At 70.7% G+C, this 110,188-nt stretch carries 111 protein-coding genes, 2 tRNA genes and 2 riboswitches (1 of these 115 cut by a window edge); of the genes, 73 read left to right on the forward strand and 40 right to left on the reverse strand.

Features of this window, described 5'->3' with window-relative positions:
* Window positions 1-593 precede the first annotated feature (593 nt).
* Complete coding sequence (locus ACZ69I_RS00005) at window positions 594-1,043, reverse strand: ATP-binding protein (protein WP_470829737.1); 450 nt, start codon at window positions 1,041-1,043, stop codon at window positions 594-596.
* 157 nt (window positions 1,044-1,200) lie between these two features.
* On the opposite strand from ACZ69I_RS00005, the gene ACZ69I_RS00010 reads away from it, so the two are divergent.
* The 7 genes from ACZ69I_RS00010 to ACZ69I_RS00040 all read left to right on the forward strand — a co-directional run bounded on the left by ACZ69I_RS00010 (window position 1,201) and on the right by ACZ69I_RS00040 (window position 8,237).
* Window positions 1,201-2,052, forward strand: a complete 852-nt coding sequence (locus tag ACZ69I_RS00010; RefSeq protein ID WP_467669973.1) for a helix-turn-helix domain-containing protein — start codon at window positions 1,201-1,203, stop codon at window positions 2,050-2,052.
* Window positions 2,049-2,297, forward strand: a complete 249-nt coding sequence (locus ACZ69I_RS00015; protein WP_470829739.1) for a DUF397 domain-containing protein — start codon at window positions 2,049-2,051, stop codon at window positions 2,295-2,297. The genes ACZ69I_RS00010 and ACZ69I_RS00015 overlap by 4 nt, the downstream gene beginning before the upstream one ends.
* Before the next feature lie 27 nt (window positions 2,298-2,324).
* Window positions 2,325-2,783: a nitroreductase family deazaflavin-dependent oxidoreductase gene (locus tag ACZ69I_RS00020; RefSeq protein WP_470829740.1), complete on the forward strand. Its 459-nt coding sequence runs from the start codon at window positions 2,325-2,327 to the stop codon at window positions 2,781-2,783.
* Between the two features lie 71 nt (window positions 2,784-2,854).
* Window positions 2,855-4,348: an MFS transporter gene (locus ACZ69I_RS00025; protein WP_467669967.1), complete on the forward strand. Its 1,494-nt coding sequence runs from the start codon at window positions 2,855-2,857 to the stop codon at window positions 4,346-4,348.
* A 191-nt stretch (window positions 4,349-4,539) separates the two neighbouring features.
* Window positions 4,540-6,339, forward strand: coding sequence for a DEAD/DEAH box helicase (locus ACZ69I_RS00030; RefSeq protein ID WP_467669965.1), 1,800 nt, complete (start codon window positions 4,540-4,542; stop codon window positions 6,337-6,339).
* Window positions 6,340-6,677: 338 nt separating this feature from the next.
* Complete coding sequence (locus tag ACZ69I_RS00035) at window positions 6,678-7,319, forward strand: IclR family transcriptional regulator (protein WP_467669963.1); 642 nt, start codon at window positions 6,678-6,680, stop codon at window positions 7,317-7,319.
* Between the two features lie 111 nt (window positions 7,320-7,430).
* Window positions 7,431-8,237 (forward strand): S16 family serine protease, encoded by an 807-nt coding sequence (locus tag ACZ69I_RS00040; RefSeq protein WP_470829742.1) that lies wholly within the window; start codon window positions 7,431-7,433, stop codon window positions 8,235-8,237.
* A gap of 148 nt (window positions 8,238-8,385) precedes the next feature.
* On the opposite strand, the gene ACZ69I_RS00045 is transcribed toward ACZ69I_RS00040, so the two are convergent.
* The 6 genes from ACZ69I_RS00045 to ACZ69I_RS00070 all read right to left on the reverse strand — a co-directional run bounded on the left by ACZ69I_RS00045 (window position 8,386) and on the right by ACZ69I_RS00070 (window position 13,371).
* A complete protein-coding gene (locus tag ACZ69I_RS00045) occupies window positions 8,386-8,976 on the reverse strand; it encodes an ArsR/SmtB family transcription factor (protein WP_470829744.1) in 591 nt (196 codons plus the stop codon).
* 86 nt (window positions 8,977-9,062) lie between these two features.
* Window positions 9,063-10,028, reverse strand: coding sequence for a glycine betaine ABC transporter substrate-binding protein (locus tag ACZ69I_RS00050; RefSeq protein WP_470829746.1), 966 nt, complete (start codon window positions 10,026-10,028; stop codon window positions 9,063-9,065).
* A complete protein-coding gene (locus ACZ69I_RS00055; protein WP_470830621.1) occupies window positions 10,025-10,897 on the reverse strand; it encodes an ABC transporter permease in 873 nt (290 codons plus the stop codon). The genes ACZ69I_RS00050 and ACZ69I_RS00055 overlap by 4 nt, the downstream gene beginning before the upstream one ends.
* Before the next feature lie 26 nt (window positions 10,898-10,923).
* Entirely contained in the window at window positions 10,924-12,180 is a 1,257-nt protein-coding gene (locus ACZ69I_RS00060) for a betaine/proline/choline family ABC transporter ATP-binding protein (RefSeq protein ID WP_470829747.1), read from the reverse strand.
* Complete coding sequence (locus tag ACZ69I_RS00065; protein ID WP_467670830.1) at window positions 12,173-12,820, reverse strand: ABC transporter permease; 648 nt, start codon at window positions 12,818-12,820, stop codon at window positions 12,173-12,175. Before ACZ69I_RS00065 ends, ACZ69I_RS00060 begins: the two co-directional genes overlap by 8 nt.
* Before the next feature lie 80 nt (window positions 12,821-12,900).
* Window positions 12,901-13,371 carry an Lrp/AsnC family transcriptional regulator gene (locus tag ACZ69I_RS00070; protein WP_361723912.1) on the reverse strand — a complete coding sequence of 157 codons (471 nt, stop codon included), beginning with the start codon at window positions 13,369-13,371 and terminating at the stop codon, window positions 12,901-12,903.
* 121 nt (window positions 13,372-13,492) lie between these two features.
* On the opposite strand from ACZ69I_RS00070, the gene hppD reads away from it, so the two are divergent.
* The 4 genes from hppD (at window position 13,493) to nthA (ending at window position 15,945) form a co-directional block, all read left to right on the forward strand.
* Window positions 13,493-14,641, forward strand: a complete 1,149-nt coding sequence (gene hppD / locus ACZ69I_RS00075; protein WP_467669952.1) for a 4-hydroxyphenylpyruvate dioxygenase — start codon at window positions 13,493-13,495, stop codon at window positions 14,639-14,641.
* Window positions 14,642-14,787: 146 nt separating this feature from the next.
* Complete coding sequence (locus tag ACZ69I_RS00080) at window positions 14,788-15,084, forward strand: hypothetical protein (RefSeq protein ID WP_470829749.1); 297 nt, start codon at window positions 14,788-14,790, stop codon at window positions 15,082-15,084.
* Window positions 15,077-15,361, forward strand: coding sequence for an SH3-like domain-containing protein (locus ACZ69I_RS00085; RefSeq protein ID WP_467669948.1), 285 nt, complete (start codon window positions 15,077-15,079; stop codon window positions 15,359-15,361). The genes ACZ69I_RS00080 and ACZ69I_RS00085 overlap by 8 nt, the downstream gene beginning before the upstream one ends.
* Complete coding sequence (nthA, locus tag ACZ69I_RS00090; protein WP_470829750.1) at window positions 15,358-15,945, forward strand: nitrile hydratase subunit alpha; 588 nt, start codon at window positions 15,358-15,360, stop codon at window positions 15,943-15,945. Before ACZ69I_RS00085 ends, nthA begins: the two co-directional genes overlap by 4 nt.
* Here nthA and ACZ69I_RS00095 read toward each other — a convergent pair.
* Window positions 15,942-16,505: a quercetin 2,3-dioxygenase gene (locus tag ACZ69I_RS00095; protein WP_470829752.1), complete on the reverse strand. Its 564-nt coding sequence runs from the start codon at window positions 16,503-16,505 to the stop codon at window positions 15,942-15,944. The genes nthA and ACZ69I_RS00095 overlap by 4 nt on opposite strands.
* Before the next feature lie 36 nt (window positions 16,506-16,541).
* Here ACZ69I_RS00095 and ACZ69I_RS00100 point away from each other — a divergent pair, with 36 nt between their 5' ends.
* On the forward strand, window positions 16,542-16,994 hold the full coding sequence (locus ACZ69I_RS00100; RefSeq protein ID WP_470829754.1) for a MarR family winged helix-turn-helix transcriptional regulator: 453 nt from the start codon (window positions 16,542-16,544) through the stop codon (window positions 16,992-16,994).
* A gap of 109 nt (window positions 16,995-17,103) precedes the next feature.
* On the opposite strand, the gene ACZ69I_RS00105 is transcribed toward ACZ69I_RS00100, so the two are convergent.
* On the reverse strand, window positions 17,104-18,594 hold the full coding sequence (locus ACZ69I_RS00105) for a tetratricopeptide repeat protein (RefSeq protein WP_470829755.1): 1,491 nt from the start codon (window positions 18,592-18,594) through the stop codon (window positions 17,104-17,106).
* A gap of 98 nt (window positions 18,595-18,692) precedes the next feature.
* Between ACZ69I_RS00105 and ACZ69I_RS00110 the strand changes: the two genes are divergently transcribed.
* Window positions 18,693-20,063 (forward strand): FAD-binding oxidoreductase, encoded by a 1,371-nt coding sequence (locus ACZ69I_RS00110; RefSeq protein ID WP_470829756.1) that lies wholly within the window; start codon window positions 18,693-18,695, stop codon window positions 20,061-20,063.
* Between the two features lie 80 nt (window positions 20,064-20,143).
* Here the strand turns inward: ACZ69I_RS00110 and ACZ69I_RS00115 are convergent, their stop codons facing one another.
* Window positions 20,144-20,623, reverse strand: coding sequence for an SsgA family sporulation/cell division regulator (locus ACZ69I_RS00115; protein ID WP_467669936.1), 480 nt, complete (start codon window positions 20,621-20,623; stop codon window positions 20,144-20,146).
* 269 nt (window positions 20,624-20,892) lie between these two features.
* Between ACZ69I_RS00115 and ACZ69I_RS00120 the strand changes: the two genes are divergently transcribed.
* Together ACZ69I_RS00120 and ACZ69I_RS00125 are read left to right on the forward strand one after the other, a co-directional pair.
* Window positions 20,893-22,383, forward strand: coding sequence for an RDD family protein (locus ACZ69I_RS00120; protein ID WP_470829757.1), 1,491 nt, complete (start codon window positions 20,893-20,895; stop codon window positions 22,381-22,383).
* An 87-nt stretch (window positions 22,384-22,470) separates the two neighbouring features.
* Complete coding sequence (locus ACZ69I_RS00125) at window positions 22,471-23,157, forward strand: RDD family protein (RefSeq protein WP_467669932.1); 687 nt, start codon at window positions 22,471-22,473, stop codon at window positions 23,155-23,157.
* A gap of 80 nt (window positions 23,158-23,237) precedes the next feature.
* On the opposite strand, the gene ACZ69I_RS00130 is transcribed toward ACZ69I_RS00125, so the two are convergent.
* Entirely contained in the window at window positions 23,238-23,534 is a 297-nt protein-coding gene (locus ACZ69I_RS00130) for a hypothetical protein (RefSeq protein WP_467669930.1), read from the reverse strand.
* A gap of 490 nt (window positions 23,535-24,024) precedes the next feature.
* On the opposite strand from ACZ69I_RS00130, the gene ACZ69I_RS00135 reads away from it, so the two are divergent.
* Both ACZ69I_RS00135 and ACZ69I_RS00140 read left to right on the forward strand, forming a co-directional pair.
* A complete protein-coding gene (locus ACZ69I_RS00135; protein ID WP_470829758.1) occupies window positions 24,025-26,436 on the forward strand; it encodes an immune inhibitor A domain-containing protein in 2,412 nt (803 codons plus the stop codon).
* A gap of 147 nt (window positions 26,437-26,583) precedes the next feature.
* Complete coding sequence (locus ACZ69I_RS00140) at window positions 26,584-26,907, forward strand: hypothetical protein (RefSeq protein WP_470829759.1); 324 nt, start codon at window positions 26,584-26,586, stop codon at window positions 26,905-26,907.
* Window positions 26,908-27,084: 177 nt separating this feature from the next.
* On the opposite strand, the gene ACZ69I_RS00145 is transcribed toward ACZ69I_RS00140, so the two are convergent.
* Window positions 27,085-27,669, reverse strand: a complete 585-nt coding sequence (locus ACZ69I_RS00145; protein WP_467669924.1) for an isochorismatase family protein — start codon at window positions 27,667-27,669, stop codon at window positions 27,085-27,087.
* A gap of 136 nt (window positions 27,670-27,805) precedes the next feature.
* A complete protein-coding gene (locus ACZ69I_RS00150) occupies window positions 27,806-29,134 on the reverse strand; it encodes a nicotinate phosphoribosyltransferase (RefSeq protein ID WP_467669922.1) in 1,329 nt (442 codons plus the stop codon).
* A gap of 91 nt (window positions 29,135-29,225) precedes the next feature.
* Here ACZ69I_RS00150 and clpS point away from each other — a divergent pair, with 91 nt between their 5' ends.
* The 10 genes from clpS (at window position 29,226) to ACZ69I_RS00200 (ending at window position 37,137) form a co-directional block, all read left to right on the forward strand.
* Complete coding sequence (clpS, locus tag ACZ69I_RS00155) at window positions 29,226-29,540, forward strand: ATP-dependent Clp protease adapter ClpS (RefSeq protein ID WP_467669920.1); 315 nt, start codon at window positions 29,226-29,228, stop codon at window positions 29,538-29,540.
* A gap of 40 nt (window positions 29,541-29,580) precedes the next feature.
* Window positions 29,581-30,183 (forward strand): DUF2017 domain-containing protein, encoded by a 603-nt coding sequence (locus tag ACZ69I_RS00160; RefSeq protein ID WP_467669918.1) that lies wholly within the window; start codon window positions 29,581-29,583, stop codon window positions 30,181-30,183.
* Between the two features lie 372 nt (window positions 30,184-30,555).
* A complete protein-coding gene (locus ACZ69I_RS00165; RefSeq protein ID WP_467669916.1) occupies window positions 30,556-32,037 on the forward strand; it encodes an amino acid permease in 1,482 nt (493 codons plus the stop codon).
* A gap of 104 nt (window positions 32,038-32,141) precedes the next feature.
* Window positions 32,142-32,564, forward strand: coding sequence for a M67 family metallopeptidase (locus tag ACZ69I_RS00170; protein WP_467669914.1), 423 nt, complete (start codon window positions 32,142-32,144; stop codon window positions 32,562-32,564).
* Between the two features lie 5 nt (window positions 32,565-32,569).
* Window positions 32,570-32,701, forward strand: a riboswitch (cobalamin riboswitch).
* A 44-nt stretch (window positions 32,702-32,745) separates the two neighbouring features.
* Window positions 32,746-33,723: an ABC transporter substrate-binding protein gene (locus tag ACZ69I_RS00175; protein ID WP_470829762.1), complete on the forward strand. Its 978-nt coding sequence runs from the start codon at window positions 32,746-32,748 to the stop codon at window positions 33,721-33,723.
* A gap of 68 nt (window positions 33,724-33,791) precedes the next feature.
* Window positions 33,792-34,799: a FecCD family ABC transporter permease gene (locus ACZ69I_RS00180; RefSeq protein WP_470830622.1), complete on the forward strand. Its 1,008-nt coding sequence runs from the start codon at window positions 33,792-33,794 to the stop codon at window positions 34,797-34,799.
* Window positions 34,796-35,593: an ABC transporter ATP-binding protein gene (locus tag ACZ69I_RS00185; RefSeq protein ID WP_470829763.1), complete on the forward strand. Its 798-nt coding sequence runs from the start codon at window positions 34,796-34,798 to the stop codon at window positions 35,591-35,593. The genes ACZ69I_RS00180 and ACZ69I_RS00185 overlap by 4 nt, the downstream gene beginning before the upstream one ends.
* A 66-nt stretch (window positions 35,594-35,659) precedes the next feature.
* Window positions 35,660-35,761, forward strand: coding sequence for a putative leader peptide (locus ACZ69I_RS00190; protein WP_361723968.1), 102 nt, complete (start codon window positions 35,660-35,662; stop codon window positions 35,759-35,761).
* 131 nt (window positions 35,762-35,892) lie between these two features.
* Window positions 35,893-36,171 carry a MoaD/ThiS family protein gene (locus ACZ69I_RS00195; protein ID WP_467669908.1) on the forward strand — a complete coding sequence of 93 codons (279 nt, stop codon included), beginning with the start codon at window positions 35,893-35,895 and terminating at the stop codon, window positions 36,169-36,171.
* 12 nt (window positions 36,172-36,183) lie between these two features.
* Window positions 36,184-37,137 carry a PLP-dependent cysteine synthase family protein gene (locus ACZ69I_RS00200; protein WP_470829766.1) on the forward strand — a complete coding sequence of 318 codons (954 nt, stop codon included), beginning with the start codon at window positions 36,184-36,186 and terminating at the stop codon, window positions 37,135-37,137.
* A 117-nt stretch (window positions 37,138-37,254) separates the two neighbouring features.
* On the opposite strand, the gene ACZ69I_RS00205 is transcribed toward ACZ69I_RS00200, so the two are convergent.
* Complete coding sequence (locus tag ACZ69I_RS00205; protein ID WP_467669904.1) at window positions 37,255-37,716, reverse strand: type II toxin-antitoxin system PemK/MazF family toxin; 462 nt, start codon at window positions 37,714-37,716, stop codon at window positions 37,255-37,257.
* A gap of 199 nt (window positions 37,717-37,915) precedes the next feature.
* On the opposite strand from ACZ69I_RS00205, the gene ACZ69I_RS00210 reads away from it, so the two are divergent.
* Window positions 37,916-38,668 (forward strand): MBL fold metallo-hydrolase, encoded by a 753-nt coding sequence (locus ACZ69I_RS00210; RefSeq protein WP_467669902.1) that lies wholly within the window; start codon window positions 37,916-37,918, stop codon window positions 38,666-38,668.
* Here ACZ69I_RS00210 and ACZ69I_RS00215 read toward each other — a convergent pair.
* The 3 genes from ACZ69I_RS00215 to ACZ69I_RS00225 all read right to left on the reverse strand — a co-directional run bounded on the left by ACZ69I_RS00215 (window position 38,665) and on the right by ACZ69I_RS00225 (window position 42,551).
* Entirely contained in the window at window positions 38,665-39,615 is a 951-nt protein-coding gene (locus ACZ69I_RS00215; RefSeq protein ID WP_470829767.1) for a DUF7916 family protein, read from the reverse strand. The genes ACZ69I_RS00210 and ACZ69I_RS00215 overlap by 4 nt on opposite strands.
* An 88-nt stretch (window positions 39,616-39,703) precedes the next feature.
* On the reverse strand, window positions 39,704-40,981 hold the full coding sequence (locus ACZ69I_RS00220; RefSeq protein WP_467669898.1) for a PTS transporter subunit EIIC: 1,278 nt from the start codon (window positions 40,979-40,981) through the stop codon (window positions 39,704-39,706).
* 256 nt (window positions 40,982-41,237) lie between these two features.
* Window positions 41,238-42,551, reverse strand: a complete 1,314-nt coding sequence (locus ACZ69I_RS00225) for a PTS transporter subunit EIIC (RefSeq protein ID WP_467669896.1) — start codon at window positions 42,549-42,551, stop codon at window positions 41,238-41,240.
* A 154-nt stretch (window positions 42,552-42,705) separates the two neighbouring features.
* Between ACZ69I_RS00225 and ACZ69I_RS00230 the strand changes: the two genes are divergently transcribed.
* The 4 genes from ACZ69I_RS00230 (at window position 42,706) to rdgB (ending at window position 45,104) form a co-directional block, all read left to right on the forward strand.
* Window positions 42,706-43,050, forward strand: coding sequence for a PTS sugar transporter subunit IIB (locus ACZ69I_RS00230; protein WP_470829768.1), 345 nt, complete (start codon window positions 42,706-42,708; stop codon window positions 43,048-43,050).
* A 172-nt stretch (window positions 43,051-43,222) separates the two neighbouring features.
* Window positions 43,223-43,963 carry a ribonuclease PH gene (gene rph, locus ACZ69I_RS00235; RefSeq protein ID WP_467669892.1) on the forward strand — a complete coding sequence of 247 codons (741 nt, stop codon included), beginning with the start codon at window positions 43,223-43,225 and terminating at the stop codon, window positions 43,961-43,963.
* Window positions 43,964-44,071: 108 nt separating this feature from the next.
* Entirely contained in the window at window positions 44,072-44,467 is a 396-nt protein-coding gene (locus tag ACZ69I_RS00240; RefSeq protein ID WP_467669890.1) for a hypothetical protein, read from the forward strand.
* A 34-nt stretch (window positions 44,468-44,501) separates the two neighbouring features.
* The gene (gene rdgB, locus ACZ69I_RS00245) at window positions 44,502-45,104 is read left to right on the forward strand and encodes an RdgB/HAM1 family non-canonical purine NTP pyrophosphatase (RefSeq protein WP_467669888.1); all 603 of its coding nucleotides are present in this window, start codon (window positions 44,502-44,504) and stop codon (window positions 45,102-45,104) included.
* Window positions 45,105-45,160: 56 nt separating this feature from the next.
* Here the strand turns inward: rdgB and ACZ69I_RS00250 are convergent.
* The 4 genes from ACZ69I_RS00250 to bcp form a co-directional block, all read right to left on the reverse strand.
* Window positions 45,161-45,245, reverse strand: a tRNA-Leu gene (locus tag ACZ69I_RS00250).
* A gap of 54 nt (window positions 45,246-45,299) precedes the next feature.
* Complete coding sequence (locus ACZ69I_RS00255) at window positions 45,300-46,343, reverse strand: HNH endonuclease (protein WP_470829770.1); 1,044 nt, start codon at window positions 46,341-46,343, stop codon at window positions 45,300-45,302.
* Between the two features lie 145 nt (window positions 46,344-46,488).
* Window positions 46,489-47,985, reverse strand: a complete 1,497-nt coding sequence (gene proP / locus ACZ69I_RS00260) for a glycine betaine/L-proline transporter ProP (RefSeq protein WP_470829772.1) — start codon at window positions 47,983-47,985, stop codon at window positions 46,489-46,491.
* A gap of 127 nt (window positions 47,986-48,112) precedes the next feature.
* Entirely contained in the window at window positions 48,113-48,580 is a 468-nt protein-coding gene (gene bcp / locus ACZ69I_RS00265) for a thioredoxin-dependent thiol peroxidase (protein WP_467669882.1), read from the reverse strand.
* A gap of 205 nt (window positions 48,581-48,785) precedes the next feature.
* Here bcp and ACZ69I_RS00270 point away from each other — a divergent pair, with 205 nt between their 5' ends.
* The 3 genes from ACZ69I_RS00270 to ACZ69I_RS00280 all read left to right on the forward strand — a co-directional run bounded on the left by ACZ69I_RS00270 (window position 48,786) and on the right by ACZ69I_RS00280 (window position 50,059).
* Window positions 48,786-49,106, forward strand: coding sequence for a DUF3618 domain-containing protein (locus ACZ69I_RS00270; protein WP_384253753.1), 321 nt, complete (start codon window positions 48,786-48,788; stop codon window positions 49,104-49,106).
* A 66-nt stretch (window positions 49,107-49,172) separates the two neighbouring features.
* Complete coding sequence (locus ACZ69I_RS00275; protein WP_389713242.1) at window positions 49,173-49,517, forward strand: GroES family chaperonin; 345 nt, start codon at window positions 49,173-49,175, stop codon at window positions 49,515-49,517.
* 109 nt (window positions 49,518-49,626) lie between these two features.
* Window positions 49,627-49,692, forward strand: a riboswitch (guanidine-III (ykkC-III) riboswitch).
* A gap of 46 nt (window positions 49,693-49,738) precedes the next feature.
* Window positions 49,739-50,059: a DMT family transporter gene (locus tag ACZ69I_RS00280; RefSeq protein WP_389713243.1), complete on the forward strand. Its 321-nt coding sequence runs from the start codon at window positions 49,739-49,741 to the stop codon at window positions 50,057-50,059.
* 43 nt (window positions 50,060-50,102) lie between these two features.
* On the opposite strand, the gene ACZ69I_RS00285 is transcribed toward ACZ69I_RS00280, so the two are convergent.
* A complete protein-coding gene (locus ACZ69I_RS00285; RefSeq protein WP_470829774.1) occupies window positions 50,103-52,586 on the reverse strand; it encodes a transglycosylase domain-containing protein in 2,484 nt (827 codons plus the stop codon).
* Between the two features lie 199 nt (window positions 52,587-52,785).
* Between ACZ69I_RS00285 and ACZ69I_RS00290 the strand changes: the two genes are divergently transcribed.
* Genes ACZ69I_RS00290 through ACZ69I_RS00305 form a run of 4 tightly spaced genes read left to right on the forward strand, consistent with a single transcriptional unit; the run spans window position 52,786 to window position 56,116 of the window.
* On the forward strand, window positions 52,786-53,607 hold the full coding sequence (locus tag ACZ69I_RS00290; protein WP_467669877.1) for an ABC transporter permease: 822 nt from the start codon (window positions 52,786-52,788) through the stop codon (window positions 53,605-53,607).
* Complete coding sequence (locus ACZ69I_RS00295) at window positions 53,600-54,439, forward strand: ABC transporter permease (RefSeq protein ID WP_467669875.1); 840 nt, start codon at window positions 53,600-53,602, stop codon at window positions 54,437-54,439. The genes ACZ69I_RS00290 and ACZ69I_RS00295 overlap by 8 nt, the downstream gene beginning before the upstream one ends.
* Window positions 54,440-54,460: 21 nt before the next feature.
* Window positions 54,461-55,426: an ABC transporter ATP-binding protein gene (locus tag ACZ69I_RS00300; protein WP_470830623.1), complete on the forward strand. Its 966-nt coding sequence runs from the start codon at window positions 54,461-54,463 to the stop codon at window positions 55,424-55,426.
* Between the two features lie 9 nt (window positions 55,427-55,435).
* A complete protein-coding gene (locus ACZ69I_RS00305; protein ID WP_467669873.1) occupies window positions 55,436-56,116 on the forward strand; it encodes a DUF1707 SHOCT-like domain-containing protein in 681 nt (226 codons plus the stop codon).
* Between the two features lie 64 nt (window positions 56,117-56,180).
* Here the strand turns inward: ACZ69I_RS00305 and ACZ69I_RS00310 are convergent, their stop codons facing one another.
* Window positions 56,181-57,500, reverse strand: coding sequence for an SGNH/GDSL hydrolase family protein (locus ACZ69I_RS00310; protein ID WP_470829775.1), 1,320 nt, complete (start codon window positions 57,498-57,500; stop codon window positions 56,181-56,183).
* A gap of 251 nt (window positions 57,501-57,751) precedes the next feature.
* Here ACZ69I_RS00310 and ACZ69I_RS00315 point away from each other — a divergent pair, with 251 nt between their 5' ends.
* The 4 genes from ACZ69I_RS00315 (at window position 57,752) to ACZ69I_RS00330 (ending at window position 62,385) form a co-directional block, all read left to right on the forward strand.
* Window positions 57,752-59,122, forward strand: coding sequence for a DUF445 domain-containing protein (locus tag ACZ69I_RS00315; RefSeq protein ID WP_470829776.1), 1,371 nt, complete (start codon window positions 57,752-57,754; stop codon window positions 59,120-59,122).
* A gap of 197 nt (window positions 59,123-59,319) precedes the next feature.
* Window positions 59,320-60,801: an MFS transporter gene (locus ACZ69I_RS00320; protein ID WP_470829778.1), complete on the forward strand. Its 1,482-nt coding sequence runs from the start codon at window positions 59,320-59,322 to the stop codon at window positions 60,799-60,801.
* An 83-nt stretch (window positions 60,802-60,884) separates the two neighbouring features.
* A complete protein-coding gene (locus ACZ69I_RS00325; protein ID WP_470830624.1) occupies window positions 60,885-61,913 on the forward strand; it encodes a GlxA family transcriptional regulator in 1,029 nt (342 codons plus the stop codon).
* 58 nt (window positions 61,914-61,971) lie between these two features.
* Complete coding sequence (locus tag ACZ69I_RS00330; protein ID WP_470829779.1) at window positions 61,972-62,385, forward strand: hypothetical protein; 414 nt, start codon at window positions 61,972-61,974, stop codon at window positions 62,383-62,385.
* Window positions 62,386-62,409: 24 nt separating this feature from the next.
* Here ACZ69I_RS00330 and ACZ69I_RS00335 read toward each other — a convergent pair whose 3' ends face one another.
* From ACZ69I_RS00335 to ACZ69I_RS00355, 5 genes are all read right to left on the reverse strand, one after another.
* A complete protein-coding gene (locus tag ACZ69I_RS00335) occupies window positions 62,410-62,712 on the reverse strand; it encodes a hypothetical protein (RefSeq protein ID WP_467669863.1) in 303 nt (100 codons plus the stop codon).
* 139 nt (window positions 62,713-62,851) lie between these two features.
* Window positions 62,852-63,364 (reverse strand): nucleoside deaminase, encoded by a 513-nt coding sequence (locus tag ACZ69I_RS00340; RefSeq protein ID WP_470829781.1) that lies wholly within the window; start codon window positions 63,362-63,364, stop codon window positions 62,852-62,854.
* Window positions 63,365-63,523: 159 nt separating this feature from the next.
* Window positions 63,524-64,579: an SRA domain-containing endonuclease gene (locus ACZ69I_RS00345; protein ID WP_470829783.1), complete on the reverse strand. Its 1,056-nt coding sequence runs from the start codon at window positions 64,577-64,579 to the stop codon at window positions 63,524-63,526.
* Between the two features lie 684 nt (window positions 64,580-65,263).
* Window positions 65,264-65,461 carry a DUF397 domain-containing protein gene (locus ACZ69I_RS00350; RefSeq protein WP_470829785.1) on the reverse strand — a complete coding sequence of 66 codons (198 nt, stop codon included), beginning with the start codon at window positions 65,459-65,461 and terminating at the stop codon, window positions 65,264-65,266.
* Window positions 65,458-66,306, reverse strand: coding sequence for a helix-turn-helix domain-containing protein (locus ACZ69I_RS00355; protein WP_470829786.1), 849 nt, complete (start codon window positions 66,304-66,306; stop codon window positions 65,458-65,460). The genes ACZ69I_RS00350 and ACZ69I_RS00355 overlap by 4 nt, the downstream gene beginning before the upstream one ends.
* A 129-nt stretch (window positions 66,307-66,435) precedes the next feature.
* On the opposite strand from ACZ69I_RS00355, the gene ACZ69I_RS00360 reads away from it, so the two are divergent.
* Window positions 66,436-67,158 carry an ATP-binding protein gene (locus ACZ69I_RS00360; protein ID WP_470829787.1) on the forward strand — a complete coding sequence of 241 codons (723 nt, stop codon included), beginning with the start codon at window positions 66,436-66,438 and terminating at the stop codon, window positions 67,156-67,158.
* A gap of 4 nt (window positions 67,159-67,162) precedes the next feature.
* Here ACZ69I_RS00360 and ACZ69I_RS00365 read toward each other — a convergent pair whose 3' ends face one another.
* Both ACZ69I_RS00365 and ACZ69I_RS00370 read right to left on the reverse strand, forming a co-directional pair.
* A complete protein-coding gene (locus ACZ69I_RS00365; protein WP_470829788.1) occupies window positions 67,163-70,306 on the reverse strand; it encodes a DEAD/DEAH box helicase in 3,144 nt (1,047 codons plus the stop codon).
* A 202-nt stretch (window positions 70,307-70,508) separates the two neighbouring features.
* Window positions 70,509-71,534: an SEC-C domain-containing protein gene (locus tag ACZ69I_RS00370; protein WP_470829789.1), complete on the reverse strand. Its 1,026-nt coding sequence runs from the start codon at window positions 71,532-71,534 to the stop codon at window positions 70,509-70,511.
* Between the two features lie 235 nt (window positions 71,535-71,769).
* Between ACZ69I_RS00370 and ACZ69I_RS00375 the strand changes: the two genes are divergently transcribed.
* The 3 genes from ACZ69I_RS00375 to ACZ69I_RS00385 are packed head-to-tail and all read left to right on the forward strand — an operon-like array spanning window position 71,770 to window position 74,434.
* Window positions 71,770-72,633: a class E sortase gene (locus ACZ69I_RS00375; protein WP_470829790.1), complete on the forward strand. Its 864-nt coding sequence runs from the start codon at window positions 71,770-71,772 to the stop codon at window positions 72,631-72,633.
* A 41-nt stretch (window positions 72,634-72,674) separates the two neighbouring features.
* Window positions 72,675-72,884, forward strand: coding sequence for a DUF3311 domain-containing protein (locus ACZ69I_RS00380; protein ID WP_470829792.1), 210 nt, complete (start codon window positions 72,675-72,677; stop codon window positions 72,882-72,884).
* Window positions 72,881-74,434, forward strand: coding sequence for a sodium:solute symporter family protein (locus tag ACZ69I_RS00385; protein ID WP_470829794.1), 1,554 nt, complete (start codon window positions 72,881-72,883; stop codon window positions 74,432-74,434). The genes ACZ69I_RS00380 and ACZ69I_RS00385 overlap by 4 nt, the downstream gene beginning before the upstream one ends.
* On the opposite strand, the gene ACZ69I_RS00390 is transcribed toward ACZ69I_RS00385, so the two are convergent.
* Window positions 74,400-75,821: an MFS transporter gene (locus ACZ69I_RS00390; protein ID WP_470829795.1), complete on the reverse strand. Its 1,422-nt coding sequence runs from the start codon at window positions 75,819-75,821 to the stop codon at window positions 74,400-74,402. The genes ACZ69I_RS00385 and ACZ69I_RS00390 overlap by 35 nt on opposite strands.
* A gap of 117 nt (window positions 75,822-75,938) precedes the next feature.
* Here ACZ69I_RS00390 and ACZ69I_RS00395 point away from each other — a divergent pair, with 117 nt between their 5' ends.
* The 4 genes from ACZ69I_RS00395 to ACZ69I_RS00410 all read left to right on the forward strand — a co-directional run bounded on the left by ACZ69I_RS00395 (window position 75,939) and on the right by ACZ69I_RS00410 (window position 78,932).
* Window positions 75,939-76,469 carry a winged helix-turn-helix transcriptional regulator gene (locus ACZ69I_RS00395; RefSeq protein WP_467669831.1) on the forward strand — a complete coding sequence of 177 codons (531 nt, stop codon included), beginning with the start codon at window positions 75,939-75,941 and terminating at the stop codon, window positions 76,467-76,469.
* A gap of 71 nt (window positions 76,470-76,540) precedes the next feature.
* Window positions 76,541-76,900 carry a DUF6412 domain-containing protein gene (locus ACZ69I_RS00400; RefSeq protein ID WP_470829798.1) on the forward strand — a complete coding sequence of 120 codons (360 nt, stop codon included), beginning with the start codon at window positions 76,541-76,543 and terminating at the stop codon, window positions 76,898-76,900.
* Window positions 76,901-77,118: 218 nt separating this feature from the next.
* Window positions 77,119-77,892 (forward strand): YidC/Oxa1 family membrane protein insertase, encoded by a 774-nt coding sequence (locus tag ACZ69I_RS00405; protein ID WP_470830625.1) that lies wholly within the window; start codon window positions 77,119-77,121, stop codon window positions 77,890-77,892.
* Between the two features lie 182 nt (window positions 77,893-78,074).
* Window positions 78,075-78,932: a fumarylacetoacetate hydrolase family protein gene (locus tag ACZ69I_RS00410; protein ID WP_470829800.1), complete on the forward strand. Its 858-nt coding sequence runs from the start codon at window positions 78,075-78,077 to the stop codon at window positions 78,930-78,932.
* Window positions 78,933-79,249: 317 nt separating this feature from the next.
* Here ACZ69I_RS00410 and ACZ69I_RS00415 read toward each other — a convergent pair whose 3' ends face one another.
* The gene (locus ACZ69I_RS00415; protein ID WP_467669823.1) at window positions 79,250-79,717 is read right to left on the reverse strand and encodes a heme-degrading domain-containing protein; all 468 of its coding nucleotides are present in this window, start codon (window positions 79,715-79,717) and stop codon (window positions 79,250-79,252) included.
* Between the two features lie 20 nt (window positions 79,718-79,737).
* The gene (locus ACZ69I_RS00420) at window positions 79,738-80,829 is read right to left on the reverse strand and encodes a Gfo/Idh/MocA family oxidoreductase (RefSeq protein ID WP_470829801.1); all 1,092 of its coding nucleotides are present in this window, start codon (window positions 80,827-80,829) and stop codon (window positions 79,738-79,740) included.
* 56 nt (window positions 80,830-80,885) lie between these two features.
* On the opposite strand from ACZ69I_RS00420, the gene ACZ69I_RS00425 reads away from it, so the two are divergent.
* Window positions 80,886-82,031, forward strand: a complete 1,146-nt coding sequence (locus ACZ69I_RS00425) for an ROK family transcriptional regulator (RefSeq protein ID WP_470829802.1) — start codon at window positions 80,886-80,888, stop codon at window positions 82,029-82,031.
* Here the strand turns inward: ACZ69I_RS00425 and ACZ69I_RS00430 are convergent.
* A complete protein-coding gene (locus ACZ69I_RS00430) occupies window positions 81,991-82,443 on the reverse strand; it encodes an Lrp/AsnC family transcriptional regulator (protein WP_389713285.1) in 453 nt (150 codons plus the stop codon). The two genes, ACZ69I_RS00425 and ACZ69I_RS00430, sit on opposite strands and share 41 nt — an antisense overlap.
* A gap of 153 nt (window positions 82,444-82,596) precedes the next feature.
* On the opposite strand from ACZ69I_RS00430, the gene ACZ69I_RS00435 reads away from it, so the two are divergent.
* A complete protein-coding gene (locus ACZ69I_RS00435) occupies window positions 82,597-83,241 on the forward strand; it encodes a LysE family translocator (RefSeq protein ID WP_470829804.1) in 645 nt (214 codons plus the stop codon).
* A gap of 172 nt (window positions 83,242-83,413) precedes the next feature.
* Here ACZ69I_RS00435 and ACZ69I_RS00440 read toward each other — a convergent pair whose 3' ends face one another.
* Window positions 83,414-84,019: a TetR/AcrR family transcriptional regulator gene (locus ACZ69I_RS00440; protein WP_470829805.1), complete on the reverse strand. Its 606-nt coding sequence runs from the start codon at window positions 84,017-84,019 to the stop codon at window positions 83,414-83,416.
* Window positions 84,020-84,209: 190 nt separating this feature from the next.
* Here ACZ69I_RS00440 and ACZ69I_RS00445 point away from each other — a divergent pair, with 190 nt between their 5' ends.
* From ACZ69I_RS00445 to ACZ69I_RS00505, 13 genes are all read left to right on the forward strand, one after another.
* Window positions 84,210-84,917: an SDR family NAD(P)-dependent oxidoreductase gene (locus ACZ69I_RS00445; protein ID WP_470829806.1), complete on the forward strand. Its 708-nt coding sequence runs from the start codon at window positions 84,210-84,212 to the stop codon at window positions 84,915-84,917.
* A 189-nt stretch (window positions 84,918-85,106) separates the two neighbouring features.
* Window positions 85,107-85,901, forward strand: a complete 795-nt coding sequence (locus tag ACZ69I_RS00450) for a hypothetical protein (RefSeq protein ID WP_470829808.1) — start codon at window positions 85,107-85,109, stop codon at window positions 85,899-85,901.
* 61 nt (window positions 85,902-85,962) lie between these two features.
* On the forward strand, window positions 85,963-86,757 hold the full coding sequence (locus ACZ69I_RS00455) for a GntR family transcriptional regulator (RefSeq protein WP_467669808.1): 795 nt from the start codon (window positions 85,963-85,965) through the stop codon (window positions 86,755-86,757).
* A gap of 137 nt (window positions 86,758-86,894) precedes the next feature.
* Window positions 86,895-88,019 (forward strand): TIGR03364 family FAD-dependent oxidoreductase, encoded by a 1,125-nt coding sequence (locus ACZ69I_RS00460; protein ID WP_470829810.1) that lies wholly within the window; start codon window positions 86,895-86,897, stop codon window positions 88,017-88,019.
* A 5-nt stretch (window positions 88,020-88,024) separates the two neighbouring features.
* On the forward strand, window positions 88,025-88,717 hold the full coding sequence (locus tag ACZ69I_RS00465) for an HAD family hydrolase (RefSeq protein ID WP_470829811.1): 693 nt from the start codon (window positions 88,025-88,027) through the stop codon (window positions 88,715-88,717).
* A complete protein-coding gene (locus tag ACZ69I_RS00470) occupies window positions 88,717-89,769 on the forward strand; it encodes an ABC transporter ATP-binding protein (RefSeq protein WP_467669802.1) in 1,053 nt (350 codons plus the stop codon). The genes ACZ69I_RS00465 and ACZ69I_RS00470 overlap by 1 nt, the downstream gene beginning before the upstream one ends.
* Window positions 89,770-89,863: 94 nt before the next feature.
* Window positions 89,864-90,748, forward strand: coding sequence for a 2-aminoethylphosphonate ABC transporter permease subunit (locus ACZ69I_RS00475; protein WP_470829813.1), 885 nt, complete (start codon window positions 89,864-89,866; stop codon window positions 90,746-90,748).
* Window positions 90,735-91,532, forward strand: a complete 798-nt coding sequence (locus ACZ69I_RS00480; protein ID WP_467669798.1) for an ABC transporter permease — start codon at window positions 90,735-90,737, stop codon at window positions 91,530-91,532. Before ACZ69I_RS00475 ends, ACZ69I_RS00480 begins: the two co-directional genes overlap by 14 nt.
* Before the next feature lie 42 nt (window positions 91,533-91,574).
* Window positions 91,575-92,663 carry a 2-aminoethylphosphonate ABC transporter substrate-binding protein gene (locus tag ACZ69I_RS00485; protein ID WP_470829814.1) on the forward strand — a complete coding sequence of 363 codons (1,089 nt, stop codon included), beginning with the start codon at window positions 91,575-91,577 and terminating at the stop codon, window positions 92,661-92,663.
* A gap of 147 nt (window positions 92,664-92,810) precedes the next feature.
* Window positions 92,811-94,304 carry an alkaline phosphatase family protein gene (locus tag ACZ69I_RS00490; RefSeq protein WP_470829815.1) on the forward strand — a complete coding sequence of 498 codons (1,494 nt, stop codon included), beginning with the start codon at window positions 92,811-92,813 and terminating at the stop codon, window positions 94,302-94,304.
* Between the two features lie 71 nt (window positions 94,305-94,375).
* On the forward strand, window positions 94,376-95,155 hold the full coding sequence (locus tag ACZ69I_RS00495; protein ID WP_389713303.1) for an HAD-IIA family hydrolase: 780 nt from the start codon (window positions 94,376-94,378) through the stop codon (window positions 95,153-95,155).
* Window positions 95,156-95,248: 93 nt separating this feature from the next.
* Entirely contained in the window at window positions 95,249-95,794 is a 546-nt protein-coding gene (locus tag ACZ69I_RS00500; RefSeq protein ID WP_470829816.1) for a hypothetical protein, read from the forward strand.
* 16 nt (window positions 95,795-95,810) lie between these two features.
* The gene (locus ACZ69I_RS00505; protein ID WP_470829818.1) at window positions 95,811-96,473 is read left to right on the forward strand and encodes a class F sortase; all 663 of its coding nucleotides are present in this window, start codon (window positions 95,811-95,813) and stop codon (window positions 96,471-96,473) included.
* Window positions 96,474-96,771: 298 nt separating this feature from the next.
* Here the strand turns inward: ACZ69I_RS00505 and ACZ69I_RS00510 are convergent, their stop codons facing one another.
* The gene (locus tag ACZ69I_RS00510) at window positions 96,772-97,524 is read right to left on the reverse strand and encodes a GAF and ANTAR domain-containing protein (protein WP_470829819.1); all 753 of its coding nucleotides are present in this window, start codon (window positions 97,522-97,524) and stop codon (window positions 96,772-96,774) included.
* A 157-nt stretch (window positions 97,525-97,681) separates the two neighbouring features.
* On the opposite strand from ACZ69I_RS00510, the gene ACZ69I_RS00515 reads away from it, so the two are divergent.
* Window positions 97,682-98,713: a glycoside hydrolase family 6 protein gene (locus ACZ69I_RS00515; protein WP_470830626.1), complete on the forward strand. Its 1,032-nt coding sequence runs from the start codon at window positions 97,682-97,684 to the stop codon at window positions 98,711-98,713.
* A gap of 127 nt (window positions 98,714-98,840) precedes the next feature.
* Here the strand turns inward: ACZ69I_RS00515 and glxA are convergent, their stop codons facing one another.
* The 4 genes from glxA to ACZ69I_RS00535 all read right to left on the reverse strand — a co-directional run bounded on the left by glxA (window position 98,841) and on the right by ACZ69I_RS00535 (window position 103,913).
* Window positions 98,841-100,778, reverse strand: a complete 1,938-nt coding sequence (gene glxA / locus ACZ69I_RS00520; RefSeq protein WP_470829820.1) for a radical copper oxidase GlxA — start codon at window positions 100,776-100,778, stop codon at window positions 98,841-98,843.
* Window positions 100,775-102,736: a glycosyltransferase family 2 protein gene (locus ACZ69I_RS00525; protein ID WP_470829821.1), complete on the reverse strand. Its 1,962-nt coding sequence runs from the start codon at window positions 102,734-102,736 to the stop codon at window positions 100,775-100,777. The genes glxA and ACZ69I_RS00525 overlap by 4 nt, the downstream gene beginning before the upstream one ends.
* A gap of 300 nt (window positions 102,737-103,036) precedes the next feature.
* Window positions 103,037-103,750: a FadR/GntR family transcriptional regulator gene (locus tag ACZ69I_RS00530; protein ID WP_467669779.1), complete on the reverse strand. Its 714-nt coding sequence runs from the start codon at window positions 103,748-103,750 to the stop codon at window positions 103,037-103,039.
* An 89-nt stretch (window positions 103,751-103,839) separates the two neighbouring features.
* A tRNA-Lys gene (locus ACZ69I_RS00535) sits at window positions 103,840-103,913 on the reverse strand.
* A gap of 207 nt (window positions 103,914-104,120) precedes the next feature.
* On the opposite strand from ACZ69I_RS00535, the gene ACZ69I_RS00540 reads away from it, so the two are divergent.
* From ACZ69I_RS00540 to ACZ69I_RS00565, 6 genes are all read left to right on the forward strand, one after another.
* Complete coding sequence (locus ACZ69I_RS00540; protein WP_470829822.1) at window positions 104,121-105,452, forward strand: peptidoglycan-binding protein; 1,332 nt, start codon at window positions 104,121-104,123, stop codon at window positions 105,450-105,452.
* A gap of 94 nt (window positions 105,453-105,546) precedes the next feature.
* The gene (locus ACZ69I_RS00545) at window positions 105,547-106,731 is read left to right on the forward strand and encodes an SPFH domain-containing protein (protein ID WP_470829823.1); all 1,185 of its coding nucleotides are present in this window, start codon (window positions 105,547-105,549) and stop codon (window positions 106,729-106,731) included.
* Window positions 106,715-107,383: a nucleoside/nucleotide kinase family protein gene (locus ACZ69I_RS00550; protein ID WP_470829825.1), complete on the forward strand. Its 669-nt coding sequence runs from the start codon at window positions 106,715-106,717 to the stop codon at window positions 107,381-107,383. The genes ACZ69I_RS00545 and ACZ69I_RS00550 overlap by 17 nt, the downstream gene beginning before the upstream one ends.
* A 79-nt stretch (window positions 107,384-107,462) precedes the next feature.
* Window positions 107,463-108,065 carry a lytic polysaccharide monooxygenase auxiliary activity family 9 protein gene (locus ACZ69I_RS00555; protein ID WP_470829826.1) on the forward strand — a complete coding sequence of 201 codons (603 nt, stop codon included), beginning with the start codon at window positions 107,463-107,465 and terminating at the stop codon, window positions 108,063-108,065.
* Between the two features lie 181 nt (window positions 108,066-108,246).
* The gene (locus ACZ69I_RS00560; protein WP_470829827.1) at window positions 108,247-109,908 is read left to right on the forward strand and encodes an AMP-binding protein; all 1,662 of its coding nucleotides are present in this window, start codon (window positions 108,247-108,249) and stop codon (window positions 109,906-109,908) included.
* Window positions 109,909-110,002: 94 nt separating this feature from the next.
* On the forward strand, window positions 110,003-110,188 hold the 5' portion of the coding sequence (locus tag ACZ69I_RS00565) for a hypothetical protein (protein ID WP_467669767.1). Its footprint extends 135 nt past the window's final position; 186 of the gene's 321 nt are visible here — the first part of the coding sequence; its start codon is at window positions 110,003-110,005; the stop codon falls past the right edge of the window.

Consider the following 110,188-nt stretch of genomic DNA (forward strand, 5'->3'; position numbering starts at 1 on the left):
GCCGGGCCGGAGCCAATTCTTTCCGGCGGTGCACGGCGCATTCGCGATCGAGGGGGGCGCGCGGCGTCTCGATTCGCAACTTTCCCAAAGTAGGTTCCCCGGAGAGGTGAATCGCGTGTCGGGCGGCGCCCCTGCGTGTGGCGTCCGGGCACGATGGGCCGGTCCGCAGCCGGCAACGCGAGGGGATGGCCCGAGCGGCGAAGCCGGGGAAGTGGGCCGAGCGCCTTCCGTAGCCCGCGCTCACGATGGGCCGGACCGCACCCGGCGGCGAGAGCCGATGACCCGAGCGGCGAAGCCGGACGGCTGGCCGAGCGCGCACCGAGGCGCTCGCTCACGATGGGCCGGTCCGCACCCGGCGATGAATGGTGATGACCCCGTAGGCAATCCCGTGGGTCCCACCCCTGGCCGTCCGGGTCATAGTCAACGTGCGGTGGAGGGGCGGGAGTCAAGGGTGGAGCGGAGCGGAATCGGCGGAGCCGACGCGACGTAGGAGCGCCCTTTACTGCCGGCCCGGAGCCGCCACACTCCGCAAAAAACCGGGCGGCCCCGGCAACCATCAAAGACACCGCCCCACCAAAGGTCACCCCCACCGCTCAGCACACCAGCCTCGGCACATCGACCTCCGCCCAGATCGTCTTGCAGGGGCTGAGCGGCAACGCCCCCAAGTCCGTCCCCCACCGCGCCGCCAACGCCTCGACAAGGAGCAGCCCTCTGCCCGACTCCGCCTCGGGCCCCGGGCACCGGGGGTGCAGCGGCGGGCTCCGGTCGGCCCGCGCGTCCGTTACCTCGATACGGAGCGTGTTCGCTGCACTGAGCGTCAGGGCCAGACGGAAGCTCCTGCCGGGCACACGGCCGTGCAGCACCGCGTTGTTCGCCAGCTCCGCGACGATCTGCTCCGCCGTCTCGAACGCGTGCTCCCAGCTGCGCAGTTGCTCCCTCGTCAGGAGCCGGGCCAGTCGCGCGCCTCTCCGCGTCGCCGAGAGCAGGATCGTGAACTGGCGTGTGGGGGTGAGGGCTTGGGCCCGGGTGGTTTCTTGGTTCACGTCACTCAGCGTCGCGGTGCGTGCCCAACTTGGACAGCGGTGTGCGCGGTGCGTACCGGATCTGTCCCGTGCTTGTCCCGGCCTGTCCCGGCTGTCTCGGGTGCCGTTCGGGTACGTGTGCGCGTTGGGCTTGGACGGGACGGCGGAGGTGGGCGCGGTGGAGCGTAGTGACGGTGTGGACGAGCCCGGTTGGGACGTCGATCCCGAGGACGAGATCAGTGCCGTCGTGGAGATGGTCGGCCAGCACTTGAAGCTGCGACGGGAGACGGCGGGCCTGCGGGTCGCCGAGTTCGCGGAGGCCATCGGGTACGGGGAGGACCTGATCCGCAAGATCGAGCGCGGGGCGCGGATCCCTCGCCCCGAATACCTGGACAGGGTCGACGAGGCGCTGGGCGCGGGTGGGCTGGTCTCGGCGCTGAAGAAGGAGATGCGGGAGGCTCGGTACCCGAAGAAGGTGCGAGAGCTGGCGAAGTTGGAGGAGAGGGCCGTTGAGGTCTCCCTGTACAGCAACCACAACATCCATGGGTTGTTGCAGACGGAGGAGCACATGCGGGCCCTGTTCACCGGGTGGTTGCCCGCCTATTCCGTCGACGAGATGGACGGCATGGTGGCTGCTCGGATGGGGAGGCGGGCGATCTTCCAGCGGGACCCCGTTCCGGCGCTGAGCTTCGTGCAGGAGGAGGTGACGCTGCGGCGCCCCGTCGGGGGCACAATGGTTTGGCGACGACAACTCGAACGCCTCCTCGAAGTGGGGCAGTTGCGGAACGTGTCGATTCAAGTGATGCCGACCAACTGCGAGGAACACCCCGGCACTGGTGGGCTGATCGAGGTGTTGAAGTTCCCCGACGGCACAGCGGTGGGGCGTTCCGAAGGGGCGTACAGCGGGCGCCCGGTCTCCGAGCCGAAGCAGCTCAGGATCCTTGAGTTGCGCTATGGGATGATCCGGGCCCAGGCTCTCACGCCACGGGCGTCGCTGGCCTTCATCGAGCAAGTGCTGGGAGAGACATGATCCGCAAGGCCTCAGCTGATGACAGCGTCGAGCTGGAGTGGTTCAAGAGCAGTTACAGCAGCAGCGGCGACGGCAACGACTGCGTCGAGATAGCCACCACCCCCCGCACCGTCCACATCCGCGACTCCAAAACCCCCCGAGCCCCCCACCTCACCCTCACCCCCTCCACCTGGTCCGCCTTCCTCACGCACGCCTCCACGAGCCTCCCCTCCGCGCGCGGCTTGTGCTGCACTGGCCCCACGTAATCCCTACACGGCATGGGGGTGGGCGCGATGCCTCTCGAGGGCGAGTACGAGCCGAGTCCGGCGCAGTGGGTGCGCGAACAGGTCGAGCAGTACGAGAGTTCGGGCGGCACCCGGGGCGCCACGCTCTGGGACACGGGACTGCCGGTCGTCATCGTCACGATGCGCGGCGCGAAGAGCGGCAGGATCCGCAAGATTCCGCTGATGCGCGTGGAGCACGAGGGGCGGTACGCGGCGGTGGCCTCGAAGGGCGGCTTCCCGCACCACCCGCTCTGGTACTTCAACCTGAAGGCCGACCCGAAGGTGGATCTCCAGGACGGCCCCGAACGCCGGGGCATGGTGGCCCGTGAGATCACCGGGGACGAGAAGGCCCAGTGGTGGCGGCGCGCGGTCGCCGCGTATCCGCCGTACGCCGAGTACCAGGAGAAGACGGACCGCGTGATCCCGGTCTTCGTACTCGAACCCGAGCGCCTGGCCGGCCCGTCGTAGGACCAAGGAACGAGCACGTCCCCGCCCTTGGACAGGGGTGAAGCAGGGCGACGGCTCTTACGCTGGCGGGCATGACTGACACCGACGGCGTCCTGCGGAAGCCTTACCGCGCCCTGAGCATCGGCATCGTCTCCGTCGTGCTCCTGATCGCGTTCGAGGCGACCGCCGTGGGGACGGCGATGCCCGTGGCCGCACGGGAGCTGGACGGCGTCTCGCTGTACGCCTTCGCGTTCTCGGGGTACTTCACGACCAGCCTCTTCGGCATGGTGCTCAGCGGGCAGTGGGCCGACCGGCGGGGGCCGTTGGGGCCGGTCGCCACCGGGATCTCGCTGTTCGCGGCGGGGCTGCTGCTCAGCGGGACCGCCGGGTCGATGTGGCTGTTCATCGCGGGGCGGGCCGTGCAGGGGCTCGGCGGCGGCCTGGTCATCGTCGGCCTGTACGTGATCGTCAGCCGGGCCTACCCGGAGCACCTGCGGCCGTCGATCATGGCGGCGTTCGCGGCGGGCTGGGTCGTGCCGTCCGTGGTGGGGCCGCTGATCGCGGGGACGGTCACCGAGCACATCGGCTGGCGCTGGGTGTTCGTCGGCATCCCGGCCCTCGTGGCCGTGCCGCTCGCCCTCGCGCTGCCCGCGATACGGCGGACGGCGTCCGGGCCCGTCGACCCGGACGCGCCGGTCGCCGCGTTCGACCGGCGGCGCATCCGGCTCGCGCTGGGGATCTCGCTGGGGGCGGGCCTCCTCCAGTACGCGGGCCAGGACCTGCGCTGGCTCTCGCTGCTGCCCGCTGCCGTGGGCGGAGCCGTCCTCGTGCCCGCCGTACGGGGGCTGCTGCCCAAGGGGACGTACCGGGCGGCGCGCGGGCTGCCGTCCGTGGTGCTGCTGCGCGGCGTCGCGGCGGGCTCGTTCGTCGCGGCCGAGTCCTTCGTGCCGCTGATGCTCGTCACGCAGCGCGGGCTGAGCCCCACGATGGCCGGTCTTTCGCTGGCGGTGGGCGGGGCGACCTGGGCGCTCGGGTCGTACGTCCAGTCGCGGCCCCGCATGGAGCCCTACCGGTCGCGGCTCGTGGCCCTCGGGATGGTGCTGGTCGCGGCCTCGATCCTCGCCGTGCCGAGCGTCCTGATCGAGGCCGTGCCCGTCTGGGTGGTGGGTGTCGCGTGGGGCTTCGGGTGCTTCGGGATGGGCATGGTGATCGCCTCGACCAGCGTGCTGCTGCTGCGGCTCTCGCCGCCCGCCGACGCGGGGTCGAACTCGGCCGCGCTGCAGATCTCCGACGGGCTCTCGAACGTCGTCCTGCTCGCCGCGGGCGGCGCCGCGTTCGCCGCGCTCGGCGGGGGGTCGGTGGGCGCCGGTCACGGGGCGGGGGAGACCGCGGGCGCGCATCCGGCGGCGTTCGTCGCGGTGTTCCTGCCGATGGCCGCGGTCGCCCTCGCCGGGGCGTGGGTGGGGACGCGGCTCCAGGGCGGAACGGTTCCGGAGGTGTCCGTGATGGACGAGCCGGGGGTGCCGGAGGCGGCGGAGGTGACGGCGGTCGTGCTGACGGACGTACGCCCCGACCCTTCGGGCTGAGCGGAGACGCAGGCGCGTGGCCCCGCCTCCGGGCGGGAGCCCGGCACCTCGGCCACGAGGGATCCGCGCACCCCGTGTGAGACCCGTCGCACCCACCCCGGCCGCCGCCTCGCCCTCAGTGGAACGTCACCGCATCACCGGTAAGGTGGCCCGGTTGTCATACGTGCCGCCGACCTGCGAACCCGGAGACCGTGACTACTACCAGCGCCGCCGCCAACTCCTCCCACCACCTCTCGCCCGCCTTCCCCGGGCGTGCGCCATGGGGCACCGCCAACAAGCTGCGTGCCTGGCAGCAGGGTGCGATGGACCGGTACATCCAGGAGCAGCCGCGAGACTTCCTCGCCGTCGCCACCCCCGGCGCCGGCAAGACGACGTTCGCGCTCACGCTCGCGTCCTGGCTGCTGCACCACCACGTCGTCCAGCAGGTCACCGTGGTCGCGCCCACCGAGCACCTGAAGAAGCAGTGGGCCGAGGCCGCCGCCCGTATAGGCATCAAGCTGGACCCCGAGTACAGCGCGGGACCGCTCAGCAAGGAGTACCACGGCGTCGCCGTGACGTACGCGGGCGTCGGCGTACGCCCGATGCTGCACCGCAACCGCTCCGAGCAGCGCAAGACCCTCGTCATCCTCGACGAGATCCACCACGCGGGGGACAGCAAGTCCTGGGGCGAGGCGTGCCTGGAGGCCTTCGAGCCCGCCACGCGGCGGCTCGCGCTCACCGGTACGCCGTTCCGGTCCGACACGAACCCCATCCCCTTCGTGCAGTACGAGGAGGGCAACGACGGCATCCGGCGCTCCTCCGCCGACTACACCTACGGCTACGGCAGCGCGCTCGGCGACGGCGTCGTGCGGCCCGTCATCTTCCTCTCCTACTCCGGCAACATGCGCTGGCGCACGAAGGCGGGCGACGAGATCGCCGCGCGGCTCGGCGAGCCCATGACCAAGGACGCCGTCTCGCAGGCCTGGCGCACCGCGCTCGACCCCCGCGGCGAGTGGATGCCGAACGTGCTCAAGGCTGCCGACAAGCGGCTCAGCGAGGTCAGGAAGGCCATTCCCGACGCGGGCGGCCTCGTCATCGCCTCCGACCAGGACTCCGCGCGCGCCTACGCCAAGCTGATCCGCGAGATCACCGGGAGCAAGGCCACCGTCGTCCTCTCCGACGACACCGGTGCCTCCCAGCGCATCGACGACTTCGCCGCGAGCACCGACCGGTGGATGGTCGCCGTCCGCATGGTGTCCGAAGGCGTCGACGTGCCGCGCCTCGCGGTGGGCGTGTACGCGACCACGATCTCCACGCCGCTCTTCTTCGCGCAGGCCGTCGGCCGCTTCGTACGCTCCAGGCGGCGCGGCGAGACCGCGTCCGTCTTCCTGCCGACCGTCCCCGACCTCCTCACCTTCGCCAACGAGATGGAGGTCGAGCGCGACCACGTCCTCGACAAGCCGAAGAAGGAGGGCGAGGAGGACCCCTACGCCGAGTCCGAGGCGGAGATGGACGAGGCGAACAAGGAGCAGGACGAGGACACCGGCGAGCAGGAGCAGTTCTCCTTCGAGGCCCTGGAGTCCGAGGCCGTCTTCGACCGGGTGCTGTTCGACGGCGCCGAGTTCGGCATGCAGGCGCACCCCGGGAGCGAGGAGGAGCAGGACTACCTCGGCATCCCCGGGCTCCTCGAACCCGACCAGGTGCAGATGCTGCTCCAGAAGCGCCAGGCCCGGCAGATCGCCCACAGCAAGAAGAAGCCGGACGACGAGGCGGACCTCCTCGAGCTGCCCGCCGAGCGACGGCCCGTCGTGTCCCACAAGGAGCTCCTCGGGCTGCGGAAACAGCTCAACACGATGGTCGGCGCGTACGTCCACCAGAGCGGGAAGCCGCACGGCGTGATCCACACCGAGCTGCGGCGCACGTGCGGCGGGCCGCCGAGCGCGGAGGCCACCGCCGGACAGCTGCGCCAGCGCATCGAGAAGGTCCAGGAGTGGGCCACCCGCATGAAGTGACGCCCGGCCGTTCATGAAGTGACGTTCGAGTAAGGAGCCGGAGGTTCCGAGTGGGGAGGTCGTGTGCGGAGGTGGTGCGCACGCCCCGCCGGACCGCCGCCGCGTAACGGGGCAATGGGGGGCGCTAGGGGCGCCTCGGTGCCCGGATTCTGGACGAAGTCTTCCGCTGAGCGGGACGGCCTCGCTAATGTCCCCGCAAAGCACACGCCCCGTGGCAGCGCCGCCGCGGAGCGCAGCCGGTGTTCCGACCGGCGGCCTCTGACGCGCGTCGCCCACGGGACCGGCGACGCAACCGCCGCGTAGGGGGGCCGCCGACCCTCACCTAAGGAGTGGGCGTCGTGACCGCGGAGACTTCCCAGACGCTCGACCGAGGACTGCGCGTCCTCAAGCTGCTGGCCGACACCGACCACGGACTCACCGTCACCGAGCTGTCCACCAAGCTCGGCGTGAACCGCACCGTGGTCTACCGCCTGCTCGCCACGCTCGAACAGCACGCCCTCGTACGACGGGACCTGGGCGGCCGTGCCCGCGTCGGCCTCGGCGTGCTCAGGCTCGGCCGCCAGGTGCATCCGCTGGTGCGCGAGGCCGCGCTGCCCGCGCTGCGCTCACTCGCCGAGGACATCGGGGCGACGGCCCACCTCACGCTCGTCGACGGCACGGAGGCCCTCGCGGTCGCGGTCGTCGAGCCGACGTGGACGGACTACCACGTCGCCTACCGCACCGGCTTCCGCCACCCGCTGGACCGCGGGGCCGCGGGGCGCGCGATACTCGCCGCCCGCCAGACCCTGATCACCGACCCCGGCTACGCGCTCACCCACGGCGAGCTGGAGGCCGGCGCGAGCGGCGCGGCGGCCCCGCTGGTCGGGGTGACCGGCCTGGAGGGCAGCGTGGGCGTGGTGATGCTGGCGGACTCGGTACCGGAGAGGGTGGGGCCGAGGGTGGTTGATGCGGCACGGGAAGTCGCGGACGCGTTGCGCTGAGGCCGGGAAATCGAGCGAAATCGAGCCCGTCCGGCGATTGGGGACGAGCCCGGCGCAGCCGGCGACGGGCGCGGGCCGAGGCGCCGGGCACCGTCACGTTAGATTGATCCCGTGTTCTCGTTCTCTCGGTTTACGCGCCCCCAGGCCCTCGCCTTCTGCGCCCTCCCGGTCGCGGCCCTGCTCGCCGTCACCGCGTTCGCGCCGCTGCCGTTCGCCGTGGCCCAGCCCGGCGGTACGGCGAACGTGCTCGGGGAGCACGAGGGGAAGCCGGTCCTCACGGTCTCCGGCGTTCCCACGCGCAGGACGAGCGGCGAACTGCGCATGACGACGATCGTGGCGACGGGGCCCCAGATGGACAACTACCTGGGCGACGTCATCGACGGGTGGTTCCGTACGGACCGTGCGGTGATGCCCAAGGACTCCGTGTACCCCGTCGGCGACGACGTGAAGGAAGTCGAGAAGCACAACCTCGGCGACATGAAGAAGTCGCAGGACGCGGCCACGGAGGCGGCGCTGCGGTACCTGAAGGCGAACGGCGTCGACGACACCGACAAGGTGAAGGTCAAGGCCGACCTCGGCAAGATCGGCGGGCCCAGCGCGGGGCTGTTCCTCTCGCTGGGCATCATCGACAAGCTGGACGGCGACGGCAGCGGCGGCGACCTCACGGGCGGCCGCAAGATCGCGGGCACCGGCACGATCGAGGCCGACGGGACGGTCGGCCCGGTCGGCGGCGTGGCCCTGAAGACGCAGGCCGCGCGGCGCGACGGCGCGACCGTCTTCCTGGTTCCCGAGGACGAGTGCTCGGACGCTCGGGCGGAGCTGCCGAAGGGCCTGCGCCTGGTGCCGATCACGACACTGAAGGGCACGGTCGACTCGCTGCGGGCCCTGGAGAAGGGCGGGAAGGTCCCGAGCTGCTGACGAGCCGGAGGCCCAACTCGACGAGGACCCAGCCCAGTTGCGTACGGAGTCGTGGCCGGGGGCCTCGGGCGGGGGCGGCTCGGCGTAACTCCGCCGCGCGGGCGTTGTGCAGGATCAGGTGGATGTCGGGGTGCATGGCCGGGCTCTCCTAATCGGTCGGACGGGTCGGGAAGAGGGCGGCGTGGACGCGGACCTTCATCGCGTCCGGGGTTCCTTCCCGTGGTGCCGACAGGCGGTAGGACTCCACGAGTTCGTGTACCTTGCCGCGCAGCTCCAAGGCCTGGTCGGGGGTCAGGTCCAGGCTGAAGTCGCTCAGGTCCGAGGCCTCCACCCACCCTTGTGACCACTCGTGCCGCGTGGCGATCCAGGTGGACACCTCCTGCGCGCGCAGCGTCGCGTACTCGTGCAGGAGGATGCTCAGCGCCCCGCGCACCTCCGGAGTCCGGTCGTTCATGAGGTCCGCGTCGGTGTGGATGCCCTGCTGGGCGGGGCGCCACCAGCGCTCCCGCCCCTTGCCGCGCCCGGGGTCGTCCTCCACGAACCCGTACTCCGCGAGCTGGCGCAGGTGGTAGCTGGTCGCTCCGCTCGACTCGCCCAGGCGGGCGGCGAGTTGGGAGGCGGTCGCCGGTCCCTCGCGGCTCAGTGAGGTGAGCAACCGCATCCGCAACGGGTGCGCGAGCCCGCGCAGGGTGCGTGGGTCGAGCTCGCGGACTTTGTGGGGCTTCGGCTGTTCCGTCATGCCCCCTACCGTAGAGACGCAAAGACTCCGTTGCAACGGTTTCTTTGCAACGAAGTCTTTGGATCTCGCCGAAAAGGCGCTCGCGTCTACTCCTTGACGAAGCCCTCCTCGATCAGCCAGTCCTTCGCGACCTCGTGCGGGTCCTGGCCCTCCACGTCCACCTTGGAGTTGAGGTCCCGCGCCACCTTGTTGTTCAGCTTCTTCGTGATGGGGTCCAGGATCTCCGCCATCTCCGGGTGCTTCTCCAGGGACTTGCTGTTGATCTCCGGCGCCGCGTTGTAGTTGGGGAAGAAGTGCCGGTCGTCGTCCATCGTCGTCAGGTTCATCGCCTTGATGCGGCCGTCGGTCGTGAAGACCTCGCCGTACGTGCACGAGCCCTTGGACGCCTGCGTGTAGATGATCCCGGTGTCCATCTTGGTGATGCTGGACGAGGGCACCTTCATGCCGTACGCCTTCTGCATGCCCGGCAGGCCGTCCTCCCGGGAGGCGAACTCGCTCTCCACGCACAGTGAGACGGCCTTCGGGTCGGACTTGGAGAGGGCGGCCACCTCGGAGAGCGTCCTGGTCCGGTACTTCGCCGCGTTCTTCTCGTTCATGGCCAGCGCGTACGTGTTGTTGAGCGCGGCCGGCGTCAGCCAGGTGACACCGTTCTCGCGGTCCGCGTCCCGCACCGCCTGCCACTGCTTCTGCGGGTCGGTGATCGGCTTGGTGTTGCCCTGGTACGTGATCCAGGCGGTGCCCGTGTACTCGTACATGGCGTCCGCGTCACCGCCCTTGATGGCCTCGCGGGCGCCGATCGACCCCTGGATGCCGGTGCGGTCGAGCACGTCCGCGCCGGCCGCCTCGAACGCGATGCCCATGATCGCGCCGAGGATCAGCTGCTCGGTGAACTCCTTGGAGGTGACGGTGAGATCGGCGCCCTTCAGGGGCAGGCCCTGACCGATGGAACCGGGCTTGACGTCGTCGACCATCGGGCTGCCGCTGGTGAGCCCGCACGACGCGAGCAGCGCGCCGCCCAGGGCGAGGGCGAGGGCCTTCCGTGCCGTCCTCATGAGCCCACCTCCAACCCGCGCGGACGCAGGAGCAGTTCGGCCAGCGAGGCCAGCCAGTCGACGAGCAGGGCGAGCGCGATCGTCAGGATCGAGCCGAGCATGAGGACCGGCATGCGCTGGTTGGTCATGCCCGTGGTGATCAGGTCGCCGAGACCGCCGCCCCCGCCGAACGTGGCGAGGGTCGCCGTGCCGACGTTGAGGACGAGCGCCGTGCGCACGCCCGCGAGGATCAGCGGTACGGCGAGGGGGAGTTCGACCGTGCCGAGGACGCCGAGCGACGACATGCCGATGCCGCGGGCCGCTTCGAGGAGGGTCGGGTCGTTCGCCTTCAGGCCCGCGATGGTGTTGGAGAGGACGGGCAGGACGGCGTAGATGATGATGCCGATCAGGGCGGCCTTCTCGCCGATGCCGAGCCAGATCACCAGGAGCGCGAGGAGGCCGATGGCGGGGGTCGCCTGGCCGATGTTGGCCAGGGCCATCGCGACCGGGGCGCCTTTGCGCAGCTTCTTGCGGGTCAGCAGGATGCCGAGCGGGATGGCGATGATGAGGACGAAGAAGGTCGAGATCGCCGTGAGCTCGATGTGCTGGCGCAGCCTGAGCCAGACGTTCCCGTTCGCCAGCGCGTTCTCGGAGATCGAGTCGAGGTCGGCCTGCTCGAACCACCACCAGGTGGCGAGCAGCACCACCGCGAGGACGGCGGGCAGGAAGGTCAGCTTCTGCCAGGTGACCTTGCGCGGCTGCCTGGGGGCGAGCGCCGTGGGCGGCGCTTCGAGCTCTGCCTCTCCCTCGTCGCGGAAGGCGAGGCCCTTGACCTCGTGCTCGCCCTCGGGGCGCCGCTCCTCCTCGGGGGACGGCTTGCGGTCCGGGATCCGGGGCGTGCCCCCGGCGGTGCCGCTCACGCCTGCGCCTCCCCGCCGTGGCCCTCCTGCTCGAAGTGGGTCAGCCGGGACCGCTGCTCCTCCAGTTCGTGCTGGTGCTCCACGGCTTCCAGGCGGTCGGCCTCCAGCATCTCGTGGACGGAGTTCATCAGCGTCTCCATGTCGACGACGCCCGTGTACTCGCCGCGCCGCCCGGTGACCGCGACCCGGCCCGCGTTGTCGGTGAGGACGGCTTCGAGCGCGTCGCGCAGGGTGGCGTCGCGGGTCACGGTGTCGTGGACGAGGGTGCCCGCGCGGGCCAGCGAGCCCTTGGCGCGCATCAGGTCGCCGCGCCGCAGCCACTTGTAGGGGCGGCGGCGCTTGTCGAGCAGGAGCAGTTCGTTGGTGCCGCTGCCGCGGAGCTTGTCGAAGATGTCCTGCAGCGGGTCGTCGACGGTCACCGTCGGGATGTCGGCGATCTCCACGTCCCGTACCCGGGTGAGGTTGAGGCGCTTGAGGGCCGCGCCCGCGCCGACGAAGCCGGAGACGAAGTCGTCGGCGGGGTTGGTGAGGATGGCCTCGGGGGTGTCGAACTGCGCGATGTGCGAGCGCTCCCGCAGGACGGCGATGCGGTCGCCGAGCTTGATGGCCTCGTCGAAGTCGTGCGTGACGAAGACGATGGTCTTGTGCAGCTCGTGCTGGAGCCGGATCAGCTCGTCCTGGAGGTGGTCGCGGGTGATCGGGTCGACCGCGCCGAACGGCTCGTCCATGAGCAGTACGGGCGGGTCGGCCGCCAACGCCCTTGCCACGCCCACGCGTTGCTGCTGGCCGCCGGAGAGCTGGCGCGGGTAGCGGTGGTGGAACTCGGCCGGGTCGAGCCCGACGAGGTCGAGCATCTCCTCGACCCGCGACTTGATCCTCGACTTCCCCCAGCCGACCATCTTCGGCACCAGGGCGATGTTCTGGGCGACGGTCATGTGCGGGAAGAGCCCGGAGGACTGGATCGCGTAGCCGACCTTGCGGCGCAGCTTCACCGGGTCGATGTCGGTGACGTCCTCGCCGTCGATGCGGATGCGGCCGCTGGTCGGCTCGATGAGCCGGTTGATCATCTTCAGGGTGGTCGACTTGCCGCAGCCGGAGGGCCCCACGAAGATGACGATCTCGCCCGCCTTGATCTCCATGGTGACGCTGTCCACGGCGGGGTCGCTGCTGCCCGCGTAGCGCTTGGTGAGGTTCTCCAGCTCGATGGTGGCCCCGGAGGTGGCACCCCCGCCGGTCCCGGACGCGTCAGACACGGATCCCCCTCGAAATGGTCAGTCGGCCGATCAGGACGTACGCGGCGTCGAAGAGCAGTGCCAGGACGATGATCCCGAGCGTGCCCGCGAGCACCTGGTTGAGCGCGTTCTTGGAGCCGAGCGAGCCGATCCCGCGGAAGATCTCGTTGCCGAGCCCTGGACCGGACGCGTACGCGGCGATGGCGGCGATGCCCATCAGCATCTGTGTGGAGACGCGGATGCCGGTCAGGATCGGCGGCCAGGCGATGGGCAGCTCCACCCGGAAGAGCCGGGCGAGCCGGGACATCCCGATGCCCTTCGCCGCGTCGACGAGGGAGGGGTCGACGCCGCGCAGGCCGACGATGGCGTTGCGCACGATGGGGAGCAGCCCGTAGAGGGTCAGCGCGACGACGGTCGGGGCGACGCCGAGGCCGACGACCGGGATCAGCAGACCGATCATGGCCAGGGACGGCACGGTGAGGATGGTGGAGGTGACGGTCGTGGCGAGATTGCCCGCCCATTCGCTGCGATACGTGAGGACGCCGATCAGTACGCCGATGAGGGTGGCGACGACCATGCACTGGAAGACGGCGCTCGCGTGCTGGAACGCGTCCGTCAGCAGTTGCTGGTGGCGGTTGCCGAGGTAGTCCCAGAAATTCACTGAAGTGCTCACCTCGCCTTTCCGAAGGTACTCACAAGTTTCCGAAGGTACTCACAAGGTCGGTGACTCGGGTCGGTGACTCAGGGGTCTTCGGACGCCTGCTCCACCAGCGGGATGATCCGCAGCGGAACGGGGTTTTCCATGACGATCGCCGTGGAAGCCCGGACGATGCCATCAAAGCCGACGACCCGGTCGATCACACGTTGGAGATCCGCGTTGGACCGGGCCACGAGGCGGCAGAGCATATCGCCGTGGCCGGTAATCGTATGTAGTTCGAGCACCTCGGCGACGGTCGCCAAGTGCGCCCGTACGTCGGCCCCCTGGCCCTGTTTGATCTCCAGGGTCGCGAAGGCCGTGACGGGGTAGCCGAGGGCCGCGGGATCGACCTCGGGGCCGAATCCGCGGATGACTCCATTGGACTGAAGCCGGTCCATCCGCGCCTGCACCGTGCCGCGCGCCACGCCGAGCCTGCGCGAGGCCTCCAGGACCCCGATACGGGGCTCGCGCGCCAGGAGCACGATGAGGCGGCCGTCCAGATGATCGATCGACATGACGCCTCCATGATGGTCATGATGTACAGATAGCCCGTTCATACTGGCCAGTGACTGTGCAGATTGACCACTGAAAACGCGAACTATTGCGCATCTTGTGGTTCGGCGGGAGCCTCGGGTCATGACTGAGACCACCACCCACACCACCCCCGACACCGCGCGCGAGGCCGACCCCTTCCCGGTCAAGGGAATGGACGCGGTCGTCTTCGCCGTGGGCAACGCCAAGCAGGCAGCGCACTACTACTCCACCGCCTTCGGCATGAAGCTGGTCGCCTACTCCGGACCGGAGAACGGCAGCCGCGAGACCGCGAGTTACGTGCTCACGAACGGCGGTGCGCGCTTCGTCTTCACCTCCGTCATCAAGCCCTCCACGGACTGGGGACACTTCCTCACCTCCCATGTGGCCGAGCACGGCGACGGCGTCGTCGACCTCGCCATCGAGGTTCCGGACGCGCGGGCCGCGTACGCCTACGCCGTCGAGCACGGGGCCCGTGGGATCACGGAGCCGTACGAGGTCAAGGACGAGAACGGCACGGTGGTGCTCGCCGCCATCGCCACGTACGGCAAGACCCGCCACACGCTGGTGCAGCGCACCGACTACGACGGGCCGTACCTGCCCGGTTTCGTGGCCGCGAACCCGATCGTCGAGCCGCCGGCCAAGCGCACCTTCCAGGCCATCGACCACTGCGTGGGCAACGTCGAGCTCGGCAAGATGAACGAGTGGGTCGGCTTCTACAACAAGGTCATGGGCTTCACGAACATGAAGGAGTTCGTGGGCGACGACATCGCGACCGAGTACAGCGCGCTGATGTCGAAGGTGGTCGCGGACGGCACCCTCAAGGTGAAGTTCCCCATCAACGAGCCGGCGATCGCCAAGAAGAAGTCGCAGATCGACGAGTACCTGGAGTTCTACGGCGGCGCGGGCGTCCAGCACATCGCGCTCGCCACGAACGACATCGTCGCGACCGTGCGCACGATGCGCGCGGCGGGCGTCCAGTTCCTGGACACCCCCGACTCGTACTACGACACGCTCGGCGAGTGGGCCGGTGAGACCCGCGTCCCCGTCGACACCCTGCGCGAGCTGAAGATCCTCGTCGACCGCGACGAGGACGGCTACCTGCTGCAGATCTTCACCAAGCCGGTGCAGGACCGGCCGACCGTGTTCTTCGAGATGATCGAGCGGCACGGGTCGATGGGCTTCGGCAAGGGCAACTTCAAGGCGCTGTTCGAGGCGATCGAGCGGGAGCAGGAGAAGCGGGGCAATCTGTAAGCGGGGCAATCCGTAAGGGGGGCAATCCGTAAGGGGGGCGATCTTGAGGCGGGGTTGATCGCGGGCCGCGCCCAGCTCGTCCTCAATCGCCGGACAGGCTCTGTCTGTCCGGCGATTTCGCGTTCCGCGCGGGCTAGTGTGCGGGCATGGCCAGGATCAATGACGTCGGTGGGATGCAGGGGTTCGGGGCGCTCGACACCCGGGACGACACCGAGCCCTTCCACGCCGACTGGGAAGCGCGCGTCTTCGCGCTCAACAGCGCGCTGGTGCGCGCGGGCGTCTACAACCTGGACGAGTTCCGGGACGCGATCGAGACGATGCCGCCCGCCGAGTACCTCGCCGCCTCGTACTACGAGCGCTGGTTCCACGCCATCCGTACGCTGTTGGAACGCAAGGGCGTGCTCGAACCCGGCGCCCTCGACTCCGGTGAGCCCGATGAGTGACCGGTTCGGGCCCGGCGCCCGCGTCCGCACCGTGGCCCACGACCCGCCCCACCACACCCGTCTGCCGCGCTATGCCCGCGGTAAACACGGCGTGGTCGTCGAGCCCGAGGGCGCCCACCCGCTGGCCGACGTGCGCGCGCAGGGGCGGGCCGACGCACCCGTCGAGCAGGTCTACGCCGTGCGCTTCGCCGCCCGGGACCTGTGGGGCGAGGGCGACCACGACGTCGTGCTCGACCTGTGGGAAAGCTATCTGGAGCCGGAGGACGACACCCCATGAGCGGTACGCATACGGACGCGCGGATCTCCCGCCAAGTGCGGCGCCTGGAAACCCTGTTGGAGGAGCGCGGCATCGTCGTCGGCGCCGCGCTCGACGAGACGCTGGACGCGTTCCTCAGCGGCGCGACCCCGCTGAACGGGGCCCGGGTCGTCGCGCGGGCCTGGGCCGACCCGGCGTACAAGGAGCGGCTGCTCGCCGACGGCACCGCCGCCGTCGCCGAACTCGGCTACTCCGCCGGGGGAGTTCAGCCTCAGCGGCTGCGCGTCGTCGAGAACACGGGGGACACGCACAACGTCGTCGTGTGCACCCTCTGCTCCTGCTACCCGGTCCGGCTGCTCGGCCCCTCGCCCAGCTGGTACAAGAGCGAGGCCTACCGCTCGCGCGTGGTGCGCGAACCCCGCGCCGTACTCGCCGAGTTCGGCCTGCGCGTACCGGACGGCACGGCCATCACCGTCTGGGACTCCAGCGCGGAGACCCGCTATCTGGTCCTGCCGCGCCGCCCCGCGGGCAGCGCGGCGCTGACCGAGGAGCAGCTGGCGGCCCGGGTCACACGGAACGGTCTGATCGGGACGGCCGCCGTCTAGGGCGCCTGCGTGCGCCACTCGTGGTCGGGCAGGAAGGTCACGTCGTACTGTTCGGGGACGCTCGCGAACTTCCGGGGTTCGGGGATCAGCGGCCGGTGCGGCAGGCCGTGCTGCTCGGTGGGCGCGCCGAGCGTCTCGAAGAACCGCTCGAAGGTGGCGCCGGGCCCCGCGGCGACGCCGACGACCTGGCTGTGGTGGCGCTCCATGCGGTAGGCGTGCCGGCAGTTCCTGGGCACGAAGCCGAAGTCGCCGGGGGTGAGCAGCTTCTCCTGCTGTACGCCTTCGGTGTCCTCGACGAAGAGCCGGACCGCGCCCTGGGTGACGTAGAAGACCTCGTGGGTGTCGGCGTGCACGTGGGCCGGTATGAGGTCGCCCTTGGGGCCCTCGACGGTGAAGAAGTTGAAGGTGTTCTCGGTCTGCTCGCCGCCCGCGTAGACGGTGATGAGGTCGCCGAAGAGGTGGGCGCGGTCGCCCTCGCCCTTCTCGATGAAGTAGGGCTTGCCCGGCTCCGGGGGGATGCGGGAGGCGCGGCGGTAGCGGGTGGCGTACTCGATGGTCATGGGGCTCCTCCATTAATGTCAGGTACCCTGACATTAATGACCGACAAGCCCGCCCGCCGCAACCTCCCGCAACTCCTCGGCGAAGCCCGCCGCTGGTTCGAGGAGGGGCTCCTCGCCGCCATGGAGGCCGCGGGCGCCACCCCCGTCTCCCCGACGCAGGTCCAGCTCTTCGCCGTCCTCGACGACGAGGGCACCACCGTCTCCGAACTGGCCCGCCGCATGGGCGTCACCCGCCAGACCGCCCACCAGGCCGTGCACGGCCTCGTCGGCGCCGGGCTCCTGGAGCAGGTCCCCGACCCCGCCTCCGCCCGACAGCGCCTGATCCGCCGCACGGCGGACGGCGAACGAGCCCATCGCGAGGCCACGGCAGTCCTGACCCGAATGGAAGAAACCCTGGCCGACCGCATCGGCACGCCCCTCCTCCACGCCCTGCGCACAGCCCTGGAAGCCCCATGGGGCCCACCCCCCGAGCCGAAGCGCCCTCATTGAGACGCACAGAAAACAACGCACGGCACCCCCAAGGGGCGCGGGGAACTGCGCGACAAGCCACAACGAACCCGCACCCGCATCACCCCCGCACCCCCCACCCCACCCCACCTCACTCGCCCCCTGACACCGCCCGCCGCTGCGCCTGCGGAGGCGCGGCCACCCCGGCCCCCCGCCCCACCGCGCCCCGCCCCACCGCGCCCCGCCCCACCGCGCCCCGCGCGCCCCGTTCAGGCGCATACACCTCCTCCGGCCCACCCTCCTCCGGCTCACCCAGCTCCTCCAGCGCCGCCTTCGCCACAGGCACACCCAGCGGCGAGAAGAACGGATTGATCCGCAGCGCCTCGCCCAGGTGGCGCCGAGCCGCGCCCTCCCAGCCCAACTCCCGCTCGATCCGCCCCCGGTGGAACGCGAACAGCGCGCTGCGCGGCCCCTTGGCCATCGCCTTGGTGACGAGCTTCAGGCCTTTCTCGCTCGCCCCGGACCGGTGCAGCGCCCAGCCCAGCGCGTCCGCCGCCTCCGGGCTGCCATGCCGCTCGTACTCGGCGGTGAGCCGCTTCACCGCCGCGTCCGCGTCGCCGTGGTCCGCCTCGAACAGGCCGAGGAGCCGCTCGTTGTTGACGCCGCCCGCCTCCTCCTGCTTCACGTGCACCCGCAGCGCCTCGTACTGCGCCCGCGCCGCCGGCTTCAGCTTCAACGCCGCGTACAGCTCGCCCAGTTGGAGGTCGTACTCGGGCAGCGGCTGCCTGGCGATCGCCGAACGGTAGGCCTGCAGCGCCTCCGCGTAGCGGCCAAGGGCGGCCAGCGCGCGGCCCCGGCCCGCCATCGCGGGGTGGTGGTCGGCGTCGGCGGCGAGCGCCGCGTCGTCGTAGCGCAGCGCCTCCGCCGGTTCGCCCCGCTCCCACGCGAGCTCCGCGAGCCGGTGCAGGCAGGCCGCCTTCTCCGCCGGGGCCTCGGCGAGCGCCGCCGCGTCGGCCAGCGCGACGTTCGCGTTCTCGCGCCAGCCGCGGTCGCGGTAGACCTGCCCGATCCGGGCCCGCGCGGCGGGGCCCGACCCCAGCTCCTCCAGCGATTCCAGGGCCCTGTCGACGCCCTTCGCGTCACCGAGCCCGGTGTACGCGTCGAGCAGCGGAGGGTACGACGTCCACCGCTTCGGCGCCTGCCGCGCCGCGAGCTCGCCCCACTTCCTGGCGGCGCGGAAGTCGTGCCGCGCGTTGGCGAGCACGGCGAGCCCCGTCAGGGCCTCCGGGTTCCGCTCGGGCTTCGTCCGCAGCGACCTGTTCAGCGCCGTCTCGGCCTTGGGGAAGTTCGCCACGTCGGACGTGCGCACGCCCCGCGCCACGTACGCCGAGCCGAGCACCGCCCAGGACTGGTCGTCGCCGGGGTGCGCCCGCAGATGCGCCTCGCGCTCGCCGATGAGCGCCGCCAGGTCCGGCAGCGCGGCGGGCGCCCCGGCCCCGACGGCCGCCATCGCCCGCCCGGCGGGCCCAAGGACGGGCGGCGCCGCCTCCTTCCTGTCCGGGGGCAGCAGCGCGAACGCGCCGCCGAGCACCACGCTCCCCGCGACGGAGGCGATGAGCACACGCTTCACCGAAGGCTTCATGACGTTCACTGTGCGTCAATACGAAGAGCACATCCCGGCATGCGGAACGGCGTCGCACACGGGTTCACACCGATGGCCCCGGGTGCAAGGCTGTGATCATGAGCCGCACCCTGATCGAACTCCTCCGGGAGGGCCTGCCGGCCGAGGCGGTCCTCACCGACCCGGACGTCACCTCCGCGTACGCGCACGACATGGCGAGCTTCTGCGACGCGGGCGCACCGGCCGTGGTGGTCCTGCCGCGCACCGTCGAGCAGGTCCAGCACGTCATGCGCACCGCCACCGAACTGCGCGTCCCGGTGGTCCCGCAGGGCGCCCGCACCGGCCTGTCCGGGGCCGCGAACGCGAGCGAGGGCTGCGTCGTCCTGTCCCTCGTCAAGATGGACCGCATCCTGGAGATCAGCCCCGTCGACCGCATCGCCGTCGTCGAACCGGGCGTCGTCAACGCCGCGCTCTCCCGCGCCGTCGGTGAACACGGCCTGTACTACCCGCCGGATCCCTCCAGTTGGGAGATGTGCACCATCGGCGGGAACATCGGCACCGCCGCCGGGGGCCTGTGCTGCGTGAAGTACGGGGTGACCGCCGAGTACGTCCTCGGCCTCGACGTCGTCCTCGCCGACGGGCGCCTCATGAGCACCGGGCGGCGCACCGCCAAGGGTGTCGCGGGGTACGACCTCACCCGGCTCTTCGTCGGCTCGGAGGGCAGCCTCGGCATCGTCGTCCGCGCCGTCCTCGCGCTCAAGCCCGAGCCGCCCCGACAGCTGGTCCTCGCCGCCGAGTTCCCCTCGACGCAGGCCGCGTGCGACGCCGTCTGCGCGATCATGGAGGGCGGCCACGTCCCGTCGCTCCTCGAACTGATGGACCGTACGACCGTGAAGGCGGTCAACGACCTGGCCCACATGGGCCTGCCCGAGACCACCGAGGCGCTGCTGCTCGCCGCCTTCGACACCGCCGACCCCGTCTCCGACCTGGCCGCCGTCGGCGCGCTCTGCGAGGCCGCCGGGGCCACCCAGGTCGTCCCGGCCGAGGACGCGGCGGAGTCCGAACTGCTGCTCCAGGCGCGGCGGTTGTCCCTCAGCGCGCTCGAAGCCGTCAAGGGCAGCACGATGATCGACGACGTGTGCGTGCCGCGCTCGCGCCTCGCGGACATGCTCGACGGCGTCGAGCGCATCGCCGAGAAGTACGGTCTGACCATCGGGGTCTGCGCGCACGCGGGCGACGGCAACACGCATCCCACCGTCTGCTTCGACGCGGCAGACCCCGACGAGAGCAGGCGCGCCCGCGAGTCCTTCGACGAGATCATGGCGCTCGGTCTCGAACTCGGCGGCACCATCACCGGCGAGCACGGCGTCGGGATCCTGAAGAAGGAGTGGCTGGCGCGCGAGCTCGGACCCGTGGGCGTGGAGATGCAGCAGGCCATCAAGGCGGCCTTCGACCCGCACGCACTCCTCAACCCGGGCAAGCTGCTCTGACTGTTCCGACTGTTCCGACTGTTCTGGCTGTCCTGGCTGCTTCTGGTCGCGCTCCGTGTTCGCCCCCGTGGCGGCGGAGCTCACTCACCGTCCTTGGACTCGTCCGAGGGCCACGGGTCGCGCAGCCACAGCTCGTCGGAGCGGCCCGATGCGGGTGCGAGCAGCTCGGCGAGGCCGTCGTCGATACCGAGCTGCTCGGCCTCAGAACCCGGCGGGACCACCCGCAGGGTGCGCTCCAGCCACGCGGACACGGCGGCGGCAGGCGCCTCCAGGAGCGCGTCGCCGTCCGGCGAGCTCAGCGCCATCAGGACGACGCTGCGGCCCTCGACCTTCGTCGGCCAGACCCGCACGTCACCGTGACCGCACGGCCTGAACACCCCCTCCACCAGGAGCTCGCGGGCGAACGTCCAGTTCACCGGGTGCTCGGAGCCGATGTGGAAGGTGATGTGGACGGCGTAGGGGTCGTCGGTGCGGTAGGCGAGGCGGGCCGGGACGGGGATGGCCCGTTCCGGCGAGAGGACGAGTTTGAGCTCCAGTTCGCGTTCCACCACGGAGTGCATGTCGATGCCCTTCCAATCCCTGTAGGGGCCCTGGGAGCGGACCCGTACGAGTGGAGAGCGCGGGATCCTCTGAGCATTACGCGGGTTCGGAAGAGTTTTCTCCGGACGGCGTCGCCGGGGTGTCCGTACGGGGGCGTGGACCACGCGGGGGATGTGTGGGGACCGTGCCCGGAAAGTGGTCCGTAGGGCGGGACCCGCCCGGTGGCACACGGAGGTCTGATAGATGTGTAGCCCCCAGAAGACCCCCGAGCAGATACGGGACGACGGACATGAGCGCCCCAACTCCGGCCCCAGGCGACGACCGGCCGCGCGAAGGCTACTACCCCGACCCGTCCATTCCCGGATATGTCCGGTACTGGAACGGTGCCGCCTGGGTGCCCGGTACGAGCCGTCCCGCGCCGTCCGACGGCGAGCCGCTGCCGGCCCCGCCCGGCGCGGGCGCCGACGCGGGCGCGCTGCCGCCCGCGGTGGAGGAGACGGGCCCGCACTTCTTCGACGAGGAGCCGCAGGCCGGTCGGGCCGACCCGGCCGGGCAGCACGGCGCACGGCCCGAGCCCGCCTCCGCCTGGGGAGCCGACGCGGGACGCCAGGCCGGTCTCGGCGGTGAGCAGGAGCACAAGGTGTCCTGGGGGCACCAGGGGCAGCCTGACCCGCGCGTGCCCGGCGAGGCGGCGCCCCGCGCGGAGGCCCCCGGCGGCCCCGAGAGCCCGGGAAGCGGCCGGCCGGAGGCGGGAAGCGGACGGCCGGAGCAGGGAGCCGAGGCCCCGAAGGCGGCCGACGCCCCCCGCGCGCCCGAGCCGCCGCACGAGGAGAGCAACCCCGGCACGGTCACCATCCGCGCCGTCGAGCCGGGCGCGTCCAAGCCGACCGCGGGCGAGGGCACGGTGACGTTCCGCCGGCCGACGGGGCCGGTGCGGCCCGCCGCGTCGCCCGGCACCGAAGGCACCATGTCGATCCGCGCGATCCGCCCCAAGTCCGCGCAGCGGGGCGGCCGGACCGCCGCCGCCGACCAGCCCTCCGTACCGCAGCAACCCCAGCCCCAGCCCCAGCCGCAGCCCCAGGCCCAAGCTCAGCCGCAGCCCCCCGTGCCGCAGCAGAGCGGCGTCCCCGGACCCGTCACCTCCGGGCCCGGCGGCGGCTCGCCCTCCTGGGCCCAGCAGGTGCACCAGCTCGCGCAGCCCGCGCCGGGCACCCCGCAGCAGGGCGAGGGAGACCCCGTCCTGCCGTGGAAGCCGGTCGCGGAGGACCCGTTCGCCGCGCTCGCCCGGTCCCAGGCCGCCGCCCGCCCCGCCGGACTCGGCAGGCGCCTCGCGGCCCGCCTGATCGACACCGTGGTCCTCGCCGCCGTCACCGGCGCCGTCGCGCTGCCGCTCGGCACCAAGGCCGCCGACCACGTCGACAGCAAGATCGACGCGGCGAAGCTCTCCGGCGAGAAGACCACGGTCTGGCTGCTCGACGGCACCACCGCCGGGTACCTCGGCATCGTCCTCGCCGTCCTGCTGCTCTTCGGCGTCGTCTACGAGGCGCTGCCCACCGCCAAGTGGGGCCGCACCCTGGGCAAGAAGGTGTGCGGCGTCCAGGTGCGCGACATCGAGGAGCACGAGAGCCCGGGCTTCGGGGCGGCGCTGCGGCGCTGGCTGGTGTACAGCGTGCCCGGCCTGCTGGTGGTCGGGGTCGTGGGCGTGCTGTGGTGCGTCTTCGACCGGCCGTGGCGCCAGTGCTGGCACGACAAGGCGGCGAACACCTTCGTCGCGGGGTGAGCGGGGCGGGAAGCGGGGCGGCGGCCGGGTAACCCGGTCGGCCGCTCGCCGGATGCGGAGCGGGGGCCGTCGCGGTCGACTCGGGCCATGAGCACCGAACCGCCGCAATACCCGCCCCCGGACGACGACCCGTTCAGGAAGCAGCCGCCGCACCAGCCCCCGGAGGGCGGCGGTTCCCCGTACGACACCCCGCCCCCCGGTGGCGGCGCGCCCTACGGAACCGAGCCGCCCGGCGGCGGCTCGCCCTACGGCACCCCGCCGCCGCCCTACGGCGGCGACCCGTACGGCGGTGGAGCCGGTGGCCACAACGGGCAGGATCCCCTCGCCGGAATGCCCCCGCTCGCCGACAGCGGCAAGCGGGTACTCGCCCGCATCATCGACATGATTCTGGTGGGCATCGTCGTCGCACTGCTGTCGTGGGCGTTCGGCACCGCGGAGTACGACATCGACCCGGACGATGTGAACACGGGCAAGTCGTTCGGCCAGTCCCTGCTGGCCGCCGTGCTCTACATCGCGTACGACACCTTCATGATCTCCAGGACCGGCCAGACGCTCGGCAAGAAGTGGCTGGGGATGCGGGTCGCGAACCTCAACGACGGGGCCACGCCCGGCATGCAGACCGCGCTCGCCCGCGCGGCCGTCCTGTGGCTGCCGTTCGCGTTCTGCTGCGCCTGCATCTGGACGGCCATCTGCGGCGGCTGGAGCTTCTTCGACAAGCCCTACAAGCAGGGCCTGCACGACAAGGCCGCGAAGACGGTGGTGGTCAGCGTCTGAAGCGTGCGGAACTCCCCGGTCACCCGGGGCAGGTGGCGCCCGGTTGCGGCGGCGGCACCCTCATCCGGCGGGCTCGTGACTCACGGGCCCGCCGGTTCGCGTACCGAGTCGGCGAGCACGGGGCGCTGCGCGGGGACGCGCTCCGCGGAGCGTTCCTCCGCGGGGGCGGCCGCGGGCACGGAGCGGGCGGCGGGCGCCGCGGGCTGTTTGGGCAACGGCACCGTCATGGCGACCAGTAAGCCGAGGCCGAGCGCGGCCAGGGCTATCACCGCGATGCCGACTCCCGTACCGGTCTGGGAGAGCAGCAGCATGGCGAGGGTCGAGAAGACGACGGTCACCGAACCGTAGGTGATCTGTGCGGTGGTCGGACGTGGCATGGGACGAGGCATGACGTGATCCGTCCTCGGCAGTGATCCCCCCACGTCTTGTGGACCATGGGGGCGGATGCGGATGTGGGAAGGACTTTGCGAATCAAAGGGGGCCCGACGGCGGCGACTTGGGATGTGTCGCCTCGCGCGGTGGCGCACCGTCGATTGACTCTATCGGCACCATGCCCGACGGGAACGGTTGGTAAGCGTGACCTAACCCACGGTGCCGGAGCACAGGGGGCGCACGGGTTCATGACGTCCACCAAGTGGACGGTGCGGCGCATCCGTCGGGCCGTCGCGTGAAGAGGTGCTCCGTGTCCGGATAGCGGTGCCCGGCGTCTGCATAGTGCACTTGGCCTGTTCAAGTCAAGGTCTGTCTTTTCTCCCGTACTTCCGGTCGAATGTCGTCACTTGTGACGCGTACATCGCGCGCGGACCTCCTCCGACCGGGAATTCGGTCCGCCAATTCTCGCGCGGGCGCGGGGGAGGACAGCATCAAGTGACAGTCAGAACACGGACGTTCAGAGCCACCGCGGTGGCCGTGGCGGTGGCCGCGGCCGCCGCGACGTACTCGGCCACGACGGCTTCGGCCGAGGACGGTGCCTCGGGCGGGGCGCCGTCCATCGACCGGCAGGACCCGTCGCGGCCCAAGGCCCAGGTCGACCACGACCTGGACGGCCCGTTCAGCAAGCAGCAGGCCCAGCAGCGCAAGGCCGCCCTGCAGCAGGTCGTCGCCGGTGACGCCAAGGTCCAGCGCAAGAGCGGTTCCCAGGTCGTCAAGCTCGACGACAAGAAGTACGTCGAGCTCGGCCGGGAGAAGACCGACAAGATCTTCACGATCCTGGTGGAGTTCGGGAACAAGGTCGACGACACGACCATGTACGACCCGGACGGCCCCGAGGGCCCGCAGCAGCCGGTCAAGAAGTACGGCGGCAAGGCAGGCCCCGCGCACAACAAGATAGCCAAGCCGGACCGTGCCAAGGACAACAGCACGGCCTGGCAGAAGGACTACAACAAGAAGCACTTCCAGGACCTGTACTTCGGCAAGGGCAAGGACGCGAACGGCAAGGCCAAGCACTCGCTGAAGACCTACTACGAGAAGACCTCCTCGGGCCGTTACTCGGTCGACGGCGAGGTCTCCGACTGGGTCAAGGTCGACTACAACGAGGCCCGCTACGGCTCGAACTACTGCGGCGACACCAACTGCCCGAACGTCTGGGACGCGGTCAAGGACGGCGTGACCGCCTGGGCCAAGGACCAGAAGGCCAAGGGCCGCACGGACGAGCAGATCAAGGCGGACCTGGCCAAGTACGACCTCTGGGACCGCTACGACTTCGACGGCGACGGCAACTTCAACGAGCCCGACGGGTACATCGACCACTTCCAGCTCGTGCACGCGGGCGAGGACGAGTCGGCCGGCGGCGGCGCCCAGGGCGAGAACGCCCTGTGGGCGCACCGCTGGTACGCGTACGGCAACGACGCGGGCAAGACCGGCCCGGGCGACAACAAGGCCGGTGGCACCCAGATCGGCGACACGGGCATCTGGGTCGGCGACTACACGATGCAGCCGGAGAACGGCGGCCTCGGCGTCTTCGCCCACGAGTACGGCCACGACCTGGGCCTGCCCGACCTGTACGACACCTCGGGCAAGGGCGACAACTCCGTCGGCTTCTGGTCGCTGATGTCGGCCGGTTCCTGGCTCGGCACCGGCAAGGAAGCCATCGGCGACATGCCGGGCGACATGACCGCCTGGGACAAGTTCCAGCTGGGCTGGCTCGACTACGCCAAGGCCAAGGCCGCGACGACGTCGGAGCACAAGCTGGGCGTCTCCGAGTACAACACCCGGCACCGCCAGGCGCTCGTCGTCGACCTGCCGAAGAAGGCCGTCACCACCAGCGTCGCCAAGCCCGCCGAGGGCTCGAAGCAGTGGTGGAGCGACCAGGGCGACAACCTCAAGAACACCCTGACGCGCTCCGTCGACCTGACCGGCAAGTCCAAGGCCGAGCTCTCGCTGCAGGGTTGGTGGGACATCGAGGCCAACTACGACTACCTCTACACCGAGGTCTCGACGGACAACGGCGCCAACTGGACGCCGGTGGACGGCACCGCGGACGGCAAGCCGATCACCCGTGACGCCGGCGACAAGCCCGCGTTGACCGGTGCTTCGGGCGCGTACAAGAAGCTGGTCTTCCCGCTCGACGCCTACGCGGGCAAGAAGATCGACGTCCGCTTCCGCTACGCCACGGACGGCGGCGCGGGCGGCAAGGGCTTCGCGGCCGACGCGCTCGCGATCACCGCGGACGGCGCCAAGCTGTTCGAGGACGGCGCCGAGGGCGACGACAACGGCTGGACGGCGAAGGGCTTTTCGCGCATCGGCGAGTCCTTCACCAAGAAGTACGACCAGTACTACCTCGCCGAGAACCGCCAGTACGTCTCGTACGACAAGACCCTCGAGGTCGGCCCGTACAACTTCGGTTCCAAGGTCCGCCCCAGCTGGGTCGAGCACTACCCGTACCAGACCGGCCTCATGGTCTGGCAGTGGGACACCTCGCAGAAGGACAACAACACGAGCGCCCACCCCGGCTCGGGTCTGATCCTTCCGGTCGACGCCCACGCCAAGCCGCTGAAGTGGAAGGACGGCACGGTGCTGCGCAACAAGATCCAGCCGTTCGACGCGCCCTTCAGCAAGTTCGCGACGGACACGTTCACGCTCCACAACGCGGACGTCGCGCTGAAGATCAAGTCCCAGAAGGGCGTCCCGGTCTTCGACGACCACAAGGGCACCTACTGGTACAAGGAGAACCCCACCGGAAGTGTGAAGGTCACTGACACCAACACTCAGATCAAGATCATCAAGCAGCCGAAGGATGGCTCCTCGATCACGGTCCAGGTGGGCCCCTCCACGAAGTAATTAGCGTTTTCGCAGGTCAAACCATGATCGGCCGTCGCCCCCTAGCGGGCGGCGGCCGATCGTGTTTAGGTGCGTGCTGTGGATTTCTTATTGACGCGGGGCCCGGACCGGGGTCTCGTGCGACGTCTCACGGGGGTGTGACCCAGCATGTCCGCAGGAGGTTTCTGCAAGCTGCCGAACGGCAGCGTGGTCGTGGCGCTGACCCTGCCGAGCCCGTCGCCGGGCGGCGGCACGGTCAGGATGATCGTGCACGCCGTGAACCGGGCGAGGGCCCTGACGCGGCTGCGGAACCTGGGCATGCGGGCGGTGTACCTGCGCGGCAACGCGGAGCCGCCGACCCCTGACGAGGTCACGGCCGTCCTGCACCATCCGGACGGCCTGATATGGCGTGCGGCGCCGGACACGCTGAACGAGCTGTGGCATCCGATCAGGGCGCTGCGTCGACAGAGCCGGGGCGCGGTGCCGTTCTGAGGGCCCTCCTGCGGCCGCGGGTCGGACGTGGCTGGTCGCGCAGTTCCCCGCGCCCCTCAGCGGCACCTTCGGTCGGGCGGCGAGGAGGACCACTCAGGGGCGCGGGGAACCGCGCGACCAGCCCCCACCGGGCCGCAGGTCACACGACGGGCCGCAGGTCACACGACGGCCCGCAGGTCACACGACGGGCTTGCCCGTGAGCTCCACCCCGGCCGAGTCGAGCTCGGCGATCGCCGCCTCCGTGGTCGCCCCGCCGACCCCCGCGGTGAGGTCCAGCAGGACGGTGGTCCCGAACCCCTCACGCACCGCGTCCAGCGCCGTGGCCCGCACGCAGTGGTCCGTGGCGATGCCCACCACGTCGACCTCGGTGATCTCCCGCTCCCGCAGCCACTGCGCCAGGGAGAGCCCGTTCTCGTCGACGCCCTCGAAGCCGCTGTACGCCGCCGAGTGGGCTCCCTTCGAGAACACCGCGTCGATCGCGCCGGAGGCGACCGCGGGCGCGAAGTTCGGGTGGAAGCCGATGCCCTCCGTGCCGGCCACGCAGTGCGGCGGCCAGGAGTCCACGTAGTCGGGGTGGTCGGAGAAGTGGGCGCCGGGGTCGACGTGGTGGTCGCGGGTGGCCACGACGTGGCGGTAGCCCGCCGGGGCCTGGCCGATCAGCTCGGTGATCCCGGCGGCCACGTCCGCGCCGCCGGCCACCGCGAGGCTGCCGCCTTCGCAGAAGTCGTTCTGCACGTCTACGACGATCAGGGCGCGGCGCATGAGGGGTGTCCTTCGGCTCGGCAGGCGGGGGCAGCGGGGACTCGGCCGGATGAACCGAGCGTAGAGACTTGACGTCCGTTGCGGGAGGGGGCGTCCGTCCGGCGGACCGGTGCGCGCCCCGCTCCCCGCCCGGGCGTCAGACGTACTCCGTCGGGATGACCGCCTCGCCGCGCGACAGCTGCGTCGCCGAGAGGGGCAGTCCGCCGCGCGCGGCGGCGTGCCGGTCGCGGACCGTGTCCAGCGGCTCGCGGGCCACCACCTCGCCGCCCTTGACCAGCTCGACCAGGAGCTGGCGGTCGGCCAGCGCCGTCGGCACGGGCCCGGTGCCGACGACCTCGGCCTCGGCCACCCCGTACGCGTCGTTCCTGCGCGCCGCCCACTTGCGGCCGCCGAGCGAGGACTTGGCGCCGAGCGACTTCTTCGCCACCGGCTCCAGCGGGGCCTTCGGGTCCGCCGAGTGGGCACGGGCCACCAGTTTGTAGACCATCGAGCAGGTGGGGTGCCCCGAGCCGGTGACCAGCTGGGTGCCCACGCCGTACGCGTCCACGGGGGCCGCGGCGAGCGAGGCGATGGCGTACTCGTCGAGGTCGGAGGTGACGACGATCTTCGTCCTGGTCGCGCCGAGCTCGTCCAGCTGCTGCCGCACCCGGTGGGCGACGAGCAGCAGGTCGCCGGAGTCGATGCGGACGGCGCCGAGCTCGGGCCCGGCGACCTCGACGGCGGTGCGGACCGCCTCCGTCACGTCGTACGTGTCGACGAGCAGCGTGGTGCCGGGGCCGAGCGAGTCGACCTGGGCCTGGAAGGCGTCGCGTTCGTTGTCGTGCAGCAGGGTGAAGGCGTGGGCGCTGGTGCCGACGGTCGGGATGTCGTAGCGGAAGCCGGCGGCCAGGTCGGAGGTGGTCGCGAAGCCGCCGACGTACGCGGCGCGGGACGCGGCCACGGCGGCCAGCTCGTGGGTGCGCCGGGCGCCCATCTCGATCAGCGGGCGGTCGCCGGCGGCGGAGGACATCCGGGAGGCGGCGGCCGCGATGGCCGAGTCGTGGTTGAGGATGGAGAGGATCACGGTCTCCAGGAGCACGCACTCCGCGAAGGAGCCCTCGACCCGCAGGATCGGCGAGCCGGGGAAGTAGACCTCGCCCTCGGGGTAGCCCCAGATGTCGCCGCTGAAGCGGTATCCGGCCAGCCATTCGAGGGTCGCCTCGTCGACGATGCCGCGCTCGCGCAGGAAGCCGAGGACGTCGGCGTCGAAGCGGAAGTTCTCCACGGCGTCCAGGACCCGGCCGGTACCGGCCACCACGCCGTAGCGCCGGCCCTCGGGGAGTCTGCGGGTGAAGACCTCGAAGACCGAACGCCGGTCGCCGGTCCCCGCCTTCAGCGCGGCCTGCAACATCGTCAGCTCGTACTGGTCCGTGAAGAGCGCTGTCGACGGAACATCCACCGGCAGGCCAAGGTCCGCTGTGTTCATACGAAGGATGCTACCCCCTATCTCGTCACTCTGACGATTTCACGAGGCGCGCGGCAGGCCATTTGTGCGAGGGGCTCCGCGGGGTGGCAGCATGGACCGGGTGAGTACGGCTCCCGCAGAAATCACCCGCCCGGATTCGGCCGAAGAGGCGCTCGTCGTCCCCGAACCGGACGTCCCCTGGATCACGCTCGTGCACAACGACCCGGTCAATCTGATGAGTTACGTGACGTATGTCTTCCAGACGTACTTCGGGTACTCGAAGGACAAGGCCACCAAGTTGATGATGGACGTGCACCAGAAGGGGCGCGCCGTCGTCTCCAGTGGCACCCGTGAGGAGATGGAGCGCGACGTGCAGGCCATGCACGGCTACGGCCTCTGGGCCACCCTTCAGCAGGACCGCAAGTAGCGGCCCGCCCGCGTACGGACCGGAAGCAGCGACGCATCTGATGCCAGGACAATTCGAACCGATCCCGGGAGGCGGCGCCGCCGTCGCGCTCGACGAGGTCGAGATCTCGATCATCCGTTCCCTCGCCGTGCAGCTCCTCGAGCTGATCGGCCCGGGGCCGGGCGGCGAGGTCTCCGACGACCCCCTCGCGGAGCTCTTCGCCGAGGGGCCCAGCGAGCCGCCCGCCGATCCGGTGATGAAGCGCCTGCTGCCCGACGCGTACGGCGGTCCGGGGAGCGAGCAGGGGCCGGGCGACCCCGAGGAGACGCGGGCGTACTCGGCGGAGTTCCGCCGGTTCACGGAGAACGACCTGCGGGCCAAGAAGCGCGACGACGCGCTGGTCGTGATCCGTTCGCTGGACGCGATGACCGGGTCGGGCGACGGCGGAGCTGTCCTGAAACTGTCGGTCGAGGAGTCCCAGCACTGGCTGGGAGCCCTCAACGATCTCCGGCTCGCGATCGGCACCCGCCTGGAGGTCACCGACGAGGACGACGCCGATCTGCTCTACCGCCTCCCCGACACCGACCCCCGCAAGCCGATGGTGATGGCCTATCTCTGGCTGGGCGGGCTGCAGGAAACGCTGGTCGGAACGTTGCTGGACTGATTCCGGGCGAAAATCGGTGCAGATGGCAGCGAAATTTGTTGTAGTAGACAGGTTCTGTTCACCGGGCGGGCCGTTCGCTCAGCGGATGCTCAAATCCGGATAACGATCGCGTCAAGGCGTTGCCCTCCTTTGCGGTGTCAAGGGCGCTTTGTCCGCTTCTTCCTGTGGTGTGCGCCACAGGTGGCTCATTCCCTCACTGTTGCCACCGTGATAAATCTTCACGACCGCTCGGTGACGCCACCCATGTCGCCGAGGGCGCTTCAGCCGGCAGACCGCCGGTAGCACTCCATCCATATCCGGGGGGATCAGGACCTGATCCGCAGCCACAACGCAGATGAGCGGGCGCGGATCAGCATGGAGAAAGGCGTCACCATGACCTCAGTGCAGGTCGAAGAGCACCACGACGAGCACGGCGGCAGTGGGGTCGTGCAGGGTTCGTCCGGCGAGGGCGAGGGGTATCAGCGCGGGCTCGGAGCCCGGCAGATCCAGATGATCGCGATCGGCGGTGCCATCGGCACCGGCCTGTTCCTCGGCGCGGGCAAGGCCATCCACAAGGCGGGCCCCAGCCTCATCCTGGCGTACGCCATCGCGGGCCTCGTCATCTTCTTCATCATGCGGGCGCTCGGCGAGCTCCTCATGTACCGGCCCGTGTCCGGCTCCTTCTCGGAGTACGCACGCGAGTTCATGGGCCCGTTCTTCGGATTCGTGACCGGCTGGACGTACTGGCTCTTCTGGGTCGTCACCGGCATCACGGAAGTGACCGCGGCCGCCCAGTACATGCAGTACTGGACCCACGACTCCTTCCCGCAATGGGCCTACGCGCTGGTCTTCACGGTCATCCTGTACGGCGCGAACCTCATCTCCGTGAAGCTCTTCGGTGAGCTGGAGTTCTGGTTCTCGATGGTCAAGGTCACCGCCATCATCGGCATGATCCTGATCTGCGTCGGCATCCTCACCATCGGCTTCTCCGACGCCGGGGACACCGCGTCGGTGACCCACCTCTGGGACGAGGGCGGCTTCTTCCCGAACGGCATCGGCTCCACGCTGATGACCCTGCAGATCGTGATGTTCGCCTTCCTCGCCGTCGAGCTGGTCGGCGTCACCGCGGGTGAGTCCAAGGACCCCAAGACCGTCCTGCCCAAGGCGATCAACACCGTGCCGTGGCGCATCGCCGTCTTCTACGTCGGCGCGCTGATCATGATCCTGTCGGTCGTGCCGTGGACCTCCTTCAAGCCGGGCGTCTCGCCGTTCGTGAAGGCCTTCGAGGAGATGGGTCTCGGCGTCGGCGCCGCCATCGTGAACTTCGTGGTCCTCACCGCCGCCCTCTCCTCCTGCAACTCCGGCATGTACTCCACCGGCCGCATGCTGCGCGACCTGGCGCTCAACGGCCAGGGCCCGAAGTTCTTCACCAAGCTCACGAAGAACGGCCTGCCGCTGACCGGCACCACCGTCTCGGCCGCCTTCATGCTCGTCGGCGTCTGGATCAACTACCAGTGGCCGGGCGAGGCGTTCAACTACGTCGTCTCCTTCGCCACCATCTCCGGCATGTGGGCCTGGATCATGATCCTGGCCTGCCAGATCCGCTACCGCCGCAAGGCCGACCGCGGCGAGCTGCCGCAGTCCACCTTCCGCGCCCCCGGTGCCCCCTTCACCAGCTGGTTCGCCCTGCTCTTCATCGGCATGGTCATCGTGATGATGGGCGTCGACAAGGACGCGCGGATCTCGCTGTACGCCGCTCCGGTCTGGGCCGCGATCCTCACGGTCTCCTACCTGGTCCTCAAGAGCCGCAACCCGGAGGCCGCGGCCTTCAACCGGCAGAAGGTCGGCGTCTCCGACTCCGTCGAGAAGGACTGACCCGCACCGGAAGGGCTGAGGCTCCCCAAGGCCCCTGTCCAGCATTCGGGCCCGCCCGTACCACACTTCGGTACGGTGCGGGCCCTCTGCTTATCCTGACTCCCATGCTGACCATCACCCAGGCCCTCCACGACCAGATCGTCGCGCACGCGCGCCAGGACCACCCCGACGAGGCCTGCGGTGTGGTCGCGGGTCCGGCGGGCACCGGCCGCCCCGAGCGCTTCATCCCGATGCTGAACGCGGCCCGCTCGCCCACGTTCTACGAGTTCGACTCGGGCGACCTCCTCAAGCTCTACCGCGACATGGACGACCGCGACGAGGAGCCGGTGATCGTCTACCACTCGCACACCGCGACCGAGGCCTACCCCTCGCGCACCGACATCACCTACGCCAACGAGCCCGGCGCGCACTACGTCCTGGTCTCCACGGCGGACACCGACGGCGCGGGCCCCTTCCAGTTCCGCTCCTACCGGATCGTGGAAGGCGTGGTCACCGAGGAAGAGGTGCAGGTCGTCGAGGCATACTGACCCCGACCACCCTTGAGGCGGCAGGAGCCAGGAAGCCGGTGCGAACCCGGCACGGTCCCGCCACTGTGACCCCGTCCCTCCGGCCGATACCGGCCGGGGCGGGGGAGTCAGGAACTGACCTGCCGCCTTTCTCCACGCAACGCAGGGGACGCGGAAATCCCCTGGAGGAGGCAGCTCAGCCATGTCCCGCCGCCACACCGGCATACGCGCACTCGCCGCGGCCGCCCTGCTCGTCCCGCTCGCCGCATGCTCCTCGCCCGGCCCGGACGGAGACACGAAGCCCGCCGCCAAGGCCGCCGGATTCCCGTACACCGTCACCAACTGCGGTGTGCGGACGACGTACGACGCGCCCCCGAAGCGCGCCGTCACCATGAATCAGCACGCCACCGAGGTGATGCTCGAACTCGGCCTCGGCGACAGACTCGTGGGCACCGCCTACCTCGACGACAGGGTCCTGCCCGCGTACGAGAAGGCGTACGAGGCAATCCCGGTGCTCGCCAAGGAGTACCCCTCCTACGAGAAGCTGCTCGCCGCCGACCCGGACTACGTGTACGGCGGCTACGCGAGCGCCTTCCTCGCCGGTGACGGCCGCAGCCGGGCGGCCCTCGCCAAGTCCGGCATCGACAGCCGCCTCAACGTCGAGGGCTGCGCCGAGCACCCCGTCTCCATGGACGACGTCTACCGCGAGGTCCGCGAGGTCGGCGCCACGTTCGGGGTGCGGGCCCGCGCCGACCAGTGGATCAACGGTGCCCGCCGCGAACTGGCCGCCACCGCCGCCAAGTCCACGTCCCGGGGCAAGAAGGCCCGCTCCGTCTTCGTCTACGACAGCGGTGACAAGACCGCGTTCACGGCGGGCGGCCGGGGCATCGGCAACGACATCATCGAACGGGCGGGCGGCCACAACGTCTTCGCCGACGTCGACAAGTCCTTCAGCGACGCGTCCTGGGAGAAGGTCGTCGAGCGCGCGCCCGAGACCATCCTGATCCTCGACTACGGCGCCACGACGGTCGCCCAGAAGAAGAAGCGCCTCCTCGACGACCCGGCCCTCCAGGACATTCCGGCCATCAAGAACAAGAGCTTCGCGGTCCTGCCCCTGTCGGACGTGGTCACCGGCGTACGAGCACCGGAGGCGGTGAGGAAACTGGCGGCGCAGCTGTGATCCAGCCCGTCCGGCGTTCGAGGACGAGCCCGCAGGGCGACAGACGGCACGCAAGGGGACGGCGCCTCATCGTCCTGGCGGTACTCACGGCCGCCCTGGCGGGAGCGATACTCGCCGGGCTGGCCCTGGGCTCGGTGCGGATCCCCCCGGCGCAGGTCATGGACATCCTCACGGGGAGGGCGGAACCCTCCCCGTTCCGCACGATCGTCCTCGACGTCAGACTCCCCAGGGTCCTGCTCGGCGCAGCCGTCGGCGCGGGACTGGCCGTTATCGGCACCGTCCTCCAGGCCCTCGTCCGCAACCCCCTCGCCGACCCGTTCCTGCTCGGCGTCTCCTCGGGCGCCTCCGTCGGCGCGGTCTGCGCCATCGTGCTCGGCAGCGTCTTCGGGCTCGGCGCCGCCCTGTCGACCACCGTCACGATCCCGGCCGCCGCCTTCGCGGGCGCCCTGATCTCGCTGGTCCTCGTCTATGCCCTGGCCAGAAGCGGCGGCGGCTTCGCCACCGGCCGCCTGATCCTCGCGGGCGTCGCCGTCTCGTACATCCTGTCCGCGCTGACCAGCCTCATCCTGGTCACCGCCGACAGCGCGGACCACCTCAAGGAGGTCATGTACTGGACGCTCGGCGGCCTCGGCAGCGCCCGCTGGGACATGCTCGCCCTGCCCTGCGCCACGCTGGTCGTCGGCACGGCCCTCCTGATGGCCATGGCCCGCCCCCTCGACCTGCTCCTCGCCGGGGAGGAGGGCGCCACCGTCCTCGGCCTGGACGCCGCCCGCTTCCGCGTCGGCGTCTTCGTGCTCGCCTCGCTCCTCACCGGCGTCCTGGTCGCCTACAGCGGGGCCATCGGCTTCGTCGGCCTGATGGTCCCGCACGCCGCCCGCATGCTGGTCGGCGCCGCCCACCGCGCGCTGCTGCCGGTCGTCGCGCTGATGGGCGCGGTCTTCCTGGTCGTCGCCGACCTCGCCGCGCGCACCGTCGCCGCGCCGCAGGACATCCCCGTGGGCGTGCTCACCGCGCTGACCGGTGGCCCGTTCTTCCTGTGGCTGCTGCGGCGGCGCAACGAAGGAGTACCGGTATGACCCACCCGCCCCGGCCCGTCGGCGCACTGCGCACCGAAGAGCTCTCGTACGAGGTGGCCGGGCGCCTCCTCGTCGACGCCGTCGACCTCACCGCCGCCCCCGGCGAGACCGTCGGCGTCGTCGGTCCCAACGGCAGCGGCAAGACGACGCTGCTGCGCTGCGTGTACGGCACCCTGCGCCCCACCGGCGGCCGCGCCCTCCTCGACGGCGACGACCTGCACACGCTCACCCCGAAGGCCCGCGCCCGCCGCCTCGCCACGGTCCCGCAGGACGGGCAAGCGGCGTTCGAGCTGACCGTCCGGCAGGTGGTCGCCATGGGCCGCTCCCCGCACAAGCGGTTCTGGGAGGCGGACACGGCGGCCGACGAGGAACTCGTCACGGCGGCGCTCGCCCGGGTCGGCGTCGAGGAGCTCGCCCACCGCACCTTCCCCTCGCTCTCCGGCGGCGAGCGCCAGCGCGCCCTGGTGGCCCGCGCCCTGGTGCAGCAGCCCACCCTCGTCGTCCTCGACGAGCCCACCAACCACCTGGACATCCGCTACCAGCTCGACATCCTCTCCTTCGTGCGGGGCCTGGGCACGACGAACCTCCTGGCCCTGCACGACCTGAACCTCGCCGCGTACTACTGCGACCGCCTCTACGTCCTGGACGGCGGCCGCCTCGTCGCCTCCGGGACGCCGAAGGAGGTCCTCACCGCCGAGCTGCTCGCCGCCGTCTACGGCGTGACCGCCGAGGTCGGCATCCATCCACTGACCGGCGCCCCGACCGTCGTCTATCTGCCGCCGCCCGCATCCTGAACAGATTCCGTCCACCAGTCGAGATCACATTCCGGGATCCGGACCGGGAATCGATACGATGACCGCATGGTTCCCCACGACGTGAGCGAAAAGACGCCGGGCGCACTGCTCGTTGCGCGGCTGCACGTCGATCTGTGCCGCCTCGCCAGCGCGATCTGTACCCGCTGAACCGTGCCGCCACAGGCCGTGGGCCGCGGCGCCGCACCCCGTACACCCACGTACCACCGGGCACCACCGCCAGCACAGCGCAGCCGCGCGCCCACCACCCGCACTTCTCGATCCCCGACAGGAGCCCCAGCATGGCCATCGAGGTCCGCATCCCGACCATCCTCCGCACCTACACCGACGGCGAGAAGGCCGTCCAGGGCAGCGGGGACACCCTCGCCGCGCTCTTCGCCGACCTCGACTCGCGCCACCAGGGCATCGCCGAGCGGATCGTCGACGACGGCAAGCTGCGCCGCTTCGTGAACGTGTACCTCAACGACGAGGACGTCCGGTTCCTCGACGGCATCTCCACGAAGCTCTCCGACGGCGACAACGTCACGATCCTGCCGGCCGTCGCCGGCGGCATGGTCTAGGCCCGAACCCGGATGCCTCGCTACGACTCCCCGCTCGCCGCGGTCGGCAACACGCCGCTCGTCCGCCTGCCGCGGCTCTCGCCCTCGGACGAGGTCCGCGTCTGGGCCAAGCTGGAGGACCGCAACCCGACCGGTTCCATCAAGGACCGGCCCGCCCTCCACATGGTCGAACAGGCCGAGAAGGACGGCCGGTTGACGCCCGGCTGCACGATCCTGGAGCCGACCTCCGGCAACACCGGCATCTCGCTCGCCATGGCGGCCAGGCTCAAGGGCTACCGCATCGTGTGCGTCATGCCGGAGAACACCTCCCAGGAGCGGCGCGACCTGCTCGCCATGTGGGGCGCCGAGATCGTCTCCTCCCCGGCGGCCGGCGGCTCCAACACGGCCGTACGCGTCGCCAAGGAGCTCGCCGCCGAGCACCCGGACTGGGTCATGCTCTACCAGTACGGCAACCCGGACAACGCGGGCGCCCACTACGCGACGACGGGACCGGAGATCCTCACCGACCTCCCGTCCATCACCCACTTCGTGGCCGGTCTGGGCACCACCGGCACGCTCATGGGGGTCGGCCGCTACCTGCGCGAGCACAAGCCCGACGTCAAGATCGTCGCCGCCGAGCCGCGCTACGACGACCTCGTCTACGGCCTGCGCAACCTCGACGAGGGCTTCGTTCCCGAGCTGTACGACGCCTCGGTCCTGACCACCCGCTTCTCCGTCGGCTCCGCCGACGCCGTCACCCGGACCCGGGAACTCCTTCAGCAGGAGGGCATCTTCGCGGGCGTCTCCACGGGGGCCGCGCTGCACGCGGCGATCGGGGTCGGCAGGAAGGCGGTCAAGGCGGGGGAGTCCGCCGACATCGTCTTCGTCGTCGCCGACGGCGGATGGAAGTACCTGTCGACCGGCGTCTACACCGCGGCCACCACGGAAGCGGCGATCGAGACGTTGCACGGTCAGCTGTGGGCGTAGGCGCGGGCTGAGCGGTGCAGGAGGGGCTGGGGCTGGGACACGAACCAGCCCCTTCGGCATGTGAGGAACGGGGTCCGGGACGGAGGCCCGGGGACGGCGCGCCGGGGGCGGCCGGGGCTACCCGGCCAGATACCTCACCTGATCCCACACCACCGGATCCACCACCCCGGCCCGGCGCCGGAACTCCGCCAGCGGGACGTCCCGCAGTTCGTCCGGCTCCAGGAAGCTCGGGCGGCCCCGGGCGTCGCCCACCGCGCCGGGCGGCAGAGTGATCACGCCCGCCCGCTCGTCGTGGTACTTGCTCGTGATCTTCGCTACGCGGGCGCTCCTGCCGTGCACGGACAGGACCAGGCAGGGCCGGTCCTTGCCGCCCGGGCCGTCCTCGTACGGGACCCGCGCCCACCAGATCTCCGCAGGCCGGGGCGCGGGCAGCCGGCGGCGGGGGCCCCGCGGCGGGCGGGTCCCGCCCGGCGGCCGGGAGCTGGACACCCGAGGTCCGCGCCCCCAGCCGTCCACCAGTGTGACGACGAGCGCGAGTACCACCACGGCGGCCAGCGCCAGCCACCAGGACGTGTCCATGGGGTCGACGGTACCGGCGCGCACGCCCCGCCGCCCACCGCGCCCCGAGCGCCCCAAGAGACCCCCGAACCGGTGACAGTGCAGGTGAGTTCCCCCACAACGGCCCGCGACGGAGGAGCGACCAGGGCTTTTGCGCCTTACGCTCGACGCACCGCTCACCACTCCCCAGCTCTCCTGCCAGCGCGGAGGTTCCAGCTTCATGAAGCTCACCGTCGTCGGCTGCTCGGGGTCGTTTCCGTCCGCGGATTCGGCCTGTTCGAGCTACCTCGTCGAGGCCGACGGCTTCCGGTTGCTGCTCGACATGGGCAACGGCGCCCTCGGCGAGCTGCAGCGCCACATCGGTCTGTACGACCTCGACGCGATCTTCCTCAGCCATCTGCACGCCGATCACTGCATCGACATGTGCGCGTACTTCGTCGCGCGCTACTACCGGCACGAGGGCGGCCGCTGCGCCCCCATCCCGGTCTTCGGCCCCGAGGGCACCGAGCAGCGTCTGACCACCGCGTACGCCGACACGCCCTCCGCCTCCTCGATGAGCGAGGTCTTCGACTTCCACACGGTCAAGCCCGCCTCGTTCGACATCGGCCCGTTCGCCGTACGCACCGAGAAGATGTGCCACCCCGTCGAGGCGTACGCCATCCGCGTCGAGCACGCCGGGAGGTCCCTCACGTACTCCGGGGACACCGGCCCCTGCGCCGCCCTGGACGAACTCGCCGCCGGCAGCGACCTCTTCCTGTGCGAGGCCGCCTTCACGCACGGCAAGGAGAACATCCCGGACCTGCACCTGAACGGCCGCGAGGCGGGCGAGTCCGCCCGGCGCGCCGGTGCGGGAAGGCTGCTGCTCACGCACATCCCGCCGTGGACGGACCCCCGGACGAACCTCGCCGACGCCCGCGCGGTCTACGCGGGCCCGACCGGCCTCGCGGAGCCCGGCGCGACGTACGAGATCTAGGGCCTTTCGTTCGGCTCGGGCCGGGCCGTCGCCGTACGCCGGTACCCGCGGCCGCCCAGCGCCATCCGGTTCCACGTGTGGCGGCGGCCGCGGATCGCCACCGAGTAGTCGTACATGACCTCCGGGTCGCACATCCCCGGCAGGAACGAGTCCCCGAAGTGGTGGGCGTCGACGCCCACCTCCTTCGCCGTCAGGGCGAGTTGGGGCACCACGTTCGCGTGCGACCCCTCCTGGCTGGTGCCGATCGCGCCCATCACCACCGCGCCCGCGTCCTGCACGGCCGCCACCGCCCGCGCGGCCAGCTCCTTGGTGACGCCCGGCAGCGTGCCCGGCAGGGGCATGACGACACCATCGGCGCCCGCGTCCACCAGCGACGTCAGCCGGTCCACCGTGAGCCGCTCCGGGTGGCCCGCGTGGTGCATCTTGCCGCTCCACAGCGCCACGTCGTCGCCGAGCCCGGCGCGCAGCTCCTCGGTGACCCGCGCCAGCCCCTCGTACGAGCCGCCCGTGCCCGGGTTCGCCGTCAGACAGAGCATCGCCGCGCCCATGTCGACCAGGCGCTTGGCGTACTCGGGCGTGGCGCGGCGGATCTCGGGGACGTCACCGGGCTCCAGGTTGATGCCGACGGGGCGGCCGATGTACGCGGCGAGGTCGGCGATGGAGGTGAACGTGCCGAGGCCCGGCAGGTCGAGGCGCTCGCCGTCCCAGGCGCGCTCGATGAGGTTCAGTACGACGAGGTCGGCGCCGAAGGCCGCGACGAGCTCGGCGTTGTGGACGCCCGGCATGCCCGGCACCGGGACCAGGGCGGCGCGGTCGGCGAAGACCTCGGCGACCATGGTGCGGCCCTCGGCGGCGGCCACGGAGGCGGTCAGGGCGCGGCCGCGCAGGGCGGCGAGGCGCTCGCGGCCGAGGTCGAGGATGCGGGGGGTCTGCTGCTCGTCGCTCATGCCCCGACCGTATGCCGCCGGGCACGGCGAAGCCCCTCGCCATTGGTACCGACGGCGAGGGGCTTACGTCACTGGGATGCGGCGGAGGCTACTTGCCCTCGGCCTTCTGGAGCTCGGCGAGCTCCTCGTCGGACTCGCGGCCCGGCGTCGGGAGGTTGAACTTGGTGATCGCGAAGCGGAAGACCACGTAGTAGACCGCCGCGAAGCAGAGGCCGACCAGGGCGAGGCCCCACGGGTTCTTCGCGATGCCGAGGTTCAGCAGGAAGTCGACCGCGCCTGCCGAGAAGCCGAAGCCGTCCTTCATGCCGAGCGCCCAGGTCAGCGCCATGGAGACACCGGTGAGCACCGCGTGGATCGCGTACAGGACCGGCGCGATGAACATGAAGGTGAACTCGATCGGCTCGGTCACACCGGTCACGAACGCGGTGGCCGCGAGGGAGAACATCATGCCGCCGACGACCTTGCGGCGCTCGGGACGGGCGCAGTGCACGATCGCGAGGCAGGCGGCCGGGAGGGCGAACATCATGATCGGGAAGAAGCCGGTCATGAACTGGCCCGCGCTCGGGTCGTGGTGCAGGAAGCGCGCGATGTCGCCGTGGTAGTCCACGCCGCCGTCGGTGTGGGTGCCCGCCTGGAACCACGGGAAGGAGTTCAGGAGGTGGTGCATGCCGACGGGGATCAGCGCGCGGTTGGCGACACCGAAGACACCCGCGCCGACGGCGCCCGAACCGACCAGCCACTCACTGAAGTTGTGGATGCCGGTGCCGAGGACCGGCCAGATCAGACCGAAGACGATGCCCGCGACCAGACCCGCGAAGGCGGACAGGATCGGGACGAGACGGCGGCCGCCGAAGAAGCCGGCCCAGTCGGGCAGCTTGGTCCGGTAGAACTTCTGGTAGAGCAGGGCGACGATGATGCCCATGACCACGCCGCCGAGCACACCGGCGTTCACCGGCGCCTCGTTCATGACTATCTTGCCGTCCGCGACGGAGGCGACCTTCGGCAGGTTCTTGTCCGTGAAGGTGGCGAGCACCTTCTGGAAGACCAGGTAGCCGGTGACGGCCGCGAGGGCCGTCGAGCCGTCCGACTTCTTCGCGAAGCCGATCGCGATGCCGACGCAGAACAGCAGCGCCATGTTGTCGAGCAGCGCGCCGCCGCCCGCCGCCATGTAGCTCGCGAGCTTGTTGATGAAGGTCGGGAAGGACTCCTTGCCGAGCATGTCGTCCTGGCCGAAACGGACCAGGAGGGCTGCGGCGGGCAGCACGGCGACCGGCAGCATGAGGCTGCGGCCGATGCGCTGCATGACAGCCATCACGCCGGCGCCCTTCTTCTTGTCGGCCGCAGGAGCGGAACTGGCCGTGGACACAACTTCCTCCAGTGGGCAAGGCGCCGCCTGGGGACAGGTAAGTGGGGGACGGCGGCGTCTCCGGGGGACGCGGCGAGAAGGCCGCGTGGTCTACACCAATTAGTGGTGTAGACCTGTTGTAGCACGGTGAAGGTGACGTAAGGAACCCGCGATTCCTGTGGGCTCGGCCATATCCGGATATGACAGACGAAAGACCCCCGGACCGAGGGTCCGAGGGCCGGTAAGCGGAACGCGAGGAGCTTCCTCGCTCGGGAAGTTACGCCTTCGTCTGCTCCCTGTCCAAAGCCTCTGCTTCCTCCTCCGGTTCACGTCCGGGGGTGTGCAGATCGAACTTCGTGATGACGAAGCGGAATAGCGCGTAGTACACGACGGCGAAGCACAGTCCGATCGGGATGATCAGCCATGGCTTGGTCGCGAGACTCCAGTTGATGACGTAGTCGATCAGCCCCGCCGAGAAGCTGAAGCCGTCCTTCACGCCCAGCGCCCACGTCACCGCCATCGACACACCGGTGAGCACCGCGTGGATCGCGTACAGCAGGGGCGCGATGAAGAGGAACGAGTACTCGATCGGCTCGGTGATGCCCGTGACGAACGACGTCAGGCCGACCGAGAGCATCAGGCCGCCGACCACCTTGCGGCGCTCCGGGCGCGCGCAGTGCGTGATCGCGAGGGCCGCCGCGGGCAGCGCGAACATCATGATCGGGAAGAAGCCCGAGGTGAACTGGCCCGCCGTCGGGTCGCCCGCGAGGAACCGGTTGATGTCGCCGTGCACCATCGTGCCGTCCGGCTTCGTGTAGTCGCCGAACTGGAACCAGACGAAGGTGTTCAGGAACTGGTGCAGGCCGACCGTGAGCAGCGCGCGGTTGGCGACGCCGAAGATGCCCGAGCCCAGCCAGCCGAGATCGACGAGCCACTTGGAGAAGCTGGTCAGCGCGTCGCCGACGGGCGGCCAGATCCACACGCAGAGGCCTGCGAAGACCAGGCCGACGAAGGCCATGATGATCGGCACCAGGCGGCGGCCGTTGAAGAAGCCGAGCCAGTCCACCAGCTTCACCCGGTGGTAGCGCTGCCAGAACCAGGCGGCGAGCAGCCCCATCACGATGCCGCCGAAGACCCCGGGATTCTGGTACGCGGCCTGCGCGACCGTCCCGTCCTCGGCCACGCACACCCCGCTCCACATGCCCGCCGCGCCGAACGTGGTGTCCTGCGGGCAGTCGTCGGGGAAGGCGCGGAGCACCGCGTAGTAGACGAGGAAGCCCGTGACCGCCGCGAGCGCCGTGGAGCCGTCCGCCTTCTTCGCCATGCCGATCGCGACGCCGATGCAGAACAGCAGCGGCAGGCCGAGCGTGGAGTCGAGCAGCGAACCGCCCGCCGCCGCGAAGACCTTGGCCACGTTCGTCCAGCCCAGACCGTCCTCGCCGAACACGTCGGGCTGCCCGAGCCGGTTCAGGATGCCCGCGGCGGGCAGGACCGCGATGGGCAGCTGAAGGCTGCGGCCCATCTTCTGCAGACCCTGGAACAGGCCGTTCCACCACTTCTTCTGCGGCACCGCTGCGGCTGGGGAACTCATCGGCGTCCCTCCCGGAACAAGCCAGGTTTGGCGGTCGTTGAAAACTGGTGTAGACCAGTTGCGGAACGGTGGGAGTGCCGTCCGGTGAGGGACGGCACCTTGATCGTCATCATTGGGTACGACTGCCGTAACCGCCCGCGAAGATGGTCCAACCGTGCGTTACCGTGACAAAGCGGTCCGACGGTGGGTCGAACGCCGCGACGTTGGCTGCACCCCCGGGAGCGACCCCGGACCCCCCAGCCGTGAGAACAACAGGGAGAACACCATGGCCAGCAAGGCTGAGAAGATCGTTGCCGGGCTCGGCGGCATCGACAACATCGAAGAGGTCGAGGGCTGCATCACCCGCCTCCGCACCGAGGTCAAGGACCCCGCCCTGGTCGACGACGCCGCGCTGAAGGCCGCCGGCGCCCACGGCGTCGTCAAGATGGGCACCGCGATCCAGGTCGTCATCGGCACCGACGCCGACCCGATCGCCGCGGACATCGAAGACATGATGTGAGTTCCTGAACTCACGGTCCGAGGGGCCCCGACCTGCTCGCAGGACGGGGCCCCTCCGCGCGGGCGATCCAGCCCGTCCGGCGTTCGAGGGCGAGCGCGAAGCGCGACAGGGGGGAGCCGGGGGCGCAGCCCCACGGCCGAATCCGCCCCCGCCCAAACGCTAGGCTCACCGCATGTCCTCAACGCCCCGCATCGACGGCCGCACCCCCGAACAGCTCCGCCCCGTCACCATCGAACGCGGCTGGAGCAAGCACGCCGAGGGCTCCGTCCTCATCTCCTTCGGCGACACCAAGGTCTTCTGCACCGCCTCCGTCACCGAAGGCGTCCCGCGCTGGCGCAAGGGCAGCGGCGAGGGCTGGGTCACCGCCGAGTACTCGATGCTGCCCCGCTCCACCAACACCCGCGGCGACCGCGAAGCCGTCCGCGGCAAGATCGGCGGCCGCACCCACGAGATCAGCCGCCTCATCGGCCGCTCGCTCCGCGCCGTCGTCGACTACAAGGCACTCGGCGAGAACACCATCGTCCTGGACTGCGACGTCCTCCAGGCCGACGGCGGCACCCGCACCGCCGCCATCACCGGTGCCTACGTCGCCCTCGCCGACGCCGTCACCTGGGCCCAGGGCAAGAAGCTGATCAAGCACGGCCGCCAGCCCCTCACCGGCACCGTCAGCGCCGTCTCCGTCGGCATCGTCGGCGGCGTACCGCTCCTCGACCTCTGCTACGAGGAGGACGTCAGGGCCGACACCGACATGAACGTCGTCTGCACCGGCGACGGCCGCTTCGTCGAGGTCCAGGGCACCGCCGAGGCCGAGCCCTTCGCCCGCAAGGAGCTCAACGCCCTCCTCGACCTCGCCGTCGGCGGCTGCGAGGACCTCGCCACCTTCCAGCGCGAGGCGCTCGAAGCGACGCGCTGACCAACTGGGGTACGGCAGGCAACCAACCACCCCTCGACGGACGTTATTACGAGTACGGGCGCACGGGCAGAACCGCGCGTCCGTACGCACCCGGGGAGGGACCGAACCATGGCCGCGCGCCACCGTCGTATCGCCACCGCCGTCGTCACGGCACTGATCGTCATCCCGGCCGGCGCCGGCCTCGTCGGCTGCGACGCCGTCTCCAAGGCCCTGGACTGCGTCCAGACCGCGGACACCATCGCCGACAGCGTCACCGACCTCCAGCAGGCCGTCGAGAACGCGGGCGACAACCCCGCCGAGGCGGACCGCGCCCTCGACGACATCGGCAAGAACCTCGACAAGATCGACGAGAAGACCGACGACACCGACGTGAGCAAGGCCGTCGACGACCTCGACAAGGCCGTCGACAACGTCCGCCGGTCGATCAGGAACGGGGACGCCACCCCCGACGTCGGCCCGATCACCGACGCGGCGGGCGAACTCACCAAGGTCTGCACGCCGTGACGGACGCGGTCGGCTCCCCGGGATACTGGGGGGCATGACCCGCCTCATCCTCGCCACCCGCAACGCCGGCAAGATCACGGAACTGAACGCCATCCTCGCCGACGCGGGCCTCGCCCACGAACTCGTCGGCGCGGACGCCTACCCGGAGATCCCCGACGTCAAGGAAACCGGCGTCACCTTCGCCGAGAACGCCCTCCTCAAGGCCCACGCCCTCGCCAGGGCCACCGGCCTGCCCGCCGTCGCCGACGACTCCGGCCTCTGCGTCGACGTCCTCGGCGGGGCCCCCGGCATCTTCTCCGCCCGCTGGGCCGGCCGCCACGGCGACGACCGGGCCAACCTCGACCTGCTCCTCGCCCAGCTCGGCGACATCGCCGCGGAACACCGCGCGGCCCACTTCGCCTGCGCGGCGGCCCTCGCCCTCCCCGACGGCACGGAACGCGTGGTGGAAGGCCGCCTGAGCGGCGTACTCCGCACCGCCCCCGCGGGCACGGGCGGCTTCGGCTACGACCCGATCCTCCAGCCGGAGGGCGAGTCGCGCACGTGCGCGGAACTCTCCGCCGCGGAGAAGAACGCGATCAGCCACCGGGGGAAGGCGTTCCGGGGGTTGGTGCCGGTGGTGCGGGAGTTGTTGGGCTGACGCGAACGGGCCGCGGGGCCGGTCGTTGGCGGACCGGCCCCGCGGCCCGTTGAAGGTGCGGCCGGTGGGACTCGAACCCACACGGGTGTTAACCCACTGGGACCTAAACCCAGCATGACTGCCAAATTCCATCACGGCCGCTCAAAAACGGTCACACGGTCTGACCGGCGGCGTTCAGTGTACGGGCAGGGCAGGTCACCCGGCGAGAGGCCGCCTCCTCTTTCGGCGGCACCACGTCTCCGTCAGCGCGTGGCAGTTGGGGCACAGGTACCGTAGATTCTCCCGCCGGTTGTCACGCCAGTCCCCGTTGGCGTGGTCGATCTGAAGGGTGATCGTTTGCCCGAGCCATGCGCCGGTATTGCCACACCACGCGCACTCGTAGGGCACGCCGATTTCGGTCAGGGCTCGGTGGAGCTGGGACCGGTTGGTGCGCCCGGCGTGGTCCGGCAGGACTACGAGCACACGCTGAGCGAGCGGTGGCGGTCCGGGGCGGTCCGCCTGCCCCCAGGCCCGGCGCTTGAAATGGCTGGTGTCGAGGCCCAGCCGGGACACCGTGCGCCGGACTCGGCGGTGGTTGACATCGCAAACCTCAAGGCCGAGCCTCCGCATGACGTCCGCGAAGCCCGTCGCCTCGGGCACGGCGGCACGGAGGGCCGTTTCGTCGATCGCGAGACGGGCGTTGCGGAAGTGCGAGGTGTCGATGCCGTGCTCGCGCAGCATGCGGGCCAGCGTCGCTCGCGATCGGCTGTCGTCGGGTACACCCAGGGCCCGCGCCGCACCTCGCATACTGGACGATTCGGCAGTGGCGAGCGCCAGTTGCCGGGCCGTGAACGGCAGGTCGAGTCGTTCTCGGTGCATGGCCGGGAAGTGGCTGACGTCGAGGCCCGCGCGCTCGATACGCCGGGCGAGATGCGACATCGTGCCGGTGGCAGGTGTGGCCCCGAGATACAGCGCGACCTCGCGGAGTGTCGTCGACGAGGCCACCGCCAGGCCGATGGCCTCGTCCGTGTACTTGCGCCAGGGGCTGAGCTTGGTGAAGTGCCCGGTGTCGATTCCGTAGGCGGCGACCTTCTCCTGGAGTATCCGTCGTCGCCCGCCGCTTTCCGCGAGTCCGAGATGCCGCATCAGCGCCGACCAGTTGCGGACTCCGGAGACGGCGGCAGCCAGCGTGTCCCGGTCGTACGGATCGACCGCGGCAGCCCTGCCGCGGTCGGCCTCGGCATCCTTCGACACCGCCATGCCACCCCTCCCCTCCGGCCACGCGTTCGCAGCCCCGTACGGAGTAACGAACCGACAATCGGACCGTCACGTCCGATATGCGGAACGGCCCGCCTCACTTGAAGTGGGGCGGGCCGTTCCGATGGCAGGTGGGAGGCGGGAGAGGTCAGAACTTGGGGGCCAGGGCCTGGGCCTCGACCATCTCCGCCGCTTCCTCCTTCGTCTCCACCGACGGCGGCGAGCCGGACAGCGGCTTCTGGGCCGTCTCCTTCATGCACGCCACCGCGATGACACCGACGACGGCCGCCGCCATCGAGTAGTACGCCGGGACCATGTCCGTGCCCGTGACGCTGATCAGTGACGTGATCACCAGGGGCGCGGTGCCGCCGAAGAGGGAGGCGGAGAGGTTGTAGCCGACGGAGAGGGAGCCGTAGCGCACGGAGGTGGGGAAGAGGGCGGGCAGGGTCGCCGACATCGTGCCGAGGAGGCAGACCAGGGAGAGGCCGAGCAGCAGCATTCCGGCGGAGACCGCGACCAGGCTGCCCTGCTTGATCAGCAGGAAGGCCGGGATCGAGACGACCAGGAAGCCGACCATGCCGGTCATCAGGAGCGGCTTGCGGCCGAAGCGGTCGGAGAGCTTGCCGATCCGGGTGATGATCAGCATCAGGACGACCATCGTGCCGATGAGGATCAGCAGGCCGTGGGAGTCGTCGTAGCCGAGCTCGTCGGAGAGGTACGTCGGCATGTACGACAGGAGCATGTAGTCGGTGACGTTGTACGCACCGACCAGGGCGATGCAGAGGACCAGCGTGGGCCAGTGGTCGCGGAAGATCTTCGCCAGGTCGCCCTTGGCCGTCGACTCCACGGTGGAGGCGCCCTCGGACGCCGAGTGGAAGGTGGCGTCCTCCATCTTCTGGAACGCGGGGGTCTCGTCGAGCTTGAGCCGCAGGTAGAGGCCGACGAGGCCGAGCGGCCCCGCGACGAGGAACGGCAGGCGCCAGCCCCAGGACTCCATGGCGTCCGAGCCGAGCGCCGAGTTGAGGATGAGCACCAGGCCCGCCGCGCCGGTGTAGCCGGCGAGGGTGCCCATCTCCAGGAAGCTGCCGAAGTAGCCGCGCCGCTTGTCGGGGGCGTACTCCGCGATGAAGGTGGAGGCGCCGCCGTACTCACCGCCCGTGGAGAAGCCCTGTACGAGGCGGAAGAAGATCAGCAGGACCGGGGCCCAGAAGCCGATGGTGTCGTAGGACGGGATCAGGCCGATGGCGAGGGTGCCGATGGCCATCATGATCATCGTCATCGCGAGGACCTTCTTGCGGCCGATCTTGTCGCCCATCGGGCCGAAGACCATGCCGCCGATGGGCCGGACCAGGAAGGAGACCGCGAAGGTGGCGAAGGAGGAGATCAGCTGCGCCGTGTCGTTCCCGGACGGGAAGAAGACGTGGCCGATGGTGACGGCCAGATAGCTGTAGATGCCGAAGTCGAACCATTCCATGGCGTTGCCGAGCGAGGCCGCTTTGACGGCCCGCTTGACCGCGGCTTCGTCCGTGACGGTGATGTCGGTGCGGCGCAGGGGCGGGTTCCTGCGGCGCTTCACGGCCCGGAACAGGGTCCGGTGGCGTTTTACCGCCTCGGTATCCGTCTCGGTCTCATCGTGGGCCGCCATGGAGTTGATCCTTTCGTCCTTCGTACATACCCCCTGGGATCACTTGCTCCAACATCGCCGACGCAAACGAAAGCCCCCCGTGAGGGGGGCTTCGTCACAGTGCGGGGAGGGTACGGCGCGGGGCGGCTCAGACGCCGAGGTCCCGGATGATCTTCGCCACGTGGCCCGTCGCCTTGACGTTGTAGAACGCGTGCTCGACCTTGCCCTGCTCGTCCACCACGACGGTCGAGCGGATCACGCCGGTCACCGTCTTGCCGTAGAGCTTCTTCTCGCCGAAGGCGCCGTACGCCTCAAGGGTCGCCTTGGAGGGGTCGCCGACCAGCGTGACCTTGAGGTTCTCCTGCTCGCGGAACTTCGCGAGCTTCTCCGGCTTGTCCGGCGACACGCCGATGACGTCGTACCCGGCGGCGGCCAGCGCGTCGAGGTTGTCCGTGAAGTCGCAGGCCTGCTTGGTGCAGCCGGGGGTGAGGGCGGCCGGGTAGAAGTACACGATGACCTTGCGGCCCTTGTGAGCAGCCAGGGAGACGTCCTTGCCGTCGGCGTCGGGCAGGGTGAAGGCGGGGGCGGTGTCGCCGGGCTGCAGTCGCTCGCTCATGGTCGGTCTCCTCGCGCGGGTGCTTCGCGAAGCGGGTGCTTCGGGAAAGGGTGTGGTGTGGTGACGGAGTCGAGCGTAATAGGGGTGCCGTGGGGTGCGGTGAGCGCGAAGCTGACAGACTGTGGGGTACAGCGGTAGAGCTCCACGCATCACCGGTTCAGTTATCAGCGGTTCAGTTATCAGCTACGACCACGGAGGCAGCGCGGTGTCGGATGCCAGGACCCCTGCGCAGATCGAGGCGGACATCAAGCGCCGGCGCGACCAGTTGGCCGAGACCCTCGACGAGATCGGGGTGCGCGTCCACCCGAAGACGATCGTCGGCGACGCGAAGGCGAAGGTCGTGTCCAGTGTGGACAACACGCTGGGCCGGGCCTATGTCGGGGCGAACCGCTTCGTCTCGGACGTGCGCGGACAGCTGGTCACCGAGGACGGAGCGCCGCGCATCGAGCGGATCGTGCCGGTGGCCCTGGTGGCGGTGGGCCTCGTGGGGCTCCTCGTGGTGAGCTCGCGGCGGCGCGGCGACTGAGGTGCGGGCGCGTGAGCGCCGACCCGGGACACCACGGCGGCGGCCGGGGCAGGTAGGTTCTGGGGCGTGAGCGAGAAGAACCCCCACGACGACAAGCTGCCCATCCGGATGCTGCACGACCGGGTGCTCGTGCGGCAGGACACCAGCGAGGGCGAGCGGCGCTCCGGTGGCGGCATCCTGATCCCGGCGACCGCGGCCGTGGGCCGGCGGCTCGCCTGGGCCGAGGTGGTCGCCGTCGGGCAGAACGTGCGTACGGTCGAGCCGGGCGACCGGGTCCTGTACGACCCGGAGGACCGTGCCGAGGTGGAGGTGCGGGGCGTGGCCTACGTCCTGATGCGCGAGCGCGATCTGCACGCCGTGGCCGCCGACCGGTTCGAGGGCTCGGAGGACTCGACGGGCCTGTACCTGTAGCCGAGGTACCTGTAGCCGAGGTATCCGTGGTCGAGATAGCTGTGACCGAGGGCCCGCGACAGTGCTTCCAAGGGGCTGGTGACCATCGTCACCAGCCCCTTTTGCGTGCCCTTTGCTACCGTGGAAGCACCCCGACGAGACGCGCCGTACCGGGATTCCGCAAAGACGACGCACCCCATCAAGTAACGCGTTCTCGCGTTCCGCTCGTCGGAGGTGCTGTCATGGCCTGGGTTCTGCTGATCGTCGCCGGTCTGCTCGAAGTGGGCTGGTCGATCGGGATGAAGTACACGGACGGTTTCACCCGCCTGTGGCCGAGCCTGTTCACCGGCGCGGGCATCGTGGCCAGCATGATGCTGCTGTCGCAGGCCGCCAAGACGCTGCCGATCGGTACGGCCTACGGGGTGTGGGTCGGCATCGGAGCCGCCGGTGCCGCGGTGCTCGGCATGGTGATTCTGGGTGAGCCGGTCACCGCCGCCCGGATCTTCTTCGTCTGTCTGCTGCTTGTCGCCGTGGTCGGCCTGAAGGCGACCTCCGGCCACTGAGCGGCCGGGGCCGCCCCCGCCGGGGCCGCCCCCGCGGGGGCCGCTACCCGTCCGTGAGGCCCCCGAGGGCACCACCGTCGTCGGTGCCGCCGTCGGTGGGCCCTCCCGTATCGGTGCCGCCGTCGGTCGGCCCGCCCTGGGCGCCGCCGTCGGTGGGCCCGCCGGTGTCGGTGCCGCCGTCCGTGGGGCCGCCGTCGGCCGTTCCGCCGTCCTGGCCGCCCGTCTGGCCCCCGGTCTGCCCGCCGGTGCCGGGGCCACCCGTCTGGCCGCCGTTCTGGCCCCCGGTGTCCGGGCCGCCGTTCGTGGTGCCGCCCGTGTCCTGGTTGCCGCCGGTGTCCGGGCCGCCGTCCGTGCCGCCACCACCGGTCTCCGGGTCCCCGTCGCCGCCGGTCCCGGTGGTGGCGGGCGGCGGCAGCGGTTCGTCGGCGCCCTGTTCGAGCTCCAGGTCGAAGTCCTTGACCGGCTTGCCCTCCAGGGCCGCCTTGGTGAACTGCGCCCAGACGCGGGCCGGGTAGGCGCCGCCGTTGATGCGGGGCTCGCCGAGCGCCCCGTAGAGCGGGGTGTGGGCGCCGGTGTCGGGGTTCTGGCCCATCACCGCGACCACCGTCGCCAGTTCGGGGGTGTAGCCGGCGAACCAGGCGGCCGTGTCGTTCTCGGCGGTGCCGGTCTTGCCCGCGGCCGGGCGGCCCGCGCCCTGCGCCGCCGTGCCGGTGCCGCCCTCGACGACGCTCTGCAGGATGGAGGTGGTGGTGTCGGCGGCCTCGCGGGTCACGGCCTGCTGGGTCTTCTGCTCCGGCAGTTCGACCTCGTCGCCGTCCTTGGTGATCTTCTCGACGAGCGAGTACGTGCCGTGCTTGCCGTGGTTGGCCAGCGTCGCGTACGCCTCGGTCATGTCGAGGACGCTCGCGGTGGACGGGCCGAGCGCGATGGAGGGGGACGCGGTCAGGTCCGGGGTGTTCTCCGGGACGCCGAGGTCGATCGCGGTGTCCCTGACCTTGTCGGAGCCGACGTCGACGGCCATCTGCGCGTACACCGAGTTCACGGACTTGTCGGTGGCGGTGCGCACGGAGATGTCGCCGTAGTCGACGTTGTCCTCGTTCTCGGGGGCGTACGTGCCGCCGCTCCAGCCCTGAACGGGACGCTTGTTGGTGCCGTCGTAGACGGTGTTCGGGGTGATCGGGCGGCCGTCCTGGGTGACCGAGCCGTTTTCCACCGCGGAGGTGAAGACGAACGGCTTGAACGTGGAGCCCACCTGGTAGTCACGCCGCGTCGCGTTGTTGACGTACTGCTTGGTGTAGTCGATGCCGCCGTACATCGCGACGACCTTGCCGGACTCCGGATCGATGGAGGCGCCGCCCGCGCGCACGTTGCGGTCGACCTTGCGGGCGTCCTTGTCGACCTTGGACATCACCTGCTCGTCGACGGCCTTCTTGAAGGCGTCCTGACGATCCTTCTGGAGGGTCGTGGTGATGCGGTAGCCGCCCTTGGCGAGGGTGTCCTCCTCGATGATCTTGTTGCTGGTGAGGTAGTCCTCGACGGCCTTGACGACATAGCCGCGCTGCCCGGACAGGCCCGCCGCGCCCTTGGCCTCGTCGGGCACCGGGAACTTCGCCTTCGCCCGGTCGGCCTTGCTGAGCCAGCCCTCCTTGACCATGCCGTCCAGGACGTAGTTCCAGCGGCCCGCCGCGCGCGGCTTGTTCTCGGGGTGCGTGGCGACGTCGTACGCGTTGGGGGAGTTGAGGAGGGTGGCGAGGTAGGCGCCCTGGGCGGCGGAGAGGTCCTGGACGTTCTCGCCGTAGTACGCCTGGGCGGCGGCCTGGATGCCGTACGCGTTGCGGCCGAAGTAGCTGGTGTTCAGATAGCCCTCGAGGATGTCGTCCTTGCTCACCTCGCGGTCCAGCTTGATGGAGATGAAGAACTCCTTCACCTTGCGGGTGACCGTCTGCTCCTGGCCCAGGTAGTAGTTCTTCACGTACTGCTGGGTGATCGTGGAGCCGGACTGCTTGCCCTTGCCGGTGACGGTGTTCCAGGCCGCGCGGAGCATCGCCTTCGGGTCGACCGCGGACTCGCCGTAGAAGTCGCGGTCCTCGGCGGCGAGCGCGGCGTGCTGGACGACCAGCGGGATCTGCTTGAGCGGCACCTTCTCGCGGTTGACCTCGCCGTCGCGGGCGATCTGGGTGCCGTCGGAGTACAGGTAGACGTTGCTCTGCTTGGTGGCCGCGGAGTTCGCCGCGGGGATGTCGACCAGCAGGTAGCCCGCCGTGAAGCCGCCGACGAGCAGCAGGACCAGCAGGATGAAGCCGCCGAGGACCATGCGCCAGGTCGGGAAGATCCGCCGCCAGCCCTTGCGCTTGGGGCGCTTGGGCCTCTTGGCCCCGGCCGCCCCGGCCCCCGCCCCCTCGCCGCCCCCGGCCGCCGCCGTGCCCCCGGGAGTGCCCGCCGGTGCGGCGGCGGGCTTGTCCTGCGGCTCCCTGGGCGCCCAGCCCTTGCGCCCGGCAGAACCCTGCTGCTGCGGCTCGTCACTCATGTCGTGCGGAACTCCCGGTTAGCGTGATACGTCCAGTACGCCTCGTAAACCCCATTGCCACCCCCCATTGCACACCGTGGCCCCGGGGGTTCGTGACCAGGCCGCGCCCTCGCGCCGAAAATGCCTGGCACGAGCGCCCCCGATCGCACTAGGCTCCAGCGCTTTGGCCCACCGCGGAACGAAGCTCACGCTGGAAGGGATGCACGTGCGTACAGGACGGTTCCGTTTGTACGCGGCCGTCGCCGGGGGCAGCTTCCGCAGATATGCCACGTACCGGGTGGCGACCGCGGCCGGAGTGTTCACCAACTCCGTCTTCGGTCTCATTCTCGCGTACACCTATCTGGCCCTGTGGGACGAGCGGCCGGGGCTCGGCGGCTACGACCAGTCGCAGGCGCTCACCTACGTCTGGCTGGGCCAGGGCCTGCTGACCGCGATGGCGCTGATGGGCGGCGGCTTCGAGAACGAGCTGATCGAGCGGATCCGCACCGGCGACATCGCCGTCGACCTCTACCGGCCCGCCGACCTGCAGCTCTGGTGGCTGGCGGCCGACCTCGGCCGGGGCGCCTTCCAGCTGCTGGGCCGCGGCGTCCTGCCGATGGCCTTCGGCGCCCTCCTCTTCGACCTGGCGCTGCCCCGGGGCGTGGCGCGCTGGTCGGCGTTCCTGGTGGCCGTCGGCCTCGGCGCGGTCGTCGGCTTCGCGCTCCGCTACCTGGTGGCGCTCTCCGCGTTCTGGCTCCTCGACGGTGCGGGCACCCTGCAGGTGGCGATGCTCGCGGGCACCTTCTTCTCCGGGATGCTGCTCCCGCTGAACGTCTTCCCCGGCGCGCTCGGCGAGGTCGCCCGCGCCCTGCCCTGGTCGGCGCTCCTCCAGCTGCCCGCCGACGTCTTCCTCGGCGAGCACTCCGGCACCGGCCTGCTGCGGCTCTACGCCTTCCAGCTCGGCTGGGCGGCGGTGCTGCTCACGGCCGGGCGGCTGCTGCAGGCCGCGGCGACGCGACGGGTGGTGGTCCAGGGTGGCTGAGCCGCGACGGTTCTCCCGGCTGGGGCAGGCGCGTGAGGGGCTGCGCGCCTACCGGCTGATCTCCGCCATGTGGATCCGCTCCCTCATGGCCTACCGCGTCTCCTTCGCGCTGACCGCGTTCGGCAACTTCGCGGTGACGGCCTTCGACTTCGTGGCCATCCTGCTGATGTTCTCGCAGGTGGACCGGCTCGGCGGCTACGGGCTTCCCGAGATCGCCTTCCTCTACGGCGTCTCGTGCACCGCGTTCGGACTCGCCGACCTCCTCATCGGCTCCATGGACCGCCTCGGCAGACGGGTGCGCGACGGCACGCTCGACACGCTCCTGGTGCGGCCCGTGCCCGTCATCGCGCAGGTCGCCGCGGACCGCTTCGGGCTGCACCGGGTCGGCCGGCTCACCCAGGGGGCGCTCGTCCTCGCGTACGCGCTCGTCGTCCTGGACGTCGGCTGGACGCCGCTGAAGGTCCTGATGGTGCCGGGGATGCTGGTGTGCGGGGCGGGCATCTTCGGGGCCGTGTTCGTGATGGGCGGCGCCTTCCAGTTCGTGGCGCAGGACGCGGCCGAGGTGCAGAACGCGTTCACGTACGGCGGCACCACCCTGCTGCAGTATCCGCCGACCGTCTTCGCCAAGGACCTGCTGCGCGGCGTCACCTTCGTCCTGCCGCTCGCCTTCGTCAACTGGCTGCCCGCGCTGTACGTGCTGGGGCGGCCCTACCCCCTCGACCTGCCGACGTGGGTGGCGTTCGCGCCGCCGCTCGTGGCCGCCGGGTGTCTCGCCCTGGCCGGTCTCGCCTGGCGCGCAGGCCTCCGTTCGTACCGCAGCACCGGGAGCTGAACCACCGTGGACAACGACCTCATGGACACCGGCCTCATCGAGCTTGACGGCGTCGAGAAGGTCTTCGACGTCCGCAGGAAGACCGGCTTCCTGCGGCGCGAACGGCGCCAGGTGCGGGCCGTCGACGGGATCTCCTTCACCGTGCCGCGCGGCGAGATGGTCGGCTACATCGGGCCCAACGGCGCGGGCAAGTCCACGACGATCAAGATGCTGACGGGCATCCTCACTCCCAGCGGCGGGCGCCTGCGCGTGGCCGGCATCGATCCCGCGCGCGAGCGCACCCGTCTCGCCCGGCGCATCGGCGTCGTCTTCGGCCAGCGCACCACGCTCTGGTGGGACCTGCCGCTGATCGACTCCTACCGCCTGATGCACCGGATGTACCGCATCCCGGACAAGCGGTTCGCCGAGAACCTCGACCGGTGCGTCGAACTCCTCGAACTCGCCGACCTGTTGGACGTCCCCGTGCGCCAGCTCTCCCTCGGCCAGCGGATGCGCGGCGACATCGCGGCGGCGCTCCTGCACGACCCGGAGGTGCTGTACCTGGACGAGCCGACGATCGGCCTCGACGTGGTCAGCAAGGCCAAGGTGCGGGGTTTCCTGCGGGACTTGAACGAGGAGTCCGGCACGACCGTGCTCCTGACCACGCACGACCTGACCGACATCGAGCAGCTCTGCAAGCGCGTGATGGTCATCGACCACGGGCGTCTGATGTACGACGGGCCGCTGGCCGGGCTGCACGAGGTGGGCGAGAGCGAGCGCACCCTGGTCGTCGACCTGGAGCGCGAACTCCCGGCCATCGAGGACGAGTCGGCGCGGGTGGTCAAGGTGGAGGGGCCGCGGCAGTGGCTCGCCTTCCCCGCGGCGGAGTCGGCTGCTCCGCTCGTCGCGCGGATCGCGGCCCGGTATCCGCTGGCCGATCTCTCGGTCAGGGAACCGGACATCGAGGCGGTCATCGCCAAGATGTACGCGGAGAGGCCGACCTCGTAGGCTGCCGGCATGAGTGACGAACTTCCTGATCTGCGGGCTTCGGACAGCGACCGCGAGCAGGTCGCCGAGCAGCTCCGGGACGCGCTGGCCGAGGGGCGCCTGGACATGTCGGAGTTCGAGGAGCGCCTCGACGCGACGTACAAGGCGCGCACGTACGGAGAGCTGGCGCCCCTCACCCGCGACCTCCCGTCGCACGGCACCAAGGTGTCCATGGTGAAGCGGCAGGTGAGCGACGACCCGGCCGCCATCGACTGGAGCGAGCGGATGGTGAGCGGCGAGCCGTCCTCCACCCTGGGTTTCGCCTTCTGGAGCGGGTTCAACCGCAAGGGCGGCTGGGTGGTCGGCCGGCGGTTCAACGGGTTCGCGATGTGGGGCGGCGGGGAGATCGACCTGCGCGAGGCGCGGTTCACCGAGCGGGACGTCGAGATCCGCTGCTTCACGATCATGGGCGGCTTGCAGGTCACCGTGCCGCCGGACATGACCGTCCTGGTCAAGGGGATCGGCATCATGGGCGGCTTCGACGACAAGGCGACGGGCGAGGGCACGCCCGGCTCGCCCCGCGTCGTCGTCAAGGGCTTCGCCCTGATGGGCGGCGTCGGGGTGGAGCGCAAGATCCGCAGGATGGAGCGGCTGCGCCTGAAGGAGGAGCGGCGCAGGGAGCGGCTCGAACGCCGCGATCAGCGGGACTGAGCCGGGCGTCCGCGCCTCGTGAGGGGCGCGGACGCGGGTGGCGCGAGGGGCCGGTGGCAGGCTCTCAGAGGGCGGCGGCCGCCGAGCCCCTCAGGTGCGAGGGGTTGAACGTCTCCGCCATCCGGCGGTAGCCCGCGTCGGACGGGTGCAGGTGGTCGCCCGAGTCGTACTGGCCGCGCAGCTTGCGCGGGTCGTACGGGTCCTGCAGGGCGCGGTCGAAGTCCACGAACTCGTCGAAGACGCTGCCCGAGCGGATCTGCGCGTTCACGGCCTGGCGGACGTTCTCCAGGGTGGGCTCGTAGCCCCGGTGGCCGCCGAACGGCATCAGCGTCGCGCCGACGACGCGCAGGCCGCGGGTGTGTGCCTGGCGGGTCAGCTCGCGCAGGCCCTCGATGATGCGGTCGGGGTTGTTCTGGTGCGGGTTGCGCAGGATGTCGTTGACGCCGAGGGCTATCACGACGGCCTTGACGCCGGTGCGGTCGAGGACGTCGCGGTCGAAGCGGGAGAGGCCGCTCGGGTTGACCGCGGGGCTGCCCCGGCCGTCGGAGAGGATGCGGTTGCCGCTGATGCCCTGGTTCACGACGCCGTAGTGGGGCGCGCCCGCCTCGTCGCGCAGCCGGTCGGCGAGGACGTCGGTCCAGCGCCGGTTGGCGCCCATCGTGGACGAGATGCCGTCGGTGATGGAGTCGCCGAAGACGACGACGGTGCCCTCGGTCTCGTTGCTGAGCACGTCCACCGCGGTGAGGTAGCGCCAGTACGGGCTCTGCTCGGTGTACGCGTCACCCAGCTGGTCCTCGGTGCGGTCACCGTCGGCGACGTAGCTGATCTGGCGTGCGTGCGGGTGGTAGGTCACCGGGCCCGACGGGGTCGGGGAGTACGTGGTGACCAGCAGGTCCGAGTCGTGCGGGACGCGCAGCCGGGCGGCGTCGCTCATCACCTGCTGCCCCGGCGGGATCACCACCGAGGTGTTGCCGCCGAAGGTGAGCCTGCGCAGCGTGCCGGCCGCGGCGGCCGGGTTGTTCGTCGCGGAGGCCAGGGCGATGGAGGCGTGCGTGACGCTCAGCGGCGTACGCCCGTACAGGTTGGAGAGGGTGATGCGGGCGCTGGTGCCGCCGACGCTGGTGTGCACCACGTTGCGCAGGGAGCGGCCGGCGAACCCCTTCCGCTCCGTGCCCGGTTCGGCCCCCGCGGGGGAGGCGGACCAGGAGCCGACCCAGCTGCCGGAGGAGGCGGGATCGGCGGAGTTGCGGGAGTTGCGCGCACCGGCGCTGATGGTGTCCTGCGAGCCGTCGTCGGTCGCGACGCCGACGTATATGGCGGCGGAAATCACCACTATGACCGCGATGACCGCGGCGAGAAGGGCATAACCGTGTCGCTTGGTCATGCGGGCTCTTTCTCCTCGGGCAGGGGGAGCCCCGAGGCTCCGGTGTGATCACCCCATGATGCGGCATGGGCCGTGAGGCGGCCGACACTGCCCCCCTCCGTCCTGTGAGACGCCGGGAACTTGTCGTCCGTTCCAGGAGTCGGTCAGGAAGGGGCGTACGCCACACCGCACGGGGACAATCGGGACACGAGACGTGGCACGGCGAGGACATCATGCGGACGAGGACGAAGCGAACGGGCCAGGTGGAGTGAGTGAAACGCACAAACGCGGAGGAAGCGTCTGAATCGGCCACCGGAGGGGGCGGCTTCACCCGAGGGGGTGGCCTCACCGGAGGGGGCGGCCTCGCCGGAGGAGGGGGCGGATTCACCTACAGCCCCGCCGACGAGGAGAAGCGGCGCGGCGTCCGCCGGATGAAGACCACGGCGACCGGGCTGCTCGTCCTGGTCGCCGTCGTCTACGTACTGGCGAAGTGGGCGCAGCACTCCGGCGCGGGCCCCTGGGCCGGGTACGTCGCCGCGGCCGCCGAGGCGGGCATGGTCGGCGCGCTCGCCGACTGGTTCGCGGTCACGGCGCTCTTCCGCCACCCCCTCGGCCTGCCCATCCCGCACACCGCGATCATCCCGAACAAGAAGGACCAGCTGGGCGCCTCCCTCGGCGACTTCGTGGGGGAGAACTTCCTCTCGGCCGACGTCGTACGGGGCCGCCTGCACGCCGTCGGCATCGGCAAGCGCCTCGGCACCTGGCTCGCCGAGCCCGCGCACGCCGACCGGGTGACCGCCGAGCTCGCCACGGCGCTGCGCGGCGCCCTCACCGTGCTGCGCGACTCCGACGTGCAGGCCGTCGTCGGCGAGGCCATCACGCGCCGCGCCGACGCCCAGGAGATCGCCCCCGGCATGGGCAAGATGCTGGAGAAGGTGGTCGCGGACGGCGGCCACAAGCGGGTCGTCGACCTGGTCTGCGTCCGCGCCCACGACTGGCTGGTCGAGCACGCCGACTCCGTGATGGACGCGGTGCAGGGCGGCGCCCCCGGCTGGACCCCGCGCTTCGTCGACAAGCGGGTCGGCGAGCGGGTCTACAAGGAACTGCTCCGCTTCGTCACCGAGATGCGGGACATGCCCGGGCACCCCGCGCGCGGCGCCGTCGACCGCTTCCTCGCGGACTTCGCCGCGGACCTGCAGTCCGACACGGACACGCGCGAACGCGTGGAGCGGCTGAAGCGGGAGGTCCTCGGGCGCGACGAGGTCCAGGACCTCATCGCCTCCACCTGGTCGGCCGTACGCGCCATGATCGTGGCCGCCGCCGAGGACGAGCGCAGCGAACTGCGCCTGCGCGTGCGGGCTTCGCTCCTGTCGCTCGGCAGCCGGATGGCGAAGGACGGCCGGCTGCAGCGGAAGGTTGACGGCTGGGTGGAGGGCGCGGCGGTGTACGTCGTGACGACGTACCGCGACGAGATCACCTCGCTCATCACGGACACGGTCGCGGGCTGGGACGCGGAGCACACCTCGAAGAAGATCGAGGCGCACATCGGCCGTGACCTGCAGTTCATCCGGATCAACGGCACGGTGGTGGGCTCGCTGGCGGGGCTTGCGATCTATACGGTGTCGCGGCTGCTCGGGGCATAGGGGGCTGAGGGCGCGGGGCGGGGGCGGGGCGGGTCGGCGTACCGGCTGGGGCGGCGCGCCGCGGGTACGACGGCTGTCCGGCCCTGCCCGCCGCGCGTACGACGGCCGCACGGCCCTCCTCGCCGCGCGTGAGACCGCGTTTGCCGGGCACTCTGGAGGAGCCCCCGGGAAGAGCCACGGGGCTCCCGGGAGGTGTCATGACCGCAGCCCACGACACGTCGACCGTCACCACGGCCGTGCCCGCCCGCCTCGACCGGCTGCCCTGGTCCCGCTGGCACTGGATGATCGTCATCGGCCTCGGCACCGTCTGGATCCTGGACGGCCTGGAAGTCACCACCGTCGGCAACATCGCGAGCCGCCTCTCCGAGGAGGGCAGCGGCCTGGCCATCTCCTCGGCCCAGGTCACCGGCATCGCGGCCGCCCTCTACGTGGCGGGAGCCTGCGCCGGGGCGCTCTTCTTCGGCTGGCTCACCGACAAGTACGGCCGGAAAAAGCTGTTCATGGTCACCCTCGTGGTGTACCTGTCCGCCACCGCCCTGACGGCGTTCTCCTTCGACGCCTGGTGGTTCTTCCTCTTCCGCTTCCTGACCGGCTTCGGCATCGGCGGGGAGTACGCGGCCATCAACTCGGCGATCGACGAACTGATCCCGTCCAAGTACCGCGGCCGCGTCGACCTGATCATCAACGGCAGCTACTGGCTGGGCGCGATCGGCGGCTCGCTGCTCTCGGTCCTCATGCTCAACACCGGCATCTTCCCCAAGGACATCGGCTGGCGGCTCACCTTCGCCCTCGGCGTCGTCCTCGGCCTGGTGATCCTCCTCGTACGCCGCCATGTCCCGGAGAGCCCGCGCTGGCAGTTCATCCACGGCCGCGGCGAGGAGGCGGACGCCCTCGTCGCGTCGGTGGAGCGGGAGATCGAGGAGGAGAAGGGCGAGCGTCTGCCGCGCCCCGACCGCGAGATCACCATCCACCAGCGCAAGAGCATCGGCTTCGGCCTCATCGCCAGGACGGTCTTCCGCGACTACCCCAAGCGCGCGGTCCTCGGCCTGTCCCTCTTCATCGGCCAGGCGTTCCTCTACAACGCGATCACGTTCGGCTTCGGCGCGATCCTGACGACGTTCTTCGACGTCCCGTCGGGCAGTACGGGCTACTACTTCGCCGTCATCGCCGCGGGCAACTTCCTCGGCCCGCTCCTCCTCGGCAAGCTCTTCGACACGGTGGGCCGCCGCATCATGATCTCCTCCACGTACCTCGTGTCGGGCGTCCTGCTCTTCGCCACCGCCTGGCTCTTCGGCCGGGGTTCGCTGAGCGCGGCGACGCTGACGGCCTGCTGGTGCGTGGTCCTGTTCTTCGCGTCGGCGGGCGCGAGCAGCGCGTACCTGACGGTCTCCGAGATCTTCCCGATGGAGACCCGCGCCATGGCGATCGCCTTCTTCTACGCGGTCGGTACGGCGGCGGGCGGCATCAGCGGCCCGCTCATGTTCGCGAAGCTGACGGAGTCGGGCGTGGTCGGGGACACAGTGCTGGCCTTCCGGATCGGCGCGGGGCTGATGTGTGCGGCGGGTCTGGTGGCGGCGGCGCTGGCGGTGAAGGCGGAGGGCCGCTCGCTGGAGGACATCGCGACGCCGCTGTCGTCTGCTCCTGCTTCGGCTTCCTCTGCTTCGGCTTCCCCTGAGTGAGGGTGTGCAATGGGGGAGTGCGGACACGAACAGTGAAGCGAACACACGGGGTGGCGGTGCTCGTACGGCACGGCGTGCTGCCGATGGAACTGGGCCTGGTGCACCAGTTGTTCGGCGGCGCGCGCGGACCGTCGGGGGAGCGGCTGTACGAGGTGCGGACGTGCGCGGTGGATGGCCCCGGCCAGCTCCGTACGGACGCGGACTTCCCGATCGGAGCCCCGTACGGCCCCGAGGCGCTGACCTGGGCGGACACGGTGATGATCCCCGCCTCGCACGAGGAGGACGAGTCACTGGCCCCGGACGCCCTGCCGGAGCGGCTGGCCGGGGCGCTCGCGTCGGTGCCCGCCGACACCCGTATCGCCTCGATCTGCACGGGAGCGTTCGTCCTTGCGGCGGCGGGCCTCCTGGACGGCCGCAGGGCGACGACGCACTGGCTGTCGACGGACCTGTTCGCCCGTACGTTCCCTTCCGTGACCGTCGACCCCGACGTCCTGTACGTCGACGAGGGCCGCATCCTGACCTCCGCGGGGGAGGCGGCGGGGGTGGACCTGTGCCTGCACATGATCCGCGAGGACCACGGCGCGGCGGTGGCGGCGGACGTGGCACGCCGCACGGTGGTGCCGCCGCACCGGGAGGGCGGCCAGGCCCAGTACATCCAACGCCCGGTTCCCGTGCGGGAGTCGACGTCGACGAGCGCGGCGCGCGCCTGGGCGGAGGAGCACCTGGACGGCCCCCTGACGCTGCGGGACCTGGCCGACCGGGCGTCGATGAGCGTCCGCACGTTCAGCCGCCGCTTCCGCGAGGAGACGGCCCTGACGCCGATGCAGTGGCTGACGCGGCGCAGGGTGGAGCGGGCACGGGAGCTCCTCGAATCCACGGACCACACGGTGGACCGGGTGGCGACGGAGGCGGGCTTCGGCACGGCGGCGTCGCTGAGGCAGCACTTCGTGGCGGGGGTGGGGGTGTCGCCGGGGGCGTACAGGGCGACGTTCAGGGGTGCATCGGGTGAGGCGTCGGGTGCGGCGTTCAGAGGTGGGCCGAGTGAGGCGTCCGGTGCGGTCTCCGCTGAGGTGTCGGCCAGTACCGGTTCTTCGAACTCACGGACGGAATGAGTACGCGTACTCTGTCCGGCCTCCCGGCCCGCCCGGCATCGTCGTACACATGAACGCGATGCTGATACCTCTCCGGCAGGCGAGGCCGCTCCCGAGGTACGCGACCCGCTTCCTGGGCGCGGCCCTGGCGGGGGCGGCCTACGTGGTGTGCCTGCCCTGGGACCTCCGCAACCGCGCGGAGACCGCGGGTTCGGTCGACGAGACGTCACCGGTGACGGCGACGGGTGCGGTGCTCCTCACCCTGTCCCTGCTGGCCCTGGCGTCCTACTTCGGCATCAGGGACCGCCTGGCCTGGACCCTCCTGGTGGTCGCGGCCCCGCCGTCAGCACTCCTGTACGCGTCCTTCTCGACGCACCCCACGCTGGACGCGGACGCGTGGCCGGTGGCGTGGGCGTTCTTCACGTTGGTGGGAGCGGTGGGGGTGCTGGTGGCGGCGGCAGTGGCACGGAACTTCAGGACGCCGGAGAGCTGACGGGCCCCGAGGCCTGCCGCCCCCTCAGGCGCGACGATCCGCGAGAGCCCAGGAGGCCGCCGCGACGCCGCCGGCCACACCGAGGACGGCGGGCCAGGCGCCGACCTTCTTGGCCAGGGGATGCGACCCGGCGAACCCGGCGACGTACGCGGTGGTGAGCGCGACGGCGGTCTTCGCCCCGGCGGCCTCCCGCCACTGCCGCGCGGCCACGGCCCCGGCGGCGGCGAGCACGACGCCGCCGAGGGGACGCTTCTTGGTGAGGCGGGCGGTGGTGTACCCACCGATGAGCCCACTCGCAGCCACTGCCGCCGTCGGAATCCTCGCCATGTTCGCTCCGCCTCTCGGTAAGCCGCGCTGGACGCGCTGGATGCGCTGGACGCCCTGGACGTCCTGTGACGTCAATACGTCCAAGTTGTGTTCTTTGGCCCGAGGCTAACGTGCGGCGACCGCGGCCTGTCCGCCGGGCTCACAGCTTCGGCTCCACGGGGCCCGGCTGGGCGCTGCCCCACTCCTCCAGCACGCCGACGGCCACGCCGCGCGTCTCCCCGCCGACGGCCACCTCGTCCAGCATGCGCCGCTCCCCGTTCGGCAGGGCGAGCTCCCGATAGAACCGCAGGTCCTCGTGCCCGTTGAGGGCGGCGTCCCGACTGGTCGCGGCGTACACGAGCCGGGAGATCCCCGCCCAGTAGCAGGCGGTGAGACACATGGGACAGGGCTCACAGCTGGAGTACAGGGTGCCGCCCTCCATCACATACGTCCCGAGCCGCCGCCCCGCGTCCCGCAGGGCGACGATTTCGGCATGCGCGGTCGGATCACACGACTCGACAACGGAGTTGCTCCCACTCCCCACGACTTCCCCACCCAGAACGACGAGGGCACCGAAGGGCTTCTTGGTACCGGGGTCGAGGGCGTGGCGGGAGAGGGCGATGGCTTGGTCCAGGAAGGTGCGGTCCTGGTCGTGTTCCGGGGCGTACGGCAACGGAGTCTCCCTCAGCTGTGGGCCGACAGGGCCGCGTCGCTGTACGGCCCGTTCAGCTCACCTCGTAACCGCTCGAAGCCGTCGTCACACCAGGGAGCGAGATCGTCGGCAGGACGGCCCAGGGGTGCGGGTCAGTAGCGGGCACGACAGCAGACTGCGCTAACTACGCAAGGCCGGGCATGTGGCACAGGGAAAGGGCGATCCGGTGCGACCAGAGCTGCGTCCGGTGCCCTGAAACTCGGAGAACCCTCCGGTCTCGTCGCGGTAAATGACTCCGACATCGTGCTCTTCGAGGAGCGCTCGTATGTCTGCGTCGGGGAGCTCGGGGGAGAGGACCATGAGTCGAAGCGGCTGGTCGTGCTCCATCGTGCGGAGGTACCTGCTGAGATCCAAGAGCTGCGCCAGTGCGCTTCTTATCGCCTCACGCGATGTGCTCCCCGCCGTTTCGTAGAGAGTGTTGTCGCTTTCGTCGTAGAGATCGCTTATGAGGGTAGATGTCTTATCCTTTACCTCCACCTGCAAATGGCCGACCGAGTGCCCAACTGCAGCCAGTCGGCTCTCGTAACTCTCGCTCAACTCGTCGCGCCGTAGCGCGACGGCATCCTCTGGTGAGAGGCTGCGCTGCTGATTTCGCTGTCTACGTTGTGCCCTTGCTAGCCGAGTTGCTTCCCTCGCGCGAAAGAAGATGGGTCTCGTTGCTCTCGCCTTGGGGAGCGTGTGATCTTCGGAGCGAAAAACCGGACCGATCGGGCGCAAACGGAAAACGATGACGCTTCGGTCTGTCTGGTCTTCATCCGGGGCCTGACGCAACTCGTAGGGCTCGCGTTCGTCGACTCTGAATGCGCCTACGTAGCGATGCGTCCGGGTGCCGGAGCCCGGAACTCTTCCCTCAGCGATGAACAGGTGGAGGGTGCGTCCGCGTGCAGCGTGGTCCAGCACCGCGGAGTTGCCCTTGCCGTAGAGGCCTCCAAAGGTTTGGTCGCCTCGCGCACCCGCGCCGGTGTACATGAAGACGGGGCCAAGGTCGTCTTCCTCCGCCAGCCATCCGTCCCGGTAACCATATGACTGACCGGCCTCGATGTCTGAGAAGAGGACGACAGTCTTCTTGGCCTCTGATGGGCATATCCCGCCTTGGGGGCTACCACCTAGTACTTCACGGATCTCCGCACGCGTACGGATCTCCCCGGGCTCGATCACAGGGGCGGACGGCATCATGACGTAGAGGCTAGTCCGCCCACCCGGAGCCGGAACGGCCAGGCCAACAAGACGTACAGTCACGTTCTTTGGCAGCCCTCTTTGACTGAGGGACGATGAAGGTATGGATCAGGGAGTAGCCGCAGTACTAGCGGGTGTCGTCGGTTTGGCAGGAGCCGTTGCTGGCGCGATCGCCGGCGGGGTCTTGGCTGTGCGGGGGGCGAAGATCGGTGGCAGCAGCGCAGTTGAAGCTGCACGACTACAAGTCGAGGGCCAGGCTGTCTCCGAGCACCTTCAATGGGTACGAGGCCAACGGCAGCAGGCTTATGGGCGGCTACTCGATGCCCAATCTGCGGTCGAGGACACCTTGGCGCGAGCGGCGCCGGGAATACACGCCGGTGGGCGGCTAACCAACGAGATACGCGATGAACTGGCGGAGCGTAACCTTGCCTTGCAGTCGTGCACGAGACAAATCGCGCTATGGGGACCGGAAGAGGTCGTCCGTCTAGCGCATGTTCTTGCGTTCCATACGATCGAAGCGACTCAAGCTCTCAGGCGGGCGCAGGGAGACGGCGTTGCCGCCCCCAGACGGCAGAGTCCAGAGTGGGCGCGGTGGGAAAGCGCAAACCGAGAGATGACCGGGGCTCACTCCGTGTTCCTTGAGCGGGCGGGGGCGATCATTCGCGACCCCAACCAGCCAGTCAACTAACCGTTGGTCGATGACTGTATGGCCGTCACAAATATCTGCCAAGCGTGGGCGCTCGTGGCGACTTGCGGACCATGAGGGTCTTTGGAATCCCGTACAGCAACGACGGCGCTCCCCACACCGACCTCGACGCACTCTCCTCCCATGCCGTTGCTGTAACTACTGCGGCGCCACAGCACACTTGGATCCATCATCATCGGGAGTGCTCCTCCAGGATTCTCTTGATCAGCAATTCAGACCGCTGCGGGCTCAGAGCAAGCGCACGCAGGTGGTCGAACGCCTTCCCATAGAGGTCCACGTCTTTGGGGTCCTCGAGGTAGACGGAGTCTGTTAGCCCCTCGCGGTACACCACGTCCGGGTCCTCTTGCTCGGGGAAACCGAGGATCGTGAACGACCCTGTAGTGGGGTAAGCGCCTGCATCAAACGGCAGGACCTGAATCGTCACGGCCCTCAACCCTGCCAATTCCAGCATACGTTCGAGCTGGCGAGCCATGACCTCTCGACTGCCCACCACGTGCATCAGGGTGCTCTGGTGCACGACGGTCCAGAGGTCAGGTGCGCTGTCACTCGTCAGAAGGTTCTGGCGGCGCATGCGGACATCGACCATGCGCTGGATGTCGTCGGCGGAGTGGTCGGCCCAGGCGCGGCACAGCTCCGCTGCGTAGGCGGGCGTCTGGAGGAGCCCAGGGATGAACTCGCTGTGATAGCTCCGTAGTCCGGAGGCCGCCTGCTCCAGGCCGACGTACACGGAGAACCATGACGGCACCGCATCACCGTGGGCGTGCCACCAGCCCTTGGTCTTCGACTCCTTGGCCAGGGACTTGAGGAGGCTGCACAGCTCGTCGGGCGTTCCGTAGAAGCGACACAGCGCGTCCACGTCGGAGGGTTGAACGCGTCCTTGGCCCGTTTCCATGCGGTTGACCTTGGAGCTGCTCCAGTCCAGTTCGCTTCCCACGTGGCTGCAGGTGAAGCCGTGCTCCTCGCGGAGCTTCTTGAGCTCGATAGCCAAGCGACGGCGGCGTGCAGTTGGAGATCCAGCCATGTCAACTCCCGGTGATGTAGCGGAAGTCCCATCCCATCGGAAGTCGCGCGGCAGGCCAATCACTCCTTAGAGGGAATCCCTTCGTGCACGTTGCATGAAGGGATGCGCACTGGGACTCTCTTACTGAGAGTGATCCTCGATCACGCTGCGATGTACGCGGTGTGCGGGAAGTGGGTAGCGATGATCTACGCGAGTGAGCGTTCCCGGCGGGACCCTTGGGTGCAGCACTTCCTGGCTGATCCGCGCGAAGTGGCGGCGCTGCGGCGGGCCATGCGGCTTCACCTCACCCTGTGGGGGCTGCCGGATCTGATTGAAGCGGCTCAGGTGTGTCTGACGGAGTTGGTGGCGAACGTGGTGCGTCATGTCGGTGTAGGTACTGCTGCATCCCTCACCGTGATCATGCGGGACGCCTGCCTCCGGATCGAAGTGCGTGACTCAGACGCCCGGGCACTCCCTACGCTCCTTGACCCGAGCGCTGATGGGGAGTCGGGGCGAGGGATGGCCGTCGTCGATGCGATGTCACAGCAGCGCTGGGGCGTCATTCTCTGTGGTGACTCAAAGACCGTCTGGTGTGAGTTGGCGATTGAGGGGGACGCCTTCGAGGGGTCCCATGGGGAACCGGCGGTAGGGCGAGTGTCGGACCGCTGGCCGCTCTCTGAAATTCGAAGAGGCCATGGCCTACCAGGGCGGGTCAGCGTGGCAGTCGCGGAGGAGGCGGCGATCGATCTGATCGCCGACCTCCTGCACTGGCTCCGGGCGCATGGTTGTGACCCCGATGAGGCGCTGGATCGAGCCCAGATGCACTTCGAGGTTGAGAGCCAAATTGACGAGTCAACCGGCCCCCCGTTCTAAGGCGTTAGGTTGAGGCGATTGCCGAGTACGTCCATACGTCGGCCGGCATTTCGTGCTCGAGTTCCCACGTGATCGCCATGGGCTTGCTTCCTTCGTGGGATACGTAGCGGGCAGGCCCGAGGAGCATCCACGGCTCGGCGCCACCGATGTCAGTGTTCTTGTATCGGCGCACGAAGAGCAGGATGTGGCTCCCGCGTTGGACGTGCTCGCGGTATCTGCGCCCTGTCGTCGAGTCCTCGTCGGTTTTGCCCTGTGACTCCCAGTGGAACCTGGTCGGACTCATCGCATAGTCCTTGTACCGGACCGTGGGCGAGAAGTCCTTCTCGTCCTTCTCCAGCGTGATCAGGAGAGCATCAGAGTTGATCTCCTTGGCTTCAACGACTCCCTGCGCGAAGGACCGCGGCATCTGCCCTCCGAGACGGGCCACTCCGAGGGCCGCAAGGACCTCTGACCGGTTGTAAGAGCTGTGGATCTTCATGGGGAGGCCACTGTGCGGGCCTTCTAGTGAGAGGGGAAAGTGCTCCGCGGTAGCAAGGCAGTAGTCGAGGACCTGGTGGAGTTCTTCACGAACCGCCTTGTGGGCGCGCAACGCGGTCAGTCCCTCCTGGTACGAGGCGTAACCACCGCCCTGGTCCCAGAAGTTGAAGAACAGCATGCGGGCGTAGCCCTGCTCGGTCGGAGTCAAGGAGTCATACGAGGGAGTGTCATCGGCCAGAAGCCGCTGGTACATCTCGATGCGCTCGAGGTCGTCCACGTGGAGGAAGGACGGGATGCGCTTCAGCAGCTCCGATTCGCCTTCGGGCGTGGATCCGGGGAGTAGCTTGGCGCGGCGGAGCAGGCTAGTCCACGAGTTGCCGTTGCCTCCGCGGTAAAGCTCCTTGAGCTCGCGGCCACTTTCCTCCAGGTAAGGAGCGAGGCGGGGCTCGGCGTAGACAGCAACTTCACGGGCAAGCGCTGTTACGTTGACGTTGAGCTGTTCCTTGATGTTCTTAATGATGGCCTGTTTGGCCTTTGCTTCCAAGATGATTTGGCAGCCCGAAGGAAGCATGGGGAAGTCGTTACTCAGGTTGTCGAGTAGGCGTTTCCTGGTGAGATTCGTCAGGGCTCGAAACTGGTTCTCGAAGCGAAACTCTTTACGGTGTTGTCCAATGAAGTCGAGCACCGTGAGAACGGCCTTGTTTTCGGTTCGGCGTAGGCCGCGCCCCAACTGCTGTAGGAACACGGTGGCGCTCGCCGTGGGGCGGAGCAAGAGCAAGGTGTCGACATCAGGGATATCGAGGCCCTCGTTAAAGAGGTCGACCGAGAAGATCACCTGAATCTTACCGAGTTTCAAGTCGATGAGAGCTTGCTCGCGCTCGGCGCGGTGACTTTCGCCCGAGAGTGCCACTGCGCTGATCCCAGCCGCTCGGAAGTATCGAGCCATGAAGTGCGCGTGCGGGACGGAGACGCAGAACCCGAGGGCGCGCATGGAGCTTGGCGAGGCAATCTTCTCCTTGACTGCCTTCACCACGAGACGGGCCCGCATGTCATTACCAGTCAAGACATTGCTGAGGGCGGCCGAGTCGTAGTAACCGCGCTTCCACTCTACTGAGCTCAAGTCAGTGTTATCGCTGATCCCGAAGTAGTGGAACGGGCTGAGCAGGTCGTTCTCCAGAGCTTCCCAGAGCCGCATCTCAGCAGCGATGTTTCCGTCGAAGAACTCATCCTGGATGTTATAGCCATCCATGCGCTCGGGAGTCGCTGTCAGGCCGAGCAGCTCACCAGGCGTGAAGTGATCAACGATCTTTCGGTAGGTGGGAGACGTTCCGTGGTGAAACTCATCGATGACGATGACGTCGAAGTGGTCAGGGGAGAGCTTGTCCAGGGTTCGGGAATTGAGGGACTGGACGCTCGCGAACACATGCGTCCAGTCTCGGGGGATCTCGCCACTATAGAAGAGCTCACCAAAGTTCGCGTCATTCAGTACGCCTTGATACGTTCGCAGCGACTGGTCCAAGATTTCTTTGCGGTGCGCGACAAAGAGAAGTCGTAGATCGCGTCCCGCACGGCGGCGCAGCTGCTTATAGTCGAGTGCGGCCATCACGGTCTTACCGGTTCCGGTTGCGGCAACTAGGAGGTTGCGATGGCGGCCACGCACCGAGCGTTCAACTTCCAGGCGCTCCAGCATGTCCTTCTGGTGCGGGTAGGCGGTGACTTCAAGGCCGGAGAGTGTGATGGTGTTCCTTCCAGATCCATGAGTGCGCCCACTCGCTTGAGCGAGCGCCCCGTCCAACCGGTCTGCATCATTCTCGGGGTGATACATCTCGAATGCGGGCTCGCTCCAGTAAGAATCGAACGTGGCCTCAAACTTCCGTAGGACAGCAGGCGTAGCTACTGAAGACATGCGGACGTTCCACTCGAGACCGTCAAGAAGTGCAGCCTTGGAGAGGTTGGAGCTGCCTACGTAGGCCGTGTCGTATCCACTGTTGCGGCGGAAGAGCCATGCCTTGGCATGCAGTCGGGTTGAGCGCAGCTCGTAGTTGACTTTGACTTCGGCGTTGAATTCGCTGACCAGGCGGTCGAGTGCTTGCCGTTCCGTAGCCCCGATGTAGGTGGTGGTGATGACGCGGATGGGAACTCCGCGGTCACGGGCGGCATGGAGTGATTGCTCAAGGACGCGGATGCCGTGCCACTTCACAAAGGCACACAGGAGGTCGATGCGGTCTGCTGTGGCGATCTCAGCACGCAACTCGAAGCCCAGACTTGGATCTTCGGGCGAGTTGGTGATCAGCGCGGTCTCGGAAAGCGGCGTGGCGGGGCGAATCGCGTAAACGCCCTTGGCCTCCGGTTCGGCGATAGCGAGAAGGTGGCGTGGGCCTTCTGCTACGAGATCGACCCATTCGCGGGCTCCAGCCAGGGTGCCGACGGATTCCAGGATGTGGTTGGCGGCATGCACCCGTTCGGCCTCGGGCAGGTTCTGAAGGGTACGACGTACGGTCTCAGCCACATGTCGGGCGAGGACGTGTGGGACCGACTCGGAGCCGATCACGCCATCGATGGCACGTCGATCGCCCAATTCGAGTACCTTCAAACGGTCCTCGAGCCTCAGAGTAATGAGCTGCTCGTACAACCCAGAGGCTGGCTGTCTGTCGTCTCCCACATCAGTCATGCCGTAGATCTCCCCGTAACTGCGGTTGCAGACATGCCAGGTCAGCCTGCTGTTGGTGACCGTAGCGCAGCGGTAACGCGCAGAGTGCTCAGGATCGAAAACGCAGCCGCAATCGGCCTGAAGGGGGCGGGAGTTAGCCTCGGTGGCTAAGTCAGATGGACGGCATCCGCAGCGGCCACCTACGCGTCAACACAGGCTGCTGTCACCCCCCGTGACACTCCCCATAAACCCGCCCAGACCCACACCAACACCCAGCCCCCCGCTCCGGCGGCCAAGCCACCGCCCGCCCCCGCGCCGCCAGCGTCGTCGCGTACTGGGGGAGGAGTGACGGGTCCTCCGGGGAGGATGCCTCCGATGCCGCGAAGGCCTCGTAGGACGGGACCGTGCCCGTGACGATGCCCAGGTTCGGGGTGCCGGAGGCGGCGAGTTCGCGGAGGGACGACTCTATGGTCGACAGGTGTGCCTCGTGCGACGGGTACTCCGAGGACAGGGCCGGGTACGCCGACAGGAGTTCCGTCAGTTCCGCCGCGGGCCAGTGCAGCACCGCCACCGGGAACGGGCGGGACAGCGCCTCGCGGTACGAGCCCAACTCCGCCTGGATGCGGGCGATTTCCGCGCGCAGCTCCGCCGGGTTCTCCGAGCCGAGGGACCACACCCGCTTGGGGTCGTGGAGTTCGTCCAGGGGGACGGGCGCCGTCGAGATCCGGTCCGCCAGGGCGTCCCACTCGTCGTGGTCCGCGCCCAGGAGGCGGCGCACGCGGTGGCGGCCGAAGAGCAGCGGGTGCATCGCGTACGGGGGCTCCGGCGTCGGCGCCGGAAGCAGCAGCGTCGCCGCCTCCGTGAACGTCTCGTGCGCCTGCTCCAGCTCGTCGTGCGACTCCAGGGACTCCGCCACGATCACCCACGGCGCCGGGTCCCGCGGCGCCGCCGCGCGCACGCCGTCGATGATCGCCCTCGCCTCCGCCTCGTGCCCGTACTCCCAGAGGTTCGAGGCCTTCAGGGCGCGGATGAGGAGCGGGGAGCCCGCGGGCGTCTCCGCGGAGAGCAGGCGGTCGTAGAGCGTCGTCGCCCGGTCGCGGGCGCCGGCGAGTTCGAGGTGGGCCGCGGCTTGGAGGAGGAGCTGTTCGGCGTCCTCCGGGTACAGGCCGGCCGTGCGTTCCAGGCGCGCGGCTTCGGCGATGTGGTCGACGTCGACGTGGTCGGCAGCAGCAGGCTTGTCGGGGCGCATACGGGACACGGTACTGCCGAGGGGGCCTCCAGCAGGAGGGGCGGTGCGGCTGCCGCCTCGCCCGGCCATGGATTGTTGGCGGAGCAACGCCTATCCTCCCGGCGGCCGGGGAGCCTGAGCGGATGGAGCGGATGGAGCGGTTCGAGGAGCCCGGGTGGTCGGCAAGCCGGGGTGCCCGGCCACCCCGGCCACCCCTCAAGCCAGGCAAGTCCGGCAAGCTCTAGGAGGAGGCCTCGTGCGCGAGCGGGTTCCGGTGGTCCAGCACGGCCGCACCCGGCGCCGCACCCGGCGCCGCACTCACCGCCCCGCCGCCCACCGCCCCGCCCCCATCGCCCGCGCCCTATGGTGCACCGCCGAGCTCGCCGTCACCCTCGGCCTCGTCCTCCTCCTGCTCGTCGCCCATCAGCTGTGGTGGACCAACCGCCAGGCCCGCGCCGCCGCCGAGCGCAAGGTCCAGGCTCTGGAGGAGGAGTGGGGAGGGGGTACGGGTGGGGCCTCCGGTTCCGGGGCCGGGGCGGGCGCGGGGGCCGGGTCCGGTTCTCGTGCCGAGGGAGCGGGCCGCGGCCGCCCCGCACACCCGCCCCCGGGCAACGGTCGCCCCCGTACAGGGAGCGGTGGAACCGACAGCCCTCCCCCCACCCCCCGGTGGGACCAGGCCTACGCCGTCCTCCGCATCCCCCGCATCGGCATCCGCGTCCCCGTCGCCGAGGGCGTGAGCAAAGAGGCCGTGCTCAATCAGGGGTACGCCGGCCACTATCCCCGTACCGCCCAGCCCGGCCGGGCCGGGAACTTCGCGCTCGCCGGGCACCGCAACACCCACGGGGAGCCGTTCCGGCACATCGACCGGCTGCGGCGTGGGGACGAGGTCACCGTCGAGACCGCGCAGGCCACCTATACGTACGTCGTCGACAGGACGCTGGCGCGGACCTCCGCACGCGACAGCGGCGTGATCCGTGCGGTGCCGCGCAGCGAGGTGCGCGCGGGGTACGGGTACCGCGAGCCCGGGTACTACGTCACGCTCACCACCTGCACCCCGGAGTACACCTCCAAGTACCGGCTCGTCGTGTGGGGCAAGCTGCGCGCCATGCGGCCGCGTTAGGCAGCGGGCTGCGCCCCGGGCCCCGGATAGGGTCAGGCCTCGTGATCGCTCGACGTCCCCATCTCCTCTGGCTGCTCGGCCCCTTCGTGCTGTATCTCGGGGCCCTGCCGTTCGCCAACCGCGTGCGGCCCGTCGTCCTCGGGCTGCCCTTCCTGTTCTTCTGGCTGTTGGGGGCGACGCTGCTCACGCCGCTCTGCGTGTGGCTGGCCCACCGGGGGGACCGCAGGAGGACGGAGCGTGCGGCGTCATGAGTGACGGAGCCGTCGCCAGCGCCGTCTTCGGCGTCTTCATGGTGGGGACCGTCGCCCTCGGCCTCGCCGCCGTGCGCGGGCGCGGCAAGCAGGGCGGGATCGCCGAGTGGTCGGTGGGCGGGCGCAGCCTCGGCGCCGTGTTCATCTGGGTGCTCATGGCGGGCGAGGGCTACACCAGTTTCAGCTATCTGGGGGCCGCGGGCTGGGGGTACAACTACGGGGCTCCCGTCCTCTACGTCGTCGCCTACATGTCCTGCGGTTACGCCGTGGGGTACGTCGTCGGGCCCATGCTCTGGGCCTACGCCCGGCGCCACGGGCTCGTCAGCATCTCGGACATGGTCGCCCACCGGTACGGGCGGCCCTGGCTCGGCGCGGGCGTCGCGCTGCTCGTCACCGTCTTCCTGCTGCCCTACATCCAGTTGCAGATCACCGGCATGGGCGTCGTCGTCTCGACCATTTCCTATGGTGCCATCAGCCTCAACTGGGCCTATTTCATCGGCTTCGCCGTCACCACCGGGTTCGTGGTGGTGAGCGGTCTGCGCGGGAGCGCCTGGGTCTCCGTGCTCAAGGACGTGCTCGTGGTCGGGACCCTCGCGTTCCTCGCCGTCTACGTACCCCTGCACTACTTCGACGGGTACGGGGAGTTCCTCGACCGGATCGTGCGCGAGAAGAGCGACTGGCTCACGCTGCCGGGCAGCGGCGGCAGCCCCTACGGGGAGGCGTGGTTCGCCACGACGTCGCTGCTCAACGCGGTGACCGTGGTGATCTTCCCGACCACCGTCGCCGGATATCTGGGCGCGCGCAGCGCGGACGGGCTGCGGCGCAACGCCATCTGGCTGCCCGCCTACAACGTGCTGCTCTTCGTGCCCATGCTGCTCGGCATGGCCGCGGTCTTCGTCGTGCCGGGGCTCGTCGGCGCCGAGTCCAACCTCGCGCTCTTCGAGCTGGTGGTGGATTCGCTGCCCGCGTGGGCCGTCGGCGTCATCGGGGTCGCGGCCGCGCTCTCCTCCATCGTGCCGATGGCCGTCTTCATGCTGGTCATCGGGACCATGTGGGGCAGCAGCGTGCTGTCGCTGCTGCCCCGTTGGCGCACCCCGCAGCGGCAGAAGCTCGCCTCGCAGGGCGTGGTCGTCGTCGCGGGAGGCCTCGCGCTCGCGATGACGTACGGGGCGCCGAACACCCTCGTACGGCTCTCCCTCATCTCGTACGAGGGGATGGCGCAGCTCGTACCGATCCTGCTGCTCGGCCTCGTGTGGCGGAGGCTGACCCTCGCCGGGGCGCTGAGCGGGCTCGTCGTGGGCGTCGGGCTGGTGTGCGCACTCGTCTTCAGTGACCACGACCCCGTCGCGGGGGTCAACGCGGGCATCGTCGCGCTCGCCCTCAACCTGGCCGTGGCGCTCGCCGTCACGTATGTGGGCCCGGCCGACCGCCCCGACCCCCGGCCTGACGAGGAGGTCCTCGCGAGCGATCCCCTCGATCCCCTCGATCCCCTCGACGGGCCGGACGGGGATGAGCTCAGCTCCGCCGCTCCTTCAGGAACAGCACGCTGACCGCGGCGAGAACGGCGAGGCCCGCCGAGACGAGCACGGCCACGTCCGTGCCGCGCCCCAGGTCGCCGGAGGACGTGGACACCGCGATCATCAGCGCGACCCCCGCGGCCGAACCGATGTAGCGCGCCGTGTTGTTGGCGCCCGAGCCCATCGCGGCGCGCTCGGCCGGTACGGACTCGACCGCGAGGAGCGGGAGCGCGGCGTTGAGCAGGCCGCTGCCCGCGCCGGAGACGACGAGTCCGGGCAGCAGGCGGAGCCAGGAGCCCGCGGACGCCGCGCCCAGCATGGTCAGGACGGCGACGGCGTGCAGGGCGAAGCCCACGACCAGCTGGTGGCGCGCGGAGACCCGGCCGACCAGGCGCCTGGCCTGCAGGGCCACGGCGAACGAGACGCCGGACCAGAGGAAGATCAGCCAGGCGGCGTTCATGGCGGACAGGCCGAGGGTGTGCTGGAGCAGCGTCGGCAGATAGCTGAGCAGCGCGATCACGGAGAAGCCGGTGAACAGGGCGCCCGCGGTGGCCGCGAGGAACGGCGGGCGGCGCAGCAGGCCGAGGTCGAGCAGCGGCGCGGCCGCCCGCCGTTCGACGAGGACGAACGCCGCGGTGAGCAGCACGGCGGCGACGAGCAGCGCGCCCACCGGCGCACGGAGCCAGCCGTCGCGGCCCAGCGTGAGCGCGGCGACCAGCGCGATGAGCGCGAGGCCGAGCGTGAGGGCGCCCGCCAGGTCGGGGCGGCCGCCGCGCGGGGCGCGGGACTCCGTCAACGTACGCGGGACGAAGGCGGCGACGGCGAGGGAGGCCAGGCCCATGACGGCGTAGGCCCAGCGCCAGTCGGCCGTCGCGATGCCGCCCGCGATGAGCGGGCCGACGGCGATCCCGGCGCTCACGCACGCGCCCCAGATCCCGGTCGCCCTGACCCGCCCGTGACCCGCGGGGAAGGCCTGCACGAGCAGGCCGAGGCTGGTCGCGAGGATCGCCGCGCTGGCCGCACCCTGCGCCACGCGGGCCAGCGTGAACAGCCAGGTGGAGGTGGCGAGGGCGCCGAGCGCCGTGGTGAGGCCGAGCCCGACGGTCCCGGCGAGGAAGATCCGTCGGCGGCCGTGGTCGTCGGCGAGGCTGCCGGCGACCAGCAGGAACGCGGCGAGGCCGAGCGGGGTGCCGTTGAGCAGCCAGGCCTGGGCGGAGAGCGAGGTGCCGAGGGAGGCCGCGGTGTCGGGCAGGATCACGGCGGGCGCGGTGTACGTCATCAGGGCCACGGCGGTGGCGGAGCTGGTGACGGCCAGGGTCGCGGCGGGGCGGTGGGGGGCGCGCGGGGTGCGGTGGGTGCGAGGGGTGCCGCGTGGGGGCGCGCTCGTCGGGGGCGGCGGTGCGGGGGTCGGGCGGGGCATGGGTCTGCCTCTCCTGGGGTCCTAGGTTCAGTGAATGAACTGCGCGGGTGCGGATCACCGTAGCAGTCGAAGTTCATTGATTGAACCTTCGGTGGGGAAAAGGATTAAGGTGGACGCATGGCTCTCGGCAAGGACTACGTCTCGCAGCAGTGCTCGGTCGCCCGCGCGCTCGAGATCGTCGGGGAGCGCTGGACCTTCCTCGTCGTCCGCGACGCGATCTACGGAGTGCGGCGCTACAACGACTTCCTCGTCCACCTCGGCATCCCGCGCGCCGTCCTGGCCCAGCGCCTCCAGACGCTCACCGGCGCCGGAGTGCTGGAGAAGCGGTCCTGCGCGAGCTCCCCGTCCCGCCACGAGTACGTCGTCACGGAGCGCGGCCTCGAACTCTGGCCCGCCCTGTGCGCGCTCAGTGCCTGGGGGCGCGACCACTTCACCGACGGCGAGGCGTGCCGCGTCTTCCGCCATGCCGCGTGCGGTACGGAGCTGGGGGCGGTCGGGAACTGCCCGGCCTGCGGGACCCTCGTTCCGGTCCCGGACATCGAGATGCTGCCGGGCCCCGGGCTCGATCCGGACCCGAAAGATCCGGTCAGCCGCGCCCTCGCGCGTCCCCGCAGGCTCCTTCAGGTCGTCGAAGTCGATCCTGTATAACGGCATTACGACATAACGGCAGTACGACATAACGGCAGTACGACCGATACGGGATGTGGGGGAGGGTGGACATGGCCGAGACGCACGGAGTCGCCGACCTGCGCGGAACGCTGCGCAACGCGATCCGTGGCGGAAAGGCCGCCGCACGTCCCGCCCTGCTCCTGCTGTTCCTCCTCGTCGAGGTCGTCCTCGTCGACACCGGCAGCCTCACCGCCGCCGTCGCGCTCGCCGCGACCGCCGCGGCGGGCTCCGCGCTCGCCGTCTGCTCCGTGCTCGCCGCGCGCTGCGCGCCTGCCGTGCCCCGCACCAGAGTGCGCACGGCCATCCGCGACCGCGAGATGCGCACCGCCTTCCTGCCGCAACGCGATCCCGACGCCAAGGGCCGCAGGCGCCCCCGAGCACCCGGACGCGCCCTCCCGACGACCGCGTAGGGGCGCGAGGCAGCAGCACCGGCAGGCCACGGCCGGCTCACCACCACGGCCACCTCACCACCACTGCCACCTCACCCAGCAGCACCACCACTGCCGCGCCCCTTCGCGGCTCGTCACGCCGACGCGACGTATCCCGTCGCCATCTCCCGCGGAATCACCGGTTCCCCGGTTCCCTCGGCACGACGAGTCCCTCGGAGGGCTACTCCATGTCCAGCTTCATGTCCAGCTTCATGTCCGTGTTCGCCGGCCTGGTCGAGCACCTCGCCGACCTGCTCGACCCGCTCTTCCACGGCTCGGCGACCGCCGCCGCGATCGTGCTGTTCACCGCCTGCGTACGTCTCCTCGTGCACCCCTTGTCGCGTGCGTCGGCCCGCGGGCAGCGGGCCCGCGCCAAGCTCTCGCCGCAGATCGCGGAGCTCCGCAAGAAGCACGGCAAGAACCCGGAGAAGTTGCAGAAGGCCGTCCTGGAACTGCACCGCAAGGAGAAGGTGTCGCCGCTCTCCGGGTGCCTGCCCAGCCTGTTCCAGCTGCCCGCGTTCTTCCTGCTGTACCACCTCTTCTCCAACTCCAGCATCGGCGGCGACGCGAACACCCTGCTCGACCACACCCTCTTCGCCGCGCCGCTCGGCGGCCGCTGGAAGGACGCGCTGGCCGACGGCGGGGTATTCGGCGCGCAGGGCGTGGTCTACCTGGCGCTCTTCGCGATCGTCGCCGTGGTCGCCACCTTCAACTACCGGCGCACCAAGCTCCAGATGGCGGCCAACCCGCTGCCGCAGGCCGGGCCGGGCGCCGGTGACCAGCAGGTGCCGGGCATGGGCGCGATCACGAAGGTCATGCCGCTGATGTCGTTCATGACTCTGTTCACGGTGGCCGTGGTGCCGCTGGCCGCCGCGCTGTACGTGGTGACCAGCACGACGTGGAGCGCGGTCGAGCGGGCGGTGCTGTACCGGGACATGCCGGGCAGCGCCGGGGCGCTGGCCGCCGCTGTCTGAGGTCGCGGAGGTCTCGGCTACCGCCCGGTAAAGGTCCAGTACGTGAACGGGGTATTGCGGACCGGACGGCGAACTTGGACGATCGGCCAAACCACACCTCCGAGGCCGTAACCCGTCCCCTGCCTCGAACCACCTCGGCTGGGGAGACCCCATTGCCGGGCTACCGAGAATGGAGTCTGACCATGAAGCTGCTGCGAGTCGGTACGGCAGGGGCGGAGCGACCGGCGCTCCTCGACGCCGACGGCACCCTCCGTGACCTGTCGGGCATCGTCGCCGACATCGACGGCGAAGTGCTCGCCGACGCCGCCGCGCTCGGCCGGATACGGGCCGCCGCCGACGCCGGTGACCTGCCCGTTCTCGACGCCGACGGGCTGCGCGTGGGGCCGCCGGTCGGGCGGATCGGCAAGGTCGTCTGCATCGGGCTCAACTACCACGACCACGCCCGCGAGACGGGCGCCGAGCCGCCCGCCGAGCCGGTCGTCTTCTTCAAGGCGGCCGACACGGTGGTCGGCCCCGACGACACCGTCCTGGTGCCGCGGGACTCGGTGAAGACGGACTGGGAGGTCGAGCTCGCCGTGGTCATCGGGCGTACGGCGCGCTATCTGGAGTCGCACGAGGAGGCGCTCGCGCACGTCGCGGGGTACGCGGTGGCGCACGACGTCTCCGAGCGGGAGTTCCAGATCGAGCGGGGCGGCACCTGGGACAAGGGCAAGAACTGCGAGACGTTCAACCCGCTGGGCCCGTGGCTGGTCACCGCCGACGAGGTGGCGGACCCGCAGGCGCTCTCCCTGAAGCTGTGGGTCAACGGCGAGCTGAAGCAGGACGGCACGACCGCCGACCAGATCTTCCCGGTCGCGGAAGTGGTGCGGTACGTGAGCCGGTTCATGACGCTCTATCCGGGCGACGTGATCAACACGGGGACGCCCGCGGGCGTGGCGATGGGACAACCCGAGCCGAAGCCGTACCTGCGGGCGGGCGACGTGGTGGAGCTGGAGATCGGGGGGCTCGGCCGGCAGCGGCAGGAGCTGAAGGGGGCGTAAGCCTCCCGCGAGGCGGTGCGCGGCGTTCCCGGTCCGCCGGGGGCGCCTGCGCGTCATCAAAACGTGGTGAGGGCCCCCAACGCCGTCCCGCTGAGCGCCGCTTCGGCCGGAGTCAGTCCCATGGCGTCAGGCTCGTCCAGCGGGCCGCGGCCCGGCGCGCGAGCACGAGAGCCGTGTGGGGGACCTGCACCGGGCGGTCCACGACGAGGCGGTGGTCCTCGTGTCCCGGCCCGGGAGGAGCTGTACAAGCAGGCGCTCCGCGACATGTGGCCCCACTGGCCGACCATCACGTGAGCTACGCACCACGTGACGTCCGCTCAGGCAGCGAGGAATCGCTCCAGCGCCTCCACCACCAACGCGTGATCCTCGACCTGCGGCAGCCCCGACACCACCACCGCACCGATCACCCCCGCCCCCTCGACCGCGATCGGAAACGCGCCGCCGTGCGCCGCGTACACGTCGGGGTCGAGGCGGGAGGAGTCCTCGAACGTCGTGCCCTTGGCGCGGAAGCGCGTGCCGACGAGGAGGGACGAGCAGCCGTACCGTTCGACGACCCGGCGCTTGCGGTCGATCCACGCGTCGTTGTCCGGGGTCGAGCCCGGCAGCGCCGCGTGGAAGAGCTGCTGGCCGCCGCGACGGATGTCGATCGCCACCGGGGCGCGGCGCTCGCGGGCCAGCTCCGCCAGGAGCGTGCCGAGCGTCCACGCGTCGTCGTGGGTGAAGCGGGGGAGGACCAGGCGGGCCTCCTGGGCGGTCAGTTCGTCGAGGGTGGGTGCCTCGCTCACCGTGCTCCTTGCCACGTTGCTCACAGCGTCACCGTCACACCGTCGCGCGCCGAACGGCGGGCCGCCTCGAGGACGTCCAGGGCCGCGGCCGCCTCGTGGGCGGTGACGGGGTTCTCGCCGTTGCCGCGCAGCGCGTCGGCGATCGCCGCGTAGTACGCGGGGTAGTCGCCCGGCAGGGTCCGCAGCGGGCGGCCGCCGCCCGTCAGGGGGGACTCGCCGGAGCCGACCCGGCCCCACATCGACTCGCACTCCACGCCCCACGGGGTGTGCGTGGCGGGGCGCTTGCCCTCGCGCAGCGCGGCCTCCTGCGGGTCCAGGCCGTACTTCACGTAGCCCGCCTGCGAGCCGAGGACCCGGAAGCGCGGGCCGAGCTGCGCGGTGGTGGCCGAGACGTAGAGGTGCGAGCGGACGCCGTTCGCGTGCGTGAGGGCGAGGAACGTGTCGTCGTCGGCCTCCGCGCCGGGGCGGCGGACGTCGGACTCCGCGTACACGCTCGTCACCGGGCCGAAGAGCACCAGGGCCTGGTCGACGACGTGGCTGCCCAGGTCGTAGAGGAGGCCGCCGATCTCCTCGGGGTTCCCGGACTCGCGCCAGCCGCCCTTCGGCTGCGGCCGCCACCGCTCGAAGCGGGACTCGAAGCGCCATACGTCGCCGAGCTCGCCGTCGGACAGGAGCGCCCGCAGCGTGCGGAAGTCGTTGTCCCAGCGGCGGTTCTGGAAGACGGAGAGGAGCAGCCCGCGCTCGTCGGCGAAGGACGCGAGCTCGCGCGCCTCGGCGGCGGTGCCCGCGATCGGCTTGTCGACGACGGCCGGCAGGTCCGCCTTCAGGGCGGCGGTGGCGAGCGACACGTGCGTCTTGTTCGGGGAGGCGATGACGACGAGGTCGAGCTCGTCCGCGCGCTCCCACAGCTCGTCCGCCGACGCGGCGCAGCGCAGGTCGTCGCCGAACTCGGCGCGGGCCTGGGCCTGCCGCTCGGGGTTCGACGTGACGACCGTGTCGAGGACGAGGCCCTCGGTGGCGGCGATCAGCGGGGCGTGGAAGACGGAGCCCGCGAGGCCGTACCCGACGAGGCCGACGCGGAGTGGAGAGCGTGAAGAGCCTGTGCCAGTCATGCCTTCCACTTAAGCAACGGTGTTGCCAAAGTGCAAGCGGGCGGGACAATGGGCCCGTGAAGTCGTACGTGAACAGGGTGAATCCCGGAGTGAACCTGTCGGCGCTGCGCGGGCACAACGCCGCGCTCGTGCTCGATCTGCTGCGCGCGGCGGGCGAGGCGGGCATCAGCCGCCTGGAGCTCGCCGAGCGCACCGGGCTCACCCCGCAGGCCGTCAGCAAGATCACCGCGAGGCTGCGCGCCGAGGGGCTGGCCGCGGAGGCGGGCCGCCGCGCCTCCACGGGCGGCAAGCCCCGCACCGTGCTGCGCCTGGTCCCCGCCGCGGGCCACGCGGTCGGCCTCCACCTGGACCGCGACGAGCTGACGGCGGTTCTCGTCGACCTGACCGGCACGGTGGTCGCCGAACGCCGCGCCCCGCTCGCCTTCGGCGCGGGCGCGCGGGCGGTGGTCGAGGCGGCGGCGGGCGAGGTGCGGGAGCTGCTGGCGGGCGGTGCGGGGCGGGGGTGCCCGGTGTCCGGGGTCGGCGTCGCGCTGCCCGGGCCGCTCGACCACGCCGAAGGGGTGCTGCACCGCGTCACCGGGTTCCCGGAGTGGGACGGGTTCGCGCTGCGGGACGCGCTGGAGGCGCGGCTCGGGCTGCCGGTCGCCGTCGACAAGGACACCAACGCCGCCGCCCTCGGCCTGGCCCTCGCGGGCGCCGCCGACTCCTTCGCCTACCTCCACCTCGGCACCGGGCTCGGCGCCGGCCTCGTGCTCGGCGGCGCCCTCTACCGGGGCGACCGCACCGGCGCCGGTGAATTCGGCCACCAGGTGCTGCAGTTGGACGGCCCGCCCTGCGAGTGCGGGGACCGGGGCTGCGTCGAGGCGCTCTGCCTCGCGGCGGTCGCCCGGGGCGAGCTCGACGAGGCGGCACGGGTGCTCGGCACGGCCGCGGGGAACCTCGTCGGCCTGCTCGACGTCGACCGCGTGCTGCTCGGCGGCCGGACCGTCTTCGCCGCCGCGGACCTCTTCGTACGAGGGGTCGGCGCGGTCGTCGCCGAACGCGTCCGGCGCGGGGGCGGGGCCGTCGCCCGGGTGCGGGTGGGCCTCGCCCCCGGCGGGGAGCGCGGCGTCGCCGAGGGGGCGGCGCAGCTCGTCCTCGCGCCGCTGTTCGGGCGGGCGGCTATTCAGGCAGTGGCCTGTCCTGGACGACGTTCTTCATGACGAGGGTGGACGTCAGGCGCTGGACGCCGGGGAGCCGGGCGAGCTGCTGGTCGTAGAGCTGCTGGAACGCGGCCAGGTCGGTGGTCGCGACCCGCAGGAGGTAGTCCGGCTCGCCGAACAGGCGCTGCGCCTGCAGCACGTGCGGGACGGCCGCCACCGCCTCTTCGAAGGAGGTGACGGTGTCCGGGGTCTCCCAGCGCAGCGTGGCGAAGACGAGGGCCTCGAAGTGCAGGCCGACCGCCGCGGGGTCGACGACGGCCCGGTAGCCGCAGATGGCGCCCTCGCGTTCGAGGTCGCGCAGCCGGCGGTGGCAGGGCGAGACGCTGAGCTGCACGCGAGCGGCCAGTTCGGTGACCGTCAGACGGCCGTCCAGTTGCAGCTCGGTAAGAATTTTCCGGTCCAAGGCGTCCATGGAGAAGAGTTTCCCCCACATCCCGAGATCATGGGGTAAAGACGCAAACACTTTCGGGCATATCCGCCCTAGCCTTCCCTCCAGAGCACGGCGTACGGCACGTACATCACGTACAAGCACGTACATCACGTACAAGAGGGAACGGAACGATCGATGGATACGACGACACTGGCGGCCTTTTTGGCAGTTGACCTGCTGCTGGTGTTCACGCCGGGCGCGGACTGGGCCTACGCGATCTCGGCCGGACTGCGGGGGCGCTCGGTCGTTCCGGCCGTCACCGGGCTGATCGCCGGGCACGCGGCCTATGCGCTGGTGGCCGTCGCGGGCCTGGCGATGCTCGTGGCGAACTCCCCGGCCACCCTCACCGTCCTGACCGTGGCAGGCGCGGGCTACCTGCTGTGGCTGGGCTGGGGGGTCCTGCGGCAGTCGGCCGCTCCGGCCGTAGCGGGCGAGAGTGCGGCGGTGGGCGGAAGCGGCGAGCGTGCGGACGCCTCCCGCGTGCGGGTCATGCTGAAGGGGGCGGGGATCAGCGGCCTCAATCCGAAGGCGCTGCTGCTGTACTTCTCGCTGTTCCCGCAGTTCATCGACCCTGCCACCGGCTGGCCGCCCGCCGCCCAGACGGGTCTGCTCAGCACGGTGCACCTGACCGCGTGCGCCGTCGTCTACCTCGCCGTCGGCGTCCTGGCCCGCACGGTCCTGAGCACCCGGCCCTCGGCCGCCCGGACCGTCACCCGCGTCAGTGGCGCCATGATGATCGCCATCGGCGCCCTGCTGCTGGTGGAGAGCCTGACCGGCTGAGAGCCTGTGTCATATCCCCGGCCGGGCGGGCGGCGTCTGGCACGCACGCTCGCCGCGTTGCCGAAAAGCCCTGGTAGCTCCGCTACCAAGGCTTCCCGGCGCCTTGCGATCGCACGCACCAGACGCCGCCCGCTGATCCGACCGGGGATATGACACAGGCTCTGAGGCCCGGTCAGTCTCCTTGCGGGCGCGGCCTGAGCAGGTCGTCCACGAGGGTGTCCACCAGGCCGCGGGGGATGCTCGCACCCGTCAGCGCGCGGTAGACGATCGGGCCGACGAGCGCGTCGACCGTGGCGTCGGCGCCCAGCACCGGGGAGATCTCGCCCGCGTCGATCGCGCGCGTGAGCATGGCGCGTTCCTGCGCGCGGCGGGGGTTGAGGTAGCGCTCGTGGAAGCTCCGGGCCGTGTCGGGGCTGTGCTGCGCCTCGGCGATGAGCGCGAGCAGGACCTTGCCCGCGGGGTCGCGGGTGAGGAACCGCGCGAAGCCGCGCAGGTAGCCGCGGATGGACGCGGCCGTGGGGCGGTCCGCCGGGACGGGGAGGCGCTTGTCGCTGTCCTCGATCAGGGTGTCCAGGAGGATCTCGACCTTCGAGGGCCACCAGCGGTAGATCGTCTGCTTCGCGACACCGGCACGGCGTGCGATCGCCTCGACGGTCAGCGCGCCGAAGCCGTTCTCGACGAGCAGGTCGTCCGCGGCGTGCAGCACGGCCAGCCGCGCGGACTCGTCGCGCCGACTGCCGGAGTGGGGCCTGCGGGGCGGCGGGGGCGGGGCGGGCATGCGGACACGATACCCGGGGGTGGTCGGGGGGTTCGGGGGCTCGCGCGGAATCCCATTGTCTAGACGCTACGGTGCGTCTAATCTAATTCTCGGACCACCGTTCCGACCCCTTCCCGGCCACGGGACCGACCACAGGCCCGACCGCTTCCTGGTCGCTTCCCGATCACTTCCGGGCCACTGAGGAGCACGTATGACTGCCAGTACGCCCGACCCCGGCACCCGGCACGCCCTCGTCATCGGAGCCTCCCGAGGGTTGGGGCTCGTCCTCACCGACGAGCTCGCCCGGCGCGGCTGGCACGTCGTCGCCACGGCCCGGCAGGCCGGCGACGAGCTGCGGGCGAGCGCCGACGCCGACCACGGGCGCGTACGCCTGGAGACGCTGGAGATGACGAGCCCCACCGAACTCGCCGCCCTGCGCGAGCGCCTGGCGGACAGCCGCCTCGACCTGCTCTTCGTCAACGCCGCGATCGACCGCGGGAACCTGCCGATCGACGAGGTGCCGACCGACATGTTCACCGAGGTGATGGTCACCAACGCGCTGAGCCCGCTGCGCGCCCTGGAGGCCCTCCGCGACCTCGTCGTGCCCGGCGGGACCGTCGCGGTCATGTCCTCCGACCAGGGCAGCATCTCGCGCAACACGGAGGGCGGTTACGAGCTGTACAAGGCGAGCAAGGCCGCGCTCAACCAGCTGATGCGCAGTTACGCCACCCGCCATGGCGACGACGGACACACCAAGCTGCTCATCGACCCCGGCCACAACCGCACCCGGCTCGGCGGCCCCGACGCGCCCCTCGCGCCGCACGAGAGCATCCCGGCCGTCGTCGACGTGCTCGAAGCGCAGGCGGGCGTCCCCGGGCTGCGGTTCCTCGACCGGCACGGCGAGCCCGTGCCCTGGTAGGACCCAAACCCGGCCCGGCGGAATCTCGCCTGATCGAGGGGGATCGGGGTGGCCGATCGGGCCTATCGGGCGGTGGCAGGGCGGTGCGCCCGCGCGCGCGTGGCAGGGTCGCGAGCCATGCCGGTGGGCGCAGCCCGCAGCCCGCGTCGGCCGCAGCCCGCGTCCGCTCAGCAAAGGTCCTCCATGCGCTTGTGCAGTTCTCTCGCCCTCGGCCTCACCGTCGCTGCCGCCGCTCTCGTGCCCGTGGTGGCCGGGGCGCCCGCGGCGGCGGACGGGAGCACGGCACGGGGCGGGCACGTGTGCGCGGCGGCCGCTCGGCCGGGGGCGGCGGCCGGCGGGGCGCCCTGTGCCGGGGGCCCTTCCGCGCACCGGCCCACCTGCGCCCTGGACGACAGCGCGGACTTCCCCATCGACACCCGTATCCACCGCGGGCCCGGCACCTACCGGACGGGCGACGGCTATCAGGAGTGGACGGTCGACCTCACCAACACCACCGACGAGACCTGCGGCCGGGTCCACCCGATCCTCGTCCTCGTCGACCGGGCGCGGACGCTGAGGCCGGAGCAGATCCAGCTGGAGTTCGACGACGGGACGCGGCGGCGGTCCGTGCCCTTCGAGAGGACCGGTCAGGGCGAGAACGTCGGCGTCTTCGACGGCGACGGCTTCGGGGGGTTCAGGGTCGCGCCGGGCCGGACTGTCAGCGTCCGGGTCCGGCTCACCTTCACCTCCGACACCGAGGCGAACCACGTCGTGGCGTCCGCCGCGCTCGTGCAGCGCAGGGACGACGACGGGGACTGGGTCGGCGACTCCAACGACTATCCGTTCGACGTGGTGGCCGAGGGGCCCGCGACGCCGACCGCCGAACAGCTCGCGCAGACGGGGCCGGGCACCCCGCTCGCGACGGGCCTCGCCGCGGGCGCCGTCCTCCTCGGCGCCGGGGCCGCGGTCGTGGGCGCCCGGCGCTTCCGGGCCAGGCGCCGCTGAACCGGCCGAGCGCCACCCCGCGTTCACCCGGGTGTTCACGTACGTCTGCGAACATCCCCGAGTGGACAACCCGAACCCCGCGCACCTCCCCGCACACACCGCCGCGCACCTGCTCGACCAGGCGCCGGGCGCGCCCATCCGCTCCGGCATTCCCGAGCACGGCCGCATCCCGAAGTACTACGCCGTGAAGGCCAGGATCGCCGCGCTCATCACGGAGTTGGGGGACGGGCAGCCGCTGCCCACCGAGCGGGATCTCGCCGAGCGGTACGAGGTGGCGCGCGAGACCGTGCGGCAGGCGCTGCGCGAACTGCTCCTGGAGGGGCGGCTGCGCAGGCAGGGGCGCGGCACCGTCGTGGCGGGCCCCAAGCTGGAGCAGCCGCTGTCGCTGGCGAGTTACACCGAGGGGGTGCGCAGGCAGGGGCGTACGCCCGGCCGCAACCTCATCTCCCTCGACCGCTTCCCCTGCCCCGGCGCGCTCGCCGCCGAGATCGGCGCCGCGCCGGGCGAGCCCGTCTGGCACATGGAGCGGGTGCTGCGCGCCGACGACGAGCGGGTCGGCCTGGAGAGCACGTACGTCGCCGTGGAGCGGGTGCCGCGGCTCGACACGGACTTCGAGCCCGACTCGTCGTTCTACGCGTATCTGCGCGACCGCCTCGGCATCTCCTTCGGGGACGCCGACGAACGGATCGAGACGGTCCTCGCCACCCCGCGCGAGGCGCTGCTCATCGGGACGCCGCCCGCCCTGCCCATGCTGCTGATCCACCGGCTCTCGCGGGACACGGCGGGCCGCCCGCTGGAGCGGGTGCGCACGCTGTACCGGGGGGACCGGTTCTCGTTCACCACGCATCTCGGCTGAACCGGCCCGCACCGGCGGCCGACGCGACATCCAGGTCACGTAAACATAACGGGTCTAGGCCAAGCTTGGGTGGCCGTTCACCGTCCCGTTGCCGACCGGTCCCGCGCGGGTCACCGGCCCCCAGGAGCGTTGCGGCCGTGAGAGTCATCGTCGTAGGAGCCGGCGTGGTGGGAACCATGCACGCCTGGCACGCAGTGGAGCGCGGCCACGAGGTCGTACAGATCGAGCGCGAGAGCGAGGCCCGGGGAGCGTCGCTGCGCAACTTCGGGCAGATATGGGTGAGCGGCCGGGCGGGCGGCGAGGAGCTCGACACCGCCCTGCGCGCCCGCGAGCTGTGGGAGGGCATCGGGGAGCGCGTGCCGGGCCTCGGGTTCCGGGCCATCGGCTCGCTGACCCTGGTGCGAAGCGAGCGCGAGCGCGCCGTCGCCGAGGCGGCGCTCGCCCGCCCGGACGCGGCCGCCCGCGGCTACGAGCTGCTCACCGCCGAGGAGGCGCGCGACCTCAACCCGGCCCTGCGGGGCGAGTTCAGCGCCGCCCTGTGGTGCGAGCGGGACGCGGCCGTGGAGCCGCGCACCGCCCAACTGAGCCTGCGCGAGGCCCTGTCGACGTCCCCGCGCTACACCTTCCTGCCGGGCCGCGAGGTCCGCGAGGTCGTCGGCACGGGCAGCGTCCGCGACGACCACGGCGACGTGCACACCGGCGACGCCGTCGTGCTCGCCACCGGCGCCTGGCTCGGCGGCCTGGTGCGGGAGCTCGCCGGGCCCGACCTGCCCGTGCGCCGCGTACGCCTGCAGATGATGCAGACCGAACCGCTCGGCGAGGCGCTCACCACCTCCGTCGCCGACGCCGACAGCTTCCGCTACTACCCGGCGTACAAGTCCGACGCGCTCGACGCGCTCAACGCCGGGCAGGCCCAGCCGCCGACCGCCGCCGCGCACAAGATGCAGCTGCTCATGGTGCAGCGCGCGGACGGCGGCCTGACCATCGGCGACACCCACGAGTACGAGCACCCCTTCGCCTTCGACACCCTCGAAGACCCCTACGACCACCTCACCGAGGTCGTCGAGGGCTTCCTCGGCCGCCCGCTGCCGAAGATCAGGCGCCGCTGGGCCGGGGTGTACGCGCAGTGCGTCGACACCGGCCGGGTCGTGCACCGGCAGGAGCTGCGCCCGGGAGTGTGGCTGGTCACCGGGCCCGGCGGCCGCGGCATGACCTGCTCGCCCGCCATCGCCGAGAAGACCGCGGACCAGCTGGGATGGTGAACGAATTGAGCACGCACCGCACGGACCTCGTCGTACTGGACATGGCGGGGACCACCGTCGCCGACGGCGGCCTCGTCGAACAGGCCTTCGCGGCCGCCGCACGGGAGCTCGGCGTCGAGCCGGACTCCGCCGACCACGCCGCGAAGCTGGAGTACGTCCGCGCCACGATGGGCGAGTCCAAGATCTCCGTCTTCCGGCACCTCTTCGGCGAGGAGGGCCTCGCCCGGCAGGCGAACACCGCCTTCGAGAAGGCGTACGGGGCGCTCGTCGACGGCGGCCGGATCGCACCGGTCCCCGGGGCGCGCGAGGCCATCGAGGAGCTCGGGGAGGACGGCAGGACCGTCGTCCTGACCACCGGGTTCGCCCGGGTCACCCAGGACGCCATCCTCGACGCGCTCGGCTGGCGCGACCTGGTCGGCCTGACGCTGTGCCCCGCCGACGCGGGCGGCCGCGGGCGCCCCTACCCGGACATGGTGCTCGCCGCCTTCCTGCGGACCGGCGCCGCCGACGGCGTCCGGAACGTGGCGGTCGCGGGCGACACGGCGTACGACATGCTCAGCGGCGTACGGGCGGGCGCCTCCGTCGTCGCCGGGGTGCTCACCGGCGCCCACGGCGACGCGGCGCTGCGCGAGGCCGGGGCCACCCACGTCCTCGGCTCCGTCGCCGAGCTGCCCGCGCTGCTCAGGGGAGTGGGCTGATGGGCAGCGGCATCCGCTTCGACCGGGTGTCCGTCGCGTACGGCGGCACCACCGTCCTCGACTCCCTCGACCTGACCGTCGAGCCGGGCGAGGTCATGGCGCTGCTCGGGCCCTCGGGGTCCGGCAAGACCACCGCGCTGCGCGCCGTCGCGGGGTTCGTGCGCCCCGCGTCGGGGCGGGTGTTCATCGGGGACCGCGACGTCACGGGCCTTCCCCCGCACCGGCGCGGCATCGGCATGGTCGTCCAGCAGTACGCGCTCTTCCCGCACCTGCGCGTCGCGGACAACGTCGCCTTCGGCATGAAGGCGCGGAAGGTCGCGAAGAGCGAGATCCCCGGGCGGGTCGCCGAAGCCCTGGAGATGACAGGGATGGCCGCGTACGCCGCGCGGTATCCGCGCGAGCTGTCCGGCGGGCAGCAGCAGCGGGTCGCCATCGCGCGGGCGCTCGCCATCCGGCCCGGGGTGCTGCTCCTCGACGAGCCGCTGTCCGCGCTCGACGCGCAGCTGCGGTCGGGGATGCTGGCGGAACTGGCCCGGCTGCACCGGGAGTTGCCGGACGTCTCCATTCTGTACGTCACCCACGACCAGGTGGAGGCGCTGACCCTGGCGGATCGCATCGCCGTCATGGACCGGGCGCGGCTCCAGGACTGCGGGACGCCGCAGGAGCTGTACCGGGCGCCTCGGACGGAGTTCACCGCCTCCTTCGTGGGCAACGCCAACCTCCTTCCGGTGACGGTGGGTTCGGGCGGCGTGTCCCTCGGCGGGACCGAGCTCAAGGTCGACACGGGGGGCGTGGCCGCCGGGGTGACGGCCACGCTGTGCGTGCGGCCGCATCTGGTGCGGCTCGGAGAAGGGCCCAATTCCCTTACCGGGACGGTGACCGAGGTCCAATGGCGGGGCGCCACGCACCGGTTGTACGTGGATGTCTCCGGCGTGCGGGTGAAGGCGGACCTCCTCGAGCTGAAGTCGCCTCCTGCGACGGGGGACTCTGTGACGTTGCATTTCGCAGCTGAGGACGCGGTGCTTCTGTCCGGCGGGGTGACCGATGGGTAGTCCTCGTGAGCGCCTCCTGTCCGGCGAACCGGCGCCGGGGGCTGCGCCCACCCGTTCCGCCCCGGCGGAAGGCAGGCCCACAGCGGCGGCGGCAGTGGCAGCGGCAGTGGCGACGCGGCGCTCGGGCGGGCCGGGCGGGAGCAGGGCGCGGGCGGCCCGCAAGGTGCCTGCCTTCGTCTGGGCCCTGCCGCCCATCGCCGTTCTCGGCCTCGTCTTCCTCTACCCGCTCGGGCTCGTCGTCCAGCAGTCCGTGCGGCCCGACACCGGCGGGACCTCCCTCCAGCCCTACTCCGACGTGTTCGCCTCCGAGGCGTTCCGGGAAGCCCTCGGGACCACCGTCTGGCTGGCGGCCGGGGCGACCGTGGGATGCCTCGTGCTCGGGTTCGCGCTCGCGCTGGTCATCGCCTTCGTGCCGTTTCCCGGCGGGAAGGCCGTCTCGCGGTTCATCGACGTCTTCCTCTCCTTCCCGTCCTTCCTGATCACCCTCGCCCTGCTGTTCGTCTACGGGACGAAGGGCATGGCCAACGGCGTGTGGACGGACGCGACCGGCACCGCCGAGGGGCCGTTCCAGTTCCTCACCACCCCGTGGGGCGTGCTGCTCGCCGAGATCACGTACTTCACGCCGTTCGTGATGCGCCCGCTGCTCGCCGCGTTCTCGCAGATCGACACGGCACAGCTGGAGGTCGCGTCCAGCCTGGGCGCGAAGCCCGCGCGGATCGTGCGGCGCGTGATCCTGCCCGAGGCGCTGCCCGCGCTCGCCGCCGGCGGCAGCCTCGTCCTCGTCATGTGCCTGAACGAGTTCGGGATCGTCCTCTTCACGGGGGCGAAAGGGGTCACGACCCTTCCGATGCTCGTCTACAGCAAGGCCATCCTCGAATCCGACTACCCGGCGGCGTGCGTCGTCGCCGTCGTCAACATCGCGATCTCCGTGGGCCTCTACGGCCTCTACCGGGTGGTGAGCCGTCGTGCTGGTGCATAGCCGCGGGGCGAGGTGGGCCACCTGGGCCCTCTTCCTCGTCCTCTTCCTCCCTCTCTTCGCGCTGCCGCTGCTCGTGATCCTCGCGGCGTCGCTGTCGGAGCACTGGTCGGGGGCCTTCCCGTCCGGCTTCACCGGGGAGCACTACGCCTCGGCCACCCGCGGGGAGTCGCTCAAGGCCCTCACCACCAGCCTGGTCACCGCGGTGAGCGCCAGCCTGCTCGCGCTGACCGTCGGGGCGTGGGCCGCGCTCGCCGGGGCCTCGCTGAAGAAGGGCGGGAAGAGGGCGCTCGACGCGCTGTTCATGCTGCCCGTCGCCGTGCCGTCCGTGGTCGTCGGGCTCGCCGTCCTCGTCGCGTTCTCCGAGCCGCCGGTGATCCTCAACGGCACGCGGTGGATCGTGATCCTCGCGCACGCCGTCCTCGTCACGGCGTTCGCCCACCAGTCGGTCGCGGCCGCGCTCGTCCGGCTCGACCCGGCGTACGAGCAGGCCGCCGCGTCGCTCGGCGCCCGTCCCTCGTACGTCCTGTGGAAGGTGAAGCTGCCGCTGCTCCTGCCGTCCCTGACGGCGGCCGCCGGGCTCTGCTTCGCGCTCTCCATGGGCGAGTTGAGCGCCACGATGATGCTCTACCCGCCGGACTGGCTGCCACTGCCCGTGCGGATCTACGCGGCCACCGACCGGGGCTCCCTCTTCACCGGCGCCGCCCTGGCCGTGGTCCTGATGGCGGCGACGCTGCTCGTGCTCTTCGCCGTGTCCCGCGTGCGCACCCGCGCCTCCTACCGCTGAACTCACCCCCGTCCCACGGTTCTTCAAGGAGTACGAAACGTCATGTCCCGCCTCAGCCCCCTGCCCCGCGTCCCGCGCGTCCGCACGATCGCCGCCGTCACCGGAGGCCTCGTCCTGGCCGGCTCCCTCACCGCGTGCGGCGGCGACTCCGCCGCGTCCGACGAGAAGACCGTCACCGTCTACAGCGCCGACGGCCTCAAGGGCGAGAACGGCGACGGCTGGTACGACCAGGTCTTCAAGGACTTCACGAAGAAGACCGGCATCAAGGTGAACTACGTCGAGGGCGGCTCGGGCGAGATGGTGCAGCGCGCCGTCCGCGAGAAGTCCAACACGCAGGCCGACGTCCTGATCACACTGCCGCCGTTCATCCAGCAGGCCGATGAGAAGGGGCTGTTGCGGGCCTACAAGCCCCGGGGGTCGGAGCAGGTCGGAGCCGCGGACAAGGACGCCGACGGCAAGTGGACCTCCGTGGTGAACAACTACTTCGGCTTCATCTACAACAAGAAGGAGCTGCCCGGCGGCAAGGCGCCCAAGACCTGGGAGGACCTCACCGAGGGCTCGTACAAGAACAAGGTGCAGTACTCCACGCCCGGCGTCGCGGGCGACGGCACCGCCGTGCTCATCAAGGCGATGCACGACTTCGGCGGCAGGGAACCGGCGATGCGGTACCTGAAGAAGCTCCAGAGCAACAACGTCGGCCCGTCCGCCTCCACCGGCAAGCTCGCGCCCAAGGTCGACAAGGGTGAGCTCCTGGCCGCCAACGGCGACGTCCAGATGAACTACGCGCAGTCCAAGGACATGCCCCACCTCGGCATCTGGTTCCCCGCCAGGCAGGGCGGGAAGCCGACCACCTTCGCCCTTCCGTACGCGGCCGGGCTGGTCAGCAGGGCCCCGCACGACGCCAACGCCAGGAAGTTCCTCGACTACCTGCTCAGCAGGGAGGCGCAGCAGCAGGTCAGTGAGATCGGCGGCGGCTTCGCGGCCCGCCGGGACATCGAGGCCACCGACGCCGACGCGGTCGCGCTCGGCAGGATCGTGGCCGGCGTCGAGGTCTTCGAGCCGGACTGGGCGGACGTCTCGAAGAACCTCAAGGAGTACGTGGAGGACTGGAAGTCGGCGACCGGCAGCTGAGCGGTCCTCGTCACCGAGCGTTCACCGTCGCACCTCTGGCCCCGGGGTGCACGGTAGCGAAAAGATAACAGGTATGGACCCAACGCCCCTGGATCGTCAGGGGCGTTGGCGTGTGCCGCCCCCGCACCCCGAACTCCGGAGGACCACGTGTCGTCAGGCATCACCCGCCGCTCACTGCTCGTCTCCACCGCGGCCGCCGCCCTCGCCGCAGGCCCCCTCGCCGCCGTCGCCAAGGCCGCGGCCAGGACCCCGAAGGTCCTGGTCATCGGGCTCGACGGGGCGCTGCTCAGCCGAATCAAGGACGCCGACACCCCCACGCTCAAGGGGCTGATGAGCGCGGGACTCACCGCCCCCAGCGCCCTCTACTGCGACCCGCTCGCGCCCACCTCGTCGGGGCCCGGCTGGTCGACGGTCATCACCGGCGTCTGGCCCGACAAGCACAAGGTCGTGAACAACGACTTCACCGGGCACGACCTCGCCTCCTACCCGGACTTCATGACGCGGATCGAGGCCGCCGCGCCAGGTCTGCGGACGTACGCCGTCGCCTCCTGGGCGCCCATCACCGACATCGTCTTCTCCGCGAAGGTCGACGCCCGCGTCTCCACACCGGCCGCCGAGTACGACGCGGGCACCACCTCGCGCGCCGTCGCCGAACTCAGGAGCGGCGACCCCGCCGCGGTCTTCGTCCAGCTCGACAACGTCGACCACGCGGGCCACTCCAGCGGCGCCGCGAGCCAGGCCTACCTCGACGCGCTGCACGGCGTCGACACCCAGGCCGGGCAGCTCGTCGCGGCCGTCAAGTCCCGTGCCACGTACGGCGACGAGGACTGGCTCATCATGGTCACCGCGGACCACGGACACACCGACGCGGGCGGCCACGGCGGCTCCAGCTGGGCCGAACGCCAGACCTTCCTGATCGCCACGGGCCCCGCCCTCACCCCGGGTTCGGTCCGCCACGACGTCCGCATGCCCGACGTCGCCGCCTCCGCCCTCGCCCACCTCGGCATCGCCCTCGACCCGGCCTGGCGCCTGGACGGCCGCCCGGTCCAGCAGCCGCGTCCAGACGACTTCGACGCCCTGCGCGCCCGGCTGACCGGCCCGGTCGACGAGAGCGGCATCGGCTCCGGCGTCATCGGCTTCACCCACACGCCCCCGGCCGGCTGGAGCGTCGACAACACCCGGATGGGCACCGGCGGCATGACCGAGTGGCGCGGCTGGTCCTTCACCACGGACGAGTTCTGGACGAAGGCCCAGCGCGGCCAGGGGCGCGAGAACAACATCCGCGCACGCGGCGTCTTCGCGGTCGCCGACGGCGACGAGTGGGCCGACAAGTCCTTCTCGGGCACCTTCAACTCGACGCTGATCAGCCCCTCGTACGACGTGCGGGGCGGCGCGCGGGCCACCCTGACCTACACGACGTACTACCGCCAAGAGGCGCCGCAGAAGGGCGAGGTGCTCGTCTCGTACGACGGCGGGGCCCCGGTCGCGGTGAAGACGTACGCGGCGGACACCCCCTCCGTCGTCGAGAACATCGCCCTCCAGGTCCCGGCCGGTGCCCAGAAGGCCCAGGTCCGCTTCCGGTACACCGGGGGCAACAACTGGTACTGGACGATCGACGGGGTCAAGATCACGACTTCCTGACTAGGCTGGGGGCGTCGGCACAGCGCTGTCCCGGCGCCCCAGGCAACCCGTACACCGCAGGAGTGCACCCCATGGCAGAGCGCAAGCCCATCGAATCGTGGCTCACCGACATGGACGGCGTGCTCATCCACGAGGGGGTGCCGATCCCCGGCGCCGACTCCTTCATCAAGAAGCTGCGCGAGTCCGGCAAGCCGTTCCTGGTCCTGACGAACAACTCCATCTACACCGCGCGCGACCTCCAGGCCCGGCTGACCCGCATGGGCCTCGAAGTGCCCGTGGAGAACATCTGGACCTCCGCGCTCGCCACCGCCAAGTTCCTCGACGACCAGCGCCCCGGCGGCACCGCGTACGTCATCGGCGAGGCGGGCCTGACCACCGCCCTGCACGACATCGGGTACGTCCTCACCGACCACGACCCCGACTACGTGGTCCTCGGCGAGACCCGCACGTACTCCTTCGAGGCCATGACCAAGGCCGTCCGCCTCATCAACGGCGGCGCCCGCTTCATCTGCACCAACCCCGACGAGACCGGCCCCTCCACGGAGGGCCCGCTGCCCGCCACCGGGGCCGTCGCCGCGCTGATCACCAAGGCGACCGGCAAGACCCCGTACTTCGCGGGCAAGCCGAATCCGCTGATGATGCGGACCGGCCTGAACGCGATCGGGGCGCACTCCGAGACCAGCGCCATGATCGGGGACCGCATGGACACCGACGTCCTGGCCGGTCTGGAGGCGGGGATGGAGACGTTCCTGGTGCTCACCGGGTTGACGAGCCGCGCCGACATCGAGAAGTACCCCTTCACGCCCTCCAACGTCGTGAACTCCATCGCGGACCTCGTAGACCGCATCTGACCTGCGGCGGAGCCGCCCACGGGGGCTCGGACGGCTTGTCCCGAGATGCGAAGGGGCGCGGGGCGCGTGAACCTCGTAATCAGGAGGTTCACGATGCGTATATGTTCGCTTGCTGTCCGTGGGGCCGGGGTGGCGGTCGCCTTGGCGGTCGCGCTGCCCGCCGCCGCCCAGGCCCACGACGAGGGCTCCGTGCGGGCCACCGTCACCCCCTCCGGCGCCACCGTGGAGGTGAGCGTCACGGGCTGCGGGGGCACCACGGGGACGGCCGGTTCGGGCGCCTTCGAGGGGGACGCCCAGCTCACCGGCCGCGACGGCGGCAAGTACGCCCTGAACGGCAGCGCCAGGATCCGGCACGGCATCTCCGGCTCCTACGACGTCACCGTCACCTGCGACGGCCACCCGCACCAGGGCGTCGGCACGGTCCGGGTCATCGGACACCACGAGGAACGGCACCACCAGGAGCCGGTCTCCCCGGTGCGGGCCGGCGGTGGCGGCGCCGCGCAGCACGTGACCACGGCCTCGTCCAAGGCCCAGGAAGCGGGCCCCGGCACCCTGCACGCCGTGATCGGCCTGGTCCTCGCGGGGGTCGCGGCCGTCGCCGTCGCGATCCGCAGCGTCCGCCGGCGCCGCTCCGAGTGACGGGCGGGAGACGACCGTGTCCAGTGGTGCGCACTCCGGTTCGGGACGCCTGCTCACCGGCGTCGCCTGGGCCGTCCTCGTGGCCGGACTCTGCCTCTGGGGCAGCGACGTCGCCGGGCTGCGCGGCGGACTCTCCGGGCCCGCCACGGGCGACGTGGCCGCGGTGGGCCGCCCCCTCGACGTCGAACTCCCCTCCGCGCACGAGCCGTTGGCGCCCGCGCGCCCGCTGCGCGTCGAGGTGCCCGCGCTGAAGGTGCGGGCCCCGGTGTCGGCCCGCGGCCTGGACGCCGACGGAGCGATAGACCCGCCGTCCTTCGCGGAGTCGGACACCGTCGGCTGGTACGGCGGCGGCACCCGTCCCGGCGCCGCGGGCGCCGCCCTCCTCGTCGGCCACGTCGACACCGAGACCGAACCCGCCGTCTTCTACGACCTCAGCACCCTGCGCCCCGGCGAGGAGATCGAGGTGACCCGCGACGACGGCACGGTCGCCCGGTTCACGGTGGACGACGTCCGGGTCGTCACCCGCGCCCGCTTCGACGCGAGGAAGGCGTACGGCCAGCACCGGAAGGGCCGCGCCGAACTGCGCCTCATCACCTGCGGCGGCACCTTCGACAGGAGCGCCCGCGCCTACACGGCGAACGTCATCGTCTCGGCGTACCTCACGGGCGTCGAACGGTGATCCGCGCCCGCACGGCCTCCGGGTACCTGGCCCGGTCGGCGGCCCGCTCCCCCCGGAGCCGCCGACCGGACTGGTCCTCGACCGCGCGCGCACGAGTTGCGGGAGAAACCCGGCGTCGGCGCGGGAGGCACGTGACCATTCCGGAAATGCGGAATGGCAGGCATGGGGCCGGGGGCTCGGGCCGTGCAACCGACTGTAGAACGAACACGCGCGCGGGCCTAGAGGGCGTGGGGGGAAGAAATGACGCCAAGTCGCCCCGCGTGTCCCCTCCGTGATCGCCGCAGGTGGCGCGGGACGCTCAGCACGGTTCGGACTTTCCGTCCAGCAGCGCGGTGTCGCTGATCATCCCCTTGATCACCTGGACGGCCACCTGATCGATGGCCTGCTGCTCGTGGCGCGCGTAATGGCGCAGCACCTCGAAGGCCTTGTCGACGTCGGTGCCCCACCGCTCGGCCAGGGCGCCCTTGGCCTGTTCGATGCGAATGCGGCTGTCCAGCGCGGTCTGGAGCTGCTCCGAGAGGGTCCGGCACTCGGCGTGCGTCCGGTGATTGGCGAGACCCACCGCCGCGCCGTGCGCCAGCACCGTCGCGATTCTGAACTCCCGCTCGCAGGGCCCGGATCCACGTGTCTGCGGAACGAACACGTTGAGCACGCCGAGAATGGACTCCCGCCGCCGCAGCGGCACCGCGTACGTCTCCGCGACCCCGTACCGGGCGGCCTGCGCGGCGAACGCGGGCCAGCGGGCCTTCGCGTCGTCGAGGCCGACCGGCGGCACGGGCCGCCCGGTGCCGAAGCTCTCCACGCACGGGCCGCCGCGGTGCTGCACCGCCAACAGGTCCCGGACGCCGTCCGGTTGGCCGCTGGAGGATATGAGGCGCACCCCGCCCTTCCCGCCCGTGTACATGACCCCGGCGCTCCGGACGTCGAGGAGTTCCACGCAGCGGTCCGAGAGCCACTGCAGGTACCTCTCCGCGTCGAAGTCGTCGGTGAGGGTGTCCGCGGTCTTCACCAGGACCTCCGCAAGCCGCAATTCGCTGTCGCGGTCCCGCATGACCCGTCCTCCTCAACTCCCCGCGCACTGCGCCTACCCGGCGCCGCGTCGCTGTAACAGCTCTTCGACAGGTCTCCGGACGGGCCTGCCGGACCTCGTGGGCGAGGACGCGCGTATGTCAGGATTGAACTCGGCCAGTGCACCCGAGGGGGAGTGGATGTACCGCAAGAACACCGGTCGCGGGCACGGTTTCGCGGCCAGGGGAGTGCGGGCGGGAGCGGCACTCGCGGGGGCGGCGCTGCTGCTCGCCGGATGCTCGTCCTCCGACGGTGACTCGGACGGGCCGTCGAGTTCGACGGTCGGACAGCAGCCCAAGGACAAGGACCCGTACTGGGTCAATCCGGACGGCAACGCGGCCAAGCAGGTCACCTCGTACGCCGATGACGGCGAGAAGGACGACGCCGCGCTGATCCGGAAGATCGCCGAACAGCCCGTCGCCGAGTGGCTCGTCCCGGAGAACGCGGAGGACCAGGCACGCGGGTTCACCGAGGCCGCCGAGAAGGCCGACCGGGACGCCCTGCTCGTCCTCTACAACATCCCGCACCGCGACTGCGGCCAGTACTCGGGCGGCGGCGCGGCCGACGGCGACGCGTACCGCGCGTTCATCGACCAGGTCGCCAAGGGCATCGGCGACCGCCACGCCACGGTGATCCTGGAGCCCGACGCGGTGCTCCACATGGTCGACAAGTGCACGCCGGAGCAGTTCCACGAGGAGCGCTACGACCTGCTCAAGGGTGCCATCGGGAAGCTCAAGTCCCTGAAGGACACCAAGGTGTACCTGGACGCGGGCAACGCGGGCTGGAAGAACCCCGACTCCCTGTGGGAGCCCCTGAAGCGCTCCGGCGTCGAGCAGGCCGACGGCTTCTCGGTGAACGTCTCCAACTTCCAGACCACCGAGGTCAGTACGGAGTTCGGCAAGAAGCTGTCGGCGAAGATCGGCGGAAAGCCGTTCGTCATCGACACGGGCCGCAACGGCGCCGGGCCGTACACGAAGGGCAAGGACCCTTGGTGCAACCCTCCCGGCCGCGCGCTCGGCGAGACCCCGACGACGAAGACGTCCGATCCCCTCGTCGACGCGTACCTCTGGGTCAAGCGGCCGGGTGAGTCCGACGGCACGTGCCGGGGCGGCCCCAAGGCGGGCGAGTGGTGGCCGGAGTACGCGCTGGGCCTCGCGAAGGCGTCCGGCTAGGGGCGCGGGGAACTGCGCGAGCAACCACAAGAAAGCCGCAGTCGCGTCTGCGCGGTGACTCGGCAGACGCGACTGCGGCTTTTCGCGGGCTGAGCGCGCAGTTCCCCGCGCCCCCGACGGGGCGCTGCTAAGGCACGCGCACCCACCGCGCCTTGCTGGGCGTGCCCTGGTCGTCCGTCACGAACAGCATGTACCAGCCCGACTCCACCAGTGACCGGTTCTTCGGGACCGTCACGGAGACCGAGTCCCCGCTCTTCTTCAGGTCGAGCGCGATCGACGTCTGGTCGATGTCCGTGACGTGCGTCGACGCGCTCGGCTTGATGAGGCGGGCCGTCCTGATGGACGAGGCGTGCTTCGTCGGGAACGTCCCCGTGCCGCCCCGCCGGATCGTCTCCGGGCCCTTGCCGAGCGCAGGCTGCGAGCCGTGGTACAGGTACGGCGGCGTGTAGATCTCGATGCGCTGCTCGAAGACGCCCGGCTTGGTGTTGGCCGCGTCGGCGTAGAGCGAGTCGGAGCCGAAGAACATCACGCGGCCGTCGGGCAGCAGGATCGAACCGGAGTGGTAGTTGCGGCCCACCTCGGGGTCGGCCACCCGCCTCATCCCACCCGTCTTCGCGTCGTAGATCCGTGCCTGGTGGATGTTGGAGTCGCCGCGCCCGCGGTAGTCCTCGGAGCCGCCGGAGATCAGCACGGTGTCGTCGGGCAGCGTGGAGATCTGCGGGTAGCGCGTGCCCTTCTCCAGCTCGGGCCCGTCCGCGAACATCGGCTTCCCGGCCTTCAGGTCCACGATGCGGGTCTTCTTGCTGGACTCCGCGGACTCGCCGACGCCACCGCCGCCGACCACCATGTACTTCTGGTCCTGGGCGGGCGGCAGTTCGACCGTGCCGGAGGTCTCCATGAGCTTGCTGTCGCTCAGGCCCGGGATGCCCTTCCACTTGTTGGTCCCGAGGTCCCAGATGCCGGGCTTGCGGCCGACGTCGTCCGGGCCGTAGCCGGCGTTGGAACCGGAGTAGAAGAGCTTGCCGTTGGCCATCTGGAAGATCGCCGGGTACGTCGGGAACTGCCGGATGCCCTTGGTGTACGTCCACTTCTTGGTCGACGGGTCGTACACCTCGTTCTTGCCGGGGACCAGCTGGCCGATCTCGTCGAGGCCGGAGGTGGAGAGGATCCTGCCGTCGGTGAGCGTGGTCAGCGTGGGATACCAGCGCGCCTCGTTCATCGGGTCGACCTTGATGTACCGCTCGGCGACCGGGTCGAACTCGAAGGTGTCCTTGATCCCCTGGAAGTCCTTCTTGTCCAGGGCGAGCTTCTGCGCCATCCCGTAGACGTTGCGGGTGTCGGAGCCCTTCAGGCCCTGGATGCGGTAGTTGTCCTGGGTGCCCGTCTCGTGCTGGGCGCCGCTCCGCTGCGCCTCGACGTAGACCCGGCCGAGGCCCGGCTCGGTGCGCAGGAACGCGCCGGTCTGCTTGTCGAAGACCTTCTTGGCCTTCTCGACGAGGATGTTGTCCTTGGAGACGAACGTCTTGCCGTTCTTCCTGCCGGTGAACCGGGTGCCCGCGGGGATCGTCTTCGGCTCGTCCGGGTCCTCGTTGTGGACGATCATCAGGCCGCCGGCCTTGGTGATGTCACCCTTCAGCTTCTCGTAGCGCTGGGTGCCGCCCGCGATCAGCAGGTTGCCGTTGCCCAGCTGGGTGTGGCCGGTGCAGAACAGGTCGGTGGGCGTCGGGATCTTCTTGATGGTGTTCTTGACCGGATCCCACAGCCGGGTGTCGAACTTCTTCTTGTCGAAGTTCTTCTGGTTGTTGCCGGACCCGGCGACGAGCAGGACCTTGCCGGTGTGGAGGAGGGCCGCGTGGATGGTGTTCTGGCGGTACTCCTCGGGGAAGTTCACGACGTCCCAGTGGCCGTTGTCCGCCTTGTACTCCGGCTTGTTGATCTTGTAGTCGTGGTACTTCTCGGAGCCCACGCGCCACAGCCACGGTCCGTTCATCCCCGCCAGCGCGAGGACGACCGCCGCGCCTATCGCGATGCGGCGGGCGCGGCGGCGGCTGGAACGGTCTTTCATTTCTTACGTCCCCCAAGGGAAATCTGCAGGGTCTGATCGGGTGCGGCCCAGGTGGGCTTCTGCTGCGGGGCGTGCGGCGGGGGCGCCGCGGCGTCGCGCTGCTGCGGGACCGAGGCCGCCGGCTCCTGCGGCGGCCCGTAAGTACCGCCCTGCGCAGGGGGCTTGGGCTTCTTCCTGTCCTGCCGCATGCCCCAGCGCCACGCGAAGACCGGGGCCGCCGTGATCAGCAGGGCGAACGTGGCCCAGGTGATCATCGCGGGGTGGGAGTGCCCGTACACGAAGGACGCGGCCATCGAGCCGCCGAAGACCAGGATGAAGAACAGGTGGATGCGGAAGGTCCCGAACAGCGTGTCCGGGCTGGCCGAGTCGCCCTTGGGGGTCACCACGAACTTGCTCTTGCGGCGCAGGGCGGCGTCCAGGAGCGAGCGGGCGTAGATCGGCGCGGAGAGGGCCGACATCACCATGCCCGCCACACCGCCGGAGCCCTCGGGCTCGTGCGGGGAGACGTTGTGCCTGCGGTTCCAGATGTAGAGGCCGATCTGCAGCGCCGAGGCGTTCCCGTACAGCATCAGCCAGATGGTCGGGTCGATGTTCACGCCGGACGCGCCGAGGCCCAGGAACAGCGCGCAACTCAGCGCGGCCAGGATCCAGTTCAGGGCGGACATCGGGTAGAAGATGACCATCATCGTGTAGTTGAAGAGGCGGCCCGGGGGCAGCGAGAACGGCGCCTTCCAGAACTGCTTGAGGATCGTCTCGTAGGTCCCGCGCGACCAGCGCAGCTGCTGCGTGAAGAAGTCCGTCCAGGCGTTGGGGCCCTCGCCGACCGCAAGCACGTCGGGGGTGTAGACCGACTTCCACTTCTTTCCGGTGCCGGGATTGGTGGCCCGGTGGATCTCGAAGCCGGTCGCCATGTCCTCGGTGATCGAGTCGTACAGGCCGCCGATCTGCTTGAGGGCCTTGATGCGCACCGCGTTGGAGGTGCCGACGAACATCGGGGCGCCGTACGCGTTGCCCGCGCGCTGGATCAGGGCGTGGAAGAGGAACTGCTGCGACTCGGCGGCCTTGGTGACGAAGTTGTCGTAGTTGCCGTAGACCTGCGGGCCGATGACGAAGCCGACGTTCTCGTCGCGGAAGAAGCCGAGCATCCGCTCCAGGTAGTTCGGCATCGGGACGTGGTCGGTGTCGACCGAGGCGAAGAAGTCGTAGTCGTCGCCGTGCGCGTCGAGCCAGGCGTTGTAGTTGCCGTGCTTGGTCTTGGCGCGGTGCGGGCCCTTGGCCATGTTCCACTTCGCCACGCCCTTGCGGGAGAAGTGGTGCACGCCGAGCCGTCGGCAGACCTCCTTGACCTCCGGGTCGTCACCCTCGTCGAGGAGCCATACGTGCAGCAGGCCGCGGTGGCGGATCTTGACCGCGGCCTCCAGCGTCCTCGTCACCATCTCGATCGGCTCCTTGCCGGGCACGAACGAAGTGAGGAAGGCGACTCTGGTGCCGGACTCGGGCACCACGGGGATCGGGTCGCGGGCGACGAGCGTCGCGTGCGCGTTGGAGAGCACGTTCATGCAGCGGAAGAACTCGATCAGACCGATCGATATGAGCATGACGATGTCGAGCGCCGGCAGCCAGTCGTTGGCGACGTAGTCCCGCTCCGTCCAGTGCTCGGGCTGCAGCAGCCAGCCGAGCAGCACCAGCGAGAGCAGCGGTGCGGCGCCGAGCATCAGCGCGGCGCGCACCTTGTGCGGCTCCTGCGAGAGCAGCGAGCGGTACCTCACCTTGTACGGCTTGCCCGGGTCGGGCTGGGTGAGCGGTCCCGCGAGGCGGCTGTAGTGCTCGTAGTCGTACCGCGGCAGGGTCGTCCTGATTCTGCGGAAGCCGCCGGTCCGGTGCGACACGGCTCTGAGCTGGGTCGTCTCTGACGGGTCGTTCTGGCGTCCGCCCGTCGGCGTCGGCGTCGACGTCATGAGTCATCCCCCCGCACGCGGTTCCCCCGCGCGTTCGTAGGTCGTTCCGTCCGCTTGCGGTCCCCCTCGACCTTCGCGAACACATCAGAGGAAGGCCACCGTCTCCCTAGACATAGAAATGCGACCTTCCGGTTGCATGATGCCCCCCTCGGCATCGCTTCACGAACGGGACCCCCGTCCCTGCCCCGCCGCGGCCGCCCCGGGCCCCCAACTGCCCCGTACCGCCCGCCTCATGAGAGCCGATGGCTCCCAAACAGGGTTCTACGCCCTACGGTGTGATCGCAAGGGAGAAACGAGGCGTTAACGGTCAAAGGAGCGCATTGGGGCATCTGTTGGGACGGGTGAGCTGAGACGGGTGCGAATATTGCCGAAGTGCTCCCGTATGGCCCGCTCGGCCCGGAGCGCGTCGCCCGAGCGCACCGCCGCCAGGATCTCCCGGTGCTGGCGGCAGGTGACCGAGGGGTCCTGCGGCACGTCCACCAGATCGGTCCGCACCCGGTGGAAGGCGTCCCAGAAGGCCTCGAGGACCTCGCCGAGGAGGATGTTGCCGAGGCCCCGGTAGAGCGTGGCGTGGAAGGCGCGGTCGGTCTCGGCGCGCACGGCGGCCTCCGGGGACGCCGCCTCGGACTCCATCCGTTCCACCAAGGCGTCGAGTTCGGCCAGGTCCTCGGCGGGCACCCGGCCCGCGAGGCGCGCGATGAGCCCGGTCTCCACGGCCTCGCGCAGCTCCAGGAGCTGGAGCAGGCTGTCCTCGCCGCGGTAGTGGCCCGCGACCGTGCGGAAGGTGAGGCCCTCGATCATCGGGGCCACGGACATCGGGCCGACGTACGTCCCGAAGCCGTGCCTGATCTCGACGATGCCCATCGCCTGGAGCGCCTTGAGGGCCTCCCGGACGGAGTTCCTGCTGACCCCCAGGCGCTCCATCAGCTCGGGTTCGGTCGGCAGCGAGGCCCCGGAGGGCAGCCTCGAGTCGATGATGAGCTTCTTGATCCGCTCCTGGATGTCGCGCGCCATGGCGCAACGGTAGCGGTACGGATACGGGGACCGGCCCCGCGCGGACACGACGAAGGCCCTCCGCGTGAACGGAGGGCCTTCGCTGTCTGTGCGCCGCCAGGGACTCGAACCCCGGACCCGCTGATTAAGAGTCAGCTGCTCTAACCAACTGAGCTAGCGGCGCCCGCTGACCTGGATAACTCTACCGGACGTCGAGGGATGCTCCGGACCACCCGGCGGCCTTCCCGCCGGGGCCGGGGGCCCTCGGGGGAGTGCCGGGCGGGGCCGCTCCATCATTCGGACCGTCAACATGCGGTATCCCGGGACAGTTGCGAAACTGACGGACGTGCAGATGCGCGTACATTCTTTTACGGGGTGTGAGGGGAATCGCATGGAGGCGGCTCCGCTGTTCGAGGAATTCCTTCCCGAGAGCGACTGCGATTGTCCCGGCTGTATCCACTGGCGCCGCACGGCGCACGTCCTGCCACCGCGGCTCGGCGGTCACCCCGCCGCGCACGGCGCCCGCCGCGCCCTCGTGCTCGCCGCGGCGGCCGGCACGGTGCTCGGCGGCCAGACCCTGCCCGCGGTGGCATCGGCCGAGGTGGGGACCCATCCGGTGGTACCGGGCGCGGCCCCCGCCGACGACGGCCCCGACGAGGGCACGGGCAACCCGCAGGGCGGCGTGAGCCCGCTGCACGGCGGGGCGGCCACCTCGACGCCGGGCGCGCCGGGGCTGACGACCCATGGCGCGATCACCCGGGCGGAGATCATCGAACGGGCCCAGAAGTGGGTCGCGGCGAAGGTGCCGTACGACATGGAGAAGTACTGGCCCGACGGCTATCGGCAGGACTGTTCGGGCTTTGTCTCGATGGCGTGGAATCTCACCGGCAACGAATGGACGGGCAGTCTCGGCAGCTATGCCGTGCGTATTGCCAAGGAACAGCTGCAGCCCGGCGACATTCTCCTGTTCCACAATCCGGCGAACCCGACGAAGGGCTCGCACGTGACGATTTTCGGCGGCTGGACGGACGGCGCGCGCACGCATTACACCGCGTACGAACAGACCCGCCCGCACACCAGGAAGCAAGCCACCCCCTATGCCTACTGGACCAACGGGGACCGCTATCTGGCCTATCGCTACAAGGGCGTGAGCGAGGGCGCGCCGGGCGGCTCGGGCTCCGTCCCGACGCCGTACCCCGGCGCGCGCTCCTTCGGCCCCGGCGCGAACAACGCGTACGTGACGCAGCTCGGCAAGGCGCTGGTCGCCCGGGGCGGCAAGCGCTTCTACCGGGCGGGCCCGGGGCCGCGCTGGAGCGAGGCGGACCGCAGGGCGACGCGGGCGTTCCAGCTGGCGCAGGGCTGGCGGGGCGGGGCCGCGGACGGGCTGCCGGGGCCGACGACGTGGTCGTACCTGATGAAGGGCAAGGGGCGGAACATCCCCGCCGCGGGTGCGGACGGGCCGGTGACCGGCAGCGGTGCGGGCGCGCCCGCCTACCCCGGCCGGGCCCTCTTCCGCCCCGGCCGGACCGACCCGGCGATCGAGCGGCTCGGCAGGCAGCTGGTGAAGAAGGGCTTCGGCAGGCACTACGCCAGGGGCCCGGGACCGGCCTGGAGCGAGAGCGACCGGCGCAACGTGGAGGCGTTCCAGCGGGCCCAGGGCTGGCGGGGCGCGGCGGCCGACGGCTATCCGGGGCCGGAGACGTGGCGGCGGTTGTTCCGGTGAGCGGGGCGGGGACGCGGTGCGCAGGCCCGGGGCCCGGACGCGGAGGCGGCCCGGGCACGAACGAGAACGAGGCACGAATGAGTCGGAGGCACCGATGAGTGCGACGGCGGCTTCCCAGCCCCAGTCCCCGCAGGAACCGTTCGCGCAGTCCGGCGGGGCGAACGAGCCGGGCCCCGCGCGCGGGCCGCGGGTGATCCAGAGCGAGGCCACCACCGAGATCCCCGTGCACCTCCTCTTCCGCGACGACCCGGACGACGCGACGGGCGTACCGCTCCCGCCCGCCGTGGTCCGGCGCAGGCAGGGGACGGGGGAGCAGCCGCGCACGGCCCGGCGGCCCGCGCCGTCCGGGCCGGCGGCGCCGGTGCGCCCCGTGCCCGACGTCGGCCCCGCGCTCGGGGGACGGCGGGCATGGGTGCTGCCCGGCCTCGCCGGGGTGCTCGGCGGCTGCGCGGGGATCGCCGGGGGCGCGCTCTCGCTGTGGTGGGCGGGCGTGCTGCCGGAGCCCGCGCTGCGGGTGACGGGGCTGCCGGGGTACGAGGGCGCCGGGCTCGGGGCCGCGCAGTGGGCGTCGCTCGCCGGGTCCGGGACGCTCGGCCTCTTCGGCTTCGGCGGCCTGGCCCGCGGGCGGGTCGGCAGGGCCTGGGTGCTCAGCCTCTTCGGCCGCTACCGGGGCACTGTCCGCCGCACCGGCCTGATGTGGGTGAACCCGCTGCTGCTTCGCCGCCGGGTCGACGTACGGCTGCGGCACTGGCGGAGCGAGCCGATGCCGGCCGTGGACCGCGGCGGCGTCGCCCTGCGCGTCGTCGTCCTCGTCGTGTGGCAGGTGAAGGACCCCGCGCGGGCGACCCTCGCGATCGAGGACCACCAGGAGTACCTGCGGGAGTGCGTGGAGGCGGCCACGGCCCGGGTGCTCTCGCGGCTGCCCGCCGACGCCTTCCACGACGAGGCCCCCACCCTGCGCGACACCGAGGCCGTCGGTGCGGCGCTGACCCGGGCGCTCGCCGCGGACACCGGGGCGGTGGGCCTGGAGATCTTCTCGGTCCGGCCCACCCGCATCGAGTACGCCCCCGAGGTCGCCGCCGTGATGCAGCGCCGCCGGGTCGCCGCGCTCGACGCGCGCCACCGCGACACCGTCCTGACCTCGGTGGTCGACTCGGTCGAGGACACGGTGACGCGGCTGACCACGCGGGGCCTGGTGGAGCTCGACGACTACGAGCGCAAGGCTTTGGTGAAGGACCTGACGGTGGCGTTCTATACGGGCCATGGAGAACACCGATGACCACCGCCCCGGCCCCGCCGCCTCCCTCGCCCGCCTCGCCGCCGACGCCTGGCGGCTGACCGACGGCGTCCCGCGCGCGGTGCTCGGGATCGCGGGCCCGCCCGGCACGGGCAAGTCCACCCTCGCGCGGGCCCTGGTCGAACGGATCGGGGAGGGCGCCGCCTATCTGCCGCTCGACGGCTTCCACCTCTCCAACGACCAGCTGGCGCGGCTCGGCCTCACCGGCCGCAAGGGTTCGGAGCCGAGCTTCGACGTGGCGGGGTACGTCGCGCTGCTGCGCCGGGTGCTCGACGACCCGGCGCACGACATCTACGTACCCGATTACGACCGCACGCTCCACGAGCCGATCGCCGCCCGCCACCGCGTCGCCCCGGCCGCCCGGCTCGTGATCACCGAGGGGAACTACCTCGCCTGCGATCTGCCCGGCTGGCGCGCGGCGCATGCCCTGATGGGGGAGTGCTGGTACGTCGACTCACCAGCAGAGGTACGGCAACAGAGGCTGGTGGAGCGGCAGTTGACCGGCGGGCTTGCGCCGGAGGCGGCCGCCGTCTGGGTCGCGGTGAATGACACGCCCAACGGTGAACTGGTCGCGACGTCCCGCGGGCGATGCGGACGGATCCTCTCCACGATTGGTATGGACATGTTCAACTAACGGCAATAATCTGAGGCTTGGTCTAGACCGCAGTGCGCGCACGTCCCACGGAACTCCCCACGTTCGGCAGGAGCGGCACATGCGAAACAAGAAGATGTACGCGGCCCTGGTCGGCCTCGGTACGGCCGGCGCGTTCGCGCTCTCCGCCAGTGGCGCCAGCAGCCACGGCTACACCGATCTGCCCGCCAGCCGCCAGATCAACTGCGCCAAGGGCGTGGTGACCAACTGCGGTTCCATCCAGTACGAGCCGCAGAGCGTCGAGGGCCCCAAGGGCTTCCCGGCGGGCGGGCCCGCGGACGGCAAGATCTGTTCGGCGGGCATAGCCGGTTTCGACCAGCTCAACTCGCCCAGGACGCCGGGCGGCGGGGCCTGGCCCACGACCAAGGTGAGCGGCGGGCAGAACTACACGTTCCGCTGGCAGTTCACCGCGCGTCACCGCACCACCGACTTCAAGTACTACATCACCAAGCAGGGCTGGGACGACAGCAAGGCGGTGACCAGGTCCGCCCTGGACACCACGCCGTTCCTGACCGTGCCGTACAACAGCCAGCAGCCGCCCGCGACACTGTCGCACAGCGGCGCCATCCCGAGCGGACGCAGCGGTCACCACGTGATCGTCGCCGTCTGGACGGTCGCGGACACCTCGAACGCGTTCTACGCCTGCTCGGACGTCCAGTTCTGACCGGTCCTGACGTCGAGTTCTGACCGGCCCTGACGTCCGGTTCTGGCCGGACCAACTGCCCGACCCGCGCCTGAGGGTGGCCCTTCCCCACACCCCACAGGCAGGTCCTGCGCACGCCGTGCCGACCTCACGGCGTGCGCAGGGTCTACATCTGACGGTACGTCAATTATGGTGCGCGGTCATGGAGAGCACCGGAACCACCGTCGCGGAACTCGTACGGGTGCGGTGGGGCGACCACCGCACCGGACTGCGCCACCCGGGCGGCGAACTGACCCACCACCAGCTGGCGGCGGGCGCCGCGGCGCGGGCCGCCCTGCTCGCCGGCCTCCTGACGCCGCGCGGTGAGCCCCACATCGGCGTCCTGCTCGACAACACCCCCGAATACCCCCTCTGGCTGAGCGCGGCGGCGCTCGCGGGCGCGGCGGTGGCGGGCATCAACCCCACCCGGCGCGGTGCGGAACTGGCCCGCGACATCCTGCACACCGACTGCCAGGTCCTGGTGACACAGCGAGCACACCTACCCTTGCTCGACGGCCTTCAACTCCCGGACGTGCGCCTCCTGGTGACCGACACGGCGGCCTACCGTGAACTGCTCGCCCCCTACGCCGACGCGAAGCCGGACATCGCCAGGACCGTGCGCCCCGGCAGCCGCATGCTGCTCTACTTCACCTCCGGCTCGACCGGCGCCCCCAAGGCCGCGATCTGCAGCCAGGGCCGCCTCGCGGCGGCGGGCCGCTCCCTGGTCGCCCACTTCGGCATCCGCCCCTCGGACACCCACTACATCTGCATGCCCATGTTCCACGGCAACGCGGTGATCGCGGACTGGGCGCCGGCGCTGGCCGCGGGGGCGGGCGTGGCGCTCCGCGAGCGCTTCTCGGCGTCCCGGTTCCTGCCGGACGTACGGCGGTTCGGAGCCACGTACTTCACGTACGTGGGCCGCGCGGTCCAGTACGTCCTGGCCACGCCCGAACGCCCCGACGACCGGGACAACCCCCTGCGGGTCGGCTTCGGGACCGAGGCGGGCGCGGTGGACGCGGCGCGCTTCGAGGAACGGTTCGGGGTGCGGCTCGTCGAGGGGTACGGGTCCTCCGAGGGCGGCGCGGCGATCCAGCGCACCCCGGACACGCCGACCGGGGCGATCGGCCGCGCCGCACCCGGCGACGACCTCGCGGTGGTCGACCCCGGGACGCGGCGGGAGTGCGCGGCGGCCCGGTTCTCCCCGGCCGGGCGCCTGCTGAACGGGCGCGCGGCGATAGGGGAGTTGGTGAACCGGGGCCCGAACCCCTTCGAGGGGTACTGGCGCAACGACGAGGCCCAGGCGGAACGCGTCAGGGACGGCTGGTACTGGACGGGCGACCTCTTCTACCGCGACGCCGACGGCTACCTCTACTTCGCGGGGCGCCAGGACGACCGGCTGCGGGTGGACAGCGAGAACCTGGCGGCGGCGATGATCGAGAACATCCTCGCGCGGTACGGCGGGGCGGCGGCGGTGGCGGTCTACGCGGTGCCGGACCCGGTCGCCGGGGACCAGGTCATGGCGGCGCTCGCACCGGCCCCCGGCACCCCCTTCGACCCGCTCGCCTTCGCCGCGTTCCTGCGCTCCCAGCCGGATCTGGGGACGAAGATGGCGCCGCGCTTCGTGCGCGTGCTCCCCCGGATGCCGGTGACGGCGACGAACAAGGTCGCCCGTGGCGAGCTGCGCCGCGAGGGCTTCCGGTGCCAGGACCCCGTCTGGTGGCGCCCGCCGGACTCGCCCGCCTACCGTCCGCTCACGCCCTCCGACGTGACGGAACTGGTCTCGCAGTACGAGGCGCGGGGGCGCGGCGCCCTCCTGGACCTCTGAGACCTGCCCCCCCCCGGAGGCGGAGGTGAGGGATCCGTGGGGAAGGGACACAACTAGGTAAAACCGCTCGTCTGACCGATTACGATCCACGTCCATGAGCGCGCCAGAACAGACCGAGACCGGCCCAGGGCAGGACGAGACGTCCCTGATCCAGCAGGGCCCCACCCCCGCGGCCCGCGCCCGCCGCGCCCGCATCGCCGCGGCCTCGGTGCTGATGGCAGCGGCGGCGGTGGTCCTCGCGCTGCGCCTCGCGAGCCGGTCGTCCGTCCTGGTCGTCGGC

Source organism: Streptomyces sp. NPDC036815 (genome assembly GCF_055609205.1).

Bases quoted from the DNA above. Each gene is read 5' to 3' on its own strand.
- ACZ69I_RS00015 (WP_470829739.1), top strand. From the start codon at position 2,049: ATGATCCGCAAGGCCTCAGCTGATGACAGCGTCGAGCTGGAGTGGTTC.
- ACZ69I_RS00020 (WP_470829740.1), top strand. From the start codon at position 2,325: ATGCCTCTCGAGGGCGAGTACGAGCCGAGTCCGGCGCAGTGGGTGCGC.
- ACZ69I_RS00025 (WP_467669967.1), top strand. From the start codon at position 2,855: ATGACTGACACCGACGGCGTCCTGCGGAAGCCTTACCGCGCCCTGAGC.
- ACZ69I_RS00045 (WP_470829744.1), bottom strand. From the start codon at position 8,976: ATGACGGAACAGCCGAAGCCCCACAAAGTCCGCGAGCTCGACCCACGC.
- ACZ69I_RS00050 (WP_470829746.1), bottom strand. From the start codon at position 10,028: ATGAGGACGGCACGGAAGGCCCTCGCCCTCGCCCTGGGCGGCGCGCTG.
- ACZ69I_RS00070 (WP_361723912.1), bottom strand. From the start codon at position 13,371: ATGTCGATCGATCATCTGGACGGCCGCCTCATCGTGCTCCTGGCGCGC.
- hppD (WP_467669952.1), top strand. From the start codon at position 13,493: ATGACTGAGACCACCACCCACACCACCCCCGACACCGCGCGCGAGGCC.
- ACZ69I_RS00080 (WP_470829749.1), top strand. From the start codon at position 14,788: ATGGCCAGGATCAATGACGTCGGTGGGATGCAGGGGTTCGGGGCGCTC.
- ACZ69I_RS00085 (WP_467669948.1), top strand. From the start codon at position 15,077: ATGAGTGACCGGTTCGGGCCCGGCGCCCGCGTCCGCACCGTGGCCCAC.
- nthA (WP_470829750.1), top strand. From the start codon at position 15,358: ATGAGCGGTACGCATACGGACGCGCGGATCTCCCGCCAAGTGCGGCGC.
- ACZ69I_RS00095 (WP_470829752.1), bottom strand. From the start codon at position 16,505: ATGACCATCGAGTACGCCACCCGCTACCGCCGCGCCTCCCGCATCCCC.
- ACZ69I_RS00100 (WP_470829754.1), top strand. From the start codon at position 16,542: ATGACCGACAAGCCCGCCCGCCGCAACCTCCCGCAACTCCTCGGCGAA.
- ACZ69I_RS00105 (WP_470829755.1), bottom strand. From the start codon at position 18,594: ATGAAGCCTTCGGTGAAGCGTGTGCTCATCGCCTCCGTCGCGGGGAGC.
- ACZ69I_RS00110 (WP_470829756.1), top strand. From the start codon at position 18,693: ATGAGCCGCACCCTGATCGAACTCCTCCGGGAGGGCCTGCCGGCCGAG.
- ACZ69I_RS00115 (WP_467669936.1), bottom strand. From the start codon at position 20,623: ATGCACTCCGTGGTGGAACGCGAACTGGAGCTCAAACTCGTCCTCTCG.
- ACZ69I_RS00120 (WP_470829757.1), top strand. From the start codon at position 20,893: ATGAGCGCCCCAACTCCGGCCCCAGGCGACGACCGGCCGCGCGAAGGC.
- ACZ69I_RS00125 (WP_467669932.1), top strand. From the start codon at position 22,471: ATGAGCACCGAACCGCCGCAATACCCGCCCCCGGACGACGACCCGTTC.
- ACZ69I_RS00130 (WP_467669930.1), bottom strand. From the start codon at position 23,534: ATGCCACGTCCGACCACCGCACAGATCACCTACGGTTCGGTGACCGTC.
- ACZ69I_RS00140 (WP_470829759.1), top strand. From the start codon at position 26,584: ATGTCCGCAGGAGGTTTCTGCAAGCTGCCGAACGGCAGCGTGGTCGTG.
- ACZ69I_RS00145 (WP_467669924.1), bottom strand. From the start codon at position 27,669: ATGCGCCGCGCCCTGATCGTCGTAGACGTGCAGAACGACTTCTGCGAA.
- ACZ69I_RS00150 (WP_467669922.1), bottom strand. From the start codon at position 29,134: ATGAACACAGCGGACCTTGGCCTGCCGGTGGATGTTCCGTCGACAGCG.
- clpS (WP_467669920.1), top strand. From the start codon at position 29,226: ATGGACCGGGTGAGTACGGCTCCCGCAGAAATCACCCGCCCGGATTCG.
- ACZ69I_RS00160 (WP_467669918.1), top strand. From the start codon at position 29,581: ATGCCAGGACAATTCGAACCGATCCCGGGAGGCGGCGCCGCCGTCGCG.
- ACZ69I_RS00165 (WP_467669916.1), top strand. From the start codon at position 30,556: ATGACCTCAGTGCAGGTCGAAGAGCACCACGACGAGCACGGCGGCAGT.
- ACZ69I_RS00170 (WP_467669914.1), top strand. From the start codon at position 32,142: ATGCTGACCATCACCCAGGCCCTCCACGACCAGATCGTCGCGCACGCG.
- ACZ69I_RS00175 (WP_470829762.1), top strand. From the start codon at position 32,746: ATGTCCCGCCGCCACACCGGCATACGCGCACTCGCCGCGGCCGCCCTG.
- ACZ69I_RS00185 (WP_470829763.1), top strand. From the start codon at position 34,796: ATGACCCACCCGCCCCGGCCCGTCGGCGCACTGCGCACCGAAGAGCTC.
- ACZ69I_RS00190 (WP_361723968.1), top strand. From the start codon at position 35,660: ATGGTTCCCCACGACGTGAGCGAAAAGACGCCGGGCGCACTGCTCGTT.
- ACZ69I_RS00195 (WP_467669908.1), top strand. From the start codon at position 35,893: ATGGCCATCGAGGTCCGCATCCCGACCATCCTCCGCACCTACACCGAC.
- ACZ69I_RS00200 (WP_470829766.1), top strand. From the start codon at position 36,184: ATGCCTCGCTACGACTCCCCGCTCGCCGCGGTCGGCAACACGCCGCTC.
- ACZ69I_RS00205 (WP_467669904.1), bottom strand. From the start codon at position 37,716: ATGGACACGTCCTGGTGGCTGGCGCTGGCCGCCGTGGTGGTACTCGCG.
- ACZ69I_RS00210 (WP_467669902.1), top strand. From the start codon at position 37,916: ATGAAGCTCACCGTCGTCGGCTGCTCGGGGTCGTTTCCGTCCGCGGAT.
- ACZ69I_RS00215 (WP_470829767.1), bottom strand. From the start codon at position 39,615: ATGAGCGACGAGCAGCAGACCCCCCGCATCCTCGACCTCGGCCGCGAG.
- ACZ69I_RS00225 (WP_467669896.1), bottom strand. From the start codon at position 42,551: ATGAGTTCCCCAGCCGCAGCGGTGCCGCAGAAGAAGTGGTGGAACGGC.
- rph (WP_467669892.1), top strand. From the start codon at position 43,223: ATGTCCTCAACGCCCCGCATCGACGGCCGCACCCCCGAACAGCTCCGC.
- ACZ69I_RS00240 (WP_467669890.1), top strand. From the start codon at position 44,072: ATGGCCGCGCGCCACCGTCGTATCGCCACCGCCGTCGTCACGGCACTG.
- rdgB (WP_467669888.1), top strand. From the start codon at position 44,502: ATGACCCGCCTCATCCTCGCCACCCGCAACGCCGGCAAGATCACGGAA.
- ACZ69I_RS00255 (WP_470829770.1), bottom strand. From the start codon at position 46,343: ATGGCGGTGTCGAAGGATGCCGAGGCCGACCGCGGCAGGGCTGCCGCG.
- proP (WP_470829772.1), bottom strand. From the start codon at position 47,985: ATGGCGGCCCACGATGAGACCGAGACGGATACCGAGGCGGTAAAACGC.
- bcp (WP_467669882.1), bottom strand. From the start codon at position 48,580: ATGAGCGAGCGACTGCAGCCCGGCGACACCGCCCCCGCCTTCACCCTG.
- ACZ69I_RS00280 (WP_389713243.1), top strand. From the start codon at position 49,739: ATGGCCTGGGTTCTGCTGATCGTCGCCGGTCTGCTCGAAGTGGGCTGG.
- ACZ69I_RS00285 (WP_470829774.1), bottom strand. From the start codon at position 52,586: ATGAGTGACGAGCCGCAGCAGCAGGGTTCTGCCGGGCGCAAGGGCTGG.
- ACZ69I_RS00290 (WP_467669877.1), top strand. From the start codon at position 52,786: ATGCACGTGCGTACAGGACGGTTCCGTTTGTACGCGGCCGTCGCCGGG.
- ACZ69I_RS00300 (WP_470830623.1), top strand. From the start codon at position 54,461: ATGGACACCGGCCTCATCGAGCTTGACGGCGTCGAGAAGGTCTTCGAC.
- ACZ69I_RS00305 (WP_467669873.1), top strand. From the start codon at position 55,436: ATGAGTGACGAACTTCCTGATCTGCGGGCTTCGGACAGCGACCGCGAG.
- ACZ69I_RS00310 (WP_470829775.1), bottom strand. From the start codon at position 57,500: ATGACCAAGCGACACGGTTATGCCCTTCTCGCCGCGGTCATCGCGGTC.
- ACZ69I_RS00320 (WP_470829778.1), top strand. From the start codon at position 59,320: ATGACCGCAGCCCACGACACGTCGACCGTCACCACGGCCGTGCCCGCC.
- ACZ69I_RS00325 (WP_470830624.1), top strand. From the start codon at position 60,885: ATGGAACTGGGCCTGGTGCACCAGTTGTTCGGCGGCGCGCGCGGACCG.
- ACZ69I_RS00330 (WP_470829779.1), top strand. From the start codon at position 61,972: ATGCTGATACCTCTCCGGCAGGCGAGGCCGCTCCCGAGGTACGCGACC.
- ACZ69I_RS00335 (WP_467669863.1), bottom strand. From the start codon at position 62,712: ATGGCGAGGATTCCGACGGCGGCAGTGGCTGCGAGTGGGCTCATCGGT.
- ACZ69I_RS00345 (WP_470829783.1), bottom strand. From the start codon at position 64,579: ATGATGCCGTCCGCCCCTGTGATCGAGCCCGGGGAGATCCGTACGCGT.
- ACZ69I_RS00350 (WP_470829785.1), bottom strand. From the start codon at position 65,461: ATGATGATGGATCCAAGTGTGCTGTGGCGCCGCAGTAGTTACAGCAAC.
- ACZ69I_RS00355 (WP_470829786.1), bottom strand. From the start codon at position 66,306: ATGGCTGGATCTCCAACTGCACGCCGCCGTCGCTTGGCTATCGAGCTC.
- ACZ69I_RS00365 (WP_470829788.1), bottom strand. From the start codon at position 70,306: ATGACTGATGTGGGAGACGACAGACAGCCAGCCTCTGGGTTGTACGAG.
- ACZ69I_RS00370 (WP_470829789.1), bottom strand. From the start codon at position 71,534: ATGCGCCCCGACAAGCCTGCTGCTGCCGACCACGTCGACGTCGACCAC.
- ACZ69I_RS00385 (WP_470829794.1), top strand. From the start codon at position 72,881: ATGAGTGACGGAGCCGTCGCCAGCGCCGTCTTCGGCGTCTTCATGGTG.
- ACZ69I_RS00390 (WP_470829795.1), bottom strand. From the start codon at position 75,821: ATGCCCCGCCCGACCCCCGCACCGCCGCCCCCGACGAGCGCGCCCCCA.
- ACZ69I_RS00395 (WP_467669831.1), top strand. From the start codon at position 75,939: ATGGCTCTCGGCAAGGACTACGTCTCGCAGCAGTGCTCGGTCGCCCGC.
- ACZ69I_RS00400 (WP_470829798.1), top strand. From the start codon at position 76,541: ATGGCCGAGACGCACGGAGTCGCCGACCTGCGCGGAACGCTGCGCAAC.
- ACZ69I_RS00405 (WP_470830625.1), top strand. From the start codon at position 77,119: ATGTCCAGCTTCATGTCCGTGTTCGCCGGCCTGGTCGAGCACCTCGCC.
- ACZ69I_RS00410 (WP_470829800.1), top strand. From the start codon at position 78,075: ATGAAGCTGCTGCGAGTCGGTACGGCAGGGGCGGAGCGACCGGCGCTC.
- ACZ69I_RS00420 (WP_470829801.1), bottom strand. From the start codon at position 80,829: ATGACTGGCACAGGCTCTTCACGCTCTCCACTCCGCGTCGGCCTCGTC.
- ACZ69I_RS00430 (WP_389713285.1), bottom strand. From the start codon at position 82,443: ATGGACGCCTTGGACCGGAAAATTCTTACCGAGCTGCAACTGGACGGC.
- ACZ69I_RS00435 (WP_470829804.1), top strand. From the start codon at position 82,597: ATGGATACGACGACACTGGCGGCCTTTTTGGCAGTTGACCTGCTGCTG.
- ACZ69I_RS00440 (WP_470829805.1), bottom strand. From the start codon at position 84,019: ATGCCCGCCCCGCCCCCGCCGCCCCGCAGGCCCCACTCCGGCAGTCGG.
- ACZ69I_RS00445 (WP_470829806.1), top strand. From the start codon at position 84,210: ATGACTGCCAGTACGCCCGACCCCGGCACCCGGCACGCCCTCGTCATC.
- ACZ69I_RS00470 (WP_467669802.1), top strand. From the start codon at position 88,717: ATGGGCAGCGGCATCCGCTTCGACCGGGTGTCCGTCGCGTACGGCGGC.
- ACZ69I_RS00485 (WP_470829814.1), top strand. From the start codon at position 91,575: ATGTCCCGCCTCAGCCCCCTGCCCCGCGTCCCGCGCGTCCGCACGATC.
- ACZ69I_RS00495 (WP_389713303.1), top strand. From the start codon at position 94,376: ATGGCAGAGCGCAAGCCCATCGAATCGTGGCTCACCGACATGGACGGC.
- ACZ69I_RS00500 (WP_470829816.1), top strand. From the start codon at position 95,249: ATGCGTATATGTTCGCTTGCTGTCCGTGGGGCCGGGGTGGCGGTCGCC.
- ACZ69I_RS00510 (WP_470829819.1), bottom strand. From the start codon at position 97,524: ATGCGGGACCGCGACAGCGAATTGCGGCTTGCGGAGGTCCTGGTGAAG.
- ACZ69I_RS00515 (WP_470830626.1), top strand. From the start codon at position 97,682: ATGTACCGCAAGAACACCGGTCGCGGGCACGGTTTCGCGGCCAGGGGA.
- glxA (WP_470829820.1), bottom strand. From the start codon at position 100,778: ATGAAAGACCGTTCCAGCCGCCGCCGCGCCCGCCGCATCGCGATAGGC.
- ACZ69I_RS00525 (WP_470829821.1), bottom strand. From the start codon at position 102,736: ATGACGTCGACGCCGACGCCGACGGGCGGACGCCAGAACGACCCGTCA.
- ACZ69I_RS00530 (WP_467669779.1), bottom strand. From the start codon at position 103,750: ATGGCGCGCGACATCCAGGAGCGGATCAAGAAGCTCATCATCGACTCG.
- ACZ69I_RS00540 (WP_470829822.1), top strand. From the start codon at position 104,121: ATGGAGGCGGCTCCGCTGTTCGAGGAATTCCTTCCCGAGAGCGACTGC.
- ACZ69I_RS00545 (WP_470829823.1), top strand. From the start codon at position 105,547: ATGAGTGCGACGGCGGCTTCCCAGCCCCAGTCCCCGCAGGAACCGTTC.
- ACZ69I_RS00550 (WP_470829825.1), top strand. From the start codon at position 106,715: ATGGAGAACACCGATGACCACCGCCCCGGCCCCGCCGCCTCCCTCGCC.
- ACZ69I_RS00555 (WP_470829826.1), top strand. From the start codon at position 107,463: ATGCGAAACAAGAAGATGTACGCGGCCCTGGTCGGCCTCGGTACGGCC.
- ACZ69I_RS00560 (WP_470829827.1), top strand. From the start codon at position 108,247: ATGGAGAGCACCGGAACCACCGTCGCGGAACTCGTACGGGTGCGGTGG.